The sequence below is a fragment of the Clostridium sp. UBA5712 genome (genome assembly GCF_002419845.1).
Taxonomy (GTDB): domain Bacteria; phylum Bacillota; class Clostridia; order Clostridiales; family Clostridiaceae; genus Clostridium_J; species Clostridium_J sulfidigenes.
In genome coordinates, this window is sequence record NZ_DIGW01000016.1 from 115,344 (window position 1) to 230,686 (window position 115,343).

The window sequence follows — 115,343 nt, forward strand, 5'->3', positions numbered from 1 at the left end:
ATAATAAGAACAGCTCATAGTGCTGGTTGTAGGGGAGTTATTTTAAGTAAAGATACAGTAGACTTATACAATGAAAAAACCTTAAGAGCTACTATGGGTTCCATATTTAATATTCCTATAATCCATGATGAAAATTTAGTTTTCACAAAAAGATTAATTAGTGAAGGGTATAATTTAGTATGTAGTTCCCTTGACACAGAAAAAAACTTTTATGAAGTTAATCTAGTAGATAATGCAATAATAGCTGTAGGTAATGAAGGTAATGGCATTAGTGATGAAGTTATGAATTTAGCTACCTTTAAGGTTAAAATTCCTATGCTAGGAAATACAGAATCCTTAAATGTTGCTATAGCTGCATCTATTATGATATATGAAGGTGTAAGACAAAAGTTAAATAAAAAGTATTAATACTTGAAATTTTTATATATTATATGTATAATGTTTCTATCAAGTTAGGATTTAAATGTTATTTAAGTGAAATAGTATCCAAACTGGTTTAGTAAAATAAAATATTTATACAATGACGAAGAGAGTAGATATATATTTTTATATAAGGGATGAAGAGCCAAAGACTGAAAGCTGTTCTTATAGGATTATATCGAAGTTCACTTCTGAGTACTAATTATGAAGTAATAGTAGTAATTAGCGGCTATGGTCGATAGATTTACTAAGAGGAGTTTTAATAAAACTCAATTAGGGTGGTACCGCGGATTTTCCGTCCCTTTTTAGGGACGGTTTTTTTATGTCTATAAAGCAAAAACTTAATTTCAGAAACTATTATTTATACTTGAATTAAGTAGAAATTTCATTAATTATGAAGTGAAAATTTTTTTCCAAAGAAAGTTTTAATCCATAATTTTAAATGAACTCATGAATTTTAGAAAGGAGCTTAGAATATGAAAGAACAATTAGAACAAATTAAAAAAATTGCCCTAGAACAACTAAGTCAAGTAACAGATAAAGCTGAACTTGAAAATATTAGAGTAAAGTATCTAGGGAAAAAAGGAGAGCTTACTGCAATCTTAAGAGGTATGGGAAAACTATCAGCAGAAGAAAGACCGGTGGTAGGTAAAATTGCTAATGAAGTAAGAGAAGAAATAGAAAGTGCCATTGATACAAAGGTAGTAGCTATTAGAAGTGCAGAAAAGACTGAAAAATTAAATAGTGAAGTAATAGACATTTCTATGCCAGGAAAGAAACAAACTATGGGGAAAAAACATCCATTAAGTTTAACTCTTGATCAAGTAAATGATATATTTTTATCTATGGGTTTTTCTATAGAAGAAGGACCAGAAGTAGAGTTTGATCATTACAATTTTGAAGCTTTAAATATACCCAAGGATCATCCAGCGAGAGGAGAACAAGATACTTTCTACATAAATGATAATATAGTATTAAGAACTCAGACATCTCCAATCCAGATAAGAACTATGGAAAATCAAAAGCCACCAATAAAGATGATTGCACCAGGAAAGGTATATCGTTCAGATGCTGTAGATGCAACTCACTCACCAATATTCTATCAAATTGAGGGATTAGTAGTGGCAGAAAATATTACCTTTGGAGACTTAAAGGGAACACTAGAAATGTTTATCCAAAAGATGTTTGGAGATGACATGAAAGTTAAATTTAGACCGCACCACTTCCCATTTACAGAACCATCAGCAGAGATGGATGCAACTTGCTTTGTATGCGGAGGTAAGGGATGTAAAGTTTGTAAAGGTAGTGGATGGATAGAAATTGTAGGCTGTGGTATGGTGCATCCACAAGTACTTAGAAATTGCGGAATTGATCCAGAAAAATATAGCGGTTTTGCTTTCGGATTTGGATTAGATAGAATTGTAATGTTAAAATACGGTATTGAAGATATTAGATTATTATATGAAAGTGATATGAGATTTTTAAATCAGTTTTAATATATAAGGAGGAAGATTATGAAGTATCCAGTTAAATGGTTAAAAGACTATGTTGATATAAATGTTTCCCCTGTAGAACTTGCAGATGCATTAAATCTTTCAGGGTCTCATGTTGAAGAGGTTATACTTACAGGAGATGAAATTTCTAATGTAGTTACAGGAAAGATAACAAAGATAGAAAGACATCCAGATGCAGAAAAACTAGTTGTATGTGCAGTGGATATTAACAAAGAGGAAGAAATACAAATAGTAACTGCTGCTACAAATATGAAGGAGCAGGATATTATTCCAGTAGCACTACACGGAGCAACGCTGCATGGCGGACTTAAAATAAAAAAAGGTAAATTAAGAGGAGTAGTATCAAACGGTATGTTCTGCTCAGAAGAAGAGCTTGGAATTGCTGGAGATGAGCCAGTACATGGACTTATGATATTACCTAAAGATACATCTATTGGAGTAGATATCAAGTCTGTAATACCTCTTGAAAGTGCTATTATTGACTTTGAAATAACTTCTAATAGAGCAGATTGCTTTAGTATAATTGGAATGGCAAGAGAAACAGCAGCGACTCTAGGGTTAACTTATAAAATGCCAAATCTTAAATATAGTGAAGAAGATAAAACTAATATAACTGATAGTTATAAAGTAGAAATTAAGAGTCCACTATGTAGAAGATATATGGCTAAAGGAATTAGCAATATAAAGATAGAACCATCACCACAGTGGATGCAAGAGAGATTATTAGAAGCTGATGTAAGACCTATTAATAATATTGTAGATATAACAAACTTTGTTATGTTAGAGTTAGGTCAACCATTACATGCCTTTGATGCTAGAGATATAGTATCTAATACTATAGTAGTTGATACTGGAAAAGATGGAGAAAAATTTGTTACTTTAGACGAAGAGGAAAGAACTATAGATAGCTCTATGCTTTGTATAAAGGATGGGGATAAAACTATAGGACTTGCAGGAGTTATGGGAGGATTAAACTCAGAGGTTAAAGAAGATACTTCTATGATAGTCCTAGAAAGTGCAAATTTTAATGGTCTTAATATAAGAAATACATCTAAAAAGTTAGGACTTAGAACAGAAGCTTCAACTAAATTTGAGAAGGATTTAGATCCAAACCTATGTAAGTTAGCTATTGATAGAGTATGTGCCCTAGTGGAAGAATTAGGTGCAGGTAAGGTTATGACTGGGGTTATAGATATATATAATGAAGTTATAGAACCTCATACCTTAGAAGTAGATAGTAACTGGGTTAATAGATTCTTAGGTAGTAATATATCAAAAGAAGATATGAAAAGATATTTAGATGGATTAGATTTAAATACTGAAATTAAAGGTGATGTTTTAGTTGTTAATTGTCCAACATTTAGAAGTGATCTAAATATAAAAGAGGATATAGCAGAGGAAATTGCTAGAATTCATGGATATAATAATTTTGAATCTACCCTTCCTCATTGTGAGGCTATAAAGTCTGGAAAATCAGATAAGCATAAGCTAGAAGATAAAATAATAGAAGCTTTAGTAGCCAGTGGAATAAATCAATCTATAAGTTATTCCTTTGTAAGCAATAAAATTTTTGATAAACTTTTAATTCCACAAGATAGTGAACTTAGAAATGTAGTTGAAATTAGAAATCCTCTAGGAGAAGATTTCAAGGTTATGAGAACTACTACTCTTGCATCAATGATGGAATCTTTAGCTAGAAACTATGTAAAGAGTAATGAAAGTGCAATGCTTTTTGAAATAGGTAAAGTATATATAAAAAATACTGATGAAGAGAAGTTGCCAGAAGAAAGAAATATTTTAACCTTAGGAATGTATGGAGCGGGAGATTATTTAGAACTTAAAGGTGTGGTAGAAAATGTACTAAATGCTTTAGGAATAGATAATGGAATTTTTATTAGAGAAAGTGAGAATCCTAGCTTCCATCCAGGAAAAACTGCTGCATTAAAACTTAGAAATAAAATTTCTGGAGTTTTAGGTGAAATTCATCCAGATGTAAGTGAAAATTATGGTATAGATACAAGATGTTTTGTTGCTGAATTAAATTTAGATATATTAATGGAATGTGCTAAGATAGACAAAAAACATAAAGCACTTCCTAAATTCCCAGCAGTAACAAGAGATATTGCAGTTTTAGTAGATGATAGAGTTCTAGTACAAGAGATAGAAGACACTATTAAAAAACAAGGTGGCGGCATCTTAGAAAGTGCTAAGCTATTCGATGTTTATAAAGGAAGTCAAATTCCAGAAGGTAAGAAGAGTATAGCCTATGCTATAACCTATAGACATGCAGATAAAACTTTAACTGATACTGAAGTAAATAAGGTCCATGATAAGATTTTAAGAAGCTTAGAGCATAAGCTAGGTGCAGAATTAAGATAATTATTAATTAAAATAAGTAGGTGTAAATTTACATCTACTTATTTTTTTATGGAGTTTTCTATGAAGTGAATAGTTTACAATTTTAAACAAAATATAGTCTATAAATGTTGAATTTGTAAACTCATTAATGTACAATTATGGTTATATATGTATTATTATATATAATTTTGTATAAAGACTATTTTTTATATGAAATCATGTTAAAATAAAGGAGGAACAAATGATAAGCAATTTTAAGGTTACAAATAGATTGAAATATTATAGAAATATGTTAAATATTAGTCAAAAGGAATTGGTAACAGAGAGTTTATCATTACAACAAATTAAATTTATAGAAACCAAAAGAAGAAAAATAACTTATAGAACAGCTGAAATAATAAGTAATCATTTAAATTACATAGCTAAACATAAAAATATTAGCTTAAATGTATATCCTAAAGAATTAGTAATGGAGGATGAAGATTATGCAAGATATTTATGTGAGATTGAACTAAGAAAAAAAGAAAAAATAGATACAGAAAATTTTGAAACTATATGTTTACAGTATAATCTTAAAAATATTTTACAGGATTATTATAAACTACAAGGTGAAATTTTTGGAAATCAAAATGAATTTCAAAAATCTCTTGATTTCTATACCAAAGCAAAAGATATAGGATGCTTGGAAGAATATTCCTACATAGATATTTTAAATAAAATTGGGTGGGATCATGTATGCCTATGCAATTGGGCATTAGGCTTAAAAAGTTATACGGAAGCAGAAATATTAATTAAGCTAGTTTATAAAAGGAGTAATTATGAAATTAGGAACATTCAAGATATTGAGTCACGGGTATATTACGGGGTAGCTTTGATTAATAAGGAGATTAATAATTATAAAGTTTCGTTAGAATATATAGAAAGTATAAAAAAATTAGAATATGTAGAGTCAAAACTTATTATAGATAGCAGCATACTGGAAGCTAATGTGAATTATGAAGTTGGTAATATAGAGAAGTCTATAAATAGTTATATAAAATTACACAAAGAGTTTCCAGATAATTCAAGTGTAATAATTAACTTAATTACATTGTATGAATTAGTTGAAGATGAAGAGCGTTCTAACTTCTATTTAAATAAAATAAATGGCGATAGGCTTAAAAGTGAGGATGCTAGTTTATATATAGCATACTTAATAAAAATAAAAAACTATTTTATTAAATTTGATGTTAAAGCTGCTGTTAAACATTATAATACTGCGATCAAATTATGTATTAATGATAATAATATTTTATGGCTAACAAAGATATATGAAAATATAGTACAAGATTATCATGATGAGTTACTAAATTCAAATTATACAAATCAATATTTAATAATTTTAAATCGTAATAAACATATGTATGATAATCATAAAGAGTTACTTAATGATATTTTAGTTGGATTGATAACTAATAAAAATATAAATAAAAGTTTATTAGATACTATAAGAGAAATTAAGAATGGAACATTATGAAGAAGTTATTAGTATGTTTTTCTTAATATTTATATTTAGCACTTTAACTTTGATAAATGTAAAAGGGGATATTTATTAAAAGAATAATAAATATAATTATCAATTTAGTGTTAGTAATGAGGAGTTAGTAAACTATAAATCATTAAAATAATGATTTTAATGGTTTATAGAAATATAATAATTATGAACGTATAATGAAAATCAGCTAAAGGAGTATATATGAAAACTTTATCTAAAGAAGATAAAAAAGTTATTAGATGGGCATTCAATTATGTAAAACCATATACATGAAAAATAGCTTTGATGATTATTCTTATGACTATAGTTACATTGCTAGTTTCAATAGAACCTAAAATAAAAGCTAAAATTATAAACCTGTTATTCCGATCTGAATATAACTTAGCTATAAATATGCTTTTACTATTAGTATTTATATATTTAGGACAAGTATTGACAGAAGCATTTAAATTTAGAATATTAACTAAAGTAGATTGTAATGTATGTAAAGATATAAGAAGTGATTTGTTTTCTAAAATACTTAACTTTCCTATCCAGGTATTCGACAATACAGAAACAGGAGAATTATTATCACGAATGAATAACGACATCGAAGATATATCAAATGTATTTGCTAATTATTCTATATCACTACTAGATTCATTATTTGTAGTAACTTTTATTGGCGTTTCAATGATTAGTTTAAATGTCTATTTATTCTTAATAATTGCTGCAACATTTCCTATAACTTTAGGAATTTTTAAGTGGAGTGGAAAAAAAGTTAAGAAGGAAATTTCACTTTATAAACAATTTAATGATCAATGCTATGGAGTTGAGGCACAGTGTTTTACAGGTATAAGAGAAATTGTATCTTTAGGCATTAGAGATAAGATGGAGAATAGATTAGGATCAATTTTAGATAAAGCAACTAACCAAGCAATAAAGTCCCAATATATAACTATAAAAGGTAATATGCTTGTACAAGCTGTAAATTATCTAGATATGATAATATTTATTTTCATTGCAATAGTTTTAATTAGTTTAGGGAAAATTGGTATTGAGGAATTCATAACATTCTTATCATACTCAATTTTGTTTTCAAACTCTCTTTCTAGCTTAACTAAGGTTAATGCTGTTATTCAAAAACTTATTGTGTCATTAAAAAGAATATATGATTTAAATAATAATTTAAATTTTAATACGAATATATTTGGTAATAAAGATATTCATAAAGAAGAAAAAAAGATTGAATTAAAGAATGTTTCATTTAGCTATACTGATAAAAATGTTATCAGTAATTTAAATGTATCATTTAATGGATTTGGAAAATATGTAATAGTTGGTGAAAGTGGAAGTGGTAAAAGTACAATATTTAATTTGTTATTAAGATTTTATGATAATTATGATGGAGAAATATTAATCAATGAAGTTAACATTAGAGAGATGAGTGATGTTTCACTACGAAATAATGTTTCAGTAGTGAGACAGGAACCATATTTGTTTAATTTATCAATTAAGGACAATTTATTATTAGGAAACTCTTGTAGTGATATGAATGAGATTGAACATGTATGTTCTATTTGCAATATACATAAATTTATAATGAGTCTTCCTAATAATTATGATACTGTAGTTTCAGAAGGTGGAGTTGGTTTATCTGTAGGTCAGAAACAAAGAATTGCCATAGCAAGGGCATTATTAAGAAGAACATCAATATTACTTTTAGATGAAATAACATCCGCATTAGATAATGATACAGAGGAATCTATAAATGAATTAATTAATTATATATCAATAGATCATATAGTAATAGTAATTACGCATAGATTAAAAGGTATATTTAATGCAAAAAGTATTTTTCTTATAAATCAGGGTCAAATAATTGAATCGGGATCACATAAGGAGTTAATGAGTTACGAGTCTTTATATAAAAATTTATATTTAAAGGGAAGAGAAAACTAGAAAAAGGGGAGTATTAATTATGGACAATAATATTTCAATGGGAAAACTACCTGTAGTATGGGGGGACAGAAGAATAAAGGATATTACATTTTCAGTAACTGAGGAATGTAATCTTAGATGTAAATATTGCTATATGACAGGAAAAAACAATGTAAAAAAAATGTCCTTTGAAACTGCTAAAAAGGCTATTGATTATATATTAGAAGATAGAAAAACTTTTAATGAACTTGGAGTAATCTGGAACTTCATAGGTGGGGAGCCTTTCTTAGAAATGGATTTGATTGATAAAATAACAGATTATATAAAAGTAAGAACTTATGAATTAAATCATCCTTGGTTTAATAAATATAGATTAAGTTTTTCAAGTAATGGTATATTATATGATCACCCTAAAGTGCAAGAATATATTAAAAAGAATCGTAAGCATGTATCTATTGGATTAAGTGTTGATGGAAATAAAGAAAAACATGATTTACAAAGAGTAAAATTAGATGGAACTGGATCATATGATGATGTAGTTAAAAATGTACCCTTATGGTTAGAGCAATTTCCAGAAGCGGCTACAAAGGCAACTTTTGCCCATGGAGATATAAAATATTTAAAAGATAGTATTATAAATCTATGGGATTTAGGAATATCACAAGTTGCTGCTAATGTGGTATTTGAAGAAGTTTGGGATGAAGAAGATCCGCTTATATTTGAAGAACAACTCAAAGCTTTAGGAGATTATATATTAGAAAATAAGATTTGGGATAAATATACTGTGTCATTCTTTGATCCTAATAAGGGATTTCCACTTTTAGAAAATGAACTTAAAAGTAATAGCTGTGGAGCAGGCAGAATGCTTGCAATAGATTGTGATGGCAACTTTTATCCATGTGTTAGATTTTTGGACCTTTCTATGAATAATAGAAAAGGTAGAAAAGTAGGGGATATTAATAAAGGGATGGATTTAGATAAGGTAAGGCCATTTTTGGAATTAAATACTTTAAAGGAAAGTGAAGACAAATGTTTAGAATGTGAAGTAGCTACAGGATGTACAGGATGTACAGGCTTTAATTATGATTGTTATGGAACCATATATAAAAAAGCTACGTATATATGTGAAATGCATAAGGCTAATGTTAGAGCAAATGAATATTATTGGGATAAGTTTGAAAAAGTTACAGGTATGAAATCACCAAGAAGAGAAATTGAAGAGGAAAGAAAGAAAATAAATACACCGGAAAAGTATATGCTATTTATAACATCCGATAAAGCTACATCTCATTGTCTATATGAAAACAGTGGTGGAGATCATGTGATGAGTGAAGAAATTTTTAATAAGGGACTGAGTTTTTGCGAAGATAATAATTTTATGCCAGTAATACTTGAAGATAATAACAATAAGTTTAAATATGATGGACACAGCTCATTAACTATTATGAAGGGTACAAGTGATATAGAAGGTATAAATGGAATATCTGTATTGAATATGTCAGAAGAACTTATAGGTGAAGATTACAATGATGCTTGCATTGTTAATGTATACAAAGAAAAGTTACATGAACTATCAAATTTTATAGGAAAAATTAAAGAAAACTATTCTCGAATCAACTTAATTATAAAAGATATTCCATACTGGAATGAAAAAGATGTAGAGAAATATTCTCATGAATTAGATAAACTAATAAAAATTATAGTAGAAATCTATAAGAATAGTGAAGTGATAGATATAAATGTGTTAACAGATATCTTTGAATTACAAGAACATAATAGATGTAGTTCAGGCGTATATACCTATGCATTAGCACCTAATGGCAAAGTTTACATGTGTCCAGCAGCGTATTTTAATGACGAGAATAAGTACATGGGAAGTATAGAGGATGGAATTTTAAAAAATCTTAATGAAGAGTTTAAATCTAAAAATTTAATTATGTGTGGAAAGTGTGATAGCTATCATTGTAAAAACTGTAAGTTTATTAATGAGTTAATGACTGAAGAAATTAATATGTCACCTAGAATACAATGTTTAATATCAAATCTAGAAAAAGAAAAGTCTTGTATGCTTCAACAACTACTAATTAATAATAATTTAATTAATATAAAACATATTTCCAATTATATAAAGAGTAATATGTACAAAGATCCTATAGAATATTTTAAGGTTATGTAAGAGGTGTTTAAATGGAAGAAAAAGATAAGATAATTTCAATTCTTGATGCAAATGACATAAAAGATTTTGAAGTGTACACAGAAAGAAAAAATTCTCTTGAGGAGTTAAAGCTAATTTTAAATAATAATAGCAGAAAAGATTTACTGGATAAAGTCGAAGAAGATATAAAAGTAATAGATAAAGAAATATCACAGTGGTGGAATGAGATTGAGAGGAGATATGAACTAGTTATTAAGAATAGTGAGGATATATATGTGGATGTTTATACAGGAGAGATTATTCTAAAATATATATAAAGTGAATAACATATTTATGTTATTATATATATTAAATTTAAGGGGGGTGAAATCATGGAACATTTACTTTCAAAAAAGAATAAAAATGCTAAAAAGGCAATCCATACAATTATAGTTTGTGAAGATTATACTTGTATGAATGCATGTGGAGATTCTTGTTATGGTAAACTTATAAAAGTTCAAAGATAGCATTTTATCAAAAATAATATTTTAATTTAGGGAAATAAATCTTTTATATATTAATATTAAAAGATTTATTTTCTTATTTTGGAGGTGAAATATGAAAAGTTTTTGGGGGATTATTCCACGTTATATTAAAAAGGGGAAAAAAAGAATTATCTTTGTAGCTTTAGGTATTATAGTATCTATGGCACTAATAGTATCATTAGGCACTATATCAGAAGCTTTAAAGGAATCGCTATATCAGAAGATGAAGGATGATTCAGGAGGAATACATGATATCTATTTAGGAACTTTAGGTTATGTGGATTTTGATAGAGTTGCAAAAGAAGAGGTTGTAAAAGAAGTTACTACGGTTTGGCCAATTGGCAGATATGATGTGCCGAATACAGATAATAGTCTTCAAATTTCGGCATTTAAAGAAAATGCTACAGATATATTAAATCTAGAATTGATAGAAGGTAGATATCCAGAAAAGGATAATGAAATAGCTATAGAAAAGTGGATTTTAGATTTGTTTCCTAAAAAGTATGAAATAGGAGATAAGATAACCATTCCTTATACCATAGTTCACAGAGGCAGAGGTACAGAATTTTATTATGAGAAGGGTGAAACAGAGTTCGTACTTACAGGGACTTATGATTTTACCTATAGAAACTGGTTCTATCCAAAGGAAGGGAATGCATATATTACACCTGAATTTGGAGAAAAGATATTAAAAGAGAAAAAGCTTACTATGCAAAGTGTAGAAGCTGACGGATATATAATGATAAAGCCATCTTACTCTGTTGAGGATGCTGTAAAAAAGTTAACTGAATCAAGATATTCTACCGGAGGATTTTTTGCTAACGAACCTAAGTTACAATTAAAAAGTGAATATGAAAAATATGATAATATAATGTTTTTTGTTTCATTAATATTAATAGTAATTTCTAGTGTAATAGTTTATAACATATTTAATGTTAGTGTATCAGAGAGAACTAAAGAATTTGGTATGCTTAGGGCAATGGGATGTCCTCCATGGAAAATAAAAGCCATGATTTTAATTGAGGGTATGCTTATAACAATTGTATTTATTCCTATAGGAATTTTATTAGGAAACTGGATAACTAGGTATATTATAAAAATAGTCACTGGAATAGAGAATTTAGGTACAGTGAGAACAATGGATACTAAAATTATCTTAGTAGCAATTGTAGTGGGACTTTTAACTGCATTTATAGGAACTTATTTTCCAGCTAGAAAAGCTTCGGTTATATCACCCACAGAGGCTATAACTGGAGGAGCAAATACTAGTTTAAAGAGTAGTAATATGAGAGGAAGCTTAGATAAATCTATTTTAAAAAAGGTATCTTTTGAAATCAATTTGGCGTTTATAAATATAATTAGAAATAAAAAAAGATTTTTATCTACATGTTTATCTTTAATTATAACTATAACCATGTTTATGACAGTAAATTATGTGGTAGGTTCTACAAATCCTGTGGCAATCTTTAAAGATAGCTTCAAGGTAGATTTTAAAGTTGATTCTAAAAGTGGATTATCGCTAGAAAAGGTTTCTTCTGTGGAAGGATTGGATGTAACCTTAAAGCTTAAGAGAAGAGGCACAACTATGGATATTGAAAAAGAAAATTATACAGAAGAAGGATTAAGAACCTATGAAGAATTAGGAAAGTCTGTACAGTATATATCACAGTGTATATCTAGGGATAGATATTTAATAGAAGTTACAATTTTAGGACGTAGTGATGAGGAGTTAGAAGCTTTAAAGAAAAATGTCATTGCTGGTGAGATAGATATAGACAAGATGAAAAATGAAGATATATTAATTCTTGTACAAAATATAGATGGATTGAACTACACTAATTTATCTGTGGGAGATGTTGTACAACCTTCATTTACTAAGTTAAATGATAATGGAGAATTTTTAGGTGGAACTTATCCAGAGTTTAAAGTTGGAGCTATAGTTAGTGAAGATGCAATAAAAGGATTACCTTTAGGTACTCCAAGCACAACAGTACACTCATCAGCAATAATTCTACCTGACTCTGCCATGAAGAAACATATGGAAATGACTAAATATCAATATTGGGAAGGGAATGTTAAGGAGGGATATGACTATGAAGAAGTTGAAGAAGAGTTAAGAGCAGTTGTAGATGGTGATAAGGGAGCTACATTATTATCTTACAGAGAAGAACTAGAAAAAGTAAAGGTAAATAATGCTCAAATTATATTTGCCATGTACAGTATAGTTATTGTTGTAGCCATAGTAAGCATAATAAATCTTATTAATATCATGAATATGAGCGCAATTATGAGGAAGAAAGAGTTTGGATTCCTAAGAGCTATGGGCCTTAGTGGAAAGCAGGTGAAGAAGATCATAATGTGGGAAGGGGCCATTTATGGAATAGTATCTTCTGCAATTTCAGTACTGCTAACTTTGGGAATTTCAGCAATTATAACTAAAAATTCAGAGCTTTGGCTAGGTCAGATTATAAGCTGGCATATACCAATAGGCCAAATGACTATAATTATAATAATTACAATCATAATCACACTACTATCATCTATATTACCGTCAAAAATATTATTTAAATCAAGTATTGTTGAGAGTATTAGGGATGTAGAGTAGAAGAGTAATGGAGGAATTAATATGAGTATGTTAATAACCAGTGGTCTAGCTAAAACCTATGGAATGAATGAAACTGCAGTAAAGGCGTTAAAACCTACGGATTTAGAGATTAAAGAAGGAGAATTTGTAGCCATAGTAGGACCTAGTGGCTCTGGAAAAAGTACATTACTACATCTTCTTGCAGGATTAGATAAGCCTTCAGCAGGAAAGGTATTTATTAATGAACAAGATATTTATGAGTTAAGTGAAAATGAGTTATCTAGATATAGAAGACAGAACGTAGGATTTATATTTCAAGCTTTTAATTTAATTCCTATACTTTCAGCAGAGGAAAATATAAAACTTCCAGTATTAATGGATGGTAAAAAGGTAGATGAAGGGTATATTGATGAAATTATGGATGTTCTTGATATAAAAGAAAGAAGAAAACATCTTCCAGGTGAACTATCTGGAGGGCAGCAGCAAAGGGTATCCATTGCTAGAGCACTAGCTAATAAACCGTCCATAATATTTGCAGATGAACCTACAGGAAATTTAGACAGTAAAAATAGTAAAGAAGTATTGCAACTACTAAAATCAACCATAGAAAAGTATAATCAAACACTAATCATGATTACTCACGATAGTAGTATAGCACAAATGGCAGATAGAATTATTACTATTACTGATGGAATGATTATAGAGGGTAAATAAGAAGAATGTTACATAACTAATATAAAGAAATAGTTGTGTAACATTTTTTATTTGCAATACTTTGGTAGTTAGAAAAGAATAATTTTTATAAAAACTGTGGCTTGATAATATGGTAAAATTTTACAATATAATTATAAAATATGTACCATAATATATTATATTTATATTTAATTAAGTTTTATGAAACATATTGTTGACAAGTATTTGGAATATTTATTAAATACCTTATTTAATAAATAGCTAATATATGTTAAAATGATTATAAGTTTATGCAGATGTAAATTTATAATTAAGAGGGTGTTTATGTGAGCATTATAACAGTTAAGATAAATGGAATGGAATATAACCTTAGAGGAGAAGAAAATGATGAGTATCTACAAATGGTTGCTCAATATGTAGATAATAAAATAAATAGTCTAATGTTTAAGAATTCTAAAATAAGTCGTCCTGATGCTACTATTCTTGCAGCAATTAATTTAGGAGATGAGGTTTTTAAAAATAAAGAGGCCTGCGAAAGGGCAAATGAAAATTATAAAATGATTGCAAAGGAACAAAAAAATCTTATTTCCGAAGTAGAAGGACTAAAAAGAGATTTACAGGCTGCAAAAAAAGAAAATGAAGACTTAAGAAAAGTTAACACTTCGGATAAAGATGAAGAGATAGGAAAGCTAAAGGATGAGGTTACATATCTTAAAGAGCAATTAGAACTTATGGATCAAGTTGTTCAAGAGTTAAAAAAGGATAATAAAAAACAAATGACCTTTAATAAAAAGCTTCTATCTGAAAATAATAATTTAAGATATGACCAAATAGCTAGAGTAAGACAGCTAGAGCAACTTAGTCATGAGATTGAGGATAAAAACCTTCAGCTTATGAAAAATGGACAAGTTAATGTAAGAAAAAAGTAAAAGTTTAGGTGATAATATTATATTTATATATTATCGCCTATTTTTTATTTTAGGATAATTAGCTATATTTATGAATTAAATATAATTTTATTCTTTAATATTGTGATAATTAAAATTTTATGGGCATAGGTATTAGGTAAAACCATAATTCTTAGGGGGATTATACATGAAAGTTTTGCTATGTGCTAGAAGTAATTATATAAATTTAAGTTCAGGAGATACTACTATAATATTTAAAATATACACTTTTTTAAAAGAGAAAGGGGTTAATGTAGATATATGTGGAGCCAATGAGGAGGCTAATTATGATGATTATGATATAGTACATCTATTTGATATTAAAAATATATTTGATGCTTATAAACATTTTAAATTGGCTAGTAATAGTAAATGTAGTATAGTAGTATCACCGATGTATTTTAATATGGAGAAGTTTTTCGAATATAGTAATAATATGGAACGAAAAAATCTATGGAATAATTGCAAAGCTTATAAGGAATTAATTTTGAAGAAGAGTAAAATCATATTTTGCAATAGTATATACGAAAAGTCTTTAATAACCAAGGATTTCACTACAAAGGGAGATATTAAAGTTGTTTATAATGGAGTAGATATAAATTATGATGAGGTTCCGTTATATAATTTTAAGGAGAGATATAATTTAGATAATTATATATTGTGTGTAGGAAGAATTTGTGAAGTGAAAAACCAATTAGAATTAAGTAAGATATGTAATGAAATAGGAGTAGACTTAGTTTTAGTTGGAACGGCATCAGAGGAGCGTTACTTAAAAGAATGTTTAGCTTATCCGACTACACATTATTTAGGATTTATGAATGACTATGATTTGTATAATGCATACACCTTTTCTAGTGCTCACGTATTAGCTAGTTTTTCAGAAGTTACAAGTTTATCATCCCTTAAGGCAGCAGCTTATGGATGTAACATAGTGGTTACGGAGGAAGGGGCTTCAAAGGAATATTTTAAGGATATGGCAATATATTGTGATCCTTATAATCATAATAGTATAAAATTAGCAGTAGAGAAAAGTAGGGCAGAAAGAAAAAATAATAAACTAAAAGAATATATAAGATATAATTATAACTTGAAGAATATGTTAGAAGGCATATATGAGGGATATTTAAAATTGATGAATTAAGATGTATAGGGGCTAACCAATAAAAAGGTATTAGCTCCTATTATTTTTTACAGTTTGTAACAAAGAGAATTGTGATATAATAATCCATGAGAAGTAAAAAATAAGTACTAATAAAATAAGTATGACTTTTTTAATATAGAATAAAGACATTTCTTATTGATAGGAGTTGAGAACATATGGATAAAATAGAATTATTAGCGCCAGGTGGAAGTAAAGAAAGTATCTATGCTGCTGTTCAAGGTGGTGCAGATGCTATATATATGGGCGGGAGTAAGTTTTCTGCTAGAGCCTATGCAAATAATTTTAATGAAGAAGAATTAATAGAAGTAGTGAATTATTGTCATTTATATAATGTTAAAGTATATATAGCCTTTAATACTGTGATAAAAGAAGATGAGTTAGGTGAAGCTTTAGAGTATGGGAAGTTTCTATATGAAATTGGTGTAGATGCTATTATAACTCAAGATATGGGATTATTTAAAATTATAAAAGAAGCTATACCAGATTTTGAAATTCATGCATCCACACAAATGACTATACATAATGGAGAAGGGGCTATATTTTTAAAGAATGAGGGCTTTCAAAGAATAGTTTTATCAAGGGAGTTAAGTCTAGATGAAATAAGATATATTTCAAAGGACTTAGATATAGAAACAGAAATATTTGTCCATGGAGCATTATGTATAAGTTATTCTGGACAATGCCTTATGAGTAGTATCATAGGAGGAAGAAGCGGAAATAGAGGAAGATGTGCACAGCCCTGTAGATTACCTTATACTATAATAAAAAAATTTAGTGGAGAAAATAGAGAAGGGTATTTATTAAGTCCAAAGGATACTTGTACTATAGATGAAATTAAAAGTTTAATTGAAAGTGGGACTTCATCATTAAAGATAGAAGGTAGAATGAAAAAGCCTGAATATGTAAGTGGTGTTGTAACTACCTATAGAGAAGCTATAGATAGTGTGTATCACAACAAATGTTTTGAGATAGCACCTAAAAAGGCCATATTAAATCAATTATTTAATAGAGAAGGGTTTTCAAAGGCATATCTTAGAGGAAACATTGGAAGAGACATGATGGCATATAATTGCCCCAAAAATACAGGTGTATTTTTAGGCACCGTTGAAAAAGATTTAACCATACAGCTTCAAAAGGATATAAAAGCCCAGGATGGAGTTAGAACTGATAATAGTGGATTTACAATCACAAATATTTTAAAGGGGAAAGAAAAGGTTAAAGAAGCCTCTAAAGGCGAAAAAGTGAAGCTTATGCCTACTAAATATAAGGTTGGAGATAAAGTATATGTAACTTCAGATACTGAACTTTTAACTAAACTTCAAAAAAATTATGAAGATATTTATGGTGTAAAGTTACCCTTAACTATAAAGGTTAGATTTGCTCCAGGAGAAAGATTTTATTTATCTACGGTTTATCAGGAAAAAGAATTTGAAGTCTATGGAGAAAATGTAGAGGTTGCAGCTAATAAGCCTATGGATAAGGAAGCCATAATTAAAAATCTCAATAAGTTAGGGGATACTCCTTTTAAACTAGAAAACATTGAATTTGAAACCTTTGAAGAAGGATTTTTAAGGGTATCATCTATAAATAGTGTAAGACGTGAGCTTATTGAAGATATAATGAAGTATATTAAAATTCGTGATAAACGGCATGTGGAAGAAAAGGCTTATAAAGAATTTAATAGGAATTCTAAAGAAGCTAAAGATATATTTAATGATGAGTATCTAATATGCGTTAAAACTCTAGAACAATTAAAAAGTGTATTAAGTTTTATAGATGAAAATCCAGATATAGATCCAGCTATAGGAGTAGATTTATTTAAAAAGGGTGGAGGTTTTAATTTAGAAGAAGTAGATTATGAAAATTTATATATGATTGTTCCTAATATAATAAAAAGTGAATTTAATTTAGTTACTGAAGCTATAGAAAAGAATATTTCTAAAATTAAGGGGTTAATTACAGCTAATTTAGGTATAATAAATGTGTTTAAAAACAGACTTAACATAATTGGAGATTATAAGTTAAATATTTTAAATAGTGAAAGCTATGATTTTTATAATAGGTATACAGATATATCAGCTTTAAGTGTAGAACTTAACAATAAAGAAATGTTTTCTATAGCTAAAAATATTAAAACTCCAGTGCAAGTAGTAGTTTATGGTAAGTATGAACTTATGGTAAGTGAATACTGTGTAATTGGCAGTACCTTTGGTGATAAGAGCTCTACTTCAAACTGTAATTTCAGATGTGACAAGGATAAGTTTGTATTAAGAGATAGGATGAATGAAGAGTTTCTGGTTACTACGGATAAATATTGTAGAAGCCATATATATAATACATTACCTGTAAATATAGTTCCATTCATTAAGGAATTAAGGAAAAATAATATTAACAATTATAGAGTTGACTTTATAGATGAAGATTATAATCAGGTTTTAAAGGTGATGAAATATATATTTAAAGATGAAGATGTAGATTTAGGGAAAACTACAAAAGGACATTATAAGAGGGGAATTGAATAGAAAGTAGGGGATAAAAAATGAATGAAAAGACCTTTAAAGTACTTGAGTATTATAAAATCAAGGAAATATTAAAAAAGTATACAGTTACAAAAGCGGGGAAAGATTTAATTGATAATCTGAAACCATATAACAATCTCTATGAAATCAAAGAGCATTTAGAGGAGACTAAGGAAGCATTAATTTTATTAACTACAAAAAGTGCACCACCCTTTGAAGGAATATATGATGTTAGGGAAGCGCTTTTAAGAGCTAAGAAAAATTCCACACTTATGCCAGTAGAATTACTTAGAATTGGTAATATGCTTAAAAGTTCTAGAAATTTTAAGGAATATGTACAGAGTAAGGACGATGAAACAACTTATAGAGTTTTGGAAGATATAATAGCAGGTATAGTTCCCTTTAAGAATATTGAAGATGAAATCTTTAGAGCTATTATTGGAGAGGATGAAATTGCAGATAGAGCTAGTGAAACTTTATTTATAATTAGAAAGAAACTAAAAGATAAAAGTTCTTCCATTAAAGACAGAGTTAATAGCATGGTTAGGACCTACTCTAAATATCTTCAAGAAAGTCTTTATACTGTAAGAGGAGATAGATATGTACTTCCTGTAAGATCTGAGTATAAAGAACAGGTTAAGGGTTTGATCCATGACCAGAGTGGTACAGGTGCTACATTATTTATAGAGCCTATGGGACTAGTAGATCTTAATAATGAAATAAGAGAACTTAGAAATAAAGAAAAGGCAGAAATAAATAGAATTCTTAAGGAACTTACTTTAAAAATTGCAGGTAACATTGATGTTATAGAGAATAATGGAAGTATTATATGGGAATTAGATTTTATATTTGCAAAAGCTAAATATGCCAATGAATTAAATTGTATATGTCCAGAGGTAAATGATAAAGGAATTATAGATTTAATAGAGGCTAGGCATCCTTTAATAGACCAAAAGGTAGTAGTACCAAGCACTATTTATCTTGGTAGAGAGTTTACTTCTTTAGTTATTACAGGTCCTAATACAGGAGGTAAAACTGTAACACTAAAAACTGTAGGTTTAATAGAGCTTATGGCTATGAGTGGAATGATGATTCCTGCAAGAGCAGGTTCAGCTGTTAGTGTATTCTCAAATATATTTGCTGATATTGGTGATGAACAAAGTATAGAACAAAGTTTATCTACTTTCTCATCTCATATGACTAATATAGTAAATATTATTAATGAAGCAGATGAAAATACTTTAGCACTTTTTGATGAGCTTGGTTCAGGAACAGATCCAACGGAGGGTGCAGCTCTTGCTATGAGTATTTTGGATAACTTAAGGGATAGAAATACAAAAATAATAGCAACTACTCACTATAGTGAACTTAAAGGTTATGCTTTAAAAACTGTTGGAGTAGAAAATGGCTCTGTAGAATTCGATGTTGAAACTTTAAGACCAACTTATAATTTGCTTATAGGTGTGCCAGGTAAATCTAATGCCTTTGAAATATCAAGGAGGCTTGGTCTTCCAGAGTATATTATAAATAGTGCTAAAGAAAATATTTCCACAGAGAGCTTAAAGTTTGAAGAGTTAATACAAAATCTTCAACAAAAGAGCATTAAAGCAGAAAATGATGCTAGGAAGGCAGAAGGTTTAAAAGCAGAAGCAGAAAAACTAAAAAATAAATATGAAGAAAAGTTATATAAGTTCGAAAATGTTAGAGAAAAAGCTATCTATGAAGCACAACGAGAAGCTAAAGAGCTTATAAAAGCTGCTAAGGAAGAAGCTGATTCCATTGTTAAAAATATAAGAGAACTTGAAAGGTTAGGCTATTCTTCAGAAGCTAGAACTAAAATAGAGAATGAAAGAAAGAAGATAAAGGATTCTCTTGATAACATGGAAGAAAAATTAAGTAAAAAAGATGAGCCTAAGGGAGAAGGATTAACTTCTGTAACTCAAGGACAGGAGGTATATCTTCCATCTTTAAATCAGAATGTTATAGTAGTATCCGAGGTGGATAATAAGGGAGAAGTTCAAGTTCAAGCTGGAATAATGAAAATCTCTGTAAAGCTTAAGGATTTAAGGAAGGGAAAAGTGTCTAGTGAAGATAAGAAAAAAGCTAAGGTTCAAAGAAGAGAAGCTAAGCTTAATCTAAAAGCAGTATCATCTTCAGTAGACTTAAGGGGTATGGATTCCGAGGAGGCTATTTATACCACAGATAAGTATTTAGATGAAGCTTATCTTGGTGGTCTCGGCGAAGTTACAGTAATTCATGGTAAAGGAACAGGAGTACTTAAGAGTTCTATAACTGATTTATTAAAACATCATCCCCATGTTAAAAGCTATAGACTTGGTAATTATGGAGAAGGTGGAACAGGAGTTACTGTGGTTGAGTTAAAGTAATACTAGAGTATAGGGGTCGACGAAATGATTTTGGTAAGTGGATGTCTTTGTGGTATTAACTGCAAATATGACGGTAACAATAATTTAAATGAAAAAATTCTTGAACTTTTAAGACAAGGGAAGGCTATACCAGTATGTCCAGAGCAACTTGGAGGACAGGCGACTCCTAGAGAAGCTCATGAGATTGTAAATGGTGATGGTGCTATGGTCTTAGATGGAAAATGTAGGGTTTTAGGAAGAGATGTAAGTGATGATGTAACTGGTGAATTTATTAAAGGTGCAGAGGAAACATTAAATATAGCTAGAGAGTTAAAAATTGATACAGCTATTTTAAAGGCAAGGAGTCCATCATGTGGAAAAGGAATTATATATGATGGTACTTTTTCAGGTGGTAAAAAAACAGGTAATGGAGTAACTGCAGAGATTTTAATTAGAAATAATATAAAGATTTATACTGAAGATGAATTGGATAAATTCTTTGAGGAAAATAATATTTAGTTTTATAGTTAGGTGGGGATTTTATGAATTATAGTGATGTTAGAAAAGAAGCTAGAGTTAATTTAAATAATAGCTGTAAAGTATGTAATGTATGCAATGGAGTTGTTTGTGCAGGAGAAGTCCCAGGTATGGGTGGAAAAGGTACTGGAAATGCATTTACAGAAAACATTAGAGCTCTTGAAGGATATAAGCTTAATATGCGCGTAATTCACGATGCTAAGGATCCAGATACAGCTATTGAGATTTTTGGTAAGAAGTTAGATATACCAGTTTTTGCAGCTCCAGTTTCAGGAACTACTCTTAACATGGGTGGAAAGTATTCTGAAGAAGAGTATATTTCTTGGGTTATTGGAGGTACTTTAGATGCAGGTATATACCCAATGGTAGGAGATACAGCAGTAGATACATTTTTAACAACTAATTTAAAAGTGTTAAAGGAGTTTAATGGTGAAGGTATTGTATTTATAAAACCATGGGAAAATAAAAATATAATTGAAAAGATAAAATTAGCTGAGGAGTCAGGAGCATTTGCCGTAGGCGTGGATATAGATGCCTGTGGACTTATAACTTTAGCTCTTCATGGGAAGCCAGTAATGCCTAAAGGAGTAAAGGAGATAAAGGAATTAGTTAACAGTACTAAACTTCCATTTATACTAAAGGGAATTATGACAGTAGATGAAGCATTACTTGCAGTAGAATCAGGTGTAGATGCTATAGTAGTTTCTAACCATGGAGGTAGAGTTTTAGATGAAACTCCAGGTGTAGCAGATGTTCTTGAAGATATAGCAAAAGCAGTAAAGGGTAAAGTTAAGATTTTAGCTGATGGAGGAGTAAGAACAGGAGTAGATGTACTTAAATTCTTAGCCCTTGGTGCAGATGCTGTATTAATAGGAAGGCCTTTTGTAACTGCATCCTTTGGTGGTAAAAGAGATGGTGTAAAAACTTATGTTCATGGATTAAAGGGAGAGTTGAAATCTGCTATGGTACTTACGGGATGTAAAGATGTAGATAGTATAGATAAGAGAATTATATTCCAAAGAAAATAATCGAATAAGTAAAGTTTTTTAAAGTAATAAAAATTTTTAATAGATATCTTAAATTGTATAATTTAAGATATCTATTTTTGTTAATTTTAAATAAAAAATACACTATTACACTTTAGCAGTTAAAATTGACTCAGAAAGGATTACACATTATACTTAAAAGTAAGAAAATATAAAATATTATAAAAAAAGTGTTGGATATCTACTACTTATTTCAATTTTTTAGTAAACCTATACATAAGGAGTGAAAATATGGTTAAAAGTTTAGAAGAATTGTTAGAATTAGCAAAGAAAAAAGAAAAGAAAACTATGGCAGTAGCAGTAGCACAAGACAATGTTGTTCTAGAAGCAGTGATAAAGGCAGTGGACATGGGTATCATAAATGCTATATTAGTTGGAAATGAAGAGAAAATTAAAATTATAGCAAAAGATTCTAATATAGACTTATCTAGAGTAAGAATAATTAATGAGTGTGACATAACTAAGGCTGCAGCAAAGGCTGTGGAATTGGTTACAAAGGGCGAGGCTAATTATGTAATGAAAGGATTACTTGGGACTTCAGATTTATTAAGAGCTGTACTTAATAAGGAAGCAAATCTAAGAACAAATAATTTACTATCTCATGTAATGGTGTATGATGTAAAGTCTTATGATAAGCTGTTACTTCTTACCGATGGAGGAATGGTGCCATATCCAGAATTAAAAGATAAAATAGGAATATTAAAGAATGCAGTAACAGTGGCAAAAGCACTAGAGATAGATATGCCAAAGGTAGCACCAATTTGTGCTGTAGAAGTAATTAATCCATCAATGCAGGCAACTTTAGATGCAGCAGCTCTTTCAGCAATGAATAAGAGAGGACAAATTAAAGGTTGTATAATAGATGGTCCACTGGGACTTGATAACGCTATATCTAAGGAAGCGGCTCACCACAAAGGAATTGTAAGTGATGTAGCAGGAGAAGTGGATATACTTCTTGTACCTAATATTGAAGCTGGAAACTTCCTAGGAAAGTCTATGACTTATTTTGCTGGTGCTGAAAGTGCTGGAGTAATTGTAGGTGCAAAATGCCCCGTAGTATTGGTTTCTAGAGCAGATAGTGCAAAATCCAAGCTTTATTCAATAGCATTAGGTAGTATTTTAGGGTAAACAATTATTGGGGAATAATTGAAGTAGGATAGTTAATTAATTATTAAAAGATAAATTGTAATGGGGGAATGTGAATATGAAAAAGGTTATAATGACTGGTAATGAAGCCATCGCTAGAGGTGCCTATGAAGCTGGATGTCATGTAGCATCAGCTTATCCAGGAACACCTAGTACAGAAATATTAGAGAACTTTGCATTATATGAAGGTGTATATGCAGAATGGGCACCAAATGAAAAGGTTGGTTTTGAAGTAGCATCAGGTGCATCTATTGGAGGAGCAAGAGTGCTTACTACAATGAAGCATGTAGGACTTAATGTGGCTGCTGACCCATTATTTACTATGGCATATGAAGGAGTTAACGGAGGTTTTGTAGTTGTAACTGCTGATGATCCAGGAATGCACTCTTCTCAAAATGAGCAAGATAACAGATTTTATGCTCCTCATGCTAAGGTTGCAATGGTTGAACCATCAAATTCACAAGAATGCATTGACTATATGAAGGAAGCATATGAAATAAGTGAAAAATTTGATACATTAGTTTTATTTAGAGTTACAACTAGAATTTCACACTCTAAAACAGTAGTAGAGGTTGGAGATAAACAAGCTGTAGAAGTGAAGCCATATGAAAAAAATATTAAAAAATATATAATGACTCCAGGTCATTCAAAAATTAAACACTATGAAGTAGAAGAGAGATTAGAGAAGCTAAGACAATATTCTAATACTACAAAGCTTAATAGAATGGAAATGGGCAATACAAAGATAGGTATAATTACTAGTGGTATTTCTTATGAATATTGTAGAGAAGTTTTTGGAGATAATGCATCATACCTAAAGATAGGTTTCTCTTACCCATTACCAGATGAAATGATTAAAGAGTTTGCATCTAAGGTAGAAAAATTATATGTAGTAGAAGAGAATGATCCATACTTAGAAAATTCAGTTAAAGCTTTAGGAATTAGCTGCATAGGTAAGGAAGTTATTCCTATATGTGAAGAACTAAATCCAGCCATTATTAGAAGAGGTATTTTAGGAGAAGAAAATAAAATAACTTATACAGCAGATACTAATCCACCTTCTAGACCACCAGTGCTATGTCCAGGATGTCCTCACAGAGGAATATTCTATGCAGTATCAAAATATAAGGATGTAATAGCTTCTGGAGATATTGGATGCTATACTCTTGGTATGAATGCACCACTTAGTGTAACTGACACTGTAATTTGCATGGGTGCTTCTATATCAGCTGGTGTAGGAATGGAAAGAGCTAGTATAGTAGCTAATAGAGAAGATAAAAAGGTATTTGCATTTATTGGAGATTCAACGTTCTTCCATTCAGGAGTAACTGGATTAATTGAAAGTGTTTATAACAATACACCGATAGTAACTGTAATTCTTGATAACAGAATCACAGGAATGACAGGGCACCAAGAAAATCCAGGAACAGGTAGAACCCTTCAAAATAGAGAAGCTCCAATGGTAGATATTGAAGCTTTAGTCCTTGCATGTGGTATTAAAAAGGAAAATATAAAGGTAGTAGATCCATATAAAATAGAAGAAACTTCAAAGGCTGTAAAAGAAGCTCATGATAGCACAGAACCTTTTGTAATTATTACAAAACAACCTTGTGCTTTGATAAAAGACGTATTAAAGAAAAGAGCTAACTTAAAGTGTAAAGTTGATGTAGAGAAATGTAAGAAGTGTAAAATGTGCTTAAAAACAGGATGTCCAGCATTGAAATTCCAAAATGGTGTAGTGGAAATAGATGAAAGCATGTGTAATGGTTGTGAAATATGTAAGCAAGTTTGTCCATTTGATGCTATAGAAAAGGTTGGTGAATAATATGAAGGAAGTAAAAAGTATATTATTTATAGGTGTAGGAGGACAAGGAACTATCCTAGCTTCAAAAATATTATCTGAAGGCTTGTTAAGAAATGGCTATGACGTTAAAATGTCTGAGGTTCATGGAATGGCTCAAAGAGGAGGAAGTGTTACTACTCAAGTTAGATTTGGAGAAAAAGTCTATTCTCCTTTAATAGAAAAAGGAAAAGCTGATGCCATAGTTGCTTTTGAAAAAAGTGAAGCACTAAGAGCACTACCTTATTTAAAAGAAGGTGGACATTTAATAGTAAATGATTATGAAATTCATCCTGTACCAGTACTAATAGGACTAGAAAAGTATCCAGAGGGTGTAAATGAGGCACTAAGATCTACAGCAGAAAATACAGTTATAATTAAAGCGGCAGAAATTGCAAAAGATCTAGGTAATATGAAAGCACAAAACGTTGTATTACTAGGAGCGTTACTTAAAGCCCTAGATATAAAGGAAGTAAATTGGGAAGAGGTTGTAGCTTCATTAGTGCCAGCAAAGGCTGTAGAGTTAAATAAGAAAGCTTTAGTTGCAGGAATGGAAGTATAGAGGAAAATCAGAAGAGTTAATTTCATGATTGAAGCTTGTTCATTATAAGGTTTAGAATAAGTTTCTATAAAATATTAGCTTTACTCTATTATATAGAGGTAAAGCTAATATTTTTTATATAAGCAATAAATTTATATGATTTTCATTATTTTCTGATATAATATATTATAGTAAAAGTCTGAAAAGTAGATCTAATGATAATAAGAGTATATTAAGTTTAGTGGTTACTATTCATAATTATATAAGTAAAATTACTATGGGAGGATAATTAATGGGAATATACAAAGCACCAAATTCAGAAGAAAAAAAAGCTATAAAAAAATATAGTAAGTTATTTGAAGATATTAAGATATCTGAGCCAGCGCTATTTTTGGGAAATACATATAAAGAGGTAATATTTGAAAAGAAAGGTATTGTCAGCTTAATTGGTAAGAAAAAGGGATATATATATATTGATGCAAATAATAAAGTAGTAGAAGATGAGAAAACAATAATGAGACTAGGAAGAATATTCTTTTTCATGGAAGCATTCTTAAATGATGATAATGGTAGTATAATTAAGGCTCTTCAAAATGAAGAAGAAGTAGAAAAAAATAAAACTGATTTGGAATTAATGATGAAAGGCTTTGAAATCATTGAGAAAATGAATAAAAAATATGATATTGAACATAAGGAAGTTGAAAAGGTTAAAGATATATTATCAAAACTAATAGAACTTAGAGCTAAAACTAACTTGAAATTACAAGATTTTCTTAAGGTAGTACAGGAAGAAACATCAAAACAGAAATACTTTGATGAAAATATTATTGAAGCATGTATGCCAGCATATAAAGAAGTGATGGCATGTAATTATGAAAAGGTGATACTCATAGCTAAAGGATCTTCAAGTTATAACTGCTTAAAAAAGGCGGCAGAGAAAGTAAGGAAAAAATATACTATAAGATTTAATATATCTTATACAGATCCATTAATGAAGGTAAACTATATGATGGGTTATTTTGAAAGTTTAATTAGAGCTTATGAAAGCATTATTAACATGTCTTATAATCAGTATTTAAAAAGTATAGTAAATTCAGGAAGAACCAATGCTGAATTTAAATTATTAGAGTTAAGAAATAAGAAAAAAAATTAAAAGATCAATACAGTTAAAGATTAATAAAAATAATTAAAGGTATGTATGTGAGAGATATCATACCTTTAATTATTATAATTTATATAATATTAATTATTATAATTTATATAATATAAAATTCACATTTATTATTCAACGTTAATAAATACTGCATCCTCATCTTTAACTACATTTATATACTCAACTTCAGGATCTTCAGTACCTTGAACATAAAGGCCAGTATCTTTTAGTTGTTGAACATAATCTACAATTTCTTGTGTGATTTTTTCTCCCGGGCATAGTACAGGTATTCCTGGTGGATAAGCCATTAGGAATTCACCACTAATCATGCCTACGCTATTTTTAATTCTAACAGAAGTTTTAACACTGTTGAAGGCTTCGTTAGGAATCTGTATTTGCTCAGGAATGGAAGGGATGTCTATGAAGTCTGCTTTAGCAGTACCCTTGCCATAATAGTCATCACTGATTTCTCTCAAAGCTCTTAAAAGTCTTTCCATGCCATCTTCAGTATCGCCAAAGGAACCTACAATAAGGACATTATATAAATCCGAAAGTTCCATTTGAATATGATACTTGTTTGTTAAAATCATATCCAAATCATAACCAGTTATACCTAAATCTCTACAAGTTATTGTAATTTTAGTTGGATCAAAGGCATATGCTCCAGGAACTCCTAAGATTTCTTCGCCAAAGCAATAGAAACCAGGGATTTTATTAACTTCATCTCTAACATAATTAGAAAGTTCTATTGTTTTATCTAGTAATTCTTCTCCACCCAATGCAATTTGTCTTCTAGCAGTATCTAATGAAGCCATTAGAATATAAGAAGGCGAAGTTGTATGCATTAAGTTTAAAACCTGTTTTACCCTTGGAATACTTACTCTTTTAGAGTTAACTTGAAGTAGAGATCCTTGAGTTAAAGCACCAATAATTTTATGAGTACTTTGAGCACAGATATCAGCACCAGCTTCCATGGCAGACATAGGTAAATTTTTATTAAAGTTTAAATGCGGTCCATGAGCCTCATCAACTATTAAAGGAATATCATATTCATGAACGATATCAGCAATTTGCTGAATGTCTGTAGATACACCATAATAAGTTGGATTGATTATAAGAACAGCTTTAGCATCCTTATTAGCTTCCAATGTAGTTCTTACTGTTTCAGGTGTAACTCCATTTGCAATTCCTATCTTTTTATCTAACTCAGGCTGCATATATACAGGGATAGCACCAGCTAAGATAATTCCTCCAGTAATGGATTTATGAACATTCCTAGGAATTATTATTTTGTCCCCAGCACCTACTACAGAAAGAATCATTGCTTGAATAGCGCCGGATGTTCCATGAACAGAGAAAAAGCATGCATCTGAACCGTAGGCATCAGCAGCTAATTCTTGAGCTTTTTTTATAGGACCTGTTGGATGATGATAACTATCTACTAGTTTAAAAACTGTAACGTCAATCTTAAACGGATTTTCGCCCATGAAGTTTTTAAAATCTATGTCTACTCCAACACCTTTTTTATGCCCAGGAACATGGAATGGAAGAGTGTCTCTATTCACATATTCCATTAAGGCATCAAATAATGGGGTTTCATTTTGGTTTAACTTATACAATTCCATACCCTCTTTCTAATTTATAAAGTATAGAGATATCAATAATATAATTTAATGACCTCCCTATAATAATTTTACTCCAAATATAATATTTATAAAGTTATAAAACAAATTTATTATAGAATAATATTAGTATCAATGCAATAAGATTTTAGTTTATAATTAAATATTTATAATGTTTTACTTATTATATGAGTTATAAGATTATAAATGTATAATAAAGCATATAAATTTTATGCGTTTATTAAATTGTGTTATATAAAAAATAAAAAAAATACGAAAATATTACTTTATACAAAAAACAGATGATTAAAAATAAAATAAATGGTAATATAGTTTAGTGGAATAAATTAAAAAATATAGAATAGTAAGAAGGTGCATTATGAGTAATGAAAATTATTTTTTAGAAAAACTTGAGAAAATGCTATTTCTTGAAATAAAAAAAGGTAGCAAAATAAATGAATATGTATTTAAAGATAATATATATCTACCAGTAAATTCAGATAAAATAGTTTCCAAAACTAAAGAAGGAGATGATTTATCTAATATTCCTGTTAATTTTTTTATAGAGGGAATTTTTTATGCACTAGGAGCAGATAAAAACTTTAAATTTAATCATGTATATAAGGAAATAATAGAATCCATTCCTAATAGCGTTAATTATATAAAAGGAAAAATATTTGAGAATATTAAAAATGAAAAGTATGAAGATGGATATATATTATTAAAAGGATTATTGGAAGTTGAAATTACAACAGATAATTTAAATAAAGCTTTTATTTTAATTGATGGAATGAGAAAAAATAATATTGTATTTAAAGAAGAGATTATTAAACTTATTGAAATTGGAAAAGAGATTAAGGATTATCCACAACCCTATTATTATTCAGCCTTAGTAAGTTATGAAGATAAAGATTTTGAAAAAGCTCATTTTAATATTAAACAATATATATCATTGGGAGGAAATGTAAGTGAAGAGGTTGAGGTATTAAAAGAGAATCTAGATATAATCAATTCTTTTGATAAGGGGAAAGAACTTGTATATGAAGAGCCAAAGAAAGCGTTAGAAGTATTATTACCACTAATAGATGTATTAGGGGATAGCGCTGAGATATTTTATTATATTGCAGTTTCTTATAGAATTTTACAAAACTATGAAAAAGCTATATACTATTTAAATGAAGCATTATCTATAGATAGTAACTATGTTCAGGTGTTTAATGAACTTGGGATAAACTATGCTTGCTTGAATGATTTCGAAACTGCAATTAAGTATTTAAGGAAAGTATTTGAGGTTACCAAATCTATAGAGGTATGCACTAATTTAATAATGTGTTATATAAATATTAAGGATTTTAATCAAGCAAAAATACATTTAGATATAGCTAAAAAATTAGATCCAGAGGATGAAATTGTAAAGGAACTTGAAGAAACATTAGGATAATCAAACGAAAAAGAATGTATCAATAGAATATAAATAATTAAATAATATTTTATGAATAACTTTGAATGCAATTGTGTTTACATGCAAAAAACAGTATAATAACTGTGATAAACTTTTGAAATTTGCATTTCAAAACATCTTGAAGTATTTGATTACCATAATTGATTTAGGAAGTGAAGTTATGAAAAAAGAAAATAAAAATATAGTTTTAGATGTAATTCTTGTCGCAATAAGTTTATATTTGGCTTTATTACTAAAATTTGATTTCAGGATACAACCTGATTATAGAGAGTTTTTTATATTATCAATAGTTCCAGTTGTAGCATTAACAATTATATTTAATATGATATTCAAACTATATAGTAATATTTGGAAATATGCATCTGTTGAGGAGTTACTATCGATAGTATATTCTATGACTGCTTCTAATATAGTATTTATAATCTATGGTTATTTTATAAGCCACACTATGTTAAAAAGTAGATTTTTTAGATTTCCAATAACTGTTCATATTATATTTTGGCTATTGAGCGTAATAAGCTTAGGTGGAGTTAGATTTTTATATAGAATCATGGAGAATAATGGAACAGATAAAGGATCGATTAACAAAAAAAAGAATTTGTTAATCATAGGTGCTGGAGATGCTGGAGCTATACTTATTAAAGAAATAAATAATAATAGTACTTTGCACTATAAAATTGTTGGGTTGATTGATGATAATATAAATAAGATAGGTAAGAGAATTCATGGAGTAAAGGTTGTAGGAGATAGAAATAAGATTATATCCTTTTGTAAGCAAAACAAAGTTGATGAAATAATGCTTGCGATGCCATCAGTGGATAAGAATACTAAGAAAGAAATTCTAGATATATGTAAACAGGTGACAAAAAATATTAAAACCATGCCAGGTATTTATAAAATTATTGATGATAGCATAAATGTAAATCATATGAGAGATGTGAACATTGATGATTTATTGGGAAGAGAATCGATAAAGCTAAAATCGGAGCATATAGAAAGATATATAAAAAATAAAACAATACTAGTTACTGGTGGTGGTGGAAGTATTGGGTCTGAAATTATTAGGCAAATAGCAAAATTCTCACCTAGAAAAATAATTATTCTGGATATATATGAGAATAATGCTTATGATTTAGAAATGGAATTTAACAGAAACTATCCAGAAATAAATAAACAAGTAATTATTGCTTCTGTAAGAGATATGATAAGAATAGATCAAATATTTGACGAGCACAAACCAGAAGTGGTATTCCATGCAGCAGCTCATAAGCATGTACCTTTAATGGAGGGAAATGCAGGGGATGCAATTAAAAATAATATTTTAGGTACATATAATGTAGCTAAATGCTGTAATAAATATAATGTTAAAAAGTTTGTTTTAATTAGTACAGATAAGGCAGTAAATCCAACTAATGTAATGGGAGCCACTAAAAGATTTTGTGAACTTATAATTCAAGCTTTTAATGAAGTTAGTAAAACAGATTATGTAGCAGTTAGATTTGGAAATGTTCTTGGAAGTAATGGTTCAGTAATACCACTATTTAAAAAGCAAATTGAAAAGGGTGGACCAGTAACTGTAACCCATCCAGAAATAACAAGGTTCTTTATGACTATTCCTGAGGCTGCTCAATTAGTTATTCAAGCTGGTGGTCTTGCAGATGGTGGAGAGATATTTGTATTAGATATGGGTAAACCGGTTAAAATGGTTGATTTAGCAAGAGATTTAATAACATTATCTGGATATAAGCCAGATGTAGATATTAAAATAGAATATGTGGGATTAAGACCAGGTGAAAAGTTGTATGAAGAGCTTTTAATGGATGAAGTAGCACTTACATCTACAGAGCATAATAAAATTTTTGTAGAAAAACCTAAAGATGCTACTATAGAATTTATTGAAGAAGCTATAAAACAGTTTAGAAATGTAGATAATATGACTAAAGAAGAAATAATAAAATTGCTTGAAGAAAAAGTTCCTACATATAAGAGAAAGAAAGACTAAGATATGTAACGAATTGTGTAATGTAATAAATTACTAATAGGAGGAACAATTATGAGTCAATTAAAGGAAGAATTATTATTAAAATTAAAGAATAAAACAGCTAAACTAGGTGTAGTAGGTCTTGGATATGTAGGACTTCCTCTAGCAGTAGAAAAAGCTAAGGCGGGATATGAAGTTATAGGATTTGATGTTCAAGATAAAAAAGTTGTTATGGTTAACAATGGAGAAAATTATATAGGTGATATAGTAGATAATGACTTATCAGCCCTTGTTAAAGCGGGTAAGCTAAAAGCAACTACGAATTTTAGCTTCATAGAAGAAGTAGATACAGTATGTATAGCTGTACCAACACCTCTTGATCTTTATAAACAGCCGGACTTATCCTATGTAGTTAACTCAACAAAAGATGTAGCAAAATACTTAAAGCGAGGAATGCTTATAATTCTTGAGAGCACAACCTATCCTGGAACAACGGATGAAGTTATAAAACCAATTCTTGAAGAAAGTGGATTAAAATGTGGAGAGGATTTCTTTTTAGCATTTTCACCAGAAAGAGTAGATCCCGGTAATAAGGAATATAACACTAAAAATACACCTAAGGTTGTAGGTGGATGTACACCAGAGTGCACTGAGGTTGCAGGAACTTTATACAGATGTGTATTGGATGGAGAAATTATGGAGGTATCGTCACCAGCAGTAGCTGAGATGGAAAAAATTCTTGAAAATACCTTTAGAAATATAAATATAGCCTTAGCTAATGAAATGGCAATATTGTGTAAGAGGATGGGAATTGACGTTTGGGAAGTTATTGAAGCTGCAAAAACTAAGCCTTATGGATTTATGCCATTCTATCCAGGTCCAGGTCTTGGTGGTCACTGTATACCACTAGATCCATTCTACTTGGAATGGAAGGCAAAAGAGTATGATTATCATACAAAACTTATAGAGACTTCAGGTATAATTAATGATTCTATGCCAGAATTTGTAGTTGAGAACGTGATGAAGCTTTTAAACGGACATAAAAAGGCGTTAAATGGTGCAAAAGTACTTGTTATGGGTGCAGCATATAAAAAAGATATAGATGATATGAGAGAGTCACCAACATTGAAAGTCCTTGAGATATTAAACAAAAATGGTGCGGACATAATGATTAATGATCCATATATTCCGTCTTTTAAACATAAAGGTATTGAATATATATCAGTAGATTGGGAAAAAGAAATTGATAATGCTGATATAGTAATCATCACTACAGATCACAGTTGTTACGACTATGAATTGATGGTTGAAAAGGCTAAGATCCTTTATGATACAAGAAATGCGACAAAGGATGTTAAAAAAAATAGAGATAAAATAAATAAACTTTAATATATTAAGTGTATTAGATACAGCACTACAATGTCTTTTGTGCTGTATCTAATAATTATGAATAAAAATTTAATAGATAATATTGGTAATAATTAACCATATTTAAAGGGTTCGAGTTTAGTCTTAATCCCTAAAATATATTAGGAGGAATTGGTATGAAATTATTTAATGTAGCTGTTATTGGATGTGGAAGGATATCCTATAAGGGAATAGAAGCAGTGGTTAATAACAAGGAAAGGCTACAGTTGGTATCAACTTGTGACCCTATAGAAGAAAAAGCTATTGCAAAGAAAAATGAATATATTGACAAGTTAGGTAAGGAAGTTAAAGTTAATATATATAAAGATTATAAAGAAATGTTAGAAAAAGAAGATATAGATATAGTGTATATAGCAACTGAAAGTGGATATCATCCAGAAATTGCTATAAATTGTATGAAAAAACATATTCATGTTATAGTTGAAAAACCAATGGCGTTATCAATTAAAGATGCTGATGAAATGATAGCTTGTGCTAAAGAAAATAATGTTAAATTATGTGTATCACATCAAAATAGATTTAATACTGCTATTCAAAAACTAAGAAGTGAAGTTGAAGCAAATAATTTTGGTAAGATGGTTAATGGTACAGCAAGAATACTTTGGAATAGAAACATGGGATATTATGAGCAAGCTCCTTGGAGAGGGACTTATGAACTTGATGGTGGAACATTAATGAATCAATGTATCCATAATATAGATTTACTACAATGGATGATGTGCTCAGATGTTGATACAGTATATGCTCAATGTGATACTTTCTTAAGAGATATTGATGCAGAAGATTTTGGAGCTATATTAATAAGGTTTAAAAATGGTGCCATAGGGATAATAGAAGGAAGTGCTTGTGTGTATCCTACAAATTTAGAGGAAACATTAAGTATTTTTGGGGAAAAGGCAGCTGTTTGCATAGGAGGCCTTGCAGTAAATAAAATTGAAACTTGGAGAATTGAAGGTTCAGAAGAAAGTGAGGAGAAAGTTTTGGCAGCACAAGAAGCAGATCCAGATAGTGTTTATGGATTTGGACATACTTTATTATTTAAAGATGTAGTAGACTCTATCATAGAAGATAGACAGCCACTGGTAAGTGGAGAAGAGGCTAAAAAACCTCTAGAAATAATATTAGCTGCTTACAAGTCTACAGCAACTGGAATGCCTGTTAAGTTTCCATTAGGCGATTTTTCTACTATGGATATGAAGGAAATGAAAAATAAGTAAGTGAGGGTTCACTGTGGGATATAAAAAGAATATAGCAAGTAACTTTGTTACTCAAATAATTACGTCAGTTTTGGCCTTTATAGTGAGCATTATAGTTTCTAGAGTGCTAGGAGCAGAAGGAAAAGGTGAGGTGGCATACTTTCTATTGTTTTTTACAACAATAGGACAGTATGGTCACTTTGGAATAACTTATGCTACACCATATTTTAGTAAGAAGACACAGTATAGTAGTGAGGAAGTTTTTAATAATAATTTTTCTTACATAATGCTAATGTGTGTTATACAATCAAGTTTTGTGATTGTAGCAAAGACTTTTGGATTAATTTTTGAAGAATATAGTTATTTAACTTTATTTCTTGGAATATTAATTTTAGCATTTACTATGATAGCTGAATTTTTATCAACGGTATATATAGGTAATGAAAGAATTATTGAAGTAAATAAAATTACTTTAGCGTCTAATATAATAAAAATAGCATTAACTATAATATTATGGCTTGCAGAATTATTAAATATATATACTTATTTGTTAGTTTTATCTTTACCAGTTATATTTAATTCAATACTATTAATGAGAAAATCAAAACAAAAGTATAAATTTGAAATAAATAAAGTCTTAATGAGTAAGGAGTTTAAATTTGGAATAAACATATATCTAGCAACCTTATTTATTTTCATGAATTATAAAATTGACCAATTTTTTATAAAGTTTATGTTAGGAACATCTGAATTAGGAGTTTATAGTGTATCGGTATCTCTAGCAGAACTTCTATTTTTAATTCCTGGTAGTGTAGCAAGTGCAATTTTGGGAAGATTATATAATATGAAAAACGATACTCCGGAAGAAAGGGCTAGACTTACTAGTAATACTATAAAAGTTACTTTTTATGTAACATTCCTTATTATGATAATAGGTATTCTATGTACGCCTATTATTCCAGTTTTATACGGGAAACAGTATATGGGTGCTATAGTACCTACAATTATATTATTTGTAGGAATTTTATTTGCATCAATAGGAAAAATTTCGTCATCATACTTCCAAAGTTCTGGAGAGCCAAAAGTACACTTATATATAACCTTTTCAGTATTTGCTATAAATATTGTTTTTAATGCAGTGTTGATACCACTTGTTGGTATAAATGGTGCTGCTATTGCTTCAAGTATTTCATACTTTGCATATGGAATAATATATGTAATTATCTTTATTAGAAAAGAAAAGTTTACATTTGAAGGATTATTCCTATTTAGTGATAGTGATAAAGAGATGATTAGACAAGTAAAACGCAGAGTTTTAAAAAGATAATGGAGGGAACATGAAAAAATATTTAAACTATATTAAGAACAATAAAAAAATAGCTACTATAGGGATAGCTATAATAGCTTTAGCTGTAATATGTATATTTGTAGGGATTAAAGTTAGTCTTAATAATAAAGAAAATGCTGAGAAATATAAAGGTGATAAGGGTGTATTCTTTGAAGATAAGAATTTTGAGAAAGCCATAAGAAAAGAAATAAATAAATATATAGGAAAAATATATGAAAGTGATTTAGCAAAAGTTAAGGCTTTAAATTTAAGTGAAAAGAAAATAGAAAGTATTGAGGGAATACAATATTGTATTTCTCTTACTGATTTAAATTTAAGTAAAAATAAAGTCACTAGCATAGAACAACTAAATGAGCTGACATATCTTAAAATATTAAATTTAAGCTCTAATCAAATAGAAGATATAATTCCATTATCAAACCTTAAAAATTTATTAGATTTAGATTTATCAACTAATAATATTCGTAATATTGAGCCTTTAGGTAAAGTTAAAGGTGTAGTATCTTTAAATATAGCGAAAAATAATATAAGTAAGATAGATTCATTGGTGAATCTTAAAAACCTAAAAATTTTGAATTTGGCTAATAATAGAATTACTAAAGTAGATGATTTAGTTAAGATGACAGAATTAGTAAACCTGGACATTTCTAATAACTCAATTATGAACTTAAAAGGAATTGAGGATCTGCTTTATCTTAATGAACTTAAGGCTAATGGAAATGGAATAGAGGAGATAAATAGTCTTAAGAACATTGAATATTTACAGATTTTAGAGTTATCTAACAATAATTTAAGCAATTTAAGTTTTATTAAAGATAATATAAATCTTCAAAATCTAATTGTATCCTATAATGACATTTCAGATTTAAATGATATAAGTAAGTTAGATAACTTAGAAAAGTTGGGAATAAGGTATACTAGTATAGAAAATGTGGAGTTATTAGCAAAGCTACCAAGTTTAAATGAATTATATATAGATGATAGAATTGATAGAACACCACTATTGGATATGAAGACTAGATTTAAAAATGCTGATACAAAAACTAAAGAGTTTTTTATAAATAATATATACAATAAGTAAAGGAAGAAAAGTTTATGGCTTTAAAAATATTAATAGTTGCATTAGGATTAACATTAAGTACTTACTTGTTCAAAAAAGCAGCAGGAACATTAAGTGTAAGAAAATTAAATTTAATATCCTATACATTTTATTTATTTATACTTCAAACATATATTGGTACTAGTTTAGTATTTCTTGGAGACAGAGAACATTATACTATTACATATATTTTAAATAATGATACCATACCTAGAACATTTTTTTATGTACTGTTAACAGCTGTACTACTTCCTTTAATTATAATTTTTCTGTACAAATTATTAAAAGTAGATATCAATTATATATATAGTGAGTATTTAAGTAAAGAAACTAATGTAGATAATGAGCAAATAGTATTTTACATAGTATTAGGGATTTCAAGTATTTCTATAATATTAATGATTATGTTATTTGTAAAGATAGGATATGCACCATTGTTAAAGATGGTTTTTGCTGAGCCAGGGTTTAACTTTAAAACAGCTAGAATAAACATATCTAACGTTACAATAATACATGAATATGTGAAAAACATACTTATACTTTCTTTAATACCTGTATTTTCATATATATCTTTTGTATATGTCTATACTACTAAAAATAAAAGATGGATAGTGCTATTTGGAGTCTTATTTATATGTTCACTATTTACTAAAACGTATAATTTTGCAAAGACGCCAGTTATATTTTATTTGTTCACATTTGTAATAATATATATTATGTTAAATGATGGTATAAGGAGACATTTGTTATATGTGATAGTAGGGTGTTTGGGTGGAGTGATTTTTTTACTTTACAAAGTTATGGGATATGCATTAGAATTTTCTATACACACTGGTCCTATAAGTAGAGTAATATTTACACAAGCAGGAACCCTTATGTATCATTTTGATTTCTTTCCTCAGCATTTTCCATTCTTAATGGGAAGAAGTTTATCTGGTACAATAATTAAGGTATTAAGTTCAGATTTGACGCCTCTAAGGTCTGCCAAAGTAATTATGGCTTTTTATGGTTCAAGAAGTGTATATGAAGGTACTGCTGGAGTAATGAATGCACTTTTTATTGGAGAAGCTTATGCAAACTTTGGTGCAATTGGATTGCTTTTAAGTATAGTATATATATCTTTATTGTTTGGAATGATATACTATTTGTTTACTAAAAAATTTCGTAAAACGGCTCTTAATGTAGCTTTATTTGGAATTTTAACTAGTGAATTAGCAAGTATAACACAAGGTGGTTTTTTTGATTTTATATATAGTGCAAATATAATAATAATAGTTTTATTATTTATATTTGTTAATTATTTAAGTAAGTTTTTAGAAAAGAAGATAAATAAGGGATATAAAGGGTAAGAGTTCATTAGAAAGTAGGATATAAAATGAAGAAATGTATTGTATATTTTCCTTTTAAAATTCATGAAGAGCATCCGAGCGCTTCTAATCTACGACCAATAAAAATAGTAAAAGGGTTTAAAGAGTTAGGGTATGAGGTTGAAGTTATAAAGGGGTATGCTGCTGAACGTAAAAATACTATAAAAAAACTTGAAAATAAAATAGAGAACGGTGAGAAGTTTGATTTTATTTACATGGAAAGCTCAACAGAACCAACACTTCTTACAGAATCACACCACATACCAATTCATCCTTTTTTTGATTTCAAATTTCTTAAATTTTGTCGAAAAAGAGGAATTAAGGTAGGATTATTTTATAGGGATATTCATTGGAGATTCAGTCAATACAAAAATACTGTTTCAACACCTAAAAGGGCAATAGCATATACATTTTACTATTATGATTTATTAAAATATAAGAGTTCTATAGATGTTTTATATTTGCCATCCCTAAGAATGGAAAAATATATACCTATAAAACTAAATAAACCTATTTTAGAATTACCATCTGGGTGTGAATTTATAGAAGCTACAGGACAATTAGATATATCAAAAGATAAATTTTCTATCCTATATGTTGGAGGTCTTAATAGGGAGCTTTATAATATCGAAGAAATGGTTAAAGCTGTAGCTAATAATGAAAGATTTACTTTAACTATCTGCTGTAGGCAAGAAGAATGGGAAGCTAATAAAGGGTACTACTATGAATATTTAAATGATAGAATAAAAATCATACATGAAAGTGGTAATGAACTAGATAAAATTGCGATTAGTGCGGATATGTTTTCTTTAATAGTTGAGCCTACAAGTTATTGGGAATTTGCAATACCAATGAAATTATTTTCTTATATTTCTTACGGTAAACCAATTTTAGGAGTAAGTAATACCGCGTGTGGTGAATTTATTGAGAAGAACAATATAGGATATACTACTAAATATAATGAAGAGAATATTGAAAATATATTAAAATATGTAGAAAAAAATTATAGCAAAGATTATGATAGAATGAAACTAGCAATGAGTGAAGCCTTTGAAAATAATACTTGGGAAAAAAGGGCTTATGCTGTGGTAAGAAGCCTACATAAATAGTAGATATAAGAGGTGAAAAAATGAAGATTTGTTATTTATCTGATGCAAATAGTATACATACAAAAAAGTGGTGTGAATTTTTTAAGACTAAGGGATATGATATACATGTAATTTCATTAAATGATGGTGAAATAGATGGAGTTACTGTACATAGTCTAAAAATACAATTAGATAATGTTAGAAATGGAAGTTTTATGAATAAGATTCAATATCTTACGTATACAGGGAAGGTTAAAGCTTTAGTTAATGAAATAAAACCAGATATACTGCATGCACACTATGCAACTAGTTATGCGTTTTTAGCTGGAGCTACTAATTTTCATCCTTACGTTATTTCTGTTTGGGGAAGTGATGTTTATGATTTTCCAAAACAGAATATATTATGTAGAAAATTTGTTGAGCGAAACTTATCTAAAGCAGATGTATTGCTATCTACAAGTAAAGTAATGGCTGAGGAAACCAAGAAATATACTAATAAATCTATAGAAATAACTCCATTCGGTGTAGATATTAATTTATTTAAACCTAATGAAAATAAATATGATAATAGAGAAGAGATAGTAATCGGAACAATTAAAGCTTTAGAGGCTAAATATGGAATTGAATATTTGGTAAGAGCTTTCGGTAATTTAGCGAAAAAGTATGATAATATTTACCTGGAAATAGGGGGAATAGGATCTCAAAAGGAATATTTAGATAACCTATGTAAAAAATTAAATATAGAGAGTAGAGTTGAATTTTTAGGATTTATAACTCCAGAAGAAGTAGTGCAGTCATTTAATAGATTTGATATTGCAGTATTTCCATCTACTTTAGATAGTGAAAGTTTTGGGGTAGCTGCTGTAGAAGCTCAAGCTTGTGGAACCCCAACTATAGTATCCAATGTAGGTGGGTTACCAGAAGCGACATGCCCTGGAAAAAGTAGTATTGTAATTCCTAAGGAAGATACTATTGCCCTTGAGAAAGCTATAGAAAAGTTAATTACAGATGAGGAACTAAGAATTTCTATGGGAAAATACGGAAGACAATTTGTTGTTAATAATTACAATGTTAAAGATAATTTTAATAAGGTAGAGGTTATATATAAAGAATTGTTAAATAGTCAACATAAGTAAGCTAAAAGGAGTATAAATTATGAAAATAATAACAGTTATTGGAGCTAGACCTCAATTTATTAAAGCTGCGGCAGTATCTAATAAGTTAAGAGAAAAACATGAAGAAATATTAGTTCATACAGGGCAACATTACGATGAAAATATGTCAAAAATATTTTTTGATGAATTAAACATACCTTACCCTAATTATAACCTTTCAGTTGGATCTGGAGGACATGGAAAGCAAACTGGAGAGATGATGACAAAGCTAGAGGAAATATGTGTTAAAGAAAATCCCGACATGATTTTAGTATATGGTGATACAAATTCTACTTTGGCCGGAGCATTAGTTGCAAGTAAAATGTTAATTCCTGTAGTTCATGTTGAAGCAGGACTTAGGAGCTTTAATAAAGCTATGCCAGAAGAACAGAATAGAATACTTACAGACCATATATCATCCAAATTGTTTGCACCTACGGAAACAGCTATTAGAAACTTAAAAAATGAAGGTATAGTAGAGAATGTATATAATGTGGGAGATGTAATGTTTGATGCAGTTCTTCATTTTGGTGAGATTGCTAAGAAAAACAGTACAATAATTGAAAGATTGAATTTAAGGGACAAAGAATTTATATTAACTACAATACATAGAGCTGAAAATACTAATAATATTTCAAGATTAAAAAATATAATAGAAGCCCTTAATGCCAGTGAGAAGACTATAGTACTTCCATTGCATCCAAGAACTAAAAAGTATATGAGCGATTATAACTTAGAATTTGGTGACAATATAATAGTAATTGACCCAATAGGATATCTAGATATGCTTGCATTAGAAAGTAACTGTGTAAAAATAGTAACTGATAGCGGTGGAGTACAAAAAGAAGCTTTCTTTATGAAAAAACCATGTATAACTATGAGAGATGAAACTGAATGGGTGGAGACTATAGAAAATGATTGGAATAGAATTGTTGGAACAGATAAAGAAAAGATACTAGATGCTATAGTTAATTTTATACCAAGCCAACCACAAATGGATATATTTGGAGATGGTAAATCATCTGAAAAGATTTGTAGCATTATAAAAAAATAAGATTGGTAAAGAGGGAATTCTAATGAAGATATTATTTTTAACTCAGTATTGTCCTCCAGAAGTAGGAGCTCCTCAGAATAGGATTTTTGAGTTTGCCAAACAATTAAAGAAATTTGGTCATGAGGTTACGATATTGACTGCTATGCCGAACTATCCAAGAGGAGAAATATTTGAAGAATATAGGGGCAAGAAGATAGTTAAAGAAACTATTGATGGAATAGATATAGTGAGAACAGGAATTTATGCTACTAAAAGTAAGGATTTTGTAAAGAGACTTAGAAATTATTTATCATTTACTTGGAGTAGTGTATTTAGTGGAGCAAAGCATATAGAAAAGCAAGATGTGATAATAACAGAATCACCACCATTATTTTTAGGCTGGTCAGGATATGTTCTATCAAAGATGAAAAAAGCTAAGTTTATATTCAATGTATCAGATCTATGGCCAGAGTCAGCAGTAAAATTAGGTGTTTTAAATAATAAAGCTATGATTAGAGCATCCACGTGGCTAGAAGAATTTTGTTATAGAAAGGCTGCAGCGGTTACAGGTCAAACTAAAGGAATTGTTGATAATATAGTTTCTAGAGGGTTTGATAAAAATAAAGTTCATATCATAACAAATGGTGTCGATACAGAATTCTTCAAAAAAGAAAATAGGTCGGAAGAATTTAGAGAGAGTATAGGAATAAAAAATAAATTTGCAGTTGTTTATGCAGGAATTCATGGAATTGCTCAAGGACTTGAAGTATTAGTCGATGCCGCTGAAATCATAAAAGAAGAAAAGGAAATACAAATTGTATTTATAGGAGAAGGTCCAGAGAAGCCAATGCTTATGAATAAAGTTAAAGAAAAGAAGCTTGAAAATGTTAGTTTTTTACCTATGCAAGATAAAAAAGATATGCCAAAGATTATAGCTTCAATGGATGCAACTGTAGTACCATTAAAAAAATTAGATATATTTAAAGGTGCACTACCATCAAAGATGTTTGAAAACTTAGCTTCAGAAATACCTATTGTATTAGCTGTTGAAGGTGAGGCAGAAAATTTAATTAATGATGCACAAGCTGGGATTGTGGTTGAACCTGAAAATTCAAAGGAAATTGCAAAAGCAATTTTAAAGCTACATAAAAATAAAGAACTAAGAGAAGACCTAGGAAAAAATGGAAGAAGTTATGTTATGAATAATTTTTCTAGAGAAGCGATTGCAAGAAAACTAGAAAATATATTACTAGACTTAAAGTAAGGAGGAATTAATATGGTTAGAAAAAGAGAAACATTTTTACCTTATTCAGTACCACTAATTGATGATGATGACATAAATGAAGTAGTAGAAACATTAAAATCAGGATGGGTAGCTAAGGGGCCTAGAACTATTGAATTTGAGAAGAGATTCGCAGAATATACAGGTGCAAAATATGCTATCGCTATGAATTCAGCTACTGCTGCATTACATATTGCTTTAATAGCTGGAGGAGTTAAACCAGGAGATGAAGTTATAACAACTCCAATTACTTTTGCAGCTACAGCCAACACTATAATTCATGTAGGTGCTAAACCTGTATTTGTAGATATAGATCCAAATACATTTTGTATAGATGCAAATAAAATAGAAGAGAAAATAACAGATAAAACTAAAGCTATAGTTCCGGTGCATTATACAGGTCATGCTTGTAATATGGACAAAATAAGAGCTATTGCTGAAAAATATGACCTTTTTGTATCTGAGGATGCAGCGCATGCCATTGATACTTACTATAAAGGTGATTTAATAGGAAAAAAAGGCGACTGTGCATCCTTTAGTTTCTATGCAACTAAAAATATATGTACAGGTGAAGGCGGAATGCTTACTACTAATAGAGAAGATATAGCTGAAAAAGCAAGGATTATATCAACTCATGGGATGAGTAAAGCTGCATGGAATAGATATGGAAAAGGTGGAACTTGGAGATATGATATAGAATATCCAGGGCATAAGTACAATATGTTTGATATTCAAGCTGCTCTGGCTAAAACACAAATGAATAAATTAGATTTCATGCAAGATAGAAGAAAAGAGATTGTAAAAAAATATGAAGAGGCGTTCTCTAATCTAGATGGAATTAAACTTCCACCAGAAGCAGAGTATACTACTCACTCATGGCACCTTTATGTAATAAGATTGGAATTAGATAAACTTACAATTGATAGGGATGAATTTATAGAACTTATGGCGGAAGCTAATATAGGCACTAGCGTTCACTTTATACCTGTACATTTAATGAGTTATTATAGAGAAACCTATGGATATAAAGAAGGTGATTTACCAATTGCTGAAAATTACTTTGACACTATAGTTTCATTGCCATTATATCCTAAGATGACAGATGAAGATGTTCAAGATGTAATTAATGTAGTTACAGATATTATAAAAGAGAATCACAAATAAATATATTTAATATAGTATTGAGTATATCTAAATTTAAGGACTTAGTTCTTTTAAGTAGGATTAAGTTCTTAAATTATAAATCTTTAAAAATAATTAAAATTGTATGAAATATGAGCTTTAATATCTATAATCTATAATATATATTGACATAATATAAATTAATAAATTCATAATAATTAAAAAATATTTTTTTTATCAAATAAATGATATAATAGTTTTGTGTTCGTACAAGGAGGAATTATTTTGGAGAACAATATAGTAATAGATGTAAAGGAAAAAATCGAAAATAAGCGATTTCAGTTTTTTGTGAAAAGGGTTTTTGATATTATATTGTCACTTATAGGAATAATAATATTGTTGCCTATATATTTAATTATCGCTATTGCGATAAAATTAGATAGTAAAGGCCCAGTGTTATTTAAACAAGTTAGAGTAGGGAAGAATAGAAAAGATTTTGTTATATATAAATTTAGAACTATGGTAGTATCAGCTGAAAGTAAAAGGGAATTACAGATAGACCCAAGTAATATGGATAATTTTGTATTTCAAAGTAAAAGCGATAATAGAGTTACAAAGGTTGGCAGCTTTTTAAGAAATACTAGCCTTGATGAGATACCTCAATTATTTAATGTTTTGTTTGGTGACATGAGCCTGGTTGGGCCTAGACCTGAAATACCTGATGTTGTAAAGTATTATCCAGAAAATTATTACCAAAGATTACTAGTATTACCTGGAATAACAGGTCTTGCACAAGTCAGTGGAAGAGGCGAGATAGAATTGGGAAAAACCATTTATTATGATTTAACCTATATAAGTAATTTTTCAATATGGAATGATATAAAAATATTATTTACTACTGTTTTTAAAGTATTTAAGAGAGATGGCGCTTTTTAAGAGAGAATTAGTAAAATAAAGGTATTAGAGCTAGGGTTATAGATAAAAATATGCAGTTATAAATAATAATAGCACGAACACAAATATAAATAGTAGTAGCTATAAATATAAAATTAATTTCTTATATTCCTTTCATGGTACAGAATTTTAGCATGTACTATGAGTTAGGAGGGGGGAAAAAATATGGACAAGAGTAATGAAAAAATAAAAGGAATTTTTTACATTACCATAGCATCGATAGCTTTTGGGGTAATGCCAATATTAGCTAAATTAGCATATAAAGGTGGAGCAAATCCAATAAGTACTTTGGCATTAAGATTTACTTTTGCATCAATAATACTTTATATATATATAAAAAATAAAAATCTTTCACTTAAATTAAATAAGGAACAAATAAAGCTTATATTGTTTTTAGGAGTAGTAGGATATTCAATGACATCCATACTATTATTTTTAGCCTACAATTATATAGATGTAGGTATAGCAGGAATGATACTACATACATATCCTTTAATGGTTATGATCTTATCTATAGTAATATATAAAGAAAAGTTTAAGATGAAAAAATTTCTCTATTTAATTATAACTACTATAGGTGTATTTATAATGTTGGATGTCAATGTTGGAAATGTTAATAATATAGGTGTGATACTAGTTTTATTATCTGCTCTTTGCTATGCAATATATGTCATTGGAGCTTCTAATGAGAAACTTAAAAATATAAATAGCTTTGTTATAACCTTTTATATATCTATAATTTCTGCAGTTGTTGGAAGTGGTACAGGAGTCATAACTAGTAGCTTTAATAGCACTATAAATTTTTATGGAATTATATCTATATTACTAATTGCATTTATATCTACTGTGGTTGCTTTGATGGCATTTTTAAGAGGAGTAAAACTCATAGGACCAACAAACTCAGCAATCTTTGGCGCTTTAGAGCCTATAGTATCTTTAGTTTTAGGTGTAATTGTTTTAGGGGAAGCCATATCTATTAAGATAATTATAGGTAGTGTTATTATTATATTAGCTATGATTGAGCTAGCTAAGGATACTGTTAGAAATTAAGAGTTACTTTATCAAAATGATTGGATCACTTTGATAAGGTGATTTTTTGTAATTATGGATTCATAAATAGATAGAAATTTGTCGCATATATGAGTTATAATTATATAGTACGATATATAAGATTCAATAAATAGATTTTATCAATGCTACTTAATATAGTTAGATTAAAGATTAATACAGGTATAGAAACTTAATTGAAATTATTATATGTAGAATAAAGAGTAACATATACTAGTGGATTATAGTATGGTGGATTTTATATAAATTAAGAATAGTATAGAATTAAAATAAATAAATATTTCTCTGAAATTTTACTTTAGAAGACTAATAGATTTAATTCTATTATATAGAATAAAGGAGTTTTATATGAATGTATTGATATTACCAGCGTGGTATCCAAATAAAAAAGATTATGTTGGAGGTATATTTATAAAAGAACAGGTTAAAGCTCTTAAAAGTGTTGGTATTAATCCAATAGTATATTATCCTTTTGATAATGAAATTTTACCTAATGATTTAAGGTTAAATATAGAAGATACAATTAAGGTATACAGGGCTAATACAGATTATATGAAAAATAGTAAATTATCTAAATTTAATAGCTTTAAAAATTCCATTAGAGATCTAAAAAAAATAGTTAAAGATAATAGTATTGATTTAATTCATGCACATGTTGGATATCCAGCAGGTGTTATAGCATATTTACATTATCTTACGAATAAAAGCATACCATATATTTTAACGGAGCATAGATCAAATACAAGGGAATTTGCTGCTAGGTTCTATAATGGAATTCTAAAAAGAGTATACTTAAACGCTAAGAGTGTCATAACTGTTAGTGAATTTTTAAAAAAAGAACTTGAAAATTTAGAATATGTTTTTAATGGTAAGGTTATAGGAAATGTAGTAGATATTCCTAAAGAAAAAGTTGTTTATAATCCTATAAAAGAAAAGGTGACTATACTTTTTATTGGAAGTATGAAGGAAAATGAAGTTAAAGGAATAAAATATCTTATTCCAGCACTAGCTAGATTTATTAAAAATATATCTCTTAAGGTTAATGTTTTATTTATAGGAGAAGGCACATATAAAGAGAGCTATGAGAATCTTGCTCAGAATTTTGGAATAAAGGATAATTGTACTTTTATTGGAAGTATACCAAATGAAAGTGTTGGAGAATATATAAAAAGAAGTAATTTTGTAATATCATCTAGTATAAAGGAAACTTTTGGAGCAGTCCTCATTGAGAGTATGAGTTATGGAAGACCAGTTCTTGCTACCAAGTGTGGCGGACCTCAAGAATTTGTTAATGAATTCAATGGTATATTGGTAGAAAAAGAAAGCGTAGATGAGTTATATTATGGAGTGAATAAAATGGTAAAAAATTATTCTCAATTTTCTAGTGAAGATATAAAGAAATATGTAGAGGATAATTATTCATTAAATGTTATAGGTGAAAAATTGAAAAAAGAGTATGAAGTAATATTAAAATCTATATAAAATTATTTTATTATAAATATAAGTAGATTAACTAAGTATATAATGTATATGAAAATTTAGGAGTTACTGTATCAGAGTGATTTAAATATCAATGTGGTACAGTATTTTTATTGCTAAAATATTAGAAGTAATCATCCATGTATGAGATTTATATAAATTTATCATAAGGATGATAATGCTCCTTTAGTAAGTTAAAATGATAATACATTAAAAATATTCATAATATTCAGACGTAACAATTAAAAGGTTATTTTGATTTTATAAAGAATAGTAATTATATAGGAAAGTATATTGTAAAGGGGAGATATTAATGAATAAAGTAATAATCAATGGAAATGACTTAAGACTTGAAGATATAGTAAATGTGGCTAGAAATAATTATCAAGTTGAGCTTAGTGAAGAAGCCATAAAAAGAGTAGAAAAATCTAGAGAAATTGTAGATAAAATTGTTGAAGAAGATAGAATAGTCTACGGAATAACTACAGGGTTTGGAAAATTTTCTGATGTATCTATATCAGGTGAAGATTGCAAAACTCTTCAAAGAAATTTAATTATATCTCATGCTTGTGGCTTTGGAAACAGCCTTGATACAGATATAGTGAGAACAATAATTTTGCTTAGAGCTAATGCTTTATCCAAAGGATATTCAGGAATAAGATTATCAACACTACAAACCTTGGTGGCTATGCTAAATAAGGGAGTTCATCCAGTAATACCAGAGAAAGGGTCTTTAGGAGCATCCGGTGATTTAGCACCATTATCTCATATGGTATTACCAATGTTAGGAGAAGGAGAAGCTGAGTATCAGGGTAAAATAATAAGTGGTAGAGAAGCTATGAATAAAGCTGGTATAGAAGTAGTTCAATTAATAGCTAAAGAAGGTCTTGCATTAATTAACGGTACTCAAGTTATGACTGCTGTTGGAGCTTTGGCTTTATGGGATGGAATAAACTTAATTAAGAGTGGCGATATAGCTGCTGCATTAACAGTAGAAGCACTAAGAGGAATAAGAGATGCGTTTGATTTAAGAACTCATAACATACGTCCTCATGAAGGGCAAATTGAAACAGCAAAGAACATATTAGCTTTAGTAGATGGAAGTTCTCTTGTGACATCTCAAGGGGAAATTAGAGTACAGGATGCATATACTTTAAGATGTATACCACAAATTCATGGAGCTTCTAAGGATGCATTAAATTATGCAAAACATAAAGTAGAAATAGAGATTAATTCAGTAACAGATAATCCAATAGTAACAGAGGAAGGAGACGTTATTTCAGGAGGAAACTTCCATGGTCAACCTATGGCATTAACTTTTGACTTCTTAGGTATAGCTATGAGTGAAATTGCCAATGTATCTGAAAGAAGACTTGAAAGATTAATTAACTATCAATTAAATGATCTTCCAGCTTTTCTTGTTAAACATGGTGGCCTAAATTCTGGATTTATGATAACTCAATATGCAGCAGCAGCTTTAGTTTCTGAAAATAAAATCCTTGCTCATCCTGCTAGTGTTGATTCAATACCTTCTTCTGCAAACCAAGAAGATCATGTTAGCATGGGTACAATAGCAGCTAGAAAGGCAAGGGATATAATAAGAAATGCAGAGAGAGTCGTAGCTACTGAAATTTTAGCTGCATGTCAAGCTATCGATTTTAGAGAGGATTATACTTTAGGTAAAGGAACTAAGGTTGCCTATGAATCAGTTAGAAACGTAGTTAACTTTATAGAAAATGATGTAGTTATGTATAAAGAGATAGATAAGGTTACAGATCTTCTTCGTAGTGGAGAACTAGCTAATAAAGTTGAAGAAGTAGTTAAGGTTAATTATTAATGCAACCCTAAAGACTTTAAAGAATTAGTATATTATAATTTAAAAATAAAAAGTGATACCAATATCTATAAATACAGGTATTGGTATCAACTACAAATAAATAGGAGGAGTTAATTATGGCAAGAATAGTAGAATGTATACCTAACTTTAGTGAAGGTAGAGACAAGGAAAAAATTGAAGCTATAGTAAATGTATTTAGAGGAGTAGAGGGAGTAAAGTTACTAGACTATTCTAGTGATGCAGACCATAATAGATCTGTTGTTACTGTGGTAGGAGAACCAGAAGCTCTAGAGAAAGCGATAATAAATATGGCAGAAAAGGTTTATGAAAATATAGATATGAGTGCTCATACAGGAGCTCATCCAAGAATGGGTGCTCTAGATGTAGTTCCATTTGTACCTATCGATGGAATTACCATGGAAGAGTGCGTAGAAATAGCTAATAGAGTTGGTAAAGTAATTGCAGAAAGATTTAATATTCCAGTATATTTATATGAAAAAGCTGCTACAGCTTCACATAGAGAAAATTTAGCAACGGTAAGAAAAGGTCAATATGAAGGCTTCTTTGAAAAAATAAAAGAAGATAAATGGGCACCAGACTATGGTCCAAAAGAAGTTAATGTTAAGGGTGGATGCGTTGCTATTGCTGCAAGACAACCTTTAGTAGCCTTCAATGTAAATTTAGGAACAGACAATTTACAAATAGCAGATACTATTGCTAAGACAGTTAGACATTTAGGTGGTGGATTAAGATTTGCAAAGGCTATGGGAGTAATGCTTGAAGATAGAAATATAGCACAAGTATCTATGAACTTAGTAAACTATGAAAAAACAGCAGTATACAGAGCTTTTGAAATGGTTAAGATGGAAGCAAAACGCTATGGAGTACCAGTAGTTGGTAGTGAAGTTATAGGACTTGTACCAATGGCTGCTTTAATCAATAGTGCTGAGTACTATCTTCAAATAGAGAATTTCTCCATGGATCAAATACTAGAAAGAAGAATAAGCGAATAAAATAGCTTAGGAGTTGAAAGACATGTCTATATTAATTAGGAATATTGATTGCTTGGTTACCTGTGAAGGTAGCCATAGAAAAAAAGGCAAGGAAATGAATGATGCCAATATCATAGAAAATGGTTTTGTATTTATAGAAGACGATATAATATCTGCTGTAGGAAAAGATGAGGAATATAAATCCTATATAGATGAAGATACCATAATTATTAGTGGTAAAGGCAAAACAGTTACACCGGGACTTGTAGATCCCCATACTCATTTAGTTTATAGTGGAAGTCGTGAAAATGAATTACCTCTAAAATTAAATAAGGTAGGATATATTGAAATCCTAAATATGGGTGGAGGAATATTAAGTACCGTAGAAAACACTAGAAAAGCATCTCTAGATGAATTAGTAGCAGAAGCTAAAAGTAGACTTAATATAATGTTAAATCACGGTACAACTACTGTAGAGAGTAAATCAGGCTATGGTTTAGACTTAGAGACCGAGAAAAAAATATTAGAAGTAAATAAAAGATTAGATAAGACTCATCCAATAGATGTGGTATCTACTTTTATGGGAGCCCATGCTATTCCTAAGGAATATAAAGGTGATAGAGAAGGTTTTATAAAACTTATAATGGAAGAAATGATACCAGGTATAGCAAAAGAAAATTTAGCAGAATTTATAGATTGCTTCTGTGAAGAAGGAGTATTCACTACTGAGGAATGTAGAAAAATCCTTGAAAAGGGTAGGGAATATGGAATGAAACTCAAGCTTCATGGTGATGAAGTTGAATCTGTTAAGGGAGCAGAGCTTGCAGGAGAGTTGAAATGTATTTCAGCAGAGCATTTAATAGCAGCTTCGGATGAAGGAATAAAGGCTTTAAGTGAAAATGATGTGGTAGCGGTATTATTACCATCTACAGCTTTCTATTTAATGCTTGGTAAGTTTGCAAGAGCAAGAGATATGATCGATAATAACGTGGCCGTTGCACTTGCTACAGATTGTAACCCAGGAACATCTCCTACTGAATCCATGCAAAATGTTATGACCTTTGCATGTTTCGGAATGAGAATGCTTCCTAATGAGATAATCAATGCTATGACTATAAATGCAGCTTGTGCTATTAATAGAGAAAAATCTGTAGGTTCTATAGAAAAAGGTAAAAAGGCCGATATAGCTATATTTAATAGCAAAAACTTAAATTATCTAGTTTATCACTTTGGAATAAATTCTATAGACAAGGTAATAAAAAATGGTAAGATAGTTGTAGATAGAGAAAAAAATAAGTAATTACAGGAGGAATATTTATGTTAGATACAAAAACTGTGAGAGAGTTTATTGGAGAATTAGGTTCAAATTCACCAGCTCCAGGTGGTGGAAGTGTAGCAGCTCTTTGTGCATCATTATCTAGTGCATTATCATCAATGGTTTTTAACTTAACTGTAGGCAAAAAAGCTTATGAAGCATTAAATGAGGAAGAAAAAGCATTAGTAAATAAATATTTAGAAGTATCAGGAAGAGAAAAGGATGAATTCTTAGACCTTATGAATGAAGATACAGAAGCTTTCAATGAACTTATGGCTGCATTTAAAATGCCTAAGGATACTGATGAAGAAAAAGCTGCTAGAAGTAGTAAAATACAATTAGGGTATAAGGCAGCAACACAAGTACCATTAAAAGTAGCAAGAAGATCCTATGAAATTTATGAAGGAATTCTTGTATGCGTTAAATATGGTAATAAAAACGCTATTTCTGATGGTGGTGTAGCAGCATTATTGGCTCAAAGTGCTATAGAAGGAGCAATTTTAAATGTAAAAATAAATCTTTCTTCTATAAAGGATGAAGCTTATACAGAGGAAATTAGAAGTGAATTAAAAAAATTAAGTGAAGATGGTATGAAAAAGCAAAAAGAGATATTAGCTATTGTAAATCAACATATGTAGCTTAAGATAATTACAAACACTATATAAAAGAGAATGTCTCAGGGAAGAATATCCATTGAGTGCATTCTCTTTTTTAATAAGATTATATTTATAAATATAGTTATAAATATGAAGAACTCACTAAATAATTTTTAAATTAATAAGATACAGAGAAGCGATACCACTAATTTTTATTACGCTAAGTTGCTAAGTTTTAAATCAATATTATTTGTGCAAATATGAAAATTATGCTTAAATGTAAAATAATGAAGGCGATGAATGTAAAAATATGTTGACAAGTAAATATTTTTGTATTAAATTTCTCAAATAAATTTTGGAAAAAACTGTAACGGATTAACAATATAGTGTATAATTAGTGTATGTTCTAAATGTAAAAATTTATGAATATAATATAGGTTGGAGGGAAGCGTATGTTACTTAGGTTTGAACCATTAGATGACAAAATCGTAGTTACACTTCAAGGAGAACTTGATCATCACAGTGCAGAAGAAGTTAGAACTAGGATTGATGATATTTTAGATAAAGATGGATATAAGGCTTTAATTTTCAATTTTTCTGGTGTGAATTTTATGGATAGTTCAGGAATTGGAGCAGTAATAGGAAGATATAAGAAGATGTCCTTAAGGGGTGGCAAGGTGTGCTTAACAAATGTTACACCTACAGTTAAGAGAATATTTGAACTTTCAGGTATGTTTAAAATAATTTCAATGTATGAAAATGTTGAAGAAGCACTAAGGAACATTTAGTGGGAGGAATTAATGATATGGAAAATAAAATCAAAGTTGAATTTAGTAGTTTATCTAAAAATGAAAGCTTTGCAAGAGTTGTAATAGCAGCTTTTGCTGCGCAGTTAGATCCTACATTAGACGAGCTTAGTGATATAAAAACTGCAGTATCAGAAGCAGTTACCAATGCAATTATTCATGGCTATGGCAATGAAAGTGAAGGTAACTTTGTAAAATTAGAGGCTACAATTATTGAGAATGAGTTTACAGTAAAAGTAATAGATAATGGTGCGGGAATAGATAATGTAGATATGGCAATGCAACCTCTATATACATCTAGACCTGACCTAGAGAGATCAGGAATGGGCTTCACAGTTATGGAAACTTTTATGGATAGCCTAATAGTAGAATCTGTAAAGGGTGAGGGAACAACTGTAACAATGAAAAAAGCTTTCAACACTGTAAGATAGGTGAAAAATATGAGTGAGAAAATTCATAGAAATAATAACTATAATTATGACGATAATAAGGAACTTATAAAACGGGCTAAAGAAGGAGATAATGAAGCTTTAGAATATTTAACAGAAATGAATTTACCTTTAGTTTCTTCTATAAGCAAAAAGTTTTTAAATAGAGGCTATGAGTACGATGATATATTTCAAATAGGATGCATAGGCCTAGTGAAAGCTATAAATAACTTTGATGAGAACTTTAATGTAAAATTTTCTACATATGCTGTTCCAATGATTATAGGAGAAATAAAAAGATTTTTAAGAGATGATGGAATGATAAAGGTAAGTAGAAGCATTAAAAATACGGCTAGAAAGTTACACTATGATAAGGATGCATTAACCAAAGAACTCGGAAGAGAACCCACCATTGAAGAATTATCAGATTATTCAAAAGTAGATAAAGAAGATATAATCACTGCACTAGAATCTGCTAGTAGCATGCAATACTTATATGACACTATTCATCAAGATGACGGAGCTCCAGTATTACTTATAGATAAGCTTAGTGAGGATTATGAAGAAGATAATGAGGTAATTGATAAGCTAGCATTGAAGGAAGCCTTAAATAAATTGGATGTTAAATCAAGGCAAATTATAATACTTAGATATTTTAAAGATAAAACTCAAATTCAAGTAGCTAAGATGATGGGCATAAGTCAAGTACAAGTTTCTAGAATTGAAAAAAAAGTTCTAAAAATTATGAGAGATAGGCTATCTGGGTAAACAGAGTTCTTAGCTTCTTCGAAGGTTAGAAATCGTTATCCAGGGACGTAGCAGCTCTTTACTACCAATTTGAAAAAGATGGGAGTATTAGAGCTGATAGTCATCGGGTAAACAGAGTTCTTAGCTTCTTCGAAGGTTAAAAAAATCATAAGTTTTTAATTTGTAAATTTGAAAAAGATGCGTAAGCATCTTTTTTTGTTTAAATTTTAGTAAAATGCAGATACTATCATTAATACTTTTACAATTTTGATGTTAGGAGGATAATAATGAAAGTAAAAGAAACTAAAATAAAAGCTAAGTTTCAAAATGTATATGAAAGTTCCAAACCTAAACCTACTATATTTAAGAATTCTTTCAGAGCCTTTTGGACTGGTGGATTAATATGTGTAGTTGGAGAGATTATTTTTAAAACATTGATTTATTTAGGTCAAGATAAATTACAAGCTACTGCATGGGAAACAGTTATTATGATATTTCTAGGAGCCCTTTTAACAGGGATAGGTATATATGACAGAATTGGAGATTATGCAGGAGCTGGATCGGTAGTCCCAATAACAGGCTTTGCAAACTCTATTGTATCACCAGCCATAGAATTTAAAAAAGAAGGATATGTGTTTGGAGTTGCATCAAAGATGTTTACTATAGCAGGACCAGTGCTTGTTTATAGCATTAGTGCCTCTGTTATACTTGGAATATTATATTATATTTTTAGGTGGTAATAATATGGGAAGAAAAGTAGGATTACAAACAGTAGAATTATTGACAAAACCAAGACTTATAGCTACATATACCGTTGTTGGTCCCAAAGAAGGGGAAGGTCCATTAAAGGATAATTTTGACGAGATTCTAGAGGATGATTTATGTGGTTGTAAGACCTTTGAATCGGCAGAAAGTAAAATGCAACTACATGTAGTTCAAGAAGTACTTAAAAAAGCACACCTTAAAGAACAAGATATCTCTTATGTTTTTGCCGGGGATTTAATAAATCAATTAATGCCATCTTGTTTTATGGCAAGAGAAGTAGATATTCCATTTTTGGGTTTATATGGGGCATGTTCAACATTTATAGAAGCACTTTCACTAGCATCAATATGTTTAGAAGCAGATATAGGTAATCATATGATGGCAGTATCTTCATCTCATTTCTCATCATCAGAGCGTCAGTTTAGAGTACCTCTAGAAATGGGAAGTCAACGAGCTCCATCATCTCAATGGACGGTTACAGGTGCAGCAGCGGTGGTATTAGCTAAAAAGGGAAACAATGTACCTCGTGTAACTCATATTACCCTTGGTAAGGTAAAGGATTATGGAATAACTGACCCTAATGAAATGGGAGCAGCCATGGCTCCAGCAGCAGTTGATACTATAAAACAACATTTTCAAGACACAGGTAGAAAGCCTAGTGATTACGACATCATTGTCAGTGGAGATTTAGGTTCTGTTGGTAAGCAAATAACTACTGAGTTATTAAAGGAATATGGCTATAATATAGGATCAAATTATATTGATTGTGGTGATGAAATATTTGATTGTAAATCACAGAGTACCAACTGTGGAGGTAGTGGAGCAGGATGTTCTGCTACAGTTATGAGTAGTATGATTTACAAAGGAATGATACAGAAAAAGTATAAAAAGGTGTTACTAATTGCTACAGGAGCTCTTCTAAGCACCATATCTAACTATCAAGGTGAAACTATACCAGGTATAGCCCATGCCATTGCTCTAGAGTTTGGGGGTGAATAAATATGTGGGGAGATTTTCTAAGGGTTTTTGTAGTTGGTGGAATCATTTGTGTAATAGGTCAAGTTTTAATGGATACCACAAAATTAACTCCATCTAGAATATTAGTTATCTTTGTAGTATCAGGGGTAGTTCTTCAAGGATTTGGCATATATGAAAAGATAGCTGAGATTGGTTTATCGGGAGCTAGGATTCCTCTACCTGGATTTGGATATTCCTTAGCTAAAGGTGTTATGGAGGAAGTTGATAAAAATGGTTTATTAGGAATTGTTACAGGAGGTGTAAGTGCTACTTCTGCAGGTATAGCGGCTGCTGTAGTATTTGGATACCTAATGTCAGTACTATTTAACTCTAAAACGAAGTAAAGCATATAAAAAGTCTTCTCAAATTTGTGTATTTGAGAAGACTTTAATTTTATAGTTTTATAATAGAATTATTTAGCCTCTTATACTATTACTAAATATTTTAGGGATCATAGTATAGATATTTAACAGATGATTGAAAGCTTCAGGCTTATTTTCACTATTTCCAGTGTTACCTTCATTACCTTCATCTCCAGTATCACCACCAGGATCAGATGGGCCTACAGGAGGTGTAGTTGTATCACCAGGATTTGTATTTTCACCAGGTTTATTAGGATTAGGTATTTTATCTTTATTTTTATCTTTATCCTTGTCTTTATCTTTATCTTTTTCTTCAACCTTATATTCTGTAGGATCTTTAGCCACTGGAGCTAGGTATTTATTATCAAGCATGTTACCAGAATATAATCTAGTATCACGAGTTATAAATACTACCTTTTGTATTTTATCTTTAGGTGTTTTATCAGAAGGTAAGTAGTATTTACCATCAGCAGCCTTTACAACGTCAAGTTCCACATGGATATTATCCAGAGTAGTTGGTTGAGTACCACTTATAAAGATTTCAGAGTAAATTCTATTTCCCCTAGGATCCCTCTTAGTAAGCGCCGTTGGAAGGGTTCCAGAATCTTTAGAAATATAAGCACTAGTTAATCCACCAGGAGCCTGAAGAGATTTATATTCAAACCCCTCATGAGCTGCTGCCATAATCTTACCCCATAGACCAGCTGGAACGCTACTACTAGTAAAAGGTAATTCCTTACTATTATCATAGCCCATCCATACAGCGCCTGAGTAGTAAGGTGTTAATCCACTGAAATAAAGGTTTTTGGTAGATTCAGAGGTACCAGTTTTACCCCTAACTTCCATATTCCCAAATCTTGCTTGTGGACCTGTGTTGTTCACAGAACCTTCAAGCATATCATAAACAATATAAGCTGTTTGTGGAGAAATTACTTGTTTAGATTCAAGTTTTGGCTCGAGTAGAACTTTACCATTCTTATCAGTAACCTTAGTATATATTCTTGAAGTAGTCATATTTCCTTGATTTCCAAAGGTACCAAAGGCTTGAGCCATTTCATAAGGTGTAGTTCCATCTATTTCACCTAGAGATAAAGCAGAAATACTAGTTCTATCTCTATCAGTTATACTTAATCCAAATTTTTCTCCATAGGATGCTGACGTATCTAAACCTATTCTATCAACTACAGATACTGCCACGGTATTTTTAGAAAGAGCAAGAGCATCACGGATAGTAATATATCCGTCAAATACATAATTCCAGTTCTGTGGAACGTAGGAACTGCCTTTATCTGGATATTTAGAACCAATAGAAGTTGGTAATGGACCATCTACAAATACCGACCCTGCAGTTAAAGTTTTACCTTCAATAGCTGGAGCATATACAGTAAGTGGCTTTATACTAGAACCTGGTGAACGTAGGAAGGTTTGACCATCCTTTCCAACAGAGATAGCTCTATTATAAGACATAGCTGGTTGATCACCAATACCACCAATTATAACTTTAACTTCACCCTTAAGATAATCTGTTATTATAGCAGAGGCTTGAACTCCATCTGCCTTAGAGCCTTGAGTATCTTTAAGATAATTGTTCATAATTTTTTGTACTGAATCCTGAAGTTTTCTATCCATGGTTGTATATATTCTTAAACCACCAAAGGTGATTTTTTCATAGGCTTCAGCTTCAGTATATCCATAGGTTTTCATTAAATCCTTTGCCACTTGTTTTATTACAGGTCTTGAAAACCATTCATAAACCATTTTGTCACCCTCTAAAGTTGAGAAATTTAGCATAAGAGGTTCTGCTAAAGCAGTATCATATTCCTCTTGAGTTATTTTTCCCAGCTCTAGCATTTTAGCAAGAACCAATTTAGTTCTCGGTGAGTCAAAGGCTTCTTTCTTTTCAAAGGCTTCATAGGCATTCATATAAGATATAGTTGGATTCTGAGCAGCACTTGCTAAAAATGCACATTGCTTAAGGGTTAAACCATCTGCTACAGATTTTCCAAAATACATGGTTGAAGCAGCTTCAATTCCGTGAGCGTTACCGCCTAAAAAGATAGTATTCATGTATTCGTTAAGAATTTGTTCCTTAGATAGAAGCTTTTCTAACTTACGTGCCAAATAAATCTCTTGAACTTTTCTTTCTATATTAGCTCTATTATTTATAGAATCTTCAAGGAAAAACTTATACTTAACCAACTGTTGAGTAATAGTTGATGCACCTTGGATTTCATCATTAGATAAACCAAGAATTATTTTAGCATCTTGGATTACAGCTCCTCCAAGTCTTCTTATGTCAACACCTTTATGTTCTAAAAATCGTTGATCTTCAATACTTACAAAGGCGTCCTGTAGATATTTAGGTACTGTAGATATATCTACAGAGATTCTCTTTTCAGGAGTCTTATACTCATCCATTTCTTTTCCTTTATTGTCATATAGAAGTGTAGTTTCTCCATTAGATAAAAATATATCAAGATCAAGCTCTGGAGCTGTTTTAATCATGCCAGATATAATACCAAAACCAGCAGCTGCACAAGTTATTATTAAAAGTAGTAAAACTATATATATTACTTTAAAGACTTTACGACTTTTCTTCTTGGGCTTTTTTTGCTTAGGTTTAATTTTTTTATTTTCTCCCATATTCTCCTCCTTTTATGATGAACATATCTTCGATACTATATTATAACTTATATGCTAGTATAAATACAATATAGTATTCTTCAATGAAGTTCTTATACATATACATATATTAGATATTGAATAATTTTATGTAACATATTATACATTTATTAACATTATACCACATTTATAAAGGAGTAATACTATGAAATCATCTTTGAAGTTAAAATTCACCATAATAACTTTTTTAATTATGACTTTTTTAATAACTTTTATATATACTTTAGATAAAATTATAATGCCAACGGTAAAATTAGTGGCAGATGCACAGATGAGAGCAGAGGTCACTAATACAATAAATAAAACAATTTTCCAGGAATACTCTAAGAATTTTAATTATAATGATATAATAAAATTTGATAAGGATAATGATGGAAACATCATAATGATGTCAGCAGATACTTTAAAACTAAGTGAAATTGCTACATTGACTGTATTAAAAGCACAAGATGAATTAGAGGAAAAATCTAAAGTAGACATAAAGATACCCATGGGATATGTGACTAAAAATAATATTTTAGGTAGATTTGGTCCAGATGTAAAAATAAGAATGAGGCCAATAGGGCATATTACTACTAGATATATATCCGAATTTGAAGATGCAGGAATAAATCAAACTAGGCATAAAATTTATATAGAAACAACCACTAGAGTAAAGATGATTATGGCAGTATCTTCTAGTGAGTTAGAAATAGTTAATGAAATACCTATAGTTGAAACCATTATAGTTGGAAGGGTACCAAGTACTGCAATACAAATGGATCTTAACGGTAATTAGAAAGTGTGATGCTAATCACTGAATAAATTCTTTATATATCATACTATTTGTGTAAATAAATATAGATATATGAAAATATATAATTAATTTAAATAGTAGGAATTTCCTATAGAATAAATAATTAAAGAACAGGAGATGAGTAATATGGATCAATGTATAAAATTTTATAATGCCTTAGCTAAATATTATGATGATATTTTTCCAGCACCATTAGGTAAAAAGAAGTTTGCTTTAAAGAATATAGAAAAGGGTGGATTTGTTTTAGATATTGGATGTAGTACTGGAGAAACTACAGAATATATTTCTTCACAAGGATATAGGGCTTTAGGCATAGACTTAGACCAAGAAATGATAAGAATAGCTAAGGATAGGTATAAGGAAAGTGATACTTTGAAGTTTGAAGTTATGGATATGAAAACTATAGCTAAGTCCTTTGGAGAAGAGTTTAATGGTATTGTATGTATAGGGAATGTACTTCCTCACCTAGGCGGAAAAAGTCAAATAAAAGAATTTTTAAAAGGATGCTATGAAGTATTAAAAAAGGATTCACCATTATGTATTCAAACTATTAATTTTGATAAGGTGAAGAGAGAGCATATTAAAGAATTGCCTCTTATTGATGGTCCTAAAGTTAAATTTGAAAGGTTTTATAGTATTAAACCAGATAGTGATATTGTAAAGTTTACGGGAAGAATAACTGATAAAGAAAATAATGAGATTTTAGAAAACACAGTAGATCTATTTATGTTAGAAAATGAAGAGTTATTTGAAATGTTAAAGGAAATTGGATTTGAAAAATCCTGGAGCTACGATGATTTTAATAGAAGTACCTATACAGGAAATGCTCTTCCTTTAATAGTAGAGGCTATTAAGTAGAAAATTATAGTAATGTAAATATATAATTTAATAAATAAAAAAACATACTAGAAGTTAATAAGTTAATATTAGCTTTTAGTATGTTTTCATGTTTTTTCTTCTATTAATATATTAAGTATTTAAAACATTTGTAAGGTTATTATTTAGATTCCCAGTTAAATATGTAAGGAATATTTCTATATAAGTCACCATAATTTAAGCCATATCCAACTACAAATAAATCAGGAATCTCAAAACAACAATAGTCTGGAGATATTTCTACAGTTCTTCTTTCTGGTTTGTCTAAAAGAGTACAGCATTTTACACTTTTAGCACCCAACTTTTTAACGTGTTCAACCACAAAGTTCATAGTAATACCACTATCTACAATGTCATCTACTACAAGTACATCCATACCTTCAATATTATCAGGTACATCTTGAACTATTTTACAAGTACCACTAGTTTCTTCGCCATGACCATAGCTTGATGTAGTCATAAAACCTATAGTTGTAGGTACAGTAATTTCTCTAACTAAGTCAGCAGCAAATATGAAGCTTCCTCTAAGTAGAGATAATACGTAAACAGATTTTCCATCATAGTCTTTAGAAATTTTTGCTCCAATTTTAACTACAGCCTCATTGATTTCTTCTCTAGAAAAGAGAACATTTCTTTGTTTATCTTCCATGTAATCACACCTCAATTTATATTTACATTAATGTTTTCATAGTATAAAATTAAGGTGAAATTGTCAATAGTATAAAATGTATAAGAATGCAGTGTTTGTTTAATGTAGAAAAATTATTAATAAAGAAAAAATAAGGTTTGGAGATGATTATATGATAAATGGAAATACTGATGGAGTTAAAAACTTCATCTTGAAAAAGTTAGATACTATATATGATATGAGATTTCAAAAATCAGACATATTAACTGAAGAGTTAGCAGAACTTCTAAGAGAGGTTACCCTTGAAATTGAAAGAGAGGTTAGCGTTGCTATAGATAGAAAAGGAAGTGTTGTTAGTGTTGCCATCGGAGACAGCTCAACAGTTGAAGTTCCTATGATTGACACTAGAGAGGGGAGATTATCTCAAGTGAGAGTAATCCATACCCATCCCAATGGAAATCCTAAACTATCCGCATTAGATTTATCTGCACTTCTAAAATTAAAACTAGATTGTATAGTTGCCATTGGTGTATCAGAGGATAAACCTCTAATTTATAATATGGGTTTCTGTGATGTGAAGGATAACATGCTCATAGAAGAAGAAGTTGAAAATTTAACTATCAATAAAGTTTTAAGCTACAAGTTTTTAGATAAGGTTAGATATATTGAAGATGTTTTTAAAGTAGATAACATAGTGGAAGATAATTCAGAAAGAGCGATATTAGTATCTATAGAAGATGAGGAAAGTCTAGCTGAGTTAAAGGAACTTACTAAAGCCTGTGATGTAGAGCCAGTTTTTGAAATACTTCAAAAACGTAATAAAATTGATTCAGCTTATTTTATAGGTAGTGGTAAGGTTGAAGAAATAGCATATTTAAGACAGTCACTAAGAGCCAATGTAGTAATATTTGATGAGGAATTATCAGGATCTCAAGTAAGAAATCTAGAGCAAGCTATAGGAACAAAGGTAATTGATAGAACTACTCTTATTTTAGAGATATTTGCAAGGAGAGCCAGAAGTAAGGAATCTAAAATTCAGGTAGAGTTATCCCAGTTAAAATACAGATTAAGCAGGCTTAGTGGATTAGGAACTATGCTTTCAAGAACAGGAGGGGGTATAGGAACAAAGGGACCAGGAGAGAAAAAGCTAGAGACAGACAAAAGAAAGATCAGAGATACTATCTATGATTTAAATAAAGAATTAGAAAAGATAAAAAGTATAAGAGCAACCCAAAGAGAAAGAAGAAGTAAGGATAATATTTCTAAGATATCATTAGTGGGATATACTAATGCAGGAAAATCTACCCTTAGAAATGCTCTTTGTGAATACTCACCAGTTAAGTCAGCTACGGTAAAAGAAAAAGTTTTTGAGGCTGATATGTTATTTGCAACCTTAGATATTACAACCAGGGCTATGGCTCTTCCAGACAATAGAGTTGCCACAGTAACAGACACTGTAGGCTTTATAAGAAAATTACCTCACGATTTAGTAGAAGCTTTTAAATCAACTTTAGAAGAGGTAGTTTATTCAGACTTATTACTTCACGTAGTAGATGCATCTAGTAATGCAGCAGAAAAGCAAATAACAGTGGTAGAGGAAGTACTTAAGGAGTTAGGTGCAGGAGATAAGCCAACTTTATTGGTGCTCAACAAAATTGATAATTCTAATGATGATATTTTAAATTCTTTAAAGGAAACATTTAATAACTATTCTATTTTAGAAGTTTCAGCTAAACATAAAATCAATTTTGAAGAGTTGCTAAATAAATGTACAGAAATACTTCCTTATAAATTAAAAACCTTTAAGGTATTAATACCATATAGCGATTCATCATCAGTTGCATATCTACATAGAAATGCTTTGGTAGAAAGTGAAGAGTACGGTGAAGAAGGTACTATTCTTGTAGTTCAAGGTGATGATGAGGTCTATAACAAAAGTTCAAAATATATTATAGAGTAGTAACTAAAGTATCATTATATTGTTAGGATCGAAGTTAGAGCATTATTTGAAGGGGAGAGTAGGGAGAAAATTTGAGTACAGGATTAGTTAAATATGATTGGAATTTCATTGAAAATTATAGTGATGAAGAAATCAGCTATTTTCTAAGCTTAGAAGGAAAATCTATAGAAGCCATATGTAAAATTAGAAATTTAGATAGAGCCACAGTTCAAAAACATCTCATAAATTGCAAAATAAAATACAGGTTTTTAGTTAAAAGTGAATCGTCATCAGATCTATTTAAATCCCTAATTTTAGCAGCTAAGGAAGAAAGAATTTTGGTTTTGAATAGTTTAGATAGAGTTAATAAAGAAAAGCTAATTCATTTTTTAGTTAAAAACTATATGGAGCTAGGTCTTAAGGACAAAGAAGCCGCCATATGGATCATGGGTGAACTAAAAAGTAATGTCACCGTAGACATACTTATAAAGGCAACGGTTAATAATCATGTAAATATTAGAAGAATGGCAATTTCAGCTCTTGGAAAAATAGGTGATTCCAGAGCTGAGAGAGCTCTTATTAGAGCTTTGGAGGATAAAAATCCTCAAGTAATAAGTTATGCAGTTAAGTCCTTACAGAAGATAAGCAGTGGAGAAGCCGATGATAAAATAAGAGCTTTATTTAATAGTACTGATAAAGAGTATATTAAAAAGGCTTGTGAGGGTTATATTAAGCAAAGAGATAATGAAGAATTAAATTTTCAAGATATAAGTGACGGAGATAAAAATAATGATTAATATTTTATTATCTATATTATGCAGTTCTTTAATAGCTATTGTATTTAAGTTTAGTGAAGGTAGAGAAAGTAATAGATATATGGTAACTAGCATAAATTATCTATCAGGAATGATGGCAAGTATAATAATGATGGGAAGTTTAAATATTTTCCACATAAATTGGTTTTCTATGTTCATGCAGGAATTTAATCAGGTACTTATAAGTGGACAACTTTTCTCTAAAGAAGGAACAGGAGCTTTAGCAATAATTCTAGGTATAATAACAGGTATTTTATATTTTTTAAGTTTTATTCTATATCAAAAATCTGTAGGAAAGAATGGAGTATCTGTATCTGCAACTTTTATGAAGCTAGGAGTATTAATACCTACAATTTTATCTGTTATACTATTAGGAGAGACCATAGAATTATTACCTATATTAGGAATAATCTTGTCTATCATAGCTATAATAGTTATAAATCTAAATAACAAAGAAGAACAAAAGGTTAAAGATACTATGAAAGTAGATTTAATACTTCTTTTTATACTAGCTGGTGGAGGAGATTTTGTAACAAAGCTATTTCAAAACTTTGGTATGGTACAATATAAAAATTTATATTTATTTTATACTTTCCTAACGGGATTTACTATAAGCTTAATTATGTTAATTATTAAAAATAGAAAAGTAAAGTTAATAGATATGTGTTTTGGTGTCATGGTAGGTATTCCTAATGTATTAATGCCAAGCTTTTTAATAAAGGGCTTAGAAGAAGTAAGAGCAGTTATAGCCTTTCCTATGGTAAGTGCAGGAACTATTTTAATCACAAACTTTTGTGGAGTTATATTCTTTAAAGAAAAGTTAGGGAAGAAGGAGATTACTGCTATAGTACTTACCATAATAGCCATAATACTTATGAGCTAACAGTCTTCGAGAAATCTTCATTATGGTTTAGAGTACAGAAATCTATTTTAAATATTATAGAGGGGGCTTAAATATGAGTTATTTTACAGTGAAAGGGAGTGCTACTTCAGAATTTCAAGAAAAGAAATCTACATTTATAGGATACATAAAGAGAGTAAATACTGAAGAAGAAGCAAAGAACTTTGTAAATGAAATAAAGAGTATGCATAAAGAAGCAACCCACAATGTTTATGCTTATATAGTGGGAGAAAATAAAGGCATACAAAGATACAGTGATGACGGTGAACCCCAAGGAACAGCAGGCATTCCAGTTTTAGAAGTCATAAAGAAAAATGATTTAACCGATGTAGCGGTGGTAGTTACTCGTTACTTTGGTGGTATTCTTTTAGGGGGAGGTGGGCTAATAAGAGCTTACTCTAAAGGAGCCTCTTCAGCCATTGAAGAAGCAGGTGTTGTAGAAAAAGTAAAGGGCTTAAAATTAAGATTTACTTTAGAATATGATTTAATAGGTAAAATACAATACCTATGTGGTACAAATAATTGGCATATTGAAGATACCATATATACAGATAAAGTGGAGTTATCACTGTTCACAGAGGTAGAAAATAAGGAAACAATAATTTCAGATTTTGTAGAGGCTACTAGTGGAAAAGTAACTATATGTGAAGAGGATGAAGAGTATTTATTTAAAGAAGGATACAGATATTATAGAGCTATTGAAGGATAGCTCTTGAAATTTGAAATTATTAGACATATTATGTTATAATAGGTACATTGATTTTAAAGTTAATAATTATATATATAGTACAGGAGGAAGTTAATATGTCAGGACATTCAAAGTGGCATAATATCCAAGCTAAAAAGGGTAAAGCAGATGCTAAGAGAGGTAAAATATTTACTAAAATAGGTAAGGAAATAGTTGTTGCAGCTAAAAACGGTGGCTCTAATCCAGAGACAAATGCTAAGCTTAGAGACGTTATAGCAAAAGCAAAAGCAGCTAATATGCCTAATGATACAATTACTAGAGCAATTAAAAAAGCCGCAGGAGAGTTAAGTGCAGTAAACTATGAAACTATAATCTATGAAGGATACGGACCAGAAGGAATAGCAGTTATAGTTGAGTGTCTTACTGAGAATAAAAATAGAACTGCAGGAAATGTAAGATACGCCTTCTCTAAACAAGGTGGAAATATGGGAACCGTTGGATGTGTAGGCTTCATGTTCCAAAGTAAAGGTGAAATCATCATAGAAAAAACTGATTCAGTAGATGAAGATGAGTTAATGATGATGGCTTTAGATGCAGGTGCTGAGGACTTTGTAGCTGAAGATGAAGTATTTGTAGTAACTACAACTCCAGAAGACTTTGGTACTGTGAGAGAAGCTTTAGAATCTAACGGAATAGAATTCTTAGAAGCAGATGTTAAAATGATTCCAGACACATACACTGAAATTAATGAAGAAGTTGCGACTAAATTCCAAAAGATGTTAGATGTTTTAGAAGATGATGATGATGTACAAAATGTATATCATAATGCTGAATTCCCAGAAGGATGGGAAGGGTAGTAGTGAGTAACCGTTGGTATTACTAACTTTGAAATTTATTCATTAATTACTAATAAATAATATGATTATGACATACAATGATTATGAATGATATGTGTTTAAAATTGCAAGTTGCTTTCTATAAATAGGATAGTAAGTAACTTGCAACCATATAATTTAACTTTAATGTTGCATTATTAATAACAATATACCCTTAATGATACTCTTGTTGAATTTCATGTTGCGTTTCATCCATCTTAGGCTTTATTAGTTGTATTATTATTGATTGTAGCATAAACTATAACAAAATATCATAAATGATAATTGAACTAGTTGTCTTTTACATAAAATAACTTCTTATTTTATTAAGTAATCTTAAGGAGGATGTATAGAATGGGATTAATAGTGACTCTAGTGAAAGAAGCAAAACCTTATGATAAGAATAGTATGGAATCATTGTTAATTAAATTTGATTCTATTACTAATAGTTTACCAAGGAAGCTAAGATATGACTGTGCTAAAAATAATTTATTTAATTAGGGAATATCTTTAACTTATCTGAGGGAACATTAGTAAATTACATCAAGAAATCCTTATATTAGATTATTATAGTCTAAATAAAACTCATATTTAATGAAGTTGAAATGGATAATTAATTTTCAGAATTATCAGATAATTTGTAGCTATAAAAATAGAATACTTTTATATTAATTTATAGGCTTTAGGCATATAAATAATAAACCCAAAATGTGTTCTCTTAGCAAAAAGTCATTACAGTCTTACTAATAAATAAATATATCAAGTAAGGAGTGTGAAATAAATGATGGAGAATGAAATTCTAAAGGTAGCTTTATCCCAAGGTATTTGGGCTGTACTAAGTATATTTTTATTATTCTATATACTAAAAGCTCAAGAAAAAAGAGATGTGAAGCAAGAAGAAAGAGAAAAAAATTATCAAGATGTGATATCACACCTTACCGATAAATTAAGGATAGTAGATGAAGTGAAAAAAGATGTAGAAGATCTAAAAAAGGATGTAGGTGATCTAAAAAATTATATGAGAAAAAGTTAATAAGTCAAAAATATAATCAAAGCATTAATTCTTATATAAAATCATAACACTCCCATATTAAAATCTCTGAAACCCGCATGGACAGAACAAATAGTTAACTAGTTAACTAGCGAAATAGGCATATATTTATATATTTAAAGATTTCCCTATATAAATAGTTATATAGGGAAATTTTTTAATAATACATCTAGTAAATTAGCAATTTCTATAAAGACTTCTCTGCTAATCTTTATTAATAAGTTATTTCATCCTTCTCAGAATGATCTTTGCTATTAGCGTAGGAGCCTATTTTAACTCCATCTATTATTCCTACATCTGCACCATCCTTAGGATACATTTTTCTTAGTTCAGCTTGACTTCTTTTTTGATCCTTAAGACGACTTTTATTATTATCAACCATAAAAACACCTCCTTAAATGATATAAAGGATAACTACACAATTATTTTGTCCTTAAAGTAAGAAATTATTAAGGAAAGTAAAGGATTAGCTTCCTTAGAAAGAGACATTACCATTTTATTAAAGGTATAGATTGAATGTTTGGACACATAATAATATTGACAATAAAATTATATGGGAGGTATTAAAAATGGCTAAAAATCATAAAAAGCATGAACATACTCCAAGTAACCCTAAGACTGGAAATGTAAAAGATCATATATCTTCAAAGGCAGGAATTAAATCTCCTAAGGAAAAAGAATAGCTTAATATATTTACGTAAGGTATAGGTTATTTTGAATAAGTAAATGACTATCTCAATAAAGAGATAGTCATTTACTTAAATAGAAACATAAAGTTTTAATTAAGGAACTATTCATCTAGAGGTAGACAAATATATGAGTTATACATTAGATAAATAAGTTAAGTCCAGCATCTTCTGTGGAAGCTAAATACGTTGCAACTCCACCAACCTCAACTTCAGGAATTAATTCTTCATGTTTAATACCCATTAAATCCATAGACATAGCACAAGCAATGATTTTAACTCCCATTTTAAGAGCATTAGCAATTAAAGTATCAAGGTCATCTACATTATTTTTAGCCATAATGTTTTTAATCATAGCAGGGCCCATACCAGCCATATTCATTTTAGATAATGGAAGCTTTCCAGTGCTGCTTGGAAGCATCATATCAAACATTTTTTCCATGGTATCCTTTTTAACAGAAGGCTTATCTTTTCTTTTTAAGATATTAAGTCCCCAGAAAGTAAAGAACATGGTAACTGGTTTTCCCATGGATGCTGCACCAGTAGCTATGATGAAGGAAGCTATAGCTTTATCAAGGTCACCACTGAAAACTACAAGGGTTGCACCATCCTTTTTAGAAATATCACAACTAATAGGCGATGAGCTACTTGTTAGATCTTGAGAGGTACCTTTTTTGATTAATGCTACAAAGGCTTTTTCTTTTTTATTAAATTCACCTTTTACAAGGGTATTTCCTGTTTTACTACACCAACTATTGATGTCCTTTTGGAAACCTGGATCAGAAGCTTTAACTTCTAAGATATCTCCATCCTTCATTTTGCCAATTTCCTCAAAAACTCTTCTAATAGGACCTGGACATTGAAGTCCACAAGCATCAAGACTTACAGTAACTTTACTAGAATCTTCTATATTAGAAGAAGTACTAGTTTCACAAGTACAGTCTTCAGTATTATTATTTAAGTTAGATTGAGTATCTTTATTATTTAAAGAAGATTTAACGGTAGCATAAGTTTTATAACCACCATCTAAGTTCACACAATTAAATCCATATTGAGAAAGTATTCTACAGCCGATATATCCACGAAGACCTACTTGACAATAAACATAGATTGTTTTGTCCTTTGGTATTTTATTTAAATTATTTCTAAGGGTACCTAGAGGAATATTTATAGCATTTTCTATATGACCAACTTCAAATTCCATCTCTTCTCGTACATCTAGGATAAATTCATTGTTAGCTATTAAATTATCAACTTTATCCCATTGAACTATAGAAACTAAATTATCCATTATATTAGTTCCTATATATCCAGCCATATTAACAGGGTCTTTTGCAGAAGAATATGGTGGAGCGTAGCATAATTCTAACTCAGGTAAATCTGTAACCTTTAGATTACCTTTTATAGCAGTAGCTATAACATCGATACGCTTTTCTACGCCATCTAAACCTACACCCTGTGCTCCTAATAGTTTTCCATCCTTTGGATTGAATAAAACTTTAAGAGAGATAGGGAAGGCACTAGGATAGTAACCAGCATGGGAATTTGGATGTAAATGGATTGCCTTATACTCTAAGTTAAGTCTTTTTAAAGTTTTTTCATTATTGCCTGTAGTTGCAACAGTTAGTGAAAATACCTTTGCTACAGAAGAACCTAAAGTACCATTATATTCAGCTTTTTTACCACAGATATTATCAGCTACAACATGCCCTTGTCTATTAGCTGGCCATGCAAGTGGAATCATAGTTGGATTACCATTTATATAATCAATTACTTCTACAGCATCACCAAGAGCGTAGATGTTTTCATCAGAAGTTTTCATTTCTTTATTTACAACAATTGCTTTTCTATTGTTAACTTCTAGACCAGCATCTATGGCAATCTTACTTTCAGGAGAAACTCCTATTGATAAAACAATCATGTCTGTTACAATTTCTTTACCACTATTTAAAACTACTTTTTTACCACGGTTTTCAAAGGATTTAACTCCATCTTTAAGAATTAAATTAACTCCATTTTGAAGTAGATGTTCATGAACTATTGCTGCCATTTCGTAATCTAGAGGAGCCATTACTTGATCTGCCATCTCTACAAGAGTTACAGAAACTCCTCTTTCATTAAGGTTTTCAGCCATTTCAAGACCTATAAAGCCACCACCAACAATTACAGCTTCCTTTGGAGAGTTATTATCAACAAAGGCTTTAATCTTATCTGTATCTGGTATATTTCTAAGAGTAAATAAATTGGTTGCTTCTTTAAGGCCGGGAATAGGTGGGGTTATTGGACTAGCACCCGGTGATAAAACTAATACATCATAACTTTCTTCATAAACTTGAGAAGAACTATGATTTTTTACAGTAACTTTTTTTGCATCCTTATCAATTTTAATAACTTCACTAAAGTTTCTTATGTCAATGTTAAATCTAGAACTCATGCCGTCTACTGTTTGCACTAGGAGATTATCCCTTTCCTTTATAGTTTCACCTATATAATAAGGAAGTCCGCAATTGGCAAAAGAAATATATTCCCCTTTTTCAAACATAATTATTTCTAAAGATTCATCTAGTCTTTTTAAACGTGCAGCAGTAGAAGCCCCACCAGCAACTCCACCAACGATAATAACTTTTTTACTCATAATAAAATCTCCTTTCAATATTAAACAATACAAATAGTATAAACAATATAACCTTTACAATACTCAGGAACAATTAAATCTTAATATTTATATATAATAATAATACGATGTAAAATATTTATAAAAAAGAAGTCTAAAGAATTTTGACTTCTTAATAGTTAAAATAATACTTCTATTAACTTTTTTATATTCTCATCACTAACACTATATATAATTTCAAGACCGTTACGCTGCCAGTCTATAATGCCAAAAGTTTTTAGCTTTCCAATGTGCTGCGATATAGTTGATTGAGGCATATTTAAGCAATTTTGCATATTGGTAACATTGCTTCCACCAGTTTCAATGAGACCTTTAACAATGCATAGTCTTACGGGGTGGGCTAATGCCTTTAAAATATTTGCTTTTTCTTCAAAAAGTTTTGGGTTAGTTAAAAATGTGTCATTCTCAGTCATGTTTTATACACCTCCATATCACTATATTCATATAATACGATATAGTTACAAATGTGTCAATGAAAAATAAAAAAATATATATTTAAAACATTAACTTATTTTAATTTTAGATATTGTGTTGTAATATAGAAAATTAAACTCAACTAAACTTCAGTGAGAGTAAACCTCTCTATGAAGTTTAGTTAAATTATACATTACAAGAAGAATAGGGCCACTATGGTAGTAACAATTAAACCTAAAACTACTGGTTTAAAGTTGCGCTTTGCAAGCTCAAAAGGGGATACCTTGCATATAGCAGAAACGGGGATAATTGCCCAAGGTATTAATGTGCCTCCACCTACCCAAATAGCACCTAATTGTCCAAGAGCGGTTAAAGTAGCCACATTTCCACCAGTGGCTGTTCCAAATAAATTTGCAGTGGAACCGGCTAGAGCTATACCGGAAAATCCAGAACCATCTAGTCCAGTGATTGCACCTACAGTAGTTACACCAAAAGCACTTAAAAAATTGTTTAGTGGAACTGCCTTAGAAAGGGCAAAACCTAAGTCGTTTACTATACCTAAGGAGCCAGTAGGTAAATAGTTACCTATAATAGCTGTAAATCCATCACCCCCTACATAGAAAAAGGCAGCAATTGGAACTACTATTCCAAAAACTTTAAAGCCAAATTGGAAACCTTCTACAAGATATCTAGTGATTTTATCAAGAGAAGCCTTTTTATAAGCTTTTATAGATATCAATATGAGTATAATTAAGGTTGTACCACCGATTAGTGCTGTAGCATCTCCACCTTTTAAGTTTAAAGAAACCATCAAAAATACATCAATAGAAAAGAGAAGAGGAATTAATATTGCAAAAAAAGATTTCCATCCTTTGCTTAAAAGAGATTCATCTGTAGACTGAACCTCTTCTGAATATTCAGTGTAGGTGAGATTTTCAAGGGTTCCATTTTTCATATCTTTCTTTAGCATGATAAAGGCTGTAACAGTAGTGACAATTCCCATAATAATTATTAGAGGAATACTAGCTTTAACTACTTCAGATACAGGAATACCAGCAGCATCCGCAGTTAATTTTGGAGCAGCTTGAATTACAAAGTCTGTAGACAATGCAATACCATGACCGAAAAGATTCATAGCTATGGCAGCACCTATGGCAGGGAGACCAGATTTGATAGCAACAGGAACTAATACAGCTCCAACTAGTGCAACGGCTGGAGATGGCCAAAAGAAATAAGAAATAATCATCATTATTATACCTATACCCCAAAAGGCTATAAAATCATTTTTCATAAACTTACTAAAGGGTTCTATCATAACTTTACTTATGCCAGTATAGGATAATGCTTTACTTAATCCAGCAATTATAGATATTATAAGTATTGTTGGCAGTAATTCCGTAATTGAGTAGATAAAACTATTAAAAATACTAATTAGAGATGCAGGAATAGATTTAGTGCTAATTAATGCAATTAATACTACTCCAACAATGCAAATAAGGGAACAGTCTAATTTTTTTATCATTGCTATTAAAATTAATATAATAAAAATTAAATATATATAGTGTATTGCGGTTAATTCAATCATTTGTAGCCTCCTACTAACTTATCCTAATTTAATAATAGAATATGCTGACAGGAGAAATTAGTGTTAAAAAAGCAAGATGGAAATTTTAAAAATTCAGATTTTCATTAGTTAGTTCTATGGACTAAAAATATAAGAGGTTTTATATTATGAATAAAACTGTTTAAATAGTTTTAAATAATATATAATAATAGTATGATATTTTGGAACAAATTGAAGAATTGAGGAGAAATAATATGAATAATTTTAAATTTAAACATAAGGATGAAGAGTTTATTTTATCAGAAGATAACCTTTCTTATATTGAAGCTGAGGAAGTACAAGATTTTACCATAGAAAAAGCATTAGAAATTTTAGAAGAAGGTAAAGAAAAAGTAGAATTTGACTATGAATATTATGCTGATAACTGTGAAGCATGTGGAAATAGTGAAGTTATAGATAAAAAACATTATAGATATTTAGAGTATCATTTTTATATTTTTACTAAAGAAGGAAAATATATAATTAGTAATATAAGTAATGAGTTTGAAACCACTACTTATTCCAAATTAGAGAGAATGAAAAAAATTGATGAAAGTTATATAGTATCTATTATCATCTGTGAAAATTGTAAGAATTTTGCAATAGAAGTTGAACAGTGTGATATGTAAATAAATAACTGTGATATATAATTAAATAATTGTGACATGAATTTAAATAACTGTGACTTGAATTTAAATATCTGTGTATATTTTTAGGTTAATTCCATATACTCTTTAATGGAAGAAGAATGGAGATGTATAATTTATAAATTTTTGTAAGCAATAGTGTATAAACATATCAAAGCTGGATACAATTCCTAGTAGGAGGGATTGTATGATTGAAAGATATAAAAAAAATAAAGGATTATATATTTTTATAGCCTCTGTAGGAATAATAGTTTTTTTACTTAGCTATACTGTAAGTATAGCATTCTTAAGAAGTTCAAAAGATGGAGGAGCTGGAATTTTAGGCGAAGCATCTCAAGCAAGCTTTTTAAATATGAATGATGTATTAATTTCAGATAAAAGTAATATAGAGTTCATGTTAAACTATAAAAACTCTTTAGGTAAGGTAAAGATTAATGATAAATTAGATAAAACTATAAATGTAGAAAAAGATAATTTGATTGGTCTTAATCAGGAGCAGGCTGAAAAGATATTTTCTAGTTTTGGATACAAGGTAGAAAAATTCACAAAAGAAGATATTATATTTGTAAAGGACATAGAAGGATATTCCTACAAAGAAGATTCTTATTTTATAGGAATAAAGGATGAAAATATTGTTATTTATAATAAGGATTCTAATGGAACAATAAAAGTAGTAGAAGAGAAGATATTGAATCCTAAAGATGATAATGGACAGTCGTATTTAAAAATTAACGACATAGAGAACAGAGGTAATCTTTTGAGGACATTCTACGAAGGACATAAAGATTATCAGTTTTCCAATATACAAGAGGCTATGGAATATGCTCAGGCTCTTTGTAGCACATAGTGTCAGAAAGGGAGTGTTTCAAAAGGAATTTTGAAACACTCTTTTTTCATGAGAAATTGTAGAAATGGTATAAATTTAATTTGAAATAAGTTTAAAATAGTTTTTATTGAATTGTTATATTGTAGATGGTAAAGTATAATATAGTTACGATTGTAAGGTAATATAATTAATTAGTGAAGTTTAATATCAATACATATAGGAATATAATAGATTATAGGTCTAAATTTGCATATGATGACTATATAGTAATGAAGAATTAACAAATGGTTAAATAAAAAAGATAGGTGACAAAGCATGTATGAATATATAAAAGGAATTTTTAAGTCTATAGAAAAGGAATATATAGTTATAGAATGTGGTAATATTGGATATAAAATTTTCACATCAGGTAGTACAATTTCTAATATGCCAGCTATAGATCAACAAATAAAGATTTATACTCATCAAATTGTAAGAGAAGATTTCATTGGACTTTATGGTTTTTTAACTAAAGATGAAATATCCATGTTTAATCTTCTTATTTCCATTAATGGTGTAGGACCTAAGGCGGCACTATCACTCATGTCTATTGCCAATGTTTCTACATTAAAGTATGCTATAATTACCGATGATGATAAATTAATAACTAAGGCACCGGGCATTGGTAAGAAAACTGCTCAAAGGATCATATTAGAACTTAAGGATAAGATAACCGTAGGAGGCGCCATGCCAAAGGGAACTACTATTAGTGATATTGACATAGATAATGAAAAACTATCAGAAGCAGTGGGGGCACTTATAGCTCTTGGATACTCAGATAAAGAGACAGAAAAAGCAATAGAAAAAGCTAATAGAAGTAATAGTGTTGAAGATATTATAAAGGAATGTTTGAAAATTTTAATGGGATAATAACCTTATTAAGGGTTTTTAGTTAAGGAGGGGGATTATGGAAGATAGAGTTATTACATCTAATATTATTGAGGAAGATATAGAAGTAGAATATTCCTTAAGACCTCAGCGACTTAAGGAATATATAGGACAAGAAAAAGTTAAAAATAAGTTAGATATATTTTTAAAAGCTGCAAAGATGAGAAAAGAACCCTTAGACCATTTATTATTATATGGACCACCAGGCCTTGGTAAAACTACATTAGCTAACATAGTAGCAAAAGAAATGGGTGGAAATTTAAAAATTACATCTGGTCCTGCTATAGAGAGAGCTGGAGATTTAGCAGCATTGTTAACTAATCTAAATACCAATGATGTATTATTCATAGATGAAATTCATAGATTGAATAGGTCTGTAGAAGAAATTTTATATCCAGCCATGGAAGATTTCGCTTTAGATATTGTTATTGGTAAGGGGGCATCAGCAAAATCTATAAGACTAGATTTACCTAAATTTACTCTCATAGGAGCAACTACAAGGGTAGGACTTTTGACTGCACCTTTAAGAGATAGATTTGGAGTACTATGTTCAATGGAATATTATAATGATGACGAGCTTAAAGAAATTGTTTTAAGGTCTTCTGAAATATTAGGAGTTGAAATTGATAAGGAAGGTGCCTTTAGTCTGGGAATGAGATCTAGAGGAACACCAAGGATAGCTAATAGGTTACTAAAAAGAGTTAGAGATTACTCTATGGTTAAAGGTATAAATGTAATTGATATTAACATGGTGGAGCAAGCAGCTGAACTTTTAGAAGTGGATAGAGAAGGCTTTGATAGATTAGATAATAAGATATTAGAAGCTATAGTGGATAACTTTAATGGGGGACCCGTTGGAGTTGAGACACTAGCTTATTTTATAGGTGAAGAAGTCAGTACCATTGAGGATGTATATGAACCATACCTGATACAAAAGGGGTTTATTGTAAGAACTCCAAGAGGTAGAATGGCGGCAAAGAAAGCCTATGAACATTTAGGAAGGATTATTCCAGATAATATATTATAGAAATAAACATATAGATAGAATAGGGAAGTGTATAGACTTTGAAAGTAAAGGATTTTTATTTTGATTTACCAAAGGAATTAATAGCCCAGCATCCTTTAAAAAAAAGAGATGAATCAAGGCTTATGGTTCTAAATAAAAAAAGTGGTGAAGTAGAACATAAAGTGTTTAAAGATATTATAGAGTATTTAAATCCAGGAGATTGTCTTGTATTAAATGATACAAGAGTTATGCCGGCTAGACTTTATGGAGCTAAGGAAGGCTCCGGTGGTAAAATGGAGTTTTTGCTTTTAAATAGGCATGAAGACGATATATGGGAAACCTTAGTTAAGCCTGGTAAAAGAGGAAAAGTTGGAGCTAAATTTGTATTTGGAAATGGAGAACTAAAAGCCGAGGTAGTAGAAGTTTTAGACAATGGAAATAGAAAAGTAAAGTTTTACTATAATGGTATATTTGAAGAAGTATTAGATAGACTTGGCGAAATGCCATTGCCACCATATATAGAAGAAAAACTGGAAGATAGAGAAAGATACCAAACGGTTTACTCAAAGGAAGTAGGTTCTGCAGCAGCCCCTACAGCAGGACTACACTTTACAGATGAGTTACTACAAGCTATCAAAAAAAAGGGAGTTAATATAGCTTTTGTAACTTTGCATGTGGGACTTGGAACCTTTAGACCAGTAAAAGCTGAAGATATTCAAGATCATGAAATGCATTCTGAGTATTATATTTTAGATAAGGAAAACGCTGAAATAATAAATAATGCTAAAAGAAGTGGGAAAAGAGTTATAGCTGTAGGAACCACATCAAATAGAACCCTTGAAAGTATAGCTAATGAAGAAGGTCAAGTTAAAGAACAATCAGGATATACTAGTATATTCATATATCCAGGGTATAAATTTAAAATAGTAGATGCCATAATAACTAATTTTCATTTGCCAGAATCTACTTTAATAATGCTTATAAGTGCTTTTTCAACTAGGGAAATAGTGATGAATGCTTATAAAATTGCAGTAGAAAACAAATATAGATTCTTTAGTTTTGGTGATGCTATGTTTATCCATGAATAGGAAGGACGATGAATAGGTGTATAAATTACTTAAAAAGAGTGGAAAAGTTAGACGTGGGGAATTTGTTACTCCTCATGGTACAATACAGACCCCTGTGTTCATGAATGTTGGAACTTTGGCTGCAATAAAAGGAGCAGTATCATCCATGGATTTAAAAGAAATTGGGTGTCAGGTAGAATTGTCAAATACATATCATCTTCATTTAAGACCAGGAGATGAAGTAGTTAAAAAAATGGGAGGACTTCATGAATTTATGAATTGGGATAGACCTATTCTTACAGATTCAGGTGGGTTTCAAGTGTTCTCATTAGCAAGCATGAGAAAAATTAAAGAAGAGGGTGTATACTTTAGCTCTCATATAGATGGTAGGAAAATATTTATGGGACCTGAAGAAAGTATGCAAATTCAAAGTAATCTAGCTTCAACTATTGCTATGGCCTTTGATGAGTGTATTCCAAATCCATCTTCAAGAGAATATGTAGAAAAATCTGTAGCAAGAACTACTAGATGGCTTGAAAGATGTAAAGTAGAGATGGATAGATTAAATGCAGATCCTAATACAATAAATAAAAAGCAAATGCTATTTGGTATAAATCAAGGTGGAGTTTACGAGGATATTAGAATAGAACATGCTAAGACCATTAGAAAACTAGACCTGGATGGATATGCAATTGGAGGATTGGCTGTTGGTGAAAGTCATGAGGACATGTATAGAGTTATTGATGCGGTAGTTCCATATCTTCCAGAGGATAAACCAATTTATCTTATGGGAGTTGGTACTCCAGAAAATATATTAGAGGCAGTTTCAAGAGGTGTAGATTTCTTTGATTGTGTATTACCAGCTAGAAATGGAAGGCATGGACATGTGTTTACTAAGTATGGTAAAATAAACATCATGAATGCTAAATATGAATTAGATAAAAAACCTATAGATGAAGGATGTGATTGTCCTACTTGTAGGCATTATACAAGAGGATACATAAGGCACTTATTTAAAGCCAAGGAAATGTTGGCAATGAGACTTTGTGTGCTTCATAACTTATATTTCTATAATAAATTAATGGAGGATATAAGAAATGCAATTGATGGGGATTACTTTGAAGAATTTAAAAATCAAAGACTTTCAGAGTGGGGAAAAAAATAATTAGGTATCTATTTTTTAAATATATACATAACTAGTGAAAGGAGAGATATTATGCAAAACTTAATGGCGTTTCTTCCAATGGTACTTGTACTTGTGTTGTTTTACTTCATGATTTTCATGCCAGAAAAGAAAAGAAAGAAACAATACAATGATATGTTGAATTCTTTAGCTATAAATGATGAGATTATGACTAAAGGTGGAATCATGGGAAGAATAATAAATATTCAAGAAGAATATATTATTTTAGAAAGTGGTCCAGATAGAGCAAGAATAAAAATGAGCAAACTAGGTATTGCTTCAGTTACAAAATCAGCTAATGAACCAGAAGAAATAAAGGCATAATCATCATAAAACCCCTTATATAAACATATTTATTAATATAAGGGGGTTTTGGGTATGTATAAAAAGTTTAATTATTCCGCTATAGGAGTAGGGGTGCTAAGAGCATCAATTTTAACAGTAATTTGCGTTTTAGTATATTCACTAGTTACTTCATATTTCCCATTTAGTGACGCAGTCACATCAGTATTTTTAGTTATAGCTACATTGGCTAGTGTGGTATATGGAGCTATATATGCTACATTAAAAATGGGAAGTAAAGGTTGGCTTGTGGGGTTGCTAGTAGCAGTATTTTATATGTTAATACTTTATATAGTATCCTTATGCTTTGGAAATGACTTGGCATTAGGAGGAAAAGACGTAGTTAGATTAATTTTAGCATTAGCAGCAGGATCATTGTCAGGAATGCTAGGAGTGAATCTATAGATATTATCAATTTTAGGAGGAATAAAAATGAAACATATAAAAACTATCAACAAATCTAACATTAAAGAAAGTTTAAAAAAACCAGGTTGTAAAGAGTGTGCTAACTCATGTCAATCAGCTTGCAAAACTTCTTGTACAGTAGCTAATTTAGAGTGTGAAAACTAATCATTTTAAAGGCAGTAACAAAAAGTTACTGCTTTGTGTTTAGTTAGGAGGAAAAACAATGGAATTAATTCACAAATTTAGACAAGGCAATGATTTTTATGTTATAGATGTAAATTCAGGTGCAGTTCATGAAGTAGATGAGCTTGTATATGACATGTTAGACTCAGATAAACTTAAAACTAAAGACGAGTTAAAAGAAATATATAAGGATAGATACTCCAGTGAAGAAATTGATGATGTATATGAGGAATTAGAATCTTTAGTTCATGAAGAAATGCTTTATTCTAAAGATTTATATGAAAATATAGCAATGATGAGTGGACAAGCAGAGGTAGCCATTAAAGCCCTTTGTCTTAATATAATTCATGATTGTAATTTGAAGTGCAAATATTGTTTTGCCGATGAAGGAGAATATAAGGGTTGTAGAAAAACCATGAGCGCACAAACCGGTAAAAACGCTATAGATTTTGTTATAAAAAACTCAGGTAAAAGAAAAAATATAGAAATTGACTTATTTGGTGGAGAGCCACTTATGGCCTTTGATATCATAAAGGAAATAGTAGATTACGGTAGAGAACAAGAAAAACTTCACAATAAAAACATTAGATTTACTATGACTACTAACTCTACTCTTTTAAATGATGAAATAATGGACTACCTTGATAAAAACATGGGAAATATAATTTTAAGTATAGATGGAAGAAAAGAAGTCAATGATAAAGTAAGAATAAGATTTGATGGATCTGGTACCTATGAATCTATATTACCTAAAATAAAGAAAATGGTAGATATAAGAGATAAGTCTAAGACTTATTATGTAAGAGGTACTTTTACAAGAGAAAATACAGATTTCTTTGAAGATGTAAAGCATATGGTGGAGCTAGGCTTTGATGAAGTATCTATTGAACCAGTAGTACTTCCAGATGACCATGAACTTTCATTAAGAGAAGAGGACCTTCCTACAATTTTTGAACAATATGATAAATTATATGAATATATGGTTGAAAAATATGAAGCAGGAAAATCCTTTAAATTCTATCACTTCAATATAGATTTACAAGGAGGTCCATGCATCTATAAGAGAATTTCAGGATGTGGAGCTGGACATGAGTATGTAGCAGTTACTCCTGATGGAGAAATATATCCTTGTCATCAATTTGTAGGGAATAAAGACTTTCTTATGGGAGATATATATGAAGGGGTTAAGGACTTTTCTATAGTTCAAAATCTTAAGGATGCTCATATATATAATAAACCTACATGTAAAAACTGCTGGGCAAGATTCTACTGTAGTGGAGGATGTCAAGCTAACAACTTTAACTTTAATGGTGATGTTCACGTGCCATATGAATTAGGTTGTAAAATGCAAAAGAAGAGAATAGAGTGTGCTATTGCTTTAAAAGCGAAAACAATGAATAAATAATTGTGTTTTAAAGGATAGAATTAAAAATTCTATCCTTATTTTGATAAAAAATAAGAAGTATACAGAAAATTAAGTTATATGTACTTGATTTTATCCATACAATACCTGTAAAATAAATAATAAATAGACAATTAGAAAATACAATTAGAAAACAGGAAGGGGATAACCATGAGGAGGAAAAATAGAAAAAGTGGAATTGTAGTTATCATAGCAATAATATTAATAGGTCTTTTTGCATACGCTGGTCTTTATGGGGTGAATTTAGGTAATTATAGAATCAAAACCTTTGGAAGTGGTATTGATAAAGGGCTTGATTTAGTAGGAGGAACTTCTCTTTTAATGGAGATAAAGGAGGAGAAGGTAGATCAAGCTGTTATAGATAGAACTATAGAACTTATTTCTATGAGAATAAATAAAGATGGAGTAAGCGAAATTCCTATAACTCAAGAAGGCGAAAATAGAATTAGAATAGAAATACCAGGAGAGTTTGATACAGATAAGGTTTTAGATACCATTGGTAAAACTGGTGAATTAACATTTGAAGGTCCAGATGGAAAAGTAATTTTAACTGGTAAAGAGGTTAAAGAAGCAGGAGCATATATATCTCAAGATAATAAGTATGTTGTTAATCTTGAATTAAATGAAGATGGAACTGCAAAATTTGCGGAAGCAACTAAGACTTTCTTAAATAAAAGTATAGCTATAAAAATGGATGGTGAAGTTTTAACTAATCCAACAGTTAATGCTGTTATTAGTGATGGAAAGGCAATTATTGAAGGTATGAGTTCTTTAGAAGAGGCAAATTCCATTGCTAGTATCATAACTTCGGGAGCTCTTCCAGTAAAAATAGAAGCTACTTCAGTTAAAACAGTAGGACCAACTATTGGAGCTGAGGCATTATCCCTTAGTAAAAAGGCAGCCATGATTGGTATAGCTTGTATAATACTATTTATGGTTGCATACTATAGAGTTCCAGGAATAATTGCTTCTGTGGCTATAGTTTTATATGTAAGTTTATTACTTGTAATATTCTCTCAATTTGGAGTAGTATTAACTTTAGCAGGTATAGCAGGGTTAATTCTTACCATTGGTATGGCTGTAGATGCTAATGTTCTCATATTTGAAAGAACTAAGGAAGAGTTAAGATTAGGTAAATCTATAAAGACTTCTGTTGAAGCTGGTTATAGTAGAGCATTATCGTCAATTTTAGACTCTAACATAACTACAATTATTGCAGCACTAGTATTATATTTTCTAGGTTCAGGTTCTGTTAAGGGATTTGCAGTAACGCTACTTATAGGTATTATTGTAAGTATATTTACTGCCTTATTTGTTACAAAGTTTCTACTCAATAATGCTGTAAATGCAGGTTGGATAAATAAACCATCATATTTTGGCGTGAGAGAAGGAAAAAAACATGAATTTACTAGTTTAAAAATAATAGAGAAGACTAAAATATGGTTTGCTATATCAATTATTATAATTGCTATTGGAGTTGGATTTATAGCAACTAAAGGTTTAAATTATGGTATAGATTTCAAGGGTGGTACATTAATTACTTTAGATATGAATAAAGAATTCAATAAGGCTGATGTAAATACTATTATTGATAAGTATGCTAAAGATAAATACTCTACCAAATTAGCTAGTGAAGGAAAAGAGATACAAATTATTGTTCAAGAAGGGGTATTGAATGAAGAAAAAACTAATGCTCTTATTGATGAAATAAAAGAAAAGTATTCATTAGAAGATAGTGCACTTATTGGCAAGGAAAGTATAGGAGCTACTGTTGGAAATGAATTAAAGAAAAAGGCATTGTTAGCATTAGGAGTTGCATCTATTGCTATGCTTATATATATTACTGCTAGATTTGAATTTAGCTATGCAGCAGCATCTATTATAGCTTTACTTCATGATGTATTAATTACACTTTCTTTCTATGCTATATTTGGAATTCAAGCCAATTCACCATTTATAGCAGCTATTTTGACTATAGTAGGATATTCTATTAATGATACTATTGTTATCTTTGATAGAATAAGAGAAAATGTTAAGAGAAACAGAAGGATGGATCAATCAGAGGTTGCTAATATGAGTATAACAGAAACTATGACTAGAAGTATAAATACATCCTTAACAACACTTATAACTATAGTGGCAGTTTATGTTCTAGTACCATCCATAAGAGAGTTCTCACTTCCACTTATAGTGGGAATTGCCTGTGGAGCGTACTCTTCAATATTTATAGCTTCACCACTATGGGTAATAATTAAAAATGCAAAGCAAAAAAAGAAAGCTAAAGTAGTAGCATAATATAAACAAAGTTCATGGCGAAAAACATTTTATCATGTTTTTCGCCATTTTTATAATAATTTGTTTGTAAAATTGTCAGTTTTAAATTATAATATATTTGTTTTCTATAAATAGATTTCTTAAACTCCATAATATGTACAAGTAATATGGAGTTAGAAGTTTTTTGTTCAAGGAGAATGTGATCACTGAAATATATGATGAAATTATAAGGGATCAAAAAACTACTCATGGAACTAATTTGGAGGAGCGCATATGGAGTATAGTATGAATAGGAAAGATAATGATCCGTTTCTATTAGGAAATATGAAAATTGCATTAAACAGAATTGTGAAAGCTATCAATGAGAGAGAAAAGATAGTTATATATGGCTATCATGACTTTGATAGCGTATGTGCCATATCTCTTCTTATGTTAGTATTACGATATGTAAATAGTGATGTAGAGTATTATATACCCAGTGTATATAGAAATGATAGAAATTTAAATAAAGAAGATATAGAGAATAATTTATTATGTCTTGGAGCAAATTTAATTATAACAGTTGGTTGTGGAGTTAAATCTAAAGCAGAAATACAACTTTGTAAGGAAAACAACATAGATATAATTGTAACGGATTATCATAATCACATAGTAGAGGATAATAATTGTATAACAATAAATACCTATCAAACAAATTGTAATTATCCTTTTAAGGATTTTACAGCTTGTTCCCTTATATATAAATTCATAGAAGTTATAGCTTCTTATTATAAGATAAGTTGCACACAAAAGTATTTGGATTTAGTAATGATGGGTATAATTACAACAGAGATAGAAATAGAAGAAGAGAATAAATACTTTGTAGAAGAAGGGTGCAAGAAATTAAAACAAACTAATAACTATGGAGTTAGGGCGTTGATAAGAGAACATGAGCGGAATTATGGTGGTATAATGAAGTTTTATGATGAAGGTATTATAAAGCTCTTACCAAAGATGATTTCCAAGAATAAGCTAGATAATGCAAGAATAATTGTTGAACTTTTTACTACTAATGATAGTTATAGAGCAAAGCAAATATCAAAATACTTATATAAAGAGGTTATGATGAGTTTAGAATAGAATAATATATATAAGCATTTAAATATACATATTTTTTAAAGTATTGCATTAAATATCAAGGTTAATATATAATTTAATTATGGTAAAGATGTGTTTGGGTAAAGGCTTTAGGAGGAGTAGAAAATGAATTTAAAGGATAAAGTTAGAATAATAGAAGATTTTCCGAAAAAAGGTATAAGTTTTAAAGATGTAACTACTTTACTTCAAGATAGAGAGGCATTAAGAGAGTCAATAGATGTTATTGCCAATCATTTGAGGGATAAAAAAATTGATATAGTAATAGGACCAGAGGCTAGAGGGTTTTTATTTGGAGTACCAGTAGCTTATGTTTTAGGAGCTGGTTTTGTACCAGTTAGAAAACCTGGTAAATTACCCTATGAAACTATTAAAACTTCCTATGATTTAGAATATGGAAGTGATGCGTTAGAAATTCATAAGGATGCTATTAAAAAAGGTCAGAGAGTAGCAATTGTTGATGATTTACTTGCTACAGGAGGAACCGTAGCTGCTGTTGCAAAGCTTGTTGAGGAATCAGGTGGAGAAGTTGTAGCCATAGACTTTTTAATAGAGCTAACAGAACTTAAAGGTAGAGAAAAAATAGCACAATATGATATTATGTCTGTTATAGACTATCCATTTTAGAATTGAACATAAATTGCAATAATTTGGGTTATAGTATATAATAATTACTGAGTTTAAATAGGTGGCTGGTTCATTAACCAGCCTTTAATTTTAGGAGTGTATTACAATGATTGATAAATTGATAGAAAAAATTAATAGTAATTGTCACAATGTAGATATCAATTTTGTAAATAAGGCCTATGAATTTTCTGTAAATGCCCATAAAGAACAAAAAAGAGAGTCAGGAGAGCCTTATATTATTCATCCTTTAGAAGTAGCTTGTATTTTGGCTGAACTAGGACTTGATACCTCTACCATAGTGGCAGGTCTTTTACATGATGTAATTGAAGATACAGAATATACATATGAAGATGTTTGTAACATCTTTTCTATAGAAGTGGCAGATTTAGTAGAAGGGGTATCTAAGCTAGGTAAAATAAAATATAAGTCAAAAGAAGAACAACAAGCAGATAATGTTAGAAAAATGCTTCTTGCGATGGCTAAGGATATAAGAGTAATACTTATAAAATTGGCTGATAGATTACATAACTTGAGAACGTTAAAATACATGCCAGAGAATAAACAAAAGGAAAAGGCTAAGGAAACTCTAGATATATATGCGCCATTAGCTCATAGATTAGGTATATCAAAAATAAAGTGGGAGCTAGAGGATTTAGCATTAAGATACTTAAATCCAACAGAATATTATGACTTAGTAAAGCTGATTTCAGATAAGAGAAATGAAAGAGAAGAGCAAATAAGTCATATCATATCACAACTTAAATTAAATCTTAATATGGGTGGAATTACAGCAGAAATAGAAGGTAGACCAAAGCACTTCTATAGTATTTATAGAAAAATGATAAAAAGTAGTAAAACCATAGATCAAATATTTGATCTTACAGCAGTGAGGATATTAGTAGATGATATTGGAAATTGCTATGCTGCATTGGGAATAGTACATACTATGTATAAGCCTATACCAGGTAGATTTAAGGACTATATTGCTATGCCTAAACCTAATATGTATCAGTCACTTCATTCAACGGTAATAGGACCTTTCGGAAAACCCTTTGAAATACAAATTAGAACCTTTGAAATGCACAGAACTGCTGAATATGGTATTGCAGCTCACTGGAAATATAAAGAAAGTGTTCAAGATGAGGATAAATCTCTAGATTCAAAGCTATATTGGCTTAGAGAAATGCTAGAATGGCAAGGAGAGACTTCTGACGCTGAAGAATTTATGGAAGGCTTTAAGATAGATTTATTTTCAGATGAAGTATTTGTTTTTACTCCAAAGGGTGATGTTATAAATTTACCAAATGACTCTACACCTATAGACTTTGCCTATGCTATCCATACTGCAGTAGGTCATAAGTGTGTTGGAGGTAAGGTAAATGGGAAGATAGTACCTCTAGATTATAAGCTCAGAACAGGGGAAATTGTAGAGGTAATTACAGCTACTAATTCAAAAGGACCTAGCATAGATTGGCTTAATATAGTTAAGAGTAATCAAGCAAGGAGTAAAATTAAACTTTGGTTTAAAAAGGCAAATAGAGAAGAGACCATAGCAAAGGGAAAAGAATTAGTAGATAAAGAGTGTAAGAAGCAAAATTGTATATTTTCTCAAGTAATTAATGAGGACATTATTGAGAAAATTATTAGAAGATATAACCTAAAGAACATGGATGATTTATACCATGGTGTAGGCATTGGAGACATAAACCCTAATAATATGATAAGCAAGCTAAAGGATGCTTATGATAAAGAGAACTCTAAGCAGTTAAAACTTGAGGAATTAAGGCTAATTCATGAGGAAAAAAGTAAAAAACAAAAGAATAATACTTATTCTGGAGTTACAGTTAAGGATATGTCTAATATTCAAGTAAGATTTGCAAAATGTTGTAGTCCTGTATATGGAGATGATATTATTGGATATATTACAAGAGGCAAGGGTGTATCTATTCATAGAAGTGACTGTAAGAATGTAATTAACTTACAGGAAAAAGAAAGTCACAAAATAGTTGAAGTGGCTTGGGGAAAAGAAAATAAAGATAAATATATTGCTGACATAGAAGTAATAGCTGAGGATAGATTAGGTCTTCTTACAGATATTATAGAGATACTAGGGCTTGTAAAAGCTAATATTTTATCAATAAGTGCTGTAACAAATAAAAAAAATATAGCAGTTGTAAGCCTAAAAATAAATATTTCTAGTATAGAGCATTTAAAGGATATTCAAACTAAACTTAAGAAAATCAAGGATGTTAAGGATGTCTATAGAAAGAAACAGTAAAAAGGAGTGCTTAATATGAGAGCTGTAGTACAAAGAGTTAAATCTTCAAAGGTTGAAGTAGATAATAAAGTTATTAGTGAAATAGGAAAAGGAATTAACTTACTTGTGGGAATAAGTAAGGAAGATACTAAAGAAGATATAAATTATATAGTAAGAAAAGTTCTTGGAATGAGAATTTTTGAAGATGAAGATGAGAGAATGAACTTTTCACTTCAAGATATAGAGGGGGAGCTATTAATAATATCTCAATTTACTCTATATGGTGATTGTAGAAAGGGAAAGAGACCTGATTTTATGAAGGCACAAGGTGGAGATGTTGCTAGAGAATTATATAATGAGCTAGTTGAAGCCTTTAAAAAAGAAATACCTAATCTTCAAACAGGGGAATTCGGAGCTGATATGAAGGTTGAAATTATAAATGATGGACCAGTAACACTTTTATTAGAGAGTAAGAAGGATTTTTAAAATTTTAAGAAATATATGGCATTTTGAGGTGATATTATGATTATAAAAAGAATGATGGCAGGAGTTTATGCTGCCAACTGTTATATATTATTTGATGAAGAAACAAAGGAAGCTGTAGTTTTAGATCCGGGTGGAGATATAGATGATGTATGTAAAGCTCTTAATCAACTAGAAGCTAAGGTTAAATATATCATATTAACCCATGGTCACTTTGATCATACTACAGGGGTAGATGGATTAAAGGCTGAAACAGGAGCAACTGTAGCTATGGCTAAAGAAGATAATGATATGATTTTAAATAATATAATGTATTATGGACCACTTATTGAAGGTGGAGCAGACCTTTTATTAAAACATGGTGATATATTAAAGTTTGGTAATTATAAAATAGAAGTTTTAGCAACACCAGGACATACACCAGGAGGAATAAGTCTTTTAGTAGATGGAAATGTGTTTACTGGAGATACTCTATTCAAGGGATCTGTTGGCAGAAGTGATTTAGCTGGTGGAGACCACAATGAGCTTATAACAAGTATAAAAAATAATTTAATGCCTCTTAGTGATAGTGTGGCAGTTCACCCAGGTCATGGACCAAGTAGTACCATAGGCCAAGAAAGAATGGAAAACCCATTTCTATAGGTAAAATTAAACTGTATATTGGGTTATAAGAAGGTAATTTGAAATAAGGATTTGATAAATATGATAAAGGATATGAAGTCTATAAAAGTAAAGCTAAGCAATATGAATTTTAGATATGATGTCTTTCTTATGATAAATCTATTTTATAGTTTTATTAATATAGAATTTGTAAATGAGGAATTTGACTTATCTATAGATATAGATGAAGAAACGGGAAGTATTATAATTGGAGGAACAGAAGGATTCTTTAATTATGAAATTAATAGAAATTATAAGCTTTCTGAGGAAGTTAAAAAGTCCTTATTCATATATCTTAGAAATATTACTGGCAAAGTTCTTCCATGGGGAACTTTAGTTGGGATAAGGCCTTCTAAAAAAGCACTAGATCTTTTAGAAAAAGGATATAGTGAAGAGGAGGTAATAAAAGAATTTAAGTATAGACATGAAACTAGCAAGGAGAAGACAAAACTTTGTATTGATGTAGCTAAGTACGAAAAAAGTGTAGTTAACAAAGATAAAGATACTATAAGTATATATGTGGGTATGCCCTTTTGTCCAACTAGATGTGTTTATTGTTCTTTTACCTCAAATCCTATAGGGGGAAAGTCAGCTTTAGTTAAAGACTATCTTAATGCTATTACCAAGGAAATAAAAGCTATAAGTAAATATGTATCTGAAAAGAATTTAACTATTGAAAGTGTCTATTTTGGAGGAGGTACTCCTACTTCTGTAAATGATGAAGAATTTGAAGATATAATGAATAAGATATATAAGTGCTTTGTTGAAGGTAAGGGTGTTAAAGAATTTACTGTAGAATGTGGAAGAGTAGATAGTATAACAGAAAGAAAACTTCAATCTATGAAAAAATATAAGGTTCATAGGATTAGTATAAATCCTCAAAGTATGAATGATGATACTTTAAAAAACATTGGTAGAAATCATAGTAGTAAGGATGTAGAAAACTGCTTTAATCTAGCACGAAGTCTAGGCTTTGATAATATAAATATGGATATGATAGTTGGTCTCCCAGGAGAAGAGCTAAGTCATATAAATAGAAGTTGCGAAGAAATACTTAAACTAAATCCAGATAGCATAACTATACATGGTATGTCTATTAAAAGAGGCTCTAGACTACATGAAAATCTAGTTAATAAGGGAAAGTTTACTATTCCTAATCAACATGAGTTAAATGCTATGTATGAAGCTACAAAAAATCTTTCTTTAGATTTAAATATGAAACCGTATTATATGTATAGACAAAAAAATATGGTAGGTAACATGGAGAATGTAGGCTATTGTAGAGATGAAAAAATATGTATATATAATATTCAGATGATAGAGGAAAAGCAAACTATTATTGCTCTTGGAGCAGATGGAGTTTCAAAGGTTGTTTTCCTAGATGAGAATCGAATAGAGAGATTTGCAAATGTTAAGGATGTAAAAGAGTATAATAGTAGAATAGACGAGATGATAGCTAGAAAGATAGAATTACTCAATACTCTATATTAAAACAATTATGTACATAGGTTTTAAAGAAATATTCATTTGGGTAATGATATTATAATATATTTTAGACTTAATAAGTAAATAGGAGGAATTTAAATGGGAGAATCACTTAATGGACTTAAAAGAACCATTATGTGTGGTGAAGTAAGAGAATCAAATATCTCTGAAAAAATCACTGTTATGGGTTGGGTCCAAAGAAAAAGAAATTTAGGAAGTTTAGTTTTTGTAGATTTAAGAGACAGAACTGGATTGTTACAAGTTGTATTTGGTGAAGAAATAAATAAAGAAGCCTTTGAAAAAGCTGATTTAGTTAAATCTGAGTACTGCATAGCTGTTACTGGAGAGGTTATAAAAAGAGAATCTCCTAATAAAAATTTACCAACAGGAATGGTAGAGCTTAAAGGGGAAAGTATTAAAATACTTTCAGAATCAGAAACTCCACCTATATATATTAAAGAAAACTTAGATGCTGGTGAAAACATAAGACTAAAATATAGATATTTAGATCTTAGAAGACCAGATATGCAAAAAATATTAATGATTAGACATAAAGCTGGAAAAGTAGTAAGAGATTATCTAGATGAAAATGGATTCTTAGAAATGGAAACACCAATGCTTACTAAGAGCACTCCAGAAGGAGCTAGAGATTACTTAGTGCCTAGTAGAAATTACCCAGGAATGTTTTATGCATTACCTCAATCTCCGCAAATATTTAAGCAATTATTAATGGTTTCTGGATATGATAAGTATTTTCAAATAGTTAAATGTTTTAGGGATGAAGACTTAAGAGCTAATAGACAACCAGAATTTACGCAAATAGATTTAGAGATGAGCTTTGTTGAAATGGAGGATATCATAGCCCTAAATGAAGGTCTTTTAAAAAGAGTATTTAAAGAAGTTATAGATGTAGATGTACAACTTCCAATAAAGAGAATGCCTTATGCAGAAGCTATGAATAAATATGGTAGTGACAAGCCAGATTTAAGATTTGGTATGGAGATACAAAATATTACTGAAGCAGTAAGAGGTACAGATTTTGCTGTGTTTAAAGGAGCCATTGAAAATGGTGGTTCAGTAAGAGCTATTGTAGCTAAAAACTGTGCAGACATGGGTAGAAAGAAAATTGATAAACTAGGTGAGTTTGTTAAAACTTATAAAGCAAAAGGTCTTGCTTGGATAGCTTATAAAGAAGGAGAAATAAAATCTCCAATAGCTAAATTCTTCTCAGAAGAAGATATGGCTAAATTGCTAAGTGCTGCTGGAGCAGAAGTAGGAGATTTAGTTTTAATAGTTGCAGATGTTGATAGTGTAGTACTTCAATCTCTTGGAGCTTTAAGATTAGAACTTGCTAAGGAACTTGGAATCTTAGAAGGAAACAAAGACTTTAACTTTGTATGGATTACTGAATTCCCAATGTTTGAATATGACGAAGAAGAGAAGCGATTCGTAGCTCTTCACCATCCATTCACAGCACCTATGGATGAAGATTTACAACTTCTAGAAACAGATCCAGGAAGAGCTCGTGCTAAGGCTTATGATATAGTATTAAATGGAGAAGAACTTGGTGGAGGAAGTATAAGAATTCATGATACAAACCTTCAACAAAGAATATTTAATCTTCTAGGCTTTACTGATGAAAGTGCGTGGGAAAGATTTGGATTCTTATTAGAGGCATTCAAATATGGACCACCACCACATGGCGGACTTGCATATGGTTTAGATAGAATGGTAATGTTCCTTGCAGGAACTAATAACATAAAAGACGTTATTACCTTCCCTAAAAATCAAAATGCTTATTGTCCAATGAGTGAAGCACCTAATGTAGTTGATAAAAAGCAATTAATTGACTTAGGAATAGAAGTTAGTAAAGTAGAAAAATAATTTAATAGAAGATTTTATTATTATAGAGAATAATAATAAGTTATATGGACATAATAACTTCATAAAACTATTGATACTTAGTGATTAATATTTATTTTACAATTGCAATTTAATTACAATTGCTATATAATAATACTAAAGAATATTCTGCTGTGTGCGTGGAAATGGTTTATGTTGAGCCAACATTTAAACGTTGTGGCTGATGTTCTCATTATGGAGTGTTGACTGACTATTTTATAGTCGGTACCAGAAGTAGTGAGGCGATTCCACCCCTGGTAGACAGGGTTCAAATACATCATGAATACGGCACAGTGGGTATCAATAGTTTTAATATTAAAGAGTAAATACTTTGTATTTACTCTTTTTTTTACATCCATGGATATTATTAAAAAAGTTAAGAAGAAAGTGAAACACTGCAGGGAATATAAATAATAGAATAGGTAAAAAAATTATAAGTCTATTGAATAAAAGAGTATACGTATAAATTAAACTAACTACATAATTATAGCGAATTTGCATAATAGTTATTAAATACCTAAGTATTGTGATTTTATAGCAACTACTTCTTAAAGGTGGTATAGCAATCTAAAAATTTATCTCTATTAGCGTTATCACCTAGACCTTCATAACATTCCGAAAGAAGTTTATATACATTAGAATTAGTTGCATCGATAGATAATGCTTTATTTAATAGAAGTATTGAATCGTCATATTTTTTTAGATACATTAATTTTGATACTCCCTTTATTATGTTTTCAAGAATCTTTGTGTCTTCAGTAAGATTATTTAATCTATAGATTAGTGAATTAATTTTGTCTGTAGTAAATGGCTTAAGTAAATATTCAACAGCTCCCAATTTAGTACAATCAACAGCATTTTTAACTGTTGGGAAAGCTGTCATAATTATTACCGTAGAAAATATTCCATCTTCCCTAATTCTTTTCAATACTTCAGTGCCACTTAATGTTGGCATTTTGATATCTAAAAAGATTAAATCAAAGGGTTCTCTAGATAATATTTCTAATGCCTCTAATCCATTTAGAGCTTCAGTGACAATGTATTCATTTAGCTCTAATGATGTTTTTAATAATTTTCTTATATTTTTAGTATCATCAACTACAAGTGCTTTTTTCATAGTACCTCCTAATTATATGGAATAATAATTGTAAATGTTGCCCCTTCACCTAAATCACTTTCACATGTTATTTCACCATTGTGAGCAGCTATTATGTCTTTACATATCCAGAGACCAAGACCAGAATTATTTTTAATGTCTTTATTAGTTAATTGAGTATATTTATCAAATATTTTTGTAGTATTATCCTTTAAAATTCCAACACCAGTATCAGTTACAGTTATATTTAATTTATTATCTTTTAAGAATCCTCGTATAGAAATTAAATCGCCATCCTTGCAGTGTCTAATGGCATTTATTATTAAATTATTAAGTACCCATACTAATTTTTCACCGTCACAGGATAACGGTTTTACATTTATATCTACATTGTATTCAAGAATAATTCCACTATAATTTGCGATACCTTTGTTACTAGAGACTGAGGCTTTTATCAAATCCTCAATGGAATTATACTCTTTATTATAAATCTCAGTTGAAGATTCCAGTTTCGATAATAAAAGCATATTTGAAACAAGTAAGTTTAATCTTTCGCCATCTTCCTTAATAGTGGTTAATATTTTTCTTTGTTCGTAACTTAAATCTCCTAATTTACTACTTTCTAGTAGACCTGTACCAATCATAATTGAAGTTAATGGAGTTTTAAATTCGTGTGAAATTGTTGCAAAGAAATCCTTACTAGTTTGCTCTATTTCTTTTAAGTGTGTTACATCCTTTAATAAAATTACATAGCCAACTTGAAGATCTTCCTCTTTAATTTCTTTAATTGATATATTGTAATAGAGTATATCTCCATTTTTGTTTTTTAGAGTGATAATATTCAAAAAATCCCATTGACAGTTATTTAATGTTATATCATAGATAACTGAAAAAAAACTTCTATCATTAACCAAATGAGTTAAATATCGTCCTTCTGGTTTTTCATCGCTAATATCAAAGGCATCAATAAAATTTTCGTTAACCATGGTAACTTTATAATCTTTATCAATAACTACCATTGGAGAATCTATGCTTCTTAATATGGAGTTTGAATTATTTCTTTCTTTTAATATTTGACCTAGTGTGCTTTTTTCAAAACTTTCAATTCTTTTTGCCATTAAGTTAAATTGATTTGCTAATTCTCCTAGTTCATCTTTTGTTGTTATTTCCAATTCTTTATATGCAGAGTTAGTTTTTATATCTTTAATAGCATCAATGATATTATTTAATGGGTATAATATCTTTTTAAGAAGATGTCTTGATAAGAAAAATGAAATTAATATTGAAGCTAAAGTAAAAAGTATTGTTGCATTTATTATAATTTTAGTTTTATTTTCAACTCTAGTTTTTGAATTAATCATCATAGTTTCATTTAGACTACTTATATTATCTAGAGTCTTTACAATTGTATCATAATTAATTTTAATTTCATTGAAGAAAAAATTATACCCTGATACTTTACCATTATTTTGAATGATTTCAGATAAGGTAAAAAAATTCTGGCTATATTCAAGATAGTAAGTATCAAGACTATTTACATATTCCATTTCTCCATCTTCAGTTATATTATTTTTTTCAAAGTAAAAGTTATCTAAAAATAAAGAGTTATTTTTAGAATATTCAGCGAGGCCTTCTTTTTTATCGCCAGATATGTAAAGAAATAAGCTCTGTTGTTGATTATAAAGTGCATCTTTCATATTTTCAACAGATTGAATACTTTTATAATTGTTAGTTAAAAGTCCATCTATATCATTTGAAATTGTAATTAAATTTCTAACTGAAACTAATCCTAGCAATGACATTGCTAGGATTATAACAATATAAATAAGTGATAGTTTTCCATTTAAGGTTTTAACCATAGTTTTTCCTCCTTAAGTTAATTCTTATAGTAAAGCAAAGTAAAATATAGCAAAGCTAAGATTAATTAAGCTAATTTAAAAACTCCAATTTCTGAAGTATGGATAATTGTTAATAGTACTTTTAGCTTACTTTGATATTTATATCTAATAAGATTAGAATTAGTAGGTAGTAAAAATTACGTAGGAAGGTAGTATTATGTATAACTTAATTATAGGTTACAATAACTCAAGTATCAACTTAATTAAATCACTTATTTGTAAAGAAAAAATTGTATTTTTGATTGATGATAAATCACCAGAAGAAATTAAAATAAAGAATAAATTTCTTTATTATTATCAAGTCAATATAACTGATATGAAACAGATACTAGATAAGTCATCGAAAGCAATGTTATCACATGTTTTTATAATAACAGAAGATGATTATTTAAATTTAATGATTGAAGATAATTTGAAATTTTTAGATAATGTACAAGTTGTTTATAATTTTAGAGCATTAGAAAAGATATCTAACAACGGTAATAAAAATTTATATCTTCAAGATTTCTTTGAGCCATTAGGTAAGGAGGTAATTTAATTTGTTTGTTGTTGTTATAAGTGAAAGTAAATTTATTAATCGATATAAGGAAAGTTTAGAAGGTTTAAGCTTAGATTTCTCAAATGTAATTTCACCACAAGAACTTTCGCCCGCGTCTTCCGATATATTTAATAATTACTTATTAAAAAGAGCAGATGTGGTGGTGATTATCACACCTAAAGATCAGTTTAATTTCTATATTTCAAAGGTTTGTAAAACTTTTTATGAAACTAAAAAGGTTATTACATTAATTAACAATTCAAACAATAAAGATGTTTTCGCTTCAATTGGAGTTTTTGATGTAATAGATTTTAATTGTTATGCAAAAGAAACTTTATATAAATTTTTAGAAAAAGGAGCAATTTAAATATGTATATTATTATTATTGGATGTGGCAAGATGGGAAGCAAATTAGCTGCAGATTTAGCTGAAACATCCCATGATATATGTGTAATAGATAGGGATGAGGAGAAAACGAATAAACTAGGTTCAGGGTTTAATGGAAGGATATTAAATGGGGTTGAAATTGATATTGACTTACTAGAAGAAGCAGGTATTGAGGAAGCTGATGTGCTACTTGCTTTGACTCAAAACGATAATATAAATATTGTTGCATGTGAAATAGCACAGAATATTTATAAGGTTCCAACTGTAATTGGAAGAGTATTTAATGATGATAGGGGCCACATTTATAATTCCTTAGGCATTAGAACAATTAATCCGATAAAACTAGCTGTTAGAAATATTAAGGAGGATATAAAATGCGAGCAGTTGTAATTGGTGGAGGTAAAGTTGGGTATTACTTAATAAAAAACCTCTTAAACATTGGGTGTTTAATAACTTTGATAGAAAAGAATTATGATATATGTAAGAAAATATCTAATGAACTAGATATTGAAGTAATATGTGGTGATGGTTCAAATTTAGAAGAATTATCAGAGGCTATAGAAGGAACAAATACTATTGTTGCAGCAGTTACAGGTAAAGATGAGGAAAATTTAATTATCTGCCAAATGAGCAAGCGTAATTTCTCTATTAAAAGTGCTATTGCAAGAATTAATAATCCTAAAAATAGACAGTTATTTAGTAAATTAGGTATAACATCTACTGTTTGTAGTACAGAAGTTATTTCAACTTTAATTGAAAATGAACTTGTAGAGGATAATTTTAAAATTGTAAAAACTTTAGATAGAGGAGAAATGGTAATAATTGAAGCTTATATAGATAAAAATTCCTACTGGAGAGATATGGAGATTAAAAGCTTAATTTTACCGAATGATAGTATAATAGTTTCTATTTTAAGAAACAACGAGATTATCTATCCTAGGGGACATACAAAGATCTTACTTGAGGACACTGTTGTATTGATAACAAATACCAGTGTATCTCATAAATTAAGAAAATCTATTTATGGAGATGGTAGTAATGGTAAGAAATTCGGATTATTTTAAGGGAATATTATTTGAAATCCTAGTTGTAGCTATGTATATAATAGTAATTTTTATTTTGAGTTTTTTAGGGTGATTAAATGAGTGAAAAATATTTAAAGGACTTTAAAGTCATAAATTATTATGTTGGAATAATTATATTGGGAACAATTTCATTAATGATTATACCTATCTTCGTAACTGTTTTTTATAAGGAGTGGAGTTCGCTTGTAGATTTTATTCTTGCTCTATTTATTGGATTATCTATAGCCTTTTCACTGATTTTTTCGGGAAAAGACGAAAAAGAAAATAACAAAATTGAATGGAAACACGGTCTTATAATTGCATCATATTCATGGCTGATTCTAATGCTTTTATGTGCCCTTCCCTATGTTTTTAGTGGACATGCAAAATCTTATATAGATGCTTGTTTCGATGTTATGAGTGGTTTTACTACAACTGGAGTATTTCTTATGCAGGATCTAGATCATATGTCCCTTGGACTTAATATGTGGAGACATATACTAACATTTGTAGGTGGGCAGGGCATGGTTGTATTAGCTTTATCAATACTAATTAAAAATTTTTCTGGTGGATATAAGATGTATGTAGGTGAAGGAAAAGATATTGGGCTTTTACCTAATATTAAAGGAACTACCAAGGCCATTTGGAAAATTAGTATAATATATTTAGTAATTGGTACAGTGGCACTTACGATTAATGGTTTATTTATTGGGTTATCACCATCCAATTCATTCATGCATGGACTATTTATATTTGCGTCAAGTTGGAGTACAGGTGGATTTGCGCCAATGTCTCAAAATATATTGTATTATCATAGTTTTTCATATGAATTAATTACAATGGTATTGTTCATCATTGGTTCATTAAATTTTGGTCTTCATTTTGCAGTTATAAAGGGTAAGAGAAAGGAAATTTTCAAAAATGTTGAAACACAAAGCTTTTTTATAACTTCTTTTATTCTTGCAGGATTATTAGTTATGTTCTTATCAAAGACAGGAGTATACACAGATGCTGTTTCCCTATTTAGAAAGGGTGCTTATCAGCTCTTATCTGCACATACCACCACTGGATTTGGCAATCTTTATGCTAGGCAACTATTATTCGAATGGGGAGATTTTGCAATTTTTATTATGACAATTGCAATGCTTATTGGAGGAAGTGCATGTTCAACAGCCGGTGGATTTAAGGGACTAAGGATGGGGATTATCTTTAAGGGAATAATTGCAGATATAAAAAGAGTTCTTAGTTCTGATAGAAAGATTTTAACTACAAAAGTTCATCACATTAAGGATATAATTTTAGATAATGATTTAGTAAAATCATCAATGCTTATAATACTTTGTTATATTGCTATGTTTATTTTTGCAACGTTACTTGGAACATATTATGGCTACTCACTTGTAGAATCAGCTTTTGAGGCAGCTTCTATATCTGGAAATGTTGGATTATCTATAGGTGTAACTTCTATAACCATGCCTATACCACTAAAGATTTGTTATATAATTATTATGTATCTAGGGAGATTAGAGTTTATTTCAGTATTTGCATTAATAGGGTATTTTATAGGAGGAATTAAAAAGTTATGTGTAAGATACAAAAAATAATGTTAATTGTAATTATTACAGCGATTTTTTCTTCATTTCCAGTATTAGCTAGTGAGGCTATAACTTCTGTAAGTGAGCTTATTGATAACGGTTGGGAATATGACTCTAAAATTATAAATATTCAAGGTGAGGCTATTGGTGAACTTTTAGAAAGGGGCAAATATTCATTTGTTAATATAAATGATGGAACCTCTGCCATAGGTATTTATTTAAAAACTACAGATGGGAAAATGATTAAATCTTATGGAAATTATCATAAGATTGGAGATTCAGTAAGAATTACTGGTGTTTTCAATAGAGCCTGCAAAGAACATGGTGGTGATATGGATATTCACTGTGATTCAATACAAATAGTTTCAGATGGTTATGAAAGGACTCATGACATTAACAAACATAAGATAATTTTAACTATCGTACTGATGCCTTTTGTAATCTATGGAACAATGAAGACTTATGGAGTAATTAGAAAAAATAGTAAGAATTAAGTATGAGTAATAAAAGAGAAAAAACACATCAGTTTATATGTGTTTTTTCTCTTTTGTTATTCCTCAACATTTCCTAGTTTACGTTGATTTCTTCTGATTTTTAATTTTTGCATCAATCTACTCAAGGTAGATACTAAAATAATTCCAACAGCTATAACTCCTGCTAAAGAAAGAGTTTCGATTCCATTATTTAAGGAACCAAATACATTACCTTCAACTGCTTCAAAAACTGTATAATACATTCCACTTCCAGGAACTAAGGGAATAAGAGAGCAAACTAAAAATAATGTTACAGGATTTTTTAAAACTCTAGAGAAGATTTCAGCATAGATACTGATGCTTATAGATGCTATAAGCATAGCTAAGATGCTAGAGTCAGATAAGTTCATAGTAAGGCTGTAAAAAAACCATCCAACGGCACCTCCAAGGGCTGCAAAGAACAAGTTTTTATCCCTTACATTAAAGAGAACTCCAAAACCTAAGGAAACAATAAATGCATATATAACTTGCAAAAACATTTTACATCCCTCCTATAATAGACATCCATATTTTGAAACTAAAAGCAGCTCCAATAGCAATGGCTCCAGCTATCATAATAGCTTCCAGAGTTCTTGAAAGGCCTGAAAGTAAATCTCCAGCTATGGTATCACGAATAGCGTTAGTTATAACTAAGCCTGGAACAAGTAACATAATTGAACCAATAATTATTTCATCTTTATGAAATATGGGATTTATGTAAGAGAAGAAAAGTCCAATTATAGCTGCTAAAGCACCACCTGCCACATTAATGAAAAATTCATTAACGCTTAAACGAGATAACATAGAAGATAATAAATTAATTAAAATTCCTACACCAAAGGCTATAATGAAGTCACTAAAGCTACCACCAAAAAGTAAGGTAAATGTACCAGTAGTTACTCCAGCAAAAAAAGTTTTTATGCTGTTAGAATATTTGGGAAAGCTGCGTATATATTTCAATTCTTTTCTAAGTTCATCTAAAGTTAAAGGATGACTTTGTATTTGTCGAGATAAGTTATTAATTAAAGCTACTTTTTCTAAATCTGTGGCTCTAGAAGTAATTCTCTTAATTATGGTACTATTCCTACCGTTTTCATCCATAGTAGAGGTGATTATTGCTGTAGGAGATACAAAGCTTTCCGCATTATCTATGCCATAAGACTTACATATCATATTTATTGTTTGTTCAACTCTGTAGGTTTCACCACCATTTTCAAGCATTATTTTTCCGGCCTCTGCAGCCAAGTTTACTATATTATCAGTAATCATAATGGTACTCCTTTGTTATATTAACAATATCTTATTATTAGCATTCATCAAAGATATTATAGAACAAAAAACAAGATAATGTATAATTGTTAGAATAATAAATTTATTATATTACAATATTGTGTTAAATTTATTATATAGGCAAATATTATAAGGTTACAATAATCAAGGGCAACTTTCAATATGATATTGTTTTCAAGTTTAGGGTCAATTAAAGAGATAGCTAAGGGGGATTTTATGGATAATGTAAATATATTATTAGAAAGTCTAATTAGTAACTTAAAAGAAGGAATTCACATAGTTGATAGTAAAGGAAAGACCATCTATTATAATCATGCCATGGAAAACATAGAAGGCATGAAAAGTGAAGATGTAATGGGAAAGGAAATTCAAGAGTATCTTAGGGATATAGAACACTCAACTATATTAGGAAGTTTAAAAAGTGGACACACCTATAGAGATACTTTACAAAACTATAGTAATGGAGCAGGTAAGATAATAACCAGTGTAAACTCTACTATTCCAGTAATGGTAGACGGAAAAGTTGAAGCAGTAATTGAGATAGCTAGAGATATGACACAAATAAAGAAATTAAATGAAACTATATGTCAGTTAGAAAATAAAAGTAAATCAAAGAAAAATTATTATACCTTTAATGATATTATAGGAAGTAGTAAGGTATTAAATGAAGAAATTTTAAAAAGTAAAAGAGCTAGTATATCTAATTCTTCAGTACTCATATATGGAGAAACTGGATGCGGTAAGGAACTATTTGCACAAGGTATACATTATGAAGGAATAAGAAGAGACAAGCCCTTTATAGCTATTAACTGTGCAGCAATACCAAGTGCACTGTTAGAGGGAATGCTCTTTGGAACGGTTAAAGGTAGTTTTACAGGAGCAGAAAATAAAAAAGGGCTTTTTGAAGAAGCTCATAGAGGTACTATTCTACTTGATGAAATAAATTCTATGGATCCCTATTTGCAATCAAAATTATTAAGAGTACTCCAAGATGGATATATCAGACCACTAGGAAGTAATAAGATTATTGATATAGATGTAAGGATTATAGCAACAATAAATGAGGAAGCAGACAAACTTATAAGAGAAGGAAAGCTTAGAAAAGATTTTTATTATAGATTGAGTGTAATTAAAGTAATGATACCACCACTTAGAGAACGTAAAGAAGATATAAGCCAGTTATGTGATTTTTTTATAAACTATTATAATGGTATTCTATATAGAAATGTAAAAGGAATTAGTGAAGATGTTATGGAGGGATTTTTAAACTATAGTTGGCCTGGAAACGTAAGAGAACTTAAGAATAATATAGAAAGTGCTATGAACATGGTTGAAGATGGAGAAATATTAACAAAGGAGTGCTTTGGTAATAAGATTAATTCTGTAGTAGAAGTAACTTCAGAAGAGGGATTTAGAGGAGATATCCCTTTAAATGAATATATAGATAGTCTTGAAAAAAATATAATAGAAAAAAGCTACAAAAAGAACAATAAAAACATAACAAAAACTTCAGAGGAATTAAAAATATCAAGGCAAAATCTTCAATACAAACTTAAGAAGTATAAATTACTTTAGTTAACTATTTTTTATGAGGATATAATATGAAAAATATAAACAATATGTAATAAAAAGAATTAATTAAATATTAAAAAGATTTACAAACATATATGCCTAAAATTCGGCAAAGCGTATGCAAATAATTTTGCATACGCTTTTTAAGTGGATAGAACCTAAGTAAATATAGAAAAATTTTTTGCGGTAAATTTTTAAAAGTGATGAAATTATATACATTTAACCTATTTAAAGTTATGAAAGTATCTAAATAATGTATTTTCTTTGGCATGTGAATTGCTCTAGTAAAATATAGAATTTATAAAAATAATTTAATCACGAGGGGGATTTTACAATGGAAAATGTTAAGGTAGCAATTTGGGGCTTTGGAGCTATGGGAAGTGGAATGGCAAAAATGCTATTAACTAAAAAAGGTGTAGACATAATAGGGGTTTGTGATATGCATCCTGCTAGAGCCGGAAAAAGTATTTTTCAAGTTTTGGGAGTAGAAAGAGGAGATAGGGAAGATGTAATAATAAAAGCTAACATAGATGAAGTGTTAACAGAAAAATGCTGTGATATTTGTTTATGTGCAACAGATTCTTTCACAAAAAATGCTTTTCCAAAGTTGAAATCTGTACTTGAAAAGAAAATAAATGTTATTTCTACAGCAGAAGAAATGTCTTATCCTCAAGCTAAAAATCCTGAACTAGCTGCAGAGTTAAATAGAATTGCAAAGGAAAATGGAGTTACAATTCTTGGAACAGGTATAAATCCAGGATTAATCATGGATTTACTTGTTGTATGTTTAACAGGTTGTATGACTGAAGTAACTCATGTTGAAGCGAAGAGAGTAAATAGTTTATCACCATTTGGACCAGCTGTTATGGAAGAACAAGGAGTTGGGATGAAGGTTGAAGATTTTAATGCAGGAGTTAAGGATGGAAGTTTAGCTGGACATGTTGGATTTATAGAATCTGTAAATATGATAGCTGATTCTATGGGCTGGAAAGTTGATAAATTTGAACAACAAATGGCTCCAATAGTAACTACTGTAGATAGAAAGTCACCTTATGGATTTGCAGCTGCTGGAGATGTTGCAGGTGTTAATATGACAGGTCAAGGATATGTTGATGGAGAGGTAAAAATAGATATGATTCATCCACAACAAATAGAACCTGAAATGGAAGGTACATTTACTGGAGATTATATCACAATAAAAGGTACACCAGAAGTTAATATGTCAATTAAGCCAGAGGTTGATGGAGGACTTGGAACAATTGCTATGTGCGTTAATATGATTCCACATGTAATTAATGCAAATCCAGGATTAAAAACTATGATAGATTTACCAGTACCAAGGGCTATAATGGGAGACTTTAGAAATTTCATAGATAGATAAACTTATTTAATTATAGAAATTTACTTCGGAGGTGAAGGTGTTGATTAAGAAGGACACATTTATTGAAATAGAAACAGTAGTATTACAATGTGAGGATAGATCACCAGCAATTCCAGACGATACAAAGGAAACTCCACTTAAAATGTGGGTTAGGGGTTTTGTAAATTCAGATTGTGAGCTGGGTGATGAAGTTGAAATCACTACAACTATTGGAAGAACTATGAGAGGTATAGCTAAGGTGGTAGAACCTTCATATTCTCATAATTTTGGTAGCTATGTAAGTGAAATAGCCTATATTGGAAAGCAAGCTAAGGAAATGATTTTCAATAAATAGTTATACAGAAAGTAGGTGATTGATATGAATAAGTATGAAGAGGTTATGAGCAGAAAAAATCAAATTATGATTAAGTCTGTAGGAATGGATTTTGATAAATATGAAAAGGGAAGTATAGCTTTTGATTATGAAGCAATGATGAGAGATATAGGATATTCCCTAAGTGATATTATGAAAATTCAACGAGAAGTGGGAGTTGGAAATACACCTCTCTTAGAATTAAGAAATATTACTGCCTTGGCAAGAAAGGTATCAAAGACTGGAAAAGCAGCTAGGATATTTGTTAAGGATGAAAGCTGTAATCCATCTGGAAGTTTTAAAGATAGAAGAGCATCTGTATCTGTGTATGATGCTAAGGAAAGAGGCTATAAGGGTGTAGCATCAGCTACTTCTGGAAACTATGGGGCAGCAGTAGCATCCCAAGCAGCTATGAAGGGATTAAAATGTACCATAGTTCAAGAATGTTATGACTCTAAAAAAGTAGGACAACCAGAGATTCTTGAGAAGGGCAGAAAATGTGAATGGTTAGGGGCTGAAGTTTTACAATTAACAGTAGGACCAGAATTATTCTACACCTATCTAGAGACTTTAGAAGAAACAGGTTTTTATAATGCATCTTTATATTCTGCTTATGGAATAGCTGGAGTTGAAACTTTAGGTTATGAGATAGCTACAGAATGTAGAGAACGATTTGGAAAGGATCCAGAAGCAGTAGTAATTACCCATGCAGGTGGTGGAAATGTTACTGGTACTGCAAGAGGACTTATAAAGGCAGGAGCAAATAATACAAAAGTTATTGGAGCTTCTGTAAATTTACAAGGTCTTCATATGGCAAGTGATAAAGCCTTTAATAGAAAATCCTTCACTACTGGACACACTGGATTTGGTATTCCATTCATGGTATGGCCAGATAGAAGTGACGTACCAAGAAGTGCAGCAAGACCTCTAAGATATTTAGATAGATATGTAACCTTGCCACAAGGGGAAGTTTTCTACATGACTGAGCTTTTAGCACAGCTTGAAGGACTTGAAAGAGGACCAGCTGGAAATACTTCTTTAGCAGCAGCCTTTGTCATAGCTCAAGAGATGGAGGATGATGCAATTTTAGTAGTTCAGGAGACCGAGTATACTGGTGCTGGAAAGCATATAGTTCCACAATTAACCTTTGCAAAGGAAAATGGAATTAAAGTGCTTAGAGGTAATCCAATGGATGAAGTTCCAGGAGAAAATATTATACTTCCAGAGGATCCATCTTATTTACAAATAGATAATAAAGAGCTAGACGATTATAGAAAATCATTAATTAAAAACACAGTAAAGCTTTTAAAAGAAAAAGAAATTGGACAGGTAGATTTAGATTTCTTATGTGAAGAAACAAAACTTAGAAAAGAAACAGTAATAGATATTCTTAAAGAATTTGGGGTTAATGTGAAATAGGGTTAATAAGTAAATAGGGTAAAGATAAATAATGTGTGAAATAATAAAAAAACCATTAGGGGGAGAGAAGTAGTGAAAAGAGAAGACGATTTTGAAATAAGAAGAAAACATTTAGAAAGTTTAAGTGATGAAGAATTATATGAAAGGTTTTGGAAATTGACAGAAGAAATAGTAAATCCTATGGTGGATTTAGCATATGGAAATACCTCATCCTCTATAGAAAGGTCAGTACTTCTTAGAATGGGCTTTTCAAGCATAGAATCTCAAGCTATAGTTCAAGAAGGCTTAAAAGCAGGACTTCTTGGAAAAGGTATGGGAAATGTAGTTTTAAAATATGCAAAATTAAAGAGTGTGCCATATTTAGAAGCTGGTAGAGAACTTGGAGAAGGAAAAGGCTGGAATGAAGTAACTAATTTGTTTGGGGGGGTTAAATAATGCTAGATATAAATAAGAAAATAGATGTAGCAGAAATACTTAAGGACTTAGATAAGTATGAACCTAAAAGAAGAGGTTGGCATTGGAGAGAAGAATATAATGAGCCAATGGGAGAGTTTGAATATAAGGAGATATCAAAACCCCTAAAAAATAGTAAAGCACTTCCATCAGCAACCAGCTTTGCTAATATAGACCCTCAACCAAAAGCTGTAATAACTTCGGAAATAGCTTCAGGAAGATTTGAAGATGATATTAGAAGAATGAGAATGGCAGCTTGGCATGGTGCAGATCATATAATGGTTATAAGAACATCAGGACAAAGTCACTATGATAGTTTAATTGAAGGAAGTCCAGAAGGAACAGGAGGAGTTCCAATAACTAGAAAAGAAGTTAGAGCTACAAGAAAAGCTCTTGATATGATAGAGGAAGAAGTAGGAAGACCAATAAATTTCCACTCCTATGTATCAGGGGTTGCAGGTCCAGATATTGCTGTAATGTTTGCAGAGGAAGGAATAAATGGAGCTCACCAGGATCCTCAATATAATGTACTTTACAGAAACATAAATATGGTTAGATCCTTCGTTGATGCAGCAGTAGCAAAACATATAATGGCATGGGCTGATATTTTACAAATAGATGGAGCACATAATGCAAACGCAACTGCAATGAAGGGTTATAAGGTAATGCCTGAACTTATGGTTCAACATGCTATAAATTCAAAATTCTCTGAGAAGGTTGGTATGAAACAAAGCAATATATCACTATCTACAGTACCACCAACAGCACCACCAGCTCCATGTTTAAGATATGATTTACCTTATGCTGTAGCACTTAGAGACTTATTTAAAAACTATAAAATGAGAGCACAGATGAACACAAAATACATGGCATCTTGTACTAGAGAAGCTACAGTAACCCATTCATTAAACTTGTTAATATCTGAACTTACTTCAGCAGATATTCAAAGTACAATCACTCCTGATGAAGGAAGAAATGTACCTTGGCATTATAATAATATCCATGCTGTAAATACAGCTAAGCAAGCTTTAATTGGTATGGATGGCTTAATGGATATGATAGAGCTTAAAAAGGATGGATATCTTCCAGAGAAGGTTAGAGAACTTAAGGAAAGAGCAGTATTATTCCTAGAGGAAATGATTGAAAATGGTGGATATTTCAAAGCTGTAGAAGATGGATTCTTTGTAGATTCAGGAGAATATCCAGAAAGAAATAGTGATGGTATTGCAAGAAAGATAGATGGAGGTATTGCTGTTGATACAGTAGTTCCAAGAGATAAAGAATACTTTGCTCCAGTATGTGCTCACTTTGGATATAATAATATTCCAGAAGAATATAACAAACCATGTGATGCAATAGATGAATGTACATTATGTAATCATAGCAAAATAGTTTATATAGATGAACTTGATGAAGAAGATAATGTTAATGTAAGAATGGCTAAAAATAGTAAAGAGGAAGGAACTATAATTCCAGAAGTAGAGTGGAAGAATGATGGCTATGTATCTACAACATTATTCCTAACTGAAGAGGAAAATATAGCAGAGGCTGCAGCCCTTGAAATAGGAAGAAGAATGAATTTAACTGACGTAGAAGTTATTCATAAACAGGTTATGCAAGATGCAGAAGGTACTTTAGTAGAAATCAAAGGTAGAGTAAGCTTTGCAATTAAAAAAGATGAACTTAAGATTCCAGAAAAGCAAGAGCTTTTACCAGATGATGTAATGAGAGATTACGTTAAGAATAATCCTATTAGAGTAGTAGCTGCTACTGTTGGAGAAGATGAACACTCTGTTGGACTAAGAGAAATTATAGATATTAAGCATGGTGGTATTGAAAGATATGGTATAGATGTAGTATATCTTGGAACTTCTTGTCCAGTAGAAAAATTAATAGATGCAGCTATTGAAACAAAGGCTCAAGCTATAATAATGAGTACTATTATCACTCACAATGATGTACACACTAAGAACATGCAAAAGATTCATGATCTATGCATAGAAAAAGGTGTAAGAGACAAATTCATAATAGCTTGTGGAGGAACTCAAGTAACTAATGAAATTGCTGTAGCTCATGGTATGGATGCAGGCTTTGGTAGAGGAACTCATGGAAATAATGTTGCCTCCTTTATCATTGAAACCTTAATGAAAAAAGAACAATAATAATTTGAAGATTTATTATTAGATAAACTAGATTAAATAATAAAAAATATATGATATTTATATAAAGTACTGGGGGTGTCTCAAATAATTAAACTAAGTTTACCTTAAGGATAGATTAATGCTTAGTAAAATTTTGAGGTATCCCCTTTAAACTAGGAGGGAAGCTATGAGAGTTGAATATTTAATAGCGGAAATCGGAAGTACAACCACTGTAGTAACAGCCTTTAATTTTAAAAAAGGAGTTGAGGTTGTAGGACAAGGTAAGGCCTTTACTTCTGTTTTACAAGGTGATGTAACTATTGGACTTAGAAATGCAATTAATGAAATGGAGAAGCAGCTAGGAGAATCCATTGAATATGACAGAATGATAGGTGCTAGTAGCGCCGCAGGAGGCTTAAAAATAACTGTTCATGGATTAGTACAAGATATGACAGTTAAAGCTGCAAAGGAAGCAGCCCTAGGTGCAGGCGGAATTATAAAAATGGTAACAGCGGGTAGGCTTAGAAGAACGGATATTAAAAAAATAAAAGAAATAAATCCTAATCTTATAATGATTGCAGGCGGTACAGACTATGGAGAGAGAGAAACTGCCTTAGATAATGCTGAGATTATAAGAGATGCTGAGCTGAATATCCCTGTGGTTTATTGTGGTAATATAGCTAACCAAGAGGAAATAAAAGAGATTTTTGAAGGTAGAGAACTTTATGTAATAGATAATGTATATCCTAGGGTAGATGAATTAAATGTGGAGCCTGCTAGGGGGATAATTCAAGATGCTTTTGAAGTAAATATTGTTAAAGCCGGTGGTATGGATAAAATTAAAGAAATGGTGGATGGAGCTATAATGCCAACTCCTGGAGCTGTAATGGAAGCTACAAAGTTACTCTATGAAATAATCGGTGATGTAATAGTGGTGGATGTTGGAGGAGCTACTACAGATGTTCATTCCGTAACAGAAGGTAGTGTGGAAATTTTAGATATATTAGTGACTCCAGAACCAAAAGCAAAGCGTACCGTAGAAGGTGATTTAGGGGTATATGTAAATAGAGAAAATGTATTAGAACTTTTACAACATCACGAGTTAGAAGGAAGAACTAAGGATAGTATAAGTAGTTTCATTAAGCCTATTCCAACTACAGAAGAAGAGAAATATTGGAGTAGGGTCCTTGCTCAAAAGGCTGTAAACACTGCCATAGATAGACATGTAGGGCAAATTAAAAGAGTATACAATTCAGGAAGAAAGTTTAGTGCCTATGGAAAGGATTTATCAATGGTTAAATATATCATAGGTACAGGGGGTGCTCTAACTAGGTTAGGTAAAGGCAAGGAAATGCTAGAGAGTATAAAGGATGTTAAGGGAGACATTACTATGCGTCCCACAAAAGAGGCAAAGGTACTCCTAGATAATATGTATATCATGGCCTGTGCTGGAGTTTTAAGTAGAGAAAATAAAGAAGCTGCAATAGAATTGCTTAAAGCTAGTTTAAATTTATAATGACAAATTAGATTTTTAGTTTCTGTAAAGGAGGAGAGTTAGAGAATGGAAAAATGTTATTCAGAAGTAGAATTAAATCAAGAAAATTTAACTTATAATATTGCCCTTGAACAAGAGTTATGGAAAGAAGAAGTAAAGGATAGATATCCTAGAATTGAAATTGATTTAAAAAAATTAACCTATAATACTAAATTTTTATTAAATATGTGTAATGGAAAGATGATAGACATTGCTGTAGTAACTAAGGTGTTTTGTTCACACCCTGATATAGTTCAAGGTGTTTTAGATGCAGGGGTAAAAACCATAGGAGATTCAAGAGTGGCTAATTTAAAAAAGATAGCAAATTTAAATTGTGAAAAGCTACTTCTTAGAATTCCAGCTCTTAGTGAAGTAAGAGAAGTAATCATGTATAGTGATATTTCCCTTAATTCAGAGATAGATACAATTAAGGCATTATCAAAGGAAGCTATAAGAGCTAAGAAAACTCATAAAATAATTTTAATGGTAGATTTAGGAGATTTAAGGGAAGGTGTTTTAGAGAAAGATGTACTAGAAATGTCCAGGGAAATTATTAAATTGCCTAATATAAAGCTTATGGGGATAGGAACAAATTTAACTTGCTATGGAGGAGTAATACCTGATGAAGTAAATTTAGGAAGGTTGCTAGAAATAAAAAACACCATAGAAGAAGAATTAAATATTAAGATACCTATAGTATCAGGAGGAAATTCTAGTAGTTTATATATGGTAATGAATAAAACTGTTCCAGAAGGAATTAATAATTTAAGACTTGGGGAATCAGTGGTTTTAGGAAGAGAAACCGCTTATGGAAGAGATATTCCAGGAATGTTTAAAGATGTGTTTACCTTAAAAGGTGAAATTATAGAAATTAAGGATAAGCCATCAGTACCAATAGGAAATATTGGCATGGATGCCTTTGGAGAGGTTCCAACCTTTCAGGATAGAGGAACAATAAAAAGAGCTATAATTTCAATGGGAAGACAAGACGTAAAAATTGATGGAATAACTCCTAGAGATGAAAAAATAAGAATATTAGGTGGCAGTAGTGATCATCTTTTATTAGATGTAACGGAAAGTGAAGCAGACTACAAAGTTGGTGATATAATTTCTTTTGATGTAGATTATGGAGCATTATTATCTTCAATGACCTCCTCCTATATAAATAAGTGTATAATGTAAATAAAAAATAATTTTAAGGAGAGATTTAAATGGTTGATTTTAAATTATTTACTGAAGACTTAAATGTAGCAATAAGGAATCTGCATGAAAAAGGTGCCTTTTTAACTGTAAAGGCTGGAGATGAAGTTAATACTATGACAATAGGTTGGGGAAATGTTGGCTTCCAATGGGGAAAACCTATATTTACAGTACTAGTGAGAAAGCATAGACATACCTTTTCTATTATAGAAAAAGCTGATAACTTTAATGTAACAATTCCTCTTGATGATAGCTTAAAGGAGGAAATTAAATTCTGTGGTACTAAATCAGGAAGAGATTATGATAAATTTAAGGAATGTAATTTAAAACTAATTCCAGCTAAAACTGTAGATACTCCAATAATAGAAAAATCTAATGTATTGACTTATGAATGTAAAATAGTTTATAAACAAGAAATGAATCCAGAGTTTTTATCGGATGCAATAAAGAACTCAAGCTATCCAGCAGAGGACTATCATGTATTATATGTAGGTGAAGTAGAAGCTTGCTATAAACTATAAAACTGTATTTTAAATTGAATTAATAGCTTCCTATATAAATATTTGTATAGGAAGCTATTTTTATATGGAACTATAAAAATAGTTAACTATGAAGCTATTAAACTATATAACTAGTTAACTATTTGTTCTATTCATGCGGGTTTCAGGGGTTTTTCAATGTATTGGAAGCGTAAATATGTTGGAAATTTAAGGAGTATGAAGTCATTTCTAAAATTATAAGCTGATAAAATAAGTTAATATAGCTATTTGTATAACAAGGATAAGAGGAATACCAATAGTGAATTTTTTATGCTTAGTTTTATGTCTAAAAGTGCTCATACCAGCTAACATACCAATGGAACCTCCTATTATAGATATACATATAAGAGCTTTTTCACTAACCCTCCATTGTCTTTTTATAGCCTTCCTTTTATCTATTAACATTATAAAAAATCCAATTAGGTTTATTATTATTAAGTATAAAATAAAATTATTAAACATAAGACCTCCTAAAGTATTTATATATTTAATTTATATTATATAAAAATAAAAAGCAATAAGGATATATTTATTTTAATAGGTTGTATTAGTTAAAAGTACAATGTAAAAAACTCTCACCCATTGTTCAATTTAATAATAAAATACAACTAATCATTTGAGAAGAAAATATATTTTAGAGTTAGGTAGTTATTCAAATATACAAAATGTGCATGAAAGTATCATTTTTGAACATGAAAGTACATGGAAATAAAAAGGTAAAAGATGAAATTTGTAGAATTGTAAAAATGTAATAAATATTTGGGGGGATAATTGTGACGAAATTTTATAAAAACGTATGTAAATTACTTATAATTACATTATTGGTAACAATGACACCAATAAATGCAATCATAGTAAGTGCTACGGATGACACAGAAGAAGTAACTACTAAAAAAAATCAGGAGGCAGAAATAGTTAGAGAACTTGAAGAGAAGAGAGAGGAGAATACAAAGTACTTTTTAAAAGACGATGGAACTTATGAAGCAATATTATATGAAGAACCTATACACTATTTAAAAAATGGCAAATGGATAGATATCAATAATTCATTGCATGATAAAGGGAATTATTATGAAAATAAAGAAAATGAATTCACTGTTAGGATAGGTAAAAATGCCAGTGATAAAGAGCTTATTTCTGTATCAAAGGATAAGTATAAAATATGGTGGAACATAGGTGTTGGTATCGGAGAAAAATTAGAAGAAGTACCAGTATCAGATGATAAAGGTGTTGAAGAAGAAAAACCAGCTATAGATAATGAGAAAAATGAAGAAACAGAAAAGCCATCAACAGAGGATAAACCAAGTGAGGAAAATGAAAAACCATCAAGTGATGATAAACAAGAAGGGGAAATAGATAATCCACCTTTAGATGGCAAAACAGACGATGAAACAGAACCACCATCTACTGAGGACAAAAAAGGTGGAGAAACAGAAAAACCAACTACAAATGAAGAAATAAAGGATAGAGTAGATGATTCACCTATTGATAGTGAAACTACTAAATTAAAAAAGAAAACTAATTTAGTAGGAAAAGTATCAAAAAATACTAAAATAGATAACACTTCAAATAAAGAAAAAGAAGAAAAAAAAGATTCAAATAAAGATGAGAAAGTAAGTAAAGAAACTAAAGAAAATAATAAAGCTGATATTAATGGAGATGTAAAAAAATCTAATAGTAGTGATAAAAATAAGAATAAAGATAATGATAAATTAAATAAAAAAAATAAAAATAGAAAAATAAAAAATATAAGCAAACTAAGTAAAGCATCAGTAGAAAATACAGGTATAGATAAAGTTATTGATGAAATGGTGGAACAACAACTTGGAGGTAATAGAAGGTCAAAAAGATCAATTAGTAATAATAAGAGTTTAAGAGATAAGATTAAAAAGGAGATTGATAAGAAGTTTTTACCTAATGTTAAATCAAGTGTGGAATTTAAGTCTATTTACGAAAATATTGACTTAGAGTATAAATTGATAGGAAAAACAGTAAAGGAAAATATAATATTAAATGAAAAAATAGATAATCCTTCAATTTTGTTTAATTTGAATATAGAAAATCTAAAACCTAGAGTTGAAGGAAATATAATTATATTTGAAGACTTAGAGACTGGAGCGGAAGTATTCCAATTAGATAAGCCTTTTATGTATGATGCAAAGGGAGAATTGTCTGAGGATATTGAGCTAATATTCAAAGAAGCAGAAGAAGGAGGATATACATTAGAGATAGTTCCAAATAATGAATGGATTAATGATGATAAAAGAGAATTTCCAATTACAGTAGATCCCATAGTAAGAACAGAAATGAATACTAAAGAAATAGTAGATACTTTTACAGCTTATAATGATACTCAAGATAAGTGGAATAATATGTTTTTAAGAGTTGGAAATAATTCAGGAATAGGAAAAACAGAAACATATGTTAAATTTACTAAATTGCCAAAATTAAATGCTGGGGATATGGTAGTAAATGCAGAATTAGCATTATTTAAGGTGAATTCGGAAAGTGGAGCTGATGGCCAAATAAATGCATATACTGTCACTGAAAATTGGAATACAAGTGTACCGAATAAGAAATCACTGGCAACTGAAAAAAGGATATTAGATATTCAGACAGTGAAAAATGGTTGGTACTCTTGGGATGTCACCAAAGCTGTAAAAGGTTGGTATACAGAAGGAAATAATTATGGTATAGCATTAAAAAGGGATAACCCGGCATCAGGAAATACGACATTTTTGTCTTCTGATGCACCTGATCAACATAAAGCAGGATGGCCATTAGTAGTAATTCAATATGTTAATAATACAGGATTGGAGAACTACTGGACATATCATTCACAGGATATGGGTAGAAGTGGAATAGGATATATTAATGATTATAATGGTAATGTTGTTTTTACCCATAATGATTATACAGCCTCAGATAGTAGGTTAGCTTTAAAGATAGAGCATGTTTATAATAGTAATGATAAAGAGACTGATATAGGATACGGAAAAGGGTGGAAACTCAACATTCAACAAAGGATAACTGAACAAGTAATAAATGGTACAACCTATTATAAATATTTTGATAGTGATGGAACTAATCATTACTTTTATTATGATTCAGCATCTAAAACTTATAAATGTGAAAGTCTTGAAGGTATTAAATTCACTAAAAATAATGATGGAAGCTATATGATTACAGATAAAGATAGAAATAAATTATATTTTGTTCCTGGTGGGTACCTTAAAACTATTACAGATACTAATAATAACACTAACACTATACTTTATGATGGAACTAGAATAAGTGGAGTTAAGGATAGCATAGGAAGAACTACACTTTTACAATATACATCAGGTGGAACGTTAATTGGTATCACAGATCCGGCGGGAAGAAAAACTAGCTATGCTTATAATGGAATACAATTAAGTAGAATAACTTATCCGGATGGTAAGGCATCTTATTATACTTATGAAGGTAATAACAATTTATCTTCTGTTAAAAGTTTAGATGGTGCTAAATTGCTTTATACCTATTATGGCGGTTCTACTTCAAGAGTTAAAACTGCCACTTATGTAGATACAGCTGGGACACAGGGGCAAAGTCTAGCCTTTAAATACAGCTATAATGAAACTGAAATAAAGGATGTTAAGGGTAGAACTAATACTTATCAATTTAATAATGGAGGAAATACAATATCTATTAAAGATTCTAATGGAAGTGCACAATACTATAAATATGATAGTAATGAAAAAGCTAAAAATAGATTAGAGCTGGAATCTAAGGTTCAAAAGACAAGCAATAATTATTTAATGAACCATAATTGTGAGTTAAAGGATGGAAATTGGAGTGCTGGTTCTTGGTCAGGTTCTGCAGGTACTAATGAATTTACTACTACAAAAGCTAACATGGGAAAATATTCATTAAAGGTAAATATGACAAATAAAACTAGTAGGAGATTTTATAGTCAAGCTGTCACCTTAGAAAAGGGTAAGACTTATACATTTTCAGGATATGTATCAACTAATGGAGTAAGTAATACTAATAAAAAAGGTGCTGCTTTATTTGTAAATTATACTGATAATACAGGGAATTATGTAACAAAAGATTCTAAATATATTAGTGGAACTACTGGATGGGATAGGGAATCTATAACATTTACTTTGCCATCAGATGCGACATCTAATCTTGTATATATTAGATGTGGGTTAATTGAGGAATCAGGAACTGCATATTTCGATAACTTACAAGTAGAAGATGGAGAAGTTGCTAATAGATATAATTTGGTTGAAAATCCCAATTTTGTAGTTAATGGAGCACCTAATGCCAACTTTTGGACTACAAGTAACTGGGAAAGTACAAACGGATTATATACAACTACAGATTCAACTTATCCATCAAATCTAGATAAAATAAAA

Annotated in this window: 100 protein-coding genes, 1 other RNA gene and 1 other annotated feature (2 of these 102 cut by a window edge); of the genes, 89 read left to right on the top strand and 12 right to left on the bottom strand. The window is 30.0% G+C overall.

The features are described from left to right. The 20 genes from B3B03_RS15430 to B3B03_RS15525 form a co-directional block, all read left to right on the top strand. Window positions 1-408, top strand: the 3' portion of a protein-coding gene (locus B3B03_RS15430) for an RNA methyltransferase (RefSeq protein ID WP_346877765.1). 384 nt of this gene lie to the left of the window's left edge; the window shows 408 of its 792 coding nt (coding positions 385-792); the start codon falls outside the window, past its left edge; it ends in the stop codon at window positions 406-408. A gap of 103 nt (window positions 409-511) precedes the next feature. Beyond that, window positions 512-726 (top strand) — a binding site (T-box leader). A 170-nt stretch (window positions 727-896) separates the two neighbouring features. After that, window positions 897-1,916, top strand: coding sequence for a phenylalanine--tRNA ligase subunit alpha (pheS, locus tag B3B03_RS15435; protein WP_035134359.1), 1,020 nt, complete (start codon window positions 897-899; stop codon window positions 1,914-1,916). An 18-nt stretch (window positions 1,917-1,934) separates the two neighbouring features. After that, window positions 1,935-4,313, top strand: coding sequence for a phenylalanine--tRNA ligase subunit beta (gene pheT / locus B3B03_RS15440; RefSeq protein ID WP_346877766.1), 2,379 nt, complete (start codon window positions 1,935-1,937; stop codon window positions 4,311-4,313). 220 nt (window positions 4,314-4,533) lie between these two features. Then, entirely contained in the window at window positions 4,534-5,808 is a 1,275-nt protein-coding gene (locus B3B03_RS15445) for a helix-turn-helix transcriptional regulator (RefSeq protein ID WP_346848596.1), read from the top strand. Between the two features lie 303 nt (window positions 5,809-6,111). After that, window positions 6,112-7,767 carry an ABC transporter ATP-binding protein gene (locus B3B03_RS15450; RefSeq protein ID WP_346848700.1) on the top strand — a complete coding sequence of 552 codons (1,656 nt, stop codon included), beginning with the start codon at window positions 6,112-6,114 and terminating at the stop codon, window positions 7,765-7,767. 19 nt (window positions 7,768-7,786) lie between these two features. After that, window positions 7,787-9,922, top strand: a complete 2,136-nt coding sequence (locus B3B03_RS15455) for a radical SAM peptide maturase, CXXX-repeat target family (protein WP_346848597.1) — start codon at window positions 7,787-7,789, stop codon at window positions 9,920-9,922. An 11-nt stretch (window positions 9,923-9,933) separates the two neighbouring features. Beyond that, window positions 9,934-10,218, top strand: coding sequence for a hypothetical protein (locus tag B3B03_RS15460; RefSeq protein ID WP_346848598.1), 285 nt, complete (start codon window positions 9,934-9,936; stop codon window positions 10,216-10,218). Between the two features lie 54 nt (window positions 10,219-10,272). Continuing rightward, window positions 10,273-10,407 (top strand): hypothetical protein, encoded by a 135-nt coding sequence (locus tag B3B03_RS15465; RefSeq protein ID WP_346848599.1) that lies wholly within the window; start codon window positions 10,273-10,275, stop codon window positions 10,405-10,407. 91 nt (window positions 10,408-10,498) lie between these two features. Beyond that, a complete protein-coding gene (locus tag B3B03_RS15470) occupies window positions 10,499-13,030 on the top strand; it encodes an ABC transporter permease (protein WP_346848600.1) in 2,532 nt (843 codons plus the stop codon). Window positions 13,031-13,051: 21 nt separating this feature from the next. Further along, window positions 13,052-13,723, top strand: a complete 672-nt coding sequence (locus B3B03_RS15475) for an ABC transporter ATP-binding protein (protein WP_346877767.1) — start codon at window positions 13,052-13,054, stop codon at window positions 13,721-13,723. A gap of 305 nt (window positions 13,724-14,028) precedes the next feature. Further along, window positions 14,029-14,631 carry a cell division protein ZapA gene (locus B3B03_RS15480; protein ID WP_346848602.1) on the top strand — a complete coding sequence of 201 codons (603 nt, stop codon included), beginning with the start codon at window positions 14,029-14,031 and terminating at the stop codon, window positions 14,629-14,631. Window positions 14,632-14,797: 166 nt separating this feature from the next. Beyond that, entirely contained in the window at window positions 14,798-15,790 is a 993-nt protein-coding gene (locus tag B3B03_RS15485; protein ID WP_346848603.1) for a glycosyltransferase, read from the top strand. 176 nt (window positions 15,791-15,966) lie between these two features. Further along, entirely contained in the window at window positions 15,967-18,333 is a 2,367-nt protein-coding gene (locus tag B3B03_RS15490; protein ID WP_346848604.1) for a U32 family peptidase, read from the top strand. A gap of 17 nt (window positions 18,334-18,350) precedes the next feature. Continuing rightward, the gene (locus B3B03_RS15495) at window positions 18,351-20,717 is read left to right on the top strand and encodes an endonuclease MutS2 (protein WP_346848605.1); all 2,367 of its coding nucleotides are present in this window, start codon (window positions 18,351-18,353) and stop codon (window positions 20,715-20,717) included. Window positions 20,718-20,741: 24 nt separating this feature from the next. After that, window positions 20,742-21,215, top strand: coding sequence for a DUF523 domain-containing protein (locus B3B03_RS15500; protein WP_346877768.1), 474 nt, complete (start codon window positions 20,742-20,744; stop codon window positions 21,213-21,215). 23 nt (window positions 21,216-21,238) lie between these two features. Beyond that, on the top strand, window positions 21,239-22,261 hold the full coding sequence (locus B3B03_RS15505; RefSeq protein ID WP_346877769.1) for an alpha-hydroxy-acid oxidizing protein: 1,023 nt from the start codon (window positions 21,239-21,241) through the stop codon (window positions 22,259-22,261). A gap of 249 nt (window positions 22,262-22,510) precedes the next feature. Next, complete coding sequence (locus tag B3B03_RS15510; protein WP_346877770.1) at window positions 22,511-23,407, top strand: phosphate butyryltransferase; 897 nt, start codon at window positions 22,511-22,513, stop codon at window positions 23,405-23,407. A gap of 76 nt (window positions 23,408-23,483) precedes the next feature. After that, on the top strand, window positions 23,484-25,250 hold the full coding sequence (iorA, locus tag B3B03_RS15515) for an indolepyruvate ferredoxin oxidoreductase subunit alpha (protein ID WP_346848609.1): 1,767 nt from the start codon (window positions 23,484-23,486) through the stop codon (window positions 25,248-25,250). A 1-nt stretch (window position 25,251) separates the two neighbouring features. Then, entirely contained in the window at window positions 25,252-25,827 is a 576-nt protein-coding gene (locus tag B3B03_RS15520; RefSeq protein WP_346848610.1) for an indolepyruvate oxidoreductase subunit beta, read from the top strand. Between the two features lie 271 nt (window positions 25,828-26,098). Further along, window positions 26,099-26,959: a hypothetical protein gene (locus B3B03_RS15525; protein ID WP_346877771.1), complete on the top strand. Its 861-nt coding sequence runs from the start codon at window positions 26,099-26,101 to the stop codon at window positions 26,957-26,959. Window positions 26,960-27,087: 128 nt separating this feature from the next. Here B3B03_RS15525 and B3B03_RS15530 read toward each other — a convergent pair whose 3' ends face one another. Beyond that, window positions 27,088-28,578 (bottom strand): aminotransferase class I/II-fold pyridoxal phosphate-dependent enzyme, encoded by a 1,491-nt coding sequence (locus B3B03_RS15530; protein WP_346848612.1) that lies wholly within the window; start codon window positions 28,576-28,578, stop codon window positions 27,088-27,090. 382 nt (window positions 28,579-28,960) lie between these two features. Here B3B03_RS15530 and B3B03_RS15535 point away from each other — a divergent pair, with 382 nt between their 5' ends. The 25 genes from B3B03_RS15535 to spoVAE all read left to right on the top strand — a co-directional run bounded on the left by B3B03_RS15535 (window position 28,961) and on the right by spoVAE (window position 56,489). Then, complete coding sequence (locus tag B3B03_RS15535; protein WP_346848613.1) at window positions 28,961-30,022, top strand: tetratricopeptide repeat protein; 1,062 nt, start codon at window positions 28,961-28,963, stop codon at window positions 30,020-30,022. Between the two features lie 181 nt (window positions 30,023-30,203). Then, the gene (locus tag B3B03_RS15540) at window positions 30,204-32,045 is read left to right on the top strand and encodes a nucleoside-diphosphate sugar epimerase/dehydratase (RefSeq protein ID WP_346848614.1); all 1,842 of its coding nucleotides are present in this window, start codon (window positions 30,204-30,206) and stop codon (window positions 32,043-32,045) included. Window positions 32,046-32,096: 51 nt separating this feature from the next. Beyond that, window positions 32,097-33,413, top strand: a complete 1,317-nt coding sequence (locus B3B03_RS15545; protein WP_346848615.1) for a nucleotide sugar dehydrogenase — start codon at window positions 32,097-32,099, stop codon at window positions 33,411-33,413. Between the two features lie 155 nt (window positions 33,414-33,568). Next, window positions 33,569-34,669: a Gfo/Idh/MocA family oxidoreductase gene (locus B3B03_RS15550; protein WP_346848616.1), complete on the top strand. Its 1,101-nt coding sequence runs from the start codon at window positions 33,569-33,571 to the stop codon at window positions 34,667-34,669. Window positions 34,670-34,682: 13 nt separating this feature from the next. Beyond that, complete coding sequence (locus B3B03_RS15555) at window positions 34,683-35,975, top strand: flippase (protein ID WP_346877772.1); 1,293 nt, start codon at window positions 34,683-34,685, stop codon at window positions 35,973-35,975. A 10-nt stretch (window positions 35,976-35,985) separates the two neighbouring features. Beyond that, a complete protein-coding gene (locus tag B3B03_RS15560; protein ID WP_346877773.1) occupies window positions 35,986-37,077 on the top strand; it encodes a leucine-rich repeat domain-containing protein in 1,092 nt (363 codons plus the stop codon). Window positions 37,078-37,091: 14 nt separating this feature from the next. Continuing rightward, window positions 37,092-38,444: an O-antigen polymerase gene (locus tag B3B03_RS15565; RefSeq protein ID WP_346877774.1), complete on the top strand. Its 1,353-nt coding sequence runs from the start codon at window positions 37,092-37,094 to the stop codon at window positions 38,442-38,444. A gap of 26 nt (window positions 38,445-38,470) precedes the next feature. Beyond that, on the top strand, window positions 38,471-39,571 hold the full coding sequence (locus B3B03_RS15570) for a glycosyltransferase (protein WP_346877775.1): 1,101 nt from the start codon (window positions 38,471-38,473) through the stop codon (window positions 39,569-39,571). A gap of 20 nt (window positions 39,572-39,591) precedes the next feature. Further along, on the top strand, window positions 39,592-40,686 hold the full coding sequence (locus B3B03_RS15575; RefSeq protein WP_346877776.1) for a glycosyltransferase: 1,095 nt from the start codon (window positions 39,592-39,594) through the stop codon (window positions 40,684-40,686). A 19-nt stretch (window positions 40,687-40,705) separates the two neighbouring features. After that, a complete protein-coding gene (gene wecB / locus B3B03_RS15580; RefSeq protein ID WP_346877777.1) occupies window positions 40,706-41,758 on the top strand; it encodes a non-hydrolyzing UDP-N-acetylglucosamine 2-epimerase in 1,053 nt (350 codons plus the stop codon). Between the two features lie 22 nt (window positions 41,759-41,780). Beyond that, the gene (locus B3B03_RS15585; protein ID WP_346877778.1) at window positions 41,781-43,001 is read left to right on the top strand and encodes a glycosyltransferase family 4 protein; all 1,221 of its coding nucleotides are present in this window, start codon (window positions 41,781-41,783) and stop codon (window positions 42,999-43,001) included. A 12-nt stretch (window positions 43,002-43,013) separates the two neighbouring features. Continuing rightward, window positions 43,014-44,183 carry a DegT/DnrJ/EryC1/StrS aminotransferase family protein gene (locus B3B03_RS15590; RefSeq protein ID WP_346877779.1) on the top strand — a complete coding sequence of 390 codons (1,170 nt, stop codon included), beginning with the start codon at window positions 43,014-43,016 and terminating at the stop codon, window positions 44,181-44,183. Between the two features lie 240 nt (window positions 44,184-44,423). After that, window positions 44,424-45,077, top strand: a complete 654-nt coding sequence (locus tag B3B03_RS15595) for an exopolysaccharide biosynthesis polyprenyl glycosylphosphotransferase (protein WP_346877811.1) — start codon at window positions 44,424-44,426, stop codon at window positions 45,075-45,077. A 183-nt stretch (window positions 45,078-45,260) separates the two neighbouring features. After that, complete coding sequence (locus B3B03_RS15600) at window positions 45,261-46,145, top strand: DMT family transporter (RefSeq protein WP_346877780.1); 885 nt, start codon at window positions 45,261-45,263, stop codon at window positions 46,143-46,145. 366 nt (window positions 46,146-46,511) lie between these two features. Continuing rightward, window positions 46,512-47,645, top strand: a complete 1,134-nt coding sequence (locus B3B03_RS15605; protein WP_346877781.1) for a glycosyltransferase — start codon at window positions 46,512-46,514, stop codon at window positions 47,643-47,645. A gap of 310 nt (window positions 47,646-47,955) precedes the next feature. Beyond that, on the top strand, window positions 47,956-49,479 hold the full coding sequence (hutH, locus tag B3B03_RS15610; RefSeq protein ID WP_346877782.1) for a histidine ammonia-lyase: 1,524 nt from the start codon (window positions 47,956-47,958) through the stop codon (window positions 49,477-49,479). 116 nt (window positions 49,480-49,595) lie between these two features. Further along, window positions 49,596-50,492, top strand: coding sequence for a glutamate formimidoyltransferase (gene ftcD, locus B3B03_RS15615; protein ID WP_035134405.1), 897 nt, complete (start codon window positions 49,596-49,598; stop codon window positions 50,490-50,492). A gap of 22 nt (window positions 50,493-50,514) precedes the next feature. After that, the gene (gene hutI / locus B3B03_RS15620) at window positions 50,515-51,771 is read left to right on the top strand and encodes an imidazolonepropionase (protein ID WP_346848629.1); all 1,257 of its coding nucleotides are present in this window, start codon (window positions 50,515-50,517) and stop codon (window positions 51,769-51,771) included. A gap of 17 nt (window positions 51,772-51,788) precedes the next feature. Next, window positions 51,789-52,424, top strand: a complete 636-nt coding sequence (locus B3B03_RS15625) for a cyclodeaminase/cyclohydrolase family protein (protein WP_346848630.1) — start codon at window positions 51,789-51,791, stop codon at window positions 52,422-52,424. A 410-nt stretch (window positions 52,425-52,834) separates the two neighbouring features. Further along, window positions 52,835-53,170: an anti-sigma F factor antagonist gene (gene spoIIAA, locus B3B03_RS15630; protein WP_035134409.1), complete on the top strand. Its 336-nt coding sequence runs from the start codon at window positions 52,835-52,837 to the stop codon at window positions 53,168-53,170. Between the two features lie 17 nt (window positions 53,171-53,187). After that, entirely contained in the window at window positions 53,188-53,619 is a 432-nt protein-coding gene (gene spoIIAB, locus B3B03_RS15635) for an anti-sigma F factor (RefSeq protein WP_035134411.1), read from the top strand. Window positions 53,620-53,628: 9 nt separating this feature from the next. Beyond that, window positions 53,629-54,384, top strand: coding sequence for an RNA polymerase sporulation sigma factor SigF (gene sigF, locus B3B03_RS15640; RefSeq protein WP_035134413.1), 756 nt, complete (start codon window positions 53,629-53,631; stop codon window positions 54,382-54,384). Between the two features lie 266 nt (window positions 54,385-54,650). Continuing rightward, entirely contained in the window at window positions 54,651-55,103 is a 453-nt protein-coding gene (gene spoVAC / locus B3B03_RS15645; protein WP_346848631.1) for a stage V sporulation protein AC, read from the top strand. Window positions 55,104-55,107: 4 nt separating this feature from the next. Then, a complete protein-coding gene (gene spoVAD, locus B3B03_RS15650; protein ID WP_150844476.1) occupies window positions 55,108-56,127 on the top strand; it encodes a stage V sporulation protein AD in 1,020 nt (339 codons plus the stop codon). 2 nt (window positions 56,128-56,129) lie between these two features. Next, window positions 56,130-56,489 carry a stage V sporulation protein AE gene (gene spoVAE, locus B3B03_RS15655; RefSeq protein ID WP_346877783.1) on the top strand — a complete coding sequence of 120 codons (360 nt, stop codon included), beginning with the start codon at window positions 56,130-56,132 and terminating at the stop codon, window positions 56,487-56,489. 72 nt (window positions 56,490-56,561) lie between these two features. On the opposite strand, the gene B3B03_RS15660 is transcribed toward spoVAE, so the two are convergent. Continuing rightward, window positions 56,562-59,150, bottom strand: coding sequence for a transglycosylase domain-containing protein (locus B3B03_RS15660; RefSeq protein ID WP_346877784.1), 2,589 nt, complete (start codon window positions 59,148-59,150; stop codon window positions 56,562-56,564). Window positions 59,151-59,334: 184 nt separating this feature from the next. Between B3B03_RS15660 and yunB the strand changes: the two genes are divergently transcribed. Continuing rightward, window positions 59,335-59,967, top strand: a complete 633-nt coding sequence (gene yunB, locus B3B03_RS15665; protein ID WP_346848634.1) for a sporulation protein YunB — start codon at window positions 59,335-59,337, stop codon at window positions 59,965-59,967. Window positions 59,968-60,111: 144 nt separating this feature from the next. Further along, on the top strand, window positions 60,112-60,843 hold the full coding sequence (locus B3B03_RS15670) for a class I SAM-dependent methyltransferase (RefSeq protein WP_035134424.1): 732 nt from the start codon (window positions 60,112-60,114) through the stop codon (window positions 60,841-60,843). A gap of 139 nt (window positions 60,844-60,982) precedes the next feature. Here B3B03_RS15670 and hpt read toward each other — a convergent pair whose 3' ends face one another. Beyond that, a complete protein-coding gene (gene hpt, locus B3B03_RS15675; protein ID WP_346877785.1) occupies window positions 60,983-61,510 on the bottom strand; it encodes a hypoxanthine phosphoribosyltransferase in 528 nt (175 codons plus the stop codon). 151 nt (window positions 61,511-61,661) lie between these two features. Here hpt and hflX point away from each other — a divergent pair, with 151 nt between their 5' ends. From hflX to B3B03_RS15710, 7 genes are all read left to right on the top strand, one after another. Beyond that, window positions 61,662-63,449 (top strand): GTPase HflX, encoded by a 1,788-nt coding sequence (gene hflX, locus B3B03_RS15680; protein WP_346877786.1) that lies wholly within the window; start codon window positions 61,662-61,664, stop codon window positions 63,447-63,449. Window positions 63,450-63,520: 71 nt separating this feature from the next. Beyond that, window positions 63,521-64,225, top strand: a complete 705-nt coding sequence (locus B3B03_RS15685; protein ID WP_035134430.1) for a HEAT repeat domain-containing protein — start codon at window positions 63,521-63,523, stop codon at window positions 64,223-64,225. Beyond that, on the top strand, window positions 64,218-65,126 hold the full coding sequence (locus B3B03_RS15690; RefSeq protein ID WP_346848637.1) for an EamA family transporter: 909 nt from the start codon (window positions 64,218-64,220) through the stop codon (window positions 65,124-65,126). Before B3B03_RS15685 ends, B3B03_RS15690 begins: the two co-directional genes overlap by 8 nt. Window positions 65,127-65,199: 73 nt before the next feature. Next, window positions 65,200-65,853: a YigZ family protein gene (locus B3B03_RS15695; RefSeq protein WP_346877787.1), complete on the top strand. Its 654-nt coding sequence runs from the start codon at window positions 65,200-65,202 to the stop codon at window positions 65,851-65,853. Window positions 65,854-65,948: 95 nt separating this feature from the next. Further along, window positions 65,949-66,689, top strand: coding sequence for a YebC/PmpR family DNA-binding transcriptional regulator (locus tag B3B03_RS15700; RefSeq protein WP_035134436.1), 741 nt, complete (start codon window positions 65,949-65,951; stop codon window positions 66,687-66,689). A gap of 372 nt (window positions 66,690-67,061) precedes the next feature. After that, window positions 67,062-67,208: a hypothetical protein gene (locus B3B03_RS15705; RefSeq protein WP_346848644.1), complete on the top strand. Its 147-nt coding sequence runs from the start codon at window positions 67,062-67,064 to the stop codon at window positions 67,206-67,208. Between the two features lie 283 nt (window positions 67,209-67,491). Next, window positions 67,492-67,740 carry a BhlA/UviB family holin-like peptide gene (locus B3B03_RS15710; protein ID WP_150843415.1) on the top strand — a complete coding sequence of 83 codons (249 nt, stop codon included), beginning with the start codon at window positions 67,492-67,494 and terminating at the stop codon, window positions 67,738-67,740. A gap of 232 nt (window positions 67,741-67,972) precedes the next feature. Here the strand turns inward: B3B03_RS15710 and B3B03_RS15715 are convergent, their stop codons facing one another. The 4 genes from B3B03_RS15715 to B3B03_RS15730 all read right to left on the bottom strand — a co-directional run bounded on the left by B3B03_RS15715 (window position 67,973) and on the right by B3B03_RS15730 (window position 73,117). Beyond that, window positions 67,973-68,140: a hypothetical protein gene (locus B3B03_RS15715; protein ID WP_198028596.1), complete on the bottom strand. Its 168-nt coding sequence runs from the start codon at window positions 68,138-68,140 to the stop codon at window positions 67,973-67,975. Between the two features lie 446 nt (window positions 68,141-68,586). Beyond that, complete coding sequence (locus B3B03_RS15720) at window positions 68,587-71,079, bottom strand: CoA-disulfide reductase (RefSeq protein WP_346877788.1); 2,493 nt, start codon at window positions 71,077-71,079, stop codon at window positions 68,587-68,589. A 158-nt stretch (window positions 71,080-71,237) separates the two neighbouring features. Beyond that, window positions 71,238-71,531 (bottom strand): metalloregulator ArsR/SmtB family transcription factor, encoded by a 294-nt coding sequence (locus B3B03_RS15725; protein ID WP_346848646.1) that lies wholly within the window; start codon window positions 71,529-71,531, stop codon window positions 71,238-71,240. A gap of 194 nt (window positions 71,532-71,725) precedes the next feature. Then, on the bottom strand, window positions 71,726-73,117 hold the full coding sequence (locus tag B3B03_RS15730; protein WP_346848647.1) for a hypothetical protein: 1,392 nt from the start codon (window positions 73,115-73,117) through the stop codon (window positions 71,726-71,728). A gap of 233 nt (window positions 73,118-73,350) precedes the next feature. Between B3B03_RS15730 and B3B03_RS15735 the strand changes: the two genes are divergently transcribed. From B3B03_RS15735 to ssrS, 19 genes are all read left to right on the top strand, one after another. Further along, window positions 73,351-73,764, top strand: a complete 414-nt coding sequence (locus B3B03_RS15735; RefSeq protein ID WP_346877789.1) for a DUF3785 family protein — start codon at window positions 73,351-73,353, stop codon at window positions 73,762-73,764. A 205-nt stretch (window positions 73,765-73,969) separates the two neighbouring features. Next, on the top strand, window positions 73,970-74,629 hold the full coding sequence (locus B3B03_RS15740; protein WP_346848649.1) for a hypothetical protein: 660 nt from the start codon (window positions 73,970-73,972) through the stop codon (window positions 74,627-74,629). A gap of 294 nt (window positions 74,630-74,923) precedes the next feature. Continuing rightward, the gene (gene ruvA, locus B3B03_RS15745) at window positions 74,924-75,517 is read left to right on the top strand and encodes a Holliday junction branch migration protein RuvA (protein ID WP_346877790.1); all 594 of its coding nucleotides are present in this window, start codon (window positions 74,924-74,926) and stop codon (window positions 75,515-75,517) included. Window positions 75,518-75,554: 37 nt separating this feature from the next. Beyond that, window positions 75,555-76,562, top strand: coding sequence for a Holliday junction branch migration DNA helicase RuvB (gene ruvB, locus B3B03_RS15750; protein WP_346877791.1), 1,008 nt, complete (start codon window positions 75,555-75,557; stop codon window positions 76,560-76,562). 38 nt (window positions 76,563-76,600) lie between these two features. Further along, window positions 76,601-77,629: a tRNA preQ1(34) S-adenosylmethionine ribosyltransferase-isomerase QueA gene (queA, locus tag B3B03_RS15755; RefSeq protein ID WP_346877792.1), complete on the top strand. Its 1,029-nt coding sequence runs from the start codon at window positions 76,601-76,603 to the stop codon at window positions 77,627-77,629. Between the two features lie 16 nt (window positions 77,630-77,645). After that, window positions 77,646-78,773, top strand: coding sequence for a tRNA guanosine(34) transglycosylase Tgt (tgt, locus tag B3B03_RS15760; protein WP_346848653.1), 1,128 nt, complete (start codon window positions 77,646-77,648; stop codon window positions 78,771-78,773). Between the two features lie 51 nt (window positions 78,774-78,824). After that, a complete protein-coding gene (yajC, locus tag B3B03_RS15765) occupies window positions 78,825-79,115 on the top strand; it encodes a preprotein translocase subunit YajC (protein ID WP_346848654.1) in 291 nt (96 codons plus the stop codon). 54 nt (window positions 79,116-79,169) lie between these two features. Continuing rightward, the gene (locus tag B3B03_RS15770) at window positions 79,170-79,538 is read left to right on the top strand and encodes a TIGR04086 family membrane protein (protein WP_035134467.1); all 369 of its coding nucleotides are present in this window, start codon (window positions 79,170-79,172) and stop codon (window positions 79,536-79,538) included. 27 nt (window positions 79,539-79,565) lie between these two features. Further along, the gene (gene scfA, locus B3B03_RS15775) at window positions 79,566-79,703 is read left to right on the top strand and encodes a six-cysteine ranthipeptide SCIFF (protein WP_035134469.1); all 138 of its coding nucleotides are present in this window, start codon (window positions 79,566-79,568) and stop codon (window positions 79,701-79,703) included. A 58-nt stretch (window positions 79,704-79,761) separates the two neighbouring features. Beyond that, window positions 79,762-81,126 (top strand): thioether cross-link-forming SCIFF peptide maturase, encoded by a 1,365-nt coding sequence (gene scfB / locus B3B03_RS15780; RefSeq protein WP_346877793.1) that lies wholly within the window; start codon window positions 79,762-79,764, stop codon window positions 81,124-81,126. 168 nt (window positions 81,127-81,294) lie between these two features. After that, complete coding sequence (gene secD / locus B3B03_RS15785) at window positions 81,295-83,439, top strand: protein translocase subunit SecD (RefSeq protein WP_346877794.1); 2,145 nt, start codon at window positions 81,295-81,297, stop codon at window positions 83,437-83,439. A gap of 252 nt (window positions 83,440-83,691) precedes the next feature. Then, the gene (locus tag B3B03_RS15790) at window positions 83,692-84,537 is read left to right on the top strand and encodes a DHH family phosphoesterase (protein WP_035134475.1); all 846 of its coding nucleotides are present in this window, start codon (window positions 83,692-83,694) and stop codon (window positions 84,535-84,537) included. A 123-nt stretch (window positions 84,538-84,660) separates the two neighbouring features. Then, window positions 84,661-85,179, top strand: coding sequence for an adenine phosphoribosyltransferase (locus tag B3B03_RS15795; protein ID WP_346877795.1), 519 nt, complete (start codon window positions 84,661-84,663; stop codon window positions 85,177-85,179). Window positions 85,180-85,285: 106 nt separating this feature from the next. Further along, entirely contained in the window at window positions 85,286-87,457 is a 2,172-nt protein-coding gene (locus B3B03_RS15800) for a bifunctional (p)ppGpp synthetase/guanosine-3',5'-bis(diphosphate) 3'-pyrophosphohydrolase (protein WP_346848657.1), read from the top strand. A gap of 15 nt (window positions 87,458-87,472) precedes the next feature. Then, window positions 87,473-87,922 (top strand): D-aminoacyl-tRNA deacylase, encoded by a 450-nt coding sequence (dtd, locus tag B3B03_RS15805; protein WP_346877796.1) that lies wholly within the window; start codon window positions 87,473-87,475, stop codon window positions 87,920-87,922. A 36-nt stretch (window positions 87,923-87,958) separates the two neighbouring features. Continuing rightward, window positions 87,959-88,561 (top strand): MBL fold metallo-hydrolase, encoded by a 603-nt coding sequence (locus B3B03_RS15810; RefSeq protein WP_346848659.1) that lies wholly within the window; start codon window positions 87,959-87,961, stop codon window positions 88,559-88,561. 60 nt (window positions 88,562-88,621) lie between these two features. Further along, a complete protein-coding gene (locus tag B3B03_RS15815; RefSeq protein WP_346877797.1) occupies window positions 88,622-90,070 on the top strand; it encodes a coproporphyrinogen III oxidase in 1,449 nt (482 codons plus the stop codon). A gap of 93 nt (window positions 90,071-90,163) precedes the next feature. Then, window positions 90,164-91,948 (top strand): aspartate--tRNA ligase, encoded by a 1,785-nt coding sequence (gene aspS, locus B3B03_RS15820; RefSeq protein ID WP_346877798.1) that lies wholly within the window; start codon window positions 90,164-90,166, stop codon window positions 91,946-91,948. 141 nt (window positions 91,949-92,089) lie between these two features. Next, window positions 92,090-92,269: non-coding RNA, 6S RNA (gene ssrS, locus B3B03_RS15825), on the top strand. A gap of 238 nt (window positions 92,270-92,507) precedes the next feature. Here ssrS and B3B03_RS15830 read toward each other — a convergent pair. Together B3B03_RS15830 and B3B03_RS15835 are read right to left on the bottom strand one after the other, a co-directional pair. Continuing rightward, entirely contained in the window at window positions 92,508-93,083 is a 576-nt protein-coding gene (locus B3B03_RS15830; protein WP_035134488.1) for a response regulator, read from the bottom strand. An 8-nt stretch (window positions 93,084-93,091) separates the two neighbouring features. Beyond that, the gene (locus tag B3B03_RS15835; RefSeq protein WP_346848663.1) at window positions 93,092-94,921 is read right to left on the bottom strand and encodes a sensor histidine kinase; all 1,830 of its coding nucleotides are present in this window, start codon (window positions 94,919-94,921) and stop codon (window positions 93,092-93,094) included. Between the two features lie 196 nt (window positions 94,922-95,117). Between B3B03_RS15835 and B3B03_RS15840 the strand changes: the two genes are divergently transcribed. From B3B03_RS15840 to B3B03_RS15865, 6 genes are all read left to right on the top strand, one after another. Further along, window positions 95,118-95,498, top strand: coding sequence for a hypothetical protein (locus B3B03_RS15840; protein WP_346848664.1), 381 nt, complete (start codon window positions 95,118-95,120; stop codon window positions 95,496-95,498). A gap of 1 nt (window position 95,499) precedes the next feature. Next, window positions 95,500-95,865: an NAD-binding protein gene (locus B3B03_RS15845; protein WP_346877799.1), complete on the top strand. Its 366-nt coding sequence runs from the start codon at window positions 95,500-95,502 to the stop codon at window positions 95,863-95,865. A 2-nt stretch (window positions 95,866-95,867) separates the two neighbouring features. Next, window positions 95,868-96,275 carry an NAD-binding protein gene (locus tag B3B03_RS15850; protein ID WP_051824143.1) on the top strand — a complete coding sequence of 136 codons (408 nt, stop codon included), beginning with the start codon at window positions 95,868-95,870 and terminating at the stop codon, window positions 96,273-96,275. Further along, a complete protein-coding gene (locus B3B03_RS15855) occupies window positions 96,260-96,949 on the top strand; it encodes a TrkA family potassium uptake protein (RefSeq protein WP_346877800.1) in 690 nt (229 codons plus the stop codon). The genes B3B03_RS15850 and B3B03_RS15855 overlap by 16 nt, the downstream gene beginning before the upstream one ends. Before the next feature lie 77 nt (window positions 96,950-97,026). Further along, window positions 97,027-98,553, top strand: coding sequence for a TrkH family potassium uptake protein (locus tag B3B03_RS15860; RefSeq protein WP_346877801.1), 1,527 nt, complete (start codon window positions 97,027-97,029; stop codon window positions 98,551-98,553). Continuing rightward, window positions 98,532-99,038: a hypothetical protein gene (locus B3B03_RS15865; RefSeq protein WP_346877802.1), complete on the top strand. Its 507-nt coding sequence runs from the start codon at window positions 98,532-98,534 to the stop codon at window positions 99,036-99,038. The genes B3B03_RS15860 and B3B03_RS15865 overlap by 22 nt, the downstream gene beginning before the upstream one ends. Window positions 99,039-99,094: 56 nt before the next feature. On the opposite strand, the gene B3B03_RS15870 is transcribed toward B3B03_RS15865, so the two are convergent. Both B3B03_RS15870 and B3B03_RS15875 read right to left on the bottom strand, forming a co-directional pair. After that, window positions 99,095-99,556 carry a threonine/serine exporter family protein gene (locus tag B3B03_RS15870; protein ID WP_346848669.1) on the bottom strand — a complete coding sequence of 154 codons (462 nt, stop codon included), beginning with the start codon at window positions 99,554-99,556 and terminating at the stop codon, window positions 99,095-99,097. Between the two features lies 1 nt (window position 99,557). After that, a complete protein-coding gene (locus B3B03_RS15875; protein WP_035134500.1) occupies window positions 99,558-100,325 on the bottom strand; it encodes a threonine/serine exporter family protein in 768 nt (255 codons plus the stop codon). A 237-nt stretch (window positions 100,326-100,562) separates the two neighbouring features. Between B3B03_RS15875 and B3B03_RS15880 the strand changes: the two genes are divergently transcribed. From B3B03_RS15880 to B3B03_RS15920, 9 genes are all read left to right on the top strand, one after another. Beyond that, entirely contained in the window at window positions 100,563-101,921 is a 1,359-nt protein-coding gene (locus B3B03_RS15880) for a sigma-54 interaction domain-containing protein (protein WP_346877803.1), read from the top strand. 331 nt (window positions 101,922-102,252) lie between these two features. Continuing rightward, window positions 102,253-103,299, top strand: a complete 1,047-nt coding sequence (gene ord / locus B3B03_RS15885; protein WP_346877804.1) for a 2,4-diaminopentanoate dehydrogenase — start codon at window positions 102,253-102,255, stop codon at window positions 103,297-103,299. A gap of 37 nt (window positions 103,300-103,336) precedes the next feature. Then, the gene (gene ortA, locus B3B03_RS15890; protein ID WP_346848672.1) at window positions 103,337-103,633 is read left to right on the top strand and encodes a 2-amino-4-oxopentanoate thiolase subunit OrtA; all 297 of its coding nucleotides are present in this window, start codon (window positions 103,337-103,339) and stop codon (window positions 103,631-103,633) included. A gap of 24 nt (window positions 103,634-103,657) precedes the next feature. Then, window positions 103,658-105,070, top strand: a complete 1,413-nt coding sequence (gene ortB, locus B3B03_RS15895) for a 2-amino-4-oxopentanoate thiolase subunit OrtB (protein ID WP_346848673.1) — start codon at window positions 103,658-103,660, stop codon at window positions 105,068-105,070. A 72-nt stretch (window positions 105,071-105,142) separates the two neighbouring features. After that, window positions 105,143-105,505, top strand: coding sequence for an ornithine aminomutase subunit alpha (locus B3B03_RS15900; RefSeq protein WP_346848674.1), 363 nt, complete (start codon window positions 105,143-105,145; stop codon window positions 105,503-105,505). Then, window positions 105,505-107,685 (top strand): D-ornithine 4,5-aminomutase subunit OraE, encoded by a 2,181-nt coding sequence (oraE, locus tag B3B03_RS15905; RefSeq protein ID WP_346877805.1) that lies wholly within the window; start codon window positions 105,505-105,507, stop codon window positions 107,683-107,685. Before B3B03_RS15900 ends, oraE begins: the two co-directional genes overlap by 1 nt. 166 nt (window positions 107,686-107,851) lie before the next feature. Then, window positions 107,852-109,180 carry a GlmL-related ornithine degradation protein gene (locus B3B03_RS15910; protein ID WP_346848676.1) on the top strand — a complete coding sequence of 443 codons (1,329 nt, stop codon included), beginning with the start codon at window positions 107,852-107,854 and terminating at the stop codon, window positions 109,178-109,180. 45 nt (window positions 109,181-109,225) lie between these two features. Continuing rightward, on the top strand, window positions 109,226-110,380 hold the full coding sequence (orr, locus tag B3B03_RS15915) for an ornithine racemase Orr (RefSeq protein WP_346877806.1): 1,155 nt from the start codon (window positions 109,226-109,228) through the stop codon (window positions 110,378-110,380). A gap of 29 nt (window positions 110,381-110,409) precedes the next feature. Continuing rightward, entirely contained in the window at window positions 110,410-110,919 is a 510-nt protein-coding gene (locus B3B03_RS15920; RefSeq protein WP_346877807.1) for a flavin reductase family protein, read from the top strand. A gap of 213 nt (window positions 110,920-111,132) precedes the next feature. Here B3B03_RS15920 and B3B03_RS15925 read toward each other — a convergent pair whose 3' ends face one another. Further along, entirely contained in the window at window positions 111,133-111,399 is a 267-nt protein-coding gene (locus B3B03_RS15925; RefSeq protein WP_346877808.1) for a DUF1294 domain-containing protein, read from the bottom strand. 311 nt (window positions 111,400-111,710) lie between these two features. Here B3B03_RS15925 and B3B03_RS15930 point away from each other — a divergent pair. Beyond that, on the top strand, window positions 111,711-115,343 hold part of the coding region annotated (locus B3B03_RS15930) for a DUF6531 domain-containing protein (RefSeq protein ID WP_346877809.1) (this coding region is incomplete at its 3' end). The annotated region continues 3,259 nt past the right edge of the window; 3,633 of 6,892 annotated nt are visible.

Bases quoted from the DNA above. Each gene is read 5' to 3' on its own strand.
- pheS (WP_035134359.1), top strand. From the start codon at position 897: ATGAAAGAACAATTAGAACAAATTAAAAAAATTGCCCTAGAACAACTA.
- pheT (WP_346877766.1), top strand. From the start codon at position 1,935: ATGAAGTATCCAGTTAAATGGTTAAAAGACTATGTTGATATAAATGTT.
- B3B03_RS15445 (WP_346848596.1), top strand. From the start codon at position 4,534: ATGATAAGCAATTTTAAGGTTACAAATAGATTGAAATATTATAGAAAT.
- B3B03_RS15450 (WP_346848700.1), top strand. From the start codon at position 6,112: ATGATTATTCTTATGACTATAGTTACATTGCTAGTTTCAATAGAACCT.
- B3B03_RS15455 (WP_346848597.1), top strand. From the start codon at position 7,787: ATGGACAATAATATTTCAATGGGAAAACTACCTGTAGTATGGGGGGAC.
- B3B03_RS15460 (WP_346848598.1), top strand. From the start codon at position 9,934: ATGGAAGAAAAAGATAAGATAATTTCAATTCTTGATGCAAATGACATA.
- B3B03_RS15465 (WP_346848599.1), top strand. From the start codon at position 10,273: ATGGAACATTTACTTTCAAAAAAGAATAAAAATGCTAAAAAGGCAATC.
- B3B03_RS15470 (WP_346848600.1), top strand. From the start codon at position 10,499: ATGAAAAGTTTTTGGGGGATTATTCCACGTTATATTAAAAAGGGGAAA.
- B3B03_RS15475 (WP_346877767.1), top strand. From the start codon at position 13,052: ATGAGTATGTTAATAACCAGTGGTCTAGCTAAAACCTATGGAATGAAT.
- B3B03_RS15485 (WP_346848603.1), top strand. From the start codon at position 14,798: ATGAAAGTTTTGCTATGTGCTAGAAGTAATTATATAAATTTAAGTTCA.
- B3B03_RS15490 (WP_346848604.1), top strand. From the start codon at position 15,967: ATGGATAAAATAGAATTATTAGCGCCAGGTGGAAGTAAAGAAAGTATC.
- B3B03_RS15495 (WP_346848605.1), top strand. From the start codon at position 18,351: ATGAATGAAAAGACCTTTAAAGTACTTGAGTATTATAAAATCAAGGAA.
- B3B03_RS15500 (WP_346877768.1), top strand. From the start codon at position 20,742: ATGATTTTGGTAAGTGGATGTCTTTGTGGTATTAACTGCAAATATGAC.
- B3B03_RS15505 (WP_346877769.1), top strand. From the start codon at position 21,239: ATGAATTATAGTGATGTTAGAAAAGAAGCTAGAGTTAATTTAAATAAT.
- B3B03_RS15510 (WP_346877770.1), top strand. From the start codon at position 22,511: ATGGTTAAAAGTTTAGAAGAATTGTTAGAATTAGCAAAGAAAAAAGAA.
- iorA (WP_346848609.1), top strand. From the start codon at position 23,484: ATGAAAAAGGTTATAATGACTGGTAATGAAGCCATCGCTAGAGGTGCC.
- B3B03_RS15520 (WP_346848610.1), top strand. From the start codon at position 25,252: ATGAAGGAAGTAAAAAGTATATTATTTATAGGTGTAGGAGGACAAGGA.
- B3B03_RS15525 (WP_346877771.1), top strand. From the start codon at position 26,099: ATGGGAATATACAAAGCACCAAATTCAGAAGAAAAAAAAGCTATAAAA.
- B3B03_RS15535 (WP_346848613.1), top strand. From the start codon at position 28,961: ATGAGTAATGAAAATTATTTTTTAGAAAAACTTGAGAAAATGCTATTT.
- B3B03_RS15540 (WP_346848614.1), top strand. From the start codon at position 30,204: ATGAAAAAAGAAAATAAAAATATAGTTTTAGATGTAATTCTTGTCGCA.
- B3B03_RS15545 (WP_346848615.1), top strand. From the start codon at position 32,097: ATGAGTCAATTAAAGGAAGAATTATTATTAAAATTAAAGAATAAAACA.
- B3B03_RS15550 (WP_346848616.1), top strand. From the start codon at position 33,569: ATGAAATTATTTAATGTAGCTGTTATTGGATGTGGAAGGATATCCTAT.
- B3B03_RS15560 (WP_346877773.1), top strand. From the start codon at position 35,986: ATGAAAAAATATTTAAACTATATTAAGAACAATAAAAAAATAGCTACT.
- B3B03_RS15565 (WP_346877774.1), top strand. From the start codon at position 37,092: ATGGCTTTAAAAATATTAATAGTTGCATTAGGATTAACATTAAGTACT.
- B3B03_RS15570 (WP_346877775.1), top strand. From the start codon at position 38,471: ATGAAGAAATGTATTGTATATTTTCCTTTTAAAATTCATGAAGAGCAT.
- B3B03_RS15575 (WP_346877776.1), top strand. From the start codon at position 39,592: ATGAAGATTTGTTATTTATCTGATGCAAATAGTATACATACAAAAAAG.
- wecB (WP_346877777.1), top strand. From the start codon at position 40,706: ATGAAAATAATAACAGTTATTGGAGCTAGACCTCAATTTATTAAAGCT.
- B3B03_RS15585 (WP_346877778.1), top strand. From the start codon at position 41,781: ATGAAGATATTATTTTTAACTCAGTATTGTCCTCCAGAAGTAGGAGCT.
- B3B03_RS15590 (WP_346877779.1), top strand. From the start codon at position 43,014: ATGGTTAGAAAAAGAGAAACATTTTTACCTTATTCAGTACCACTAATT.
- B3B03_RS15600 (WP_346877780.1), top strand. From the start codon at position 45,261: ATGGACAAGAGTAATGAAAAAATAAAAGGAATTTTTTACATTACCATA.
- B3B03_RS15605 (WP_346877781.1), top strand. From the start codon at position 46,512: ATGAATGTATTGATATTACCAGCGTGGTATCCAAATAAAAAAGATTAT.
- hutH (WP_346877782.1), top strand. From the start codon at position 47,956: ATGAATAAAGTAATAATCAATGGAAATGACTTAAGACTTGAAGATATA.
- ftcD (WP_035134405.1), top strand. From the start codon at position 49,596: ATGGCAAGAATAGTAGAATGTATACCTAACTTTAGTGAAGGTAGAGAC.
- hutI (WP_346848629.1), top strand. From the start codon at position 50,515: ATGTCTATATTAATTAGGAATATTGATTGCTTGGTTACCTGTGAAGGT.
- B3B03_RS15625 (WP_346848630.1), top strand. From the start codon at position 51,789: ATGTTAGATACAAAAACTGTGAGAGAGTTTATTGGAGAATTAGGTTCA.
- spoIIAA (WP_035134409.1), top strand. From the start codon at position 52,835: ATGTTACTTAGGTTTGAACCATTAGATGACAAAATCGTAGTTACACTT.
- spoIIAB (WP_035134411.1), top strand. From the start codon at position 53,188: ATGGAAAATAAAATCAAAGTTGAATTTAGTAGTTTATCTAAAAATGAA.
- sigF (WP_035134413.1), top strand. From the start codon at position 53,629: ATGAGTGAGAAAATTCATAGAAATAATAACTATAATTATGACGATAAT.
- spoVAC (WP_346848631.1), top strand. From the start codon at position 54,651: ATGAAAGTAAAAGAAACTAAAATAAAAGCTAAGTTTCAAAATGTATAT.
- spoVAD (WP_150844476.1), top strand. From the start codon at position 55,108: ATGGGAAGAAAAGTAGGATTACAAACAGTAGAATTATTGACAAAACCA.
- spoVAE (WP_346877783.1), top strand. From the start codon at position 56,130: ATGTGGGGAGATTTTCTAAGGGTTTTTGTAGTTGGTGGAATCATTTGT.
- B3B03_RS15660 (WP_346877784.1), bottom strand. From the start codon at position 59,150: ATGGGAGAAAATAAAAAAATTAAACCTAAGCAAAAAAAGCCCAAGAAG.
- yunB (WP_346848634.1), top strand. From the start codon at position 59,335: ATGAAATCATCTTTGAAGTTAAAATTCACCATAATAACTTTTTTAATT.
- B3B03_RS15670 (WP_035134424.1), top strand. From the start codon at position 60,112: ATGGATCAATGTATAAAATTTTATAATGCCTTAGCTAAATATTATGAT.
- hpt (WP_346877785.1), bottom strand. From the start codon at position 61,510: ATGGAAGATAAACAAAGAAATGTTCTCTTTTCTAGAGAAGAAATCAAT.
- hflX (WP_346877786.1), top strand. From the start codon at position 61,662: ATGATAAATGGAAATACTGATGGAGTTAAAAACTTCATCTTGAAAAAG.
- B3B03_RS15690 (WP_346848637.1), top strand. From the start codon at position 64,218: ATGATTAATATTTTATTATCTATATTATGCAGTTCTTTAATAGCTATT.
- B3B03_RS15695 (WP_346877787.1), top strand. From the start codon at position 65,200: ATGAGTTATTTTACAGTGAAAGGGAGTGCTACTTCAGAATTTCAAGAA.
- B3B03_RS15700 (WP_035134436.1), top strand. From the start codon at position 65,949: ATGTCAGGACATTCAAAGTGGCATAATATCCAAGCTAAAAAGGGTAAA.
- B3B03_RS15705 (WP_346848644.1), top strand. From the start codon at position 67,062: ATGGGATTAATAGTGACTCTAGTGAAAGAAGCAAAACCTTATGATAAG.
- B3B03_RS15710 (WP_150843415.1), top strand. From the start codon at position 67,492: ATGGAGAATGAAATTCTAAAGGTAGCTTTATCCCAAGGTATTTGGGCT.
- B3B03_RS15715 (WP_198028596.1), bottom strand. From the start codon at position 68,140: ATGGTTGATAATAATAAAAGTCGTCTTAAGGATCAAAAAAGAAGTCAA.
- B3B03_RS15720 (WP_346877788.1), bottom strand. From the start codon at position 71,079: ATGAGTAAAAAAGTTATTATCGTTGGTGGAGTTGCTGGTGGGGCTTCT.
- B3B03_RS15725 (WP_346848646.1), bottom strand. From the start codon at position 71,531: ATGACTGAGAATGACACATTTTTAACTAACCCAAAACTTTTTGAAGAA.
- B3B03_RS15730 (WP_346848647.1), bottom strand. From the start codon at position 73,117: ATGATTGAATTAACCGCAATACACTATATATATTTAATTTTTATTATA.
- B3B03_RS15735 (WP_346877789.1), top strand. From the start codon at position 73,351: ATGAATAATTTTAAATTTAAACATAAGGATGAAGAGTTTATTTTATCA.
- B3B03_RS15740 (WP_346848649.1), top strand. From the start codon at position 73,970: ATGATTGAAAGATATAAAAAAAATAAAGGATTATATATTTTTATAGCC.
- ruvA (WP_346877790.1), top strand. From the start codon at position 74,924: ATGTATGAATATATAAAAGGAATTTTTAAGTCTATAGAAAAGGAATAT.
- ruvB (WP_346877791.1), top strand. From the start codon at position 75,555: ATGGAAGATAGAGTTATTACATCTAATATTATTGAGGAAGATATAGAA.
- yajC (WP_346848654.1), top strand. From the start codon at position 78,825: ATGCAAAACTTAATGGCGTTTCTTCCAATGGTACTTGTACTTGTGTTG.
- B3B03_RS15770 (WP_035134467.1), top strand. From the start codon at position 79,170: ATGTATAAAAAGTTTAATTATTCCGCTATAGGAGTAGGGGTGCTAAGA.
- scfA (WP_035134469.1), top strand. From the start codon at position 79,566: ATGAAACATATAAAAACTATCAACAAATCTAACATTAAAGAAAGTTTA.
- scfB (WP_346877793.1), top strand. From the start codon at position 79,762: ATGGAATTAATTCACAAATTTAGACAAGGCAATGATTTTTATGTTATA.
- secD (WP_346877794.1), top strand. From the start codon at position 81,295: ATGAGGAGGAAAAATAGAAAAAGTGGAATTGTAGTTATCATAGCAATA.
- B3B03_RS15790 (WP_035134475.1), top strand. From the start codon at position 83,692: ATGGAGTATAGTATGAATAGGAAAGATAATGATCCGTTTCTATTAGGA.
- B3B03_RS15795 (WP_346877795.1), top strand. From the start codon at position 84,661: ATGAATTTAAAGGATAAAGTTAGAATAATAGAAGATTTTCCGAAAAAA.
- B3B03_RS15800 (WP_346848657.1), top strand. From the start codon at position 85,286: ATGATTGATAAATTGATAGAAAAAATTAATAGTAATTGTCACAATGTA.
- dtd (WP_346877796.1), top strand. From the start codon at position 87,473: ATGAGAGCTGTAGTACAAAGAGTTAAATCTTCAAAGGTTGAAGTAGAT.
- B3B03_RS15810 (WP_346848659.1), top strand. From the start codon at position 87,959: ATGATTATAAAAAGAATGATGGCAGGAGTTTATGCTGCCAACTGTTAT.
- B3B03_RS15815 (WP_346877797.1), top strand. From the start codon at position 88,622: ATGATAAAGGATATGAAGTCTATAAAAGTAAAGCTAAGCAATATGAAT.
- aspS (WP_346877798.1), top strand. From the start codon at position 90,164: ATGGGAGAATCACTTAATGGACTTAAAAGAACCATTATGTGTGGTGAA.
- B3B03_RS15830 (WP_035134488.1), bottom strand. From the start codon at position 93,083: ATGAAAAAAGCACTTGTAGTTGATGATACTAAAAATATAAGAAAATTA.
- B3B03_RS15835 (WP_346848663.1), bottom strand. From the start codon at position 94,921: ATGGTTAAAACCTTAAATGGAAAACTATCACTTATTTATATTGTTATA.
- B3B03_RS15840 (WP_346848664.1), top strand. From the start codon at position 95,118: ATGTATAACTTAATTATAGGTTACAATAACTCAAGTATCAACTTAATT.
- B3B03_RS15850 (WP_051824143.1), top strand. From the start codon at position 95,868: ATGTATATTATTATTATTGGATGTGGCAAGATGGGAAGCAAATTAGCT.
- B3B03_RS15855 (WP_346877800.1), top strand. From the start codon at position 96,260: ATGCGAGCAGTTGTAATTGGTGGAGGTAAAGTTGGGTATTACTTAATA.
- B3B03_RS15860 (WP_346877801.1), top strand. From the start codon at position 97,027: ATGAGTGAAAAATATTTAAAGGACTTTAAAGTCATAAATTATTATGTT.
- B3B03_RS15865 (WP_346877802.1), top strand. From the start codon at position 98,532: ATGTGTAAGATACAAAAAATAATGTTAATTGTAATTATTACAGCGATT.
- B3B03_RS15870 (WP_346848669.1), bottom strand. From the start codon at position 99,556: ATGTTTTTGCAAGTTATATATGCATTTATTGTTTCCTTAGGTTTTGGA.
- B3B03_RS15875 (WP_035134500.1), bottom strand. From the start codon at position 100,325: ATGATTACTGATAATATAGTAAACTTGGCTGCAGAGGCCGGAAAAATA.
- B3B03_RS15880 (WP_346877803.1), top strand. From the start codon at position 100,563: ATGGATAATGTAAATATATTATTAGAAAGTCTAATTAGTAACTTAAAA.
- ord (WP_346877804.1), top strand. From the start codon at position 102,253: ATGGAAAATGTTAAGGTAGCAATTTGGGGCTTTGGAGCTATGGGAAGT.
- ortB (WP_346848673.1), top strand. From the start codon at position 103,658: ATGAATAAGTATGAAGAGGTTATGAGCAGAAAAAATCAAATTATGATT.
- oraE (WP_346877805.1), top strand. From the start codon at position 105,505: ATGCTAGATATAAATAAGAAAATAGATGTAGCAGAAATACTTAAGGAC.
- B3B03_RS15910 (WP_346848676.1), top strand. From the start codon at position 107,852: ATGAGAGTTGAATATTTAATAGCGGAAATCGGAAGTACAACCACTGTA.
- orr (WP_346877806.1), top strand. From the start codon at position 109,226: ATGGAAAAATGTTATTCAGAAGTAGAATTAAATCAAGAAAATTTAACT.
- B3B03_RS15920 (WP_346877807.1), top strand. From the start codon at position 110,410: ATGGTTGATTTTAAATTATTTACTGAAGACTTAAATGTAGCAATAAGG.
- B3B03_RS15925 (WP_346877808.1), bottom strand. From the start codon at position 111,399: ATGTTTAATAATTTTATTTTATACTTAATAATAATAAACCTAATTGGA.